The 115,343-nt window shown below is 68.6% G+C and carries 93 protein-coding genes, 1 tRNA gene and 1 other RNA gene (2 of these 95 only partly in view); 39 read left to right on the forward strand and 56 right to left on the reverse strand.

What is annotated here, in order from left to right:
• The 5 genes from thrB to TFU_RS12055 all read right to left on the reverse strand — a co-directional run.
• Positions 1-30, reverse strand: the start of a protein-coding gene (gene thrB / locus TFU_RS12035) for a homoserine kinase (RefSeq protein WP_011292845.1). Its footprint begins 921 nt before the window's first position; 30 of the gene's 951 nt are visible here — the first part of the coding sequence; the start codon lies at positions 28-30; its stop codon lies off the left edge, out of view.
• Positions 31-59: 29 nt separating this feature from the next.
• Positions 60-1,124 (reverse strand): threonine synthase, encoded by a 1,065-nt coding sequence (thrC, locus tag TFU_RS12040; protein ID WP_011292846.1) that lies wholly within the window; start codon positions 1,122-1,124, stop codon positions 60-62.
• Positions 1,125-1,332: 208 nt separating this feature from the next.
• Positions 1,333-2,628, reverse strand: coding sequence for a homoserine dehydrogenase (locus tag TFU_RS12045; RefSeq protein ID WP_011292847.1), 1,296 nt, complete (start codon positions 2,626-2,628; stop codon positions 1,333-1,335).
• A gap of 80 nt (positions 2,629-2,708) precedes the next feature.
• The gene (lysA, locus tag TFU_RS12050) at positions 2,709-4,094 is read right to left on the reverse strand and encodes a diaminopimelate decarboxylase (RefSeq protein ID WP_011292848.1); all 1,386 of its coding nucleotides are present in this window, start codon (positions 4,092-4,094) and stop codon (positions 2,709-2,711) included.
• A gap of 86 nt (positions 4,095-4,180) precedes the next feature.
• A complete protein-coding gene (locus TFU_RS12055) occupies positions 4,181-5,350 on the reverse strand; it encodes a DALR anticodon-binding domain-containing protein (RefSeq protein WP_255266193.1) in 1,170 nt (389 codons plus the stop codon).
• A 399-nt stretch (positions 5,351-5,749) separates the two neighbouring features.
• On the opposite strand from TFU_RS12055, the gene TFU_RS12060 reads away from it, so the two are divergent.
• Positions 5,750-5,821 (forward strand) — tRNA-Arg (locus TFU_RS12060).
• Between the two features lie 383 nt (positions 5,822-6,204).
• On the opposite strand, the gene TFU_RS12065 is transcribed toward TFU_RS12060, so the two are convergent.
• On the reverse strand, positions 6,205-7,698 hold the full coding sequence (locus TFU_RS12065) for a carboxylesterase/lipase family protein (protein ID WP_011292850.1): 1,494 nt from the start codon (positions 7,696-7,698) through the stop codon (positions 6,205-6,207).
• 445 nt (positions 7,699-8,143) lie between these two features.
• On the opposite strand from TFU_RS12065, the gene TFU_RS12070 reads away from it, so the two are divergent.
• Positions 8,144-8,917: a PP2C family serine/threonine-protein phosphatase gene (locus TFU_RS12070; protein WP_011292851.1), complete on the forward strand. Its 774-nt coding sequence runs from the start codon at positions 8,144-8,146 to the stop codon at positions 8,915-8,917.
• Positions 8,918-9,229: 312 nt separating this feature from the next.
• On the opposite strand, the gene TFU_RS12075 is transcribed toward TFU_RS12070, so the two are convergent.
• On the reverse strand, positions 9,230-10,150 hold the full coding sequence (locus TFU_RS12075; protein WP_011292852.1) for an aminoglycoside phosphotransferase family protein: 921 nt from the start codon (positions 10,148-10,150) through the stop codon (positions 9,230-9,232).
• A 713-nt stretch (positions 10,151-10,863) separates the two neighbouring features.
• Positions 10,864-11,553, reverse strand: coding sequence for a sirohydrochlorin chelatase (locus TFU_RS12080; protein ID WP_011292853.1), 690 nt, complete (start codon positions 11,551-11,553; stop codon positions 10,864-10,866).
• 557 nt (positions 11,554-12,110) lie between these two features.
• Between TFU_RS12080 and TFU_RS12085 the strand changes: the two genes are divergently transcribed.
• The 4 genes from TFU_RS12085 to TFU_RS12100 all read left to right on the forward strand — a co-directional run bounded on the left by TFU_RS12085 (position 12,111) and on the right by TFU_RS12100 (position 16,391).
• Complete coding sequence (locus TFU_RS12085; protein WP_234351631.1) at positions 12,111-13,403, forward strand: aminoglycoside phosphotransferase family protein; 1,293 nt, start codon at positions 12,111-12,113, stop codon at positions 13,401-13,403.
• 416 nt (positions 13,404-13,819) lie between these two features.
• A complete protein-coding gene (locus TFU_RS12090) occupies positions 13,820-14,629 on the forward strand; it encodes a nucleotidyltransferase domain-containing protein (RefSeq protein WP_011292855.1) in 810 nt (269 codons plus the stop codon).
• An 81-nt stretch (positions 14,630-14,710) separates the two neighbouring features.
• Positions 14,711-15,268: a peptide deformylase gene (gene def / locus TFU_RS12095; protein ID WP_011292856.1), complete on the forward strand. Its 558-nt coding sequence runs from the start codon at positions 14,711-14,713 to the stop codon at positions 15,266-15,268.
• 148 nt (positions 15,269-15,416) lie between these two features.
• On the forward strand, positions 15,417-16,391 hold the full coding sequence (locus tag TFU_RS12100; RefSeq protein ID WP_011292857.1) for a coiled-coil domain-containing protein: 975 nt from the start codon (positions 15,417-15,419) through the stop codon (positions 16,389-16,391).
• Positions 16,392-16,439: 48 nt separating this feature from the next.
• Here the strand turns inward: TFU_RS12100 and TFU_RS12105 are convergent, their stop codons facing one another.
• The 3 genes from TFU_RS12105 to TFU_RS12115 all read right to left on the reverse strand — a co-directional run bounded on the left by TFU_RS12105 (position 16,440) and on the right by TFU_RS12115 (position 20,101).
• A complete protein-coding gene (locus TFU_RS12105; RefSeq protein WP_011292858.1) occupies positions 16,440-17,237 on the reverse strand; it encodes an alpha/beta hydrolase in 798 nt (265 codons plus the stop codon).
• A 64-nt stretch (positions 17,238-17,301) separates the two neighbouring features.
• A complete protein-coding gene (locus TFU_RS12110; RefSeq protein ID WP_011292859.1) occupies positions 17,302-18,099 on the reverse strand; it encodes a M48 family metallopeptidase in 798 nt (265 codons plus the stop codon).
• A gap of 91 nt (positions 18,100-18,190) precedes the next feature.
• Positions 18,191-20,101 carry an amidohydrolase gene (locus TFU_RS12115; protein WP_370492090.1) on the reverse strand — a complete coding sequence of 637 codons (1,911 nt, stop codon included), beginning with the start codon at positions 20,099-20,101 and terminating at the stop codon, positions 18,191-18,193.
• Between the two features lie 550 nt (positions 20,102-20,651).
• Here TFU_RS12115 and TFU_RS16105 point away from each other — a divergent pair.
• Positions 20,652-20,789 (forward strand): hypothetical protein, encoded by a 138-nt coding sequence (locus tag TFU_RS16105; RefSeq protein WP_016189136.1) that lies wholly within the window; start codon positions 20,652-20,654, stop codon positions 20,787-20,789.
• A 191-nt stretch (positions 20,790-20,980) separates the two neighbouring features.
• A complete protein-coding gene (locus TFU_RS15595) occupies positions 20,981-21,250 on the forward strand; it encodes a hypothetical protein (protein WP_152436263.1) in 270 nt (89 codons plus the stop codon).
• A 232-nt stretch (positions 21,251-21,482) separates the two neighbouring features.
• On the opposite strand, the gene TFU_RS12125 is transcribed toward TFU_RS15595, so the two are convergent.
• Positions 21,483-22,454, reverse strand: a complete 972-nt coding sequence (locus TFU_RS12125; protein WP_011292862.1) for a CDP-alcohol phosphatidyltransferase family protein — start codon at positions 22,452-22,454, stop codon at positions 21,483-21,485.
• Positions 22,455-22,685: 231 nt separating this feature from the next.
• Here TFU_RS12125 and TFU_RS12130 point away from each other — a divergent pair, with 231 nt between their 5' ends.
• From TFU_RS12130 to TFU_RS12180, 11 genes are all read left to right on the forward strand, one after another.
• A complete protein-coding gene (locus TFU_RS12130; protein ID WP_016189138.1) occupies positions 22,686-24,125 on the forward strand; it encodes a GuaB1 family IMP dehydrogenase-related protein in 1,440 nt (479 codons plus the stop codon).
• A gap of 193 nt (positions 24,126-24,318) precedes the next feature.
• Positions 24,319-26,148, forward strand: coding sequence for a VWA domain-containing protein (locus TFU_RS12135; RefSeq protein ID WP_011292864.1), 1,830 nt, complete (start codon positions 24,319-24,321; stop codon positions 26,146-26,148).
• A 26-nt stretch (positions 26,149-26,174) separates the two neighbouring features.
• Positions 26,175-26,837 (forward strand): hypothetical protein, encoded by a 663-nt coding sequence (locus TFU_RS12140; protein ID WP_011292865.1) that lies wholly within the window; start codon positions 26,175-26,177, stop codon positions 26,835-26,837.
• 43 nt (positions 26,838-26,880) lie between these two features.
• Entirely contained in the window at positions 26,881-27,276 is a 396-nt protein-coding gene (locus TFU_RS12145; RefSeq protein ID WP_011292866.1) for a DUF3592 domain-containing protein, read from the forward strand.
• Positions 27,277-27,545: 269 nt separating this feature from the next.
• Positions 27,546-30,056: a sensor histidine kinase gene (locus tag TFU_RS12150; RefSeq protein WP_011292867.1), complete on the forward strand. Its 2,511-nt coding sequence runs from the start codon at positions 27,546-27,548 to the stop codon at positions 30,054-30,056.
• Positions 30,053-30,493, forward strand: a complete 441-nt coding sequence (locus TFU_RS12155) for a roadblock/LC7 domain-containing protein (RefSeq protein WP_011292868.1) — start codon at positions 30,053-30,055, stop codon at positions 30,491-30,493. Before TFU_RS12150 ends, TFU_RS12155 begins: the two co-directional genes overlap by 4 nt.
• A 12-nt stretch (positions 30,494-30,505) precedes the next feature.
• Positions 30,506-30,883, forward strand: coding sequence for a DUF742 domain-containing protein (locus TFU_RS12160; protein ID WP_011292869.1), 378 nt, complete (start codon positions 30,506-30,508; stop codon positions 30,881-30,883).
• The gene (locus TFU_RS12165) at positions 30,864-31,451 is read left to right on the forward strand and encodes a GTP-binding protein (protein WP_011292870.1); all 588 of its coding nucleotides are present in this window, start codon (positions 30,864-30,866) and stop codon (positions 31,449-31,451) included. The genes TFU_RS12160 and TFU_RS12165 overlap by 20 nt, the downstream gene beginning before the upstream one ends.
• 172 nt (positions 31,452-31,623) lie before the next feature.
• Positions 31,624-32,583: an oxygenase MpaB family protein gene (locus tag TFU_RS12170; protein WP_011292871.1), complete on the forward strand. Its 960-nt coding sequence runs from the start codon at positions 31,624-31,626 to the stop codon at positions 32,581-32,583.
• A 247-nt stretch (positions 32,584-32,830) separates the two neighbouring features.
• Positions 32,831-33,493, forward strand: a complete 663-nt coding sequence (locus TFU_RS12175) for a TrmH family RNA methyltransferase (protein ID WP_016189143.1) — start codon at positions 32,831-32,833, stop codon at positions 33,491-33,493.
• 126 nt (positions 33,494-33,619) lie between these two features.
• Positions 33,620-36,475, forward strand: coding sequence for a DEAD/DEAH box helicase family protein (locus TFU_RS12180; RefSeq protein WP_049755062.1), 2,856 nt, complete (start codon positions 33,620-33,622; stop codon positions 36,473-36,475).
• Between the two features lie 99 nt (positions 36,476-36,574).
• Here TFU_RS12180 and TFU_RS12185 read toward each other — a convergent pair whose 3' ends face one another.
• The 3 genes from TFU_RS12185 to TFU_RS12195 are packed head-to-tail and all read right to left on the reverse strand — an operon-like array spanning position 36,575 to position 39,975.
• The gene (locus TFU_RS12185; protein WP_011292874.1) at positions 36,575-37,321 is read right to left on the reverse strand and encodes a succinate dehydrogenase/fumarate reductase iron-sulfur subunit; all 747 of its coding nucleotides are present in this window, start codon (positions 37,319-37,321) and stop codon (positions 36,575-36,577) included.
• Positions 37,318-39,258 carry a fumarate reductase/succinate dehydrogenase flavoprotein subunit gene (locus TFU_RS12190; protein WP_011292875.1) on the reverse strand — a complete coding sequence of 647 codons (1,941 nt, stop codon included), beginning with the start codon at positions 39,256-39,258 and terminating at the stop codon, positions 37,318-37,320. The genes TFU_RS12185 and TFU_RS12190 overlap by 4 nt, the downstream gene beginning before the upstream one ends.
• Complete coding sequence (locus tag TFU_RS12195) at positions 39,259-39,975, reverse strand: succinate dehydrogenase cytochrome b subunit (protein ID WP_011292876.1); 717 nt, start codon at positions 39,973-39,975, stop codon at positions 39,259-39,261.
• A 79-nt stretch (positions 39,976-40,054) separates the two neighbouring features.
• Between TFU_RS12195 and TFU_RS12200 the strand changes: the two genes are divergently transcribed.
• Entirely contained in the window at positions 40,055-41,008 is a 954-nt protein-coding gene (locus TFU_RS12200; RefSeq protein WP_011292877.1) for a LysR family transcriptional regulator, read from the forward strand.
• Between the two features lie 11 nt (positions 41,009-41,019).
• Here the strand turns inward: TFU_RS12200 and TFU_RS12205 are convergent, their stop codons facing one another.
• From TFU_RS12205 to TFU_RS12220, 4 genes are all read right to left on the reverse strand, one after another.
• Positions 41,020-42,201, reverse strand: a complete 1,182-nt coding sequence (locus TFU_RS12205; RefSeq protein WP_011292878.1) for an FAD-dependent monooxygenase — start codon at positions 42,199-42,201, stop codon at positions 41,020-41,022.
• Between the two features lie 193 nt (positions 42,202-42,394).
• Positions 42,395-44,281 carry a translational GTPase TypA gene (gene typA / locus TFU_RS12210; RefSeq protein ID WP_016189147.1) on the reverse strand — a complete coding sequence of 629 codons (1,887 nt, stop codon included), beginning with the start codon at positions 44,279-44,281 and terminating at the stop codon, positions 42,395-42,397.
• A 127-nt stretch (positions 44,282-44,408) separates the two neighbouring features.
• Positions 44,409-44,852: a (deoxy)nucleoside triphosphate pyrophosphohydrolase gene (locus TFU_RS12215; RefSeq protein ID WP_011292880.1), complete on the reverse strand. Its 444-nt coding sequence runs from the start codon at positions 44,850-44,852 to the stop codon at positions 44,409-44,411.
• Between the two features lie 9 nt (positions 44,853-44,861).
• Positions 44,862-46,136, reverse strand: a complete 1,275-nt coding sequence (locus tag TFU_RS12220; protein ID WP_011292881.1) for an acyltransferase family protein — start codon at positions 46,134-46,136, stop codon at positions 44,862-44,864.
• 138 nt (positions 46,137-46,274) lie between these two features.
• Here TFU_RS12220 and TFU_RS12225 point away from each other — a divergent pair, with 138 nt between their 5' ends.
• From TFU_RS12225 to TFU_RS12240, 4 genes are read left to right on the forward strand one after another with little or no spacing between them, the layout of a single operon-like run.
• A complete protein-coding gene (locus TFU_RS12225) occupies positions 46,275-47,210 on the forward strand; it encodes a DUF3068 domain-containing protein (protein WP_011292882.1) in 936 nt (311 codons plus the stop codon).
• A 58-nt stretch (positions 47,211-47,268) separates the two neighbouring features.
• On the forward strand, positions 47,269-48,153 hold the full coding sequence (locus TFU_RS12230) for a decaprenyl-phosphate phosphoribosyltransferase (protein ID WP_011292883.1): 885 nt from the start codon (positions 47,269-47,271) through the stop codon (positions 48,151-48,153).
• 26 nt (positions 48,154-48,179) lie between these two features.
• Entirely contained in the window at positions 48,180-49,538 is a 1,359-nt protein-coding gene (locus TFU_RS12235) for an FAD-binding oxidoreductase (RefSeq protein WP_011292884.1), read from the forward strand.
• Positions 49,539-49,555: 17 nt separating this feature from the next.
• The gene (locus TFU_RS12240; RefSeq protein ID WP_011292885.1) at positions 49,556-50,323 is read left to right on the forward strand and encodes a decaprenylphospho-beta-D-erythro-pentofuranosid-2-ulose 2-reductase; all 768 of its coding nucleotides are present in this window, start codon (positions 49,556-49,558) and stop codon (positions 50,321-50,323) included.
• Between the two features lie 92 nt (positions 50,324-50,415).
• Here TFU_RS12240 and TFU_RS12245 read toward each other — a convergent pair whose 3' ends face one another.
• Complete coding sequence (locus TFU_RS12245) at positions 50,416-52,353, reverse strand: hypothetical protein (RefSeq protein WP_370492099.1); 1,938 nt, start codon at positions 52,351-52,353, stop codon at positions 50,416-50,418.
• 111 nt (positions 52,354-52,464) lie between these two features.
• Between TFU_RS12245 and TFU_RS12250 the strand changes: the two genes are divergently transcribed.
• Positions 52,465-53,220: a class I SAM-dependent methyltransferase gene (locus TFU_RS12250; protein ID WP_107491010.1), complete on the forward strand. Its 756-nt coding sequence runs from the start codon at positions 52,465-52,467 to the stop codon at positions 53,218-53,220.
• On the forward strand, positions 53,217-53,957 hold the full coding sequence (locus tag TFU_RS12255) for a class I SAM-dependent methyltransferase (protein WP_011292888.1): 741 nt from the start codon (positions 53,217-53,219) through the stop codon (positions 53,955-53,957). The genes TFU_RS12250 and TFU_RS12255 overlap by 4 nt, the downstream gene beginning before the upstream one ends.
• A 52-nt stretch (positions 53,958-54,009) precedes the next feature.
• Here the strand turns inward: TFU_RS12255 and TFU_RS12260 are convergent, their stop codons facing one another.
• The 6 genes from TFU_RS12260 to TFU_RS12280 form a co-directional block, all read right to left on the reverse strand.
• The gene (locus TFU_RS12260; RefSeq protein ID WP_011292889.1) at positions 54,010-54,999 is read right to left on the reverse strand and encodes a DUF3068 domain-containing protein; all 990 of its coding nucleotides are present in this window, start codon (positions 54,997-54,999) and stop codon (positions 54,010-54,012) included.
• Positions 54,996-59,207 (reverse strand): alpha-(1->3)-arabinofuranosyltransferase domain-containing protein, encoded by a 4,212-nt coding sequence (locus TFU_RS12265; RefSeq protein WP_011292890.1) that lies wholly within the window; start codon positions 59,205-59,207, stop codon positions 54,996-54,998. Before TFU_RS12265 ends, TFU_RS12260 begins: the two co-directional genes overlap by 4 nt.
• The gene (locus TFU_RS12270) at positions 59,204-60,487 is read right to left on the reverse strand and encodes a glycosyltransferase family 4 protein (protein WP_016189156.1); all 1,284 of its coding nucleotides are present in this window, start codon (positions 60,485-60,487) and stop codon (positions 59,204-59,206) included. Before TFU_RS12270 ends, TFU_RS12265 begins: the two co-directional genes overlap by 4 nt.
• A gap of 235 nt (positions 60,488-60,722) precedes the next feature.
• Positions 60,723-60,863 (reverse strand): hypothetical protein, encoded by a 141-nt coding sequence (locus tag TFU_RS16225; protein WP_016189157.1) that lies wholly within the window; start codon positions 60,861-60,863, stop codon positions 60,723-60,725.
• Positions 60,864-61,022: 159 nt separating this feature from the next.
• On the reverse strand, positions 61,023-62,708 hold the full coding sequence (locus TFU_RS12275) for a hypothetical protein (RefSeq protein WP_011292892.1): 1,686 nt from the start codon (positions 62,706-62,708) through the stop codon (positions 61,023-61,025).
• Entirely contained in the window at positions 62,695-64,215 is a 1,521-nt protein-coding gene (locus TFU_RS12280; RefSeq protein ID WP_011292893.1) for a GDSL-type esterase/lipase family protein, read from the reverse strand. Before TFU_RS12280 ends, TFU_RS12275 begins: the two co-directional genes overlap by 14 nt.
• A gap of 235 nt (positions 64,216-64,450) precedes the next feature.
• On the opposite strand from TFU_RS12280, the gene TFU_RS12285 reads away from it, so the two are divergent.
• Positions 64,451-65,353, forward strand: coding sequence for a hypothetical protein (locus tag TFU_RS12285; RefSeq protein ID WP_011292894.1), 903 nt, complete (start codon positions 64,451-64,453; stop codon positions 65,351-65,353).
• A 7-nt stretch (positions 65,354-65,360) separates the two neighbouring features.
• On the opposite strand, the gene TFU_RS12290 is transcribed toward TFU_RS12285, so the two are convergent.
• Positions 65,361-65,879: an NADPH-dependent FMN reductase gene (locus tag TFU_RS12290; protein WP_011292895.1), complete on the reverse strand. Its 519-nt coding sequence runs from the start codon at positions 65,877-65,879 to the stop codon at positions 65,361-65,363.
• Between the two features lie 382 nt (positions 65,880-66,261).
• Here TFU_RS12290 and nagA point away from each other — a divergent pair, with 382 nt between their 5' ends.
• Both nagA and TFU_RS12300 read left to right on the forward strand, forming a co-directional pair.
• The gene (gene nagA, locus TFU_RS12295) at positions 66,262-67,419 is read left to right on the forward strand and encodes an N-acetylglucosamine-6-phosphate deacetylase (RefSeq protein WP_011292896.1); all 1,158 of its coding nucleotides are present in this window, start codon (positions 66,262-66,264) and stop codon (positions 67,417-67,419) included.
• 287 nt (positions 67,420-67,706) lie between these two features.
• Entirely contained in the window at positions 67,707-68,033 is a 327-nt protein-coding gene (locus tag TFU_RS12300) for a hypothetical protein (RefSeq protein ID WP_011292897.1), read from the forward strand.
• Between the two features lie 88 nt (positions 68,034-68,121).
• On the opposite strand, the gene ssrA is transcribed toward TFU_RS12300, so the two are convergent.
• The 11 genes from ssrA to TFU_RS12350 all read right to left on the reverse strand — a co-directional run bounded on the left by ssrA (position 68,122) and on the right by TFU_RS12350 (position 82,970).
• Positions 68,122-68,493, reverse strand: a transfer-messenger RNA (tmRNA) gene (ssrA, locus tag TFU_RS15880).
• 483 nt (positions 68,494-68,976) lie between these two features.
• Positions 68,977-70,908, reverse strand: coding sequence for a penicillin-binding transpeptidase domain-containing protein (locus TFU_RS12305; RefSeq protein WP_011292898.1), 1,932 nt, complete (start codon positions 70,906-70,908; stop codon positions 68,977-68,979).
• Positions 70,909-70,920: 12 nt separating this feature from the next.
• Positions 70,921-71,403, reverse strand: coding sequence for an SsrA-binding protein SmpB (smpB, locus tag TFU_RS12310; RefSeq protein WP_011292899.1), 483 nt, complete (start codon positions 71,401-71,403; stop codon positions 70,921-70,923).
• A 41-nt stretch (positions 71,404-71,444) separates the two neighbouring features.
• Complete coding sequence (gene ftsX / locus TFU_RS12315) at positions 71,445-72,353, reverse strand: permease-like cell division protein FtsX (protein ID WP_011292900.1); 909 nt, start codon at positions 72,351-72,353, stop codon at positions 71,445-71,447.
• 118 nt (positions 72,354-72,471) lie between these two features.
• Positions 72,472-73,161 (reverse strand): cell division ATP-binding protein FtsE, encoded by a 690-nt coding sequence (gene ftsE / locus TFU_RS12320; RefSeq protein ID WP_011292901.1) that lies wholly within the window; start codon positions 73,159-73,161, stop codon positions 72,472-72,474.
• 341 nt (positions 73,162-73,502) lie between these two features.
• Positions 73,503-74,630 (reverse strand): peptide chain release factor 2, encoded by a 1,128-nt coding sequence (prfB, locus tag TFU_RS12325; RefSeq protein WP_011292902.1) that lies wholly within the window; start codon positions 74,628-74,630, stop codon positions 73,503-73,505.
• A 75-nt stretch (positions 74,631-74,705) separates the two neighbouring features.
• Positions 74,706-75,545: a tetratricopeptide repeat protein gene (locus TFU_RS12330; RefSeq protein ID WP_011292903.1), complete on the reverse strand. Its 840-nt coding sequence runs from the start codon at positions 75,543-75,545 to the stop codon at positions 74,706-74,708.
• A 98-nt stretch (positions 75,546-75,643) separates the two neighbouring features.
• A complete protein-coding gene (locus TFU_RS12335) occupies positions 75,644-80,485 on the reverse strand; it encodes an NAD-glutamate dehydrogenase (RefSeq protein WP_016189161.1) in 4,842 nt (1,613 codons plus the stop codon).
• Positions 80,486-80,909: 424 nt separating this feature from the next.
• On the reverse strand, positions 80,910-81,647 hold the full coding sequence (locus TFU_RS12340) for an HAD family hydrolase (RefSeq protein WP_011292905.1): 738 nt from the start codon (positions 81,645-81,647) through the stop codon (positions 80,910-80,912).
• 134 nt (positions 81,648-81,781) lie between these two features.
• Entirely contained in the window at positions 81,782-82,234 is a 453-nt protein-coding gene (locus TFU_RS12345) for a DUF6912 family protein (RefSeq protein WP_011292906.1), read from the reverse strand.
• 79 nt (positions 82,235-82,313) lie between these two features.
• Positions 82,314-82,970, reverse strand: coding sequence for an HAD family hydrolase (locus TFU_RS12350; RefSeq protein ID WP_011292907.1), 657 nt, complete (start codon positions 82,968-82,970; stop codon positions 82,314-82,316).
• 122 nt (positions 82,971-83,092) lie between these two features.
• Here TFU_RS12350 and TFU_RS12355 point away from each other — a divergent pair, with 122 nt between their 5' ends.
• Positions 83,093-84,289, forward strand: coding sequence for an acyl-CoA dehydrogenase family protein (locus TFU_RS12355; RefSeq protein ID WP_011292908.1), 1,197 nt, complete (start codon positions 83,093-83,095; stop codon positions 84,287-84,289).
• A gap of 63 nt (positions 84,290-84,352) precedes the next feature.
• On the opposite strand, the gene TFU_RS12360 is transcribed toward TFU_RS12355, so the two are convergent.
• The 11 genes from TFU_RS12360 to mtrA form a co-directional block, all read right to left on the reverse strand.
• Complete coding sequence (locus TFU_RS12360) at positions 84,353-86,011, reverse strand: glycoside hydrolase family 3 protein (protein WP_011292909.1); 1,659 nt, start codon at positions 86,009-86,011, stop codon at positions 84,353-84,355.
• An 81-nt stretch (positions 86,012-86,092) separates the two neighbouring features.
• Positions 86,093-86,356: an HPr family phosphocarrier protein gene (locus TFU_RS12365; protein ID WP_011292910.1), complete on the reverse strand. Its 264-nt coding sequence runs from the start codon at positions 86,354-86,356 to the stop codon at positions 86,093-86,095.
• Entirely contained in the window at positions 86,353-87,066 is a 714-nt protein-coding gene (locus TFU_RS12370; protein WP_011292911.1) for an HAD family hydrolase, read from the reverse strand. Before TFU_RS12370 ends, TFU_RS12365 begins: the two co-directional genes overlap by 4 nt.
• A complete protein-coding gene (locus TFU_RS12375; protein WP_011292912.1) occupies positions 87,057-87,506 on the reverse strand; it encodes a PTS sugar transporter subunit IIA in 450 nt (149 codons plus the stop codon). Before TFU_RS12375 ends, TFU_RS12370 begins: the two co-directional genes overlap by 10 nt.
• 269 nt (positions 87,507-87,775) lie before the next feature.
• Positions 87,776-90,682, reverse strand: coding sequence for a preprotein translocase subunit SecA (gene secA / locus TFU_RS12380; RefSeq protein ID WP_011292913.1), 2,907 nt, complete (start codon positions 90,680-90,682; stop codon positions 87,776-87,778).
• 136 nt (positions 90,683-90,818) lie between these two features.
• Positions 90,819-91,547, reverse strand: coding sequence for a response regulator (locus TFU_RS12385; protein WP_011292914.1), 729 nt, complete (start codon positions 91,545-91,547; stop codon positions 90,819-90,821).
• 215 nt (positions 91,548-91,762) lie between these two features.
• Complete coding sequence (gene hpf / locus TFU_RS12390; protein WP_011292915.1) at positions 91,763-92,443, reverse strand: ribosome hibernation-promoting factor, HPF/YfiA family; 681 nt, start codon at positions 92,441-92,443, stop codon at positions 91,763-91,765.
• Positions 92,444-93,080: 637 nt separating this feature from the next.
• Positions 93,081-93,899, reverse strand: a complete 819-nt coding sequence (locus TFU_RS12395) for a ComF family protein (RefSeq protein ID WP_041428146.1) — start codon at positions 93,897-93,899, stop codon at positions 93,081-93,083.
• Positions 93,900-93,968: 69 nt separating this feature from the next.
• Positions 93,969-95,849, reverse strand: coding sequence for an LpqB family beta-propeller domain-containing protein (locus TFU_RS12400; RefSeq protein WP_011292917.1), 1,881 nt, complete (start codon positions 95,847-95,849; stop codon positions 93,969-93,971).
• On the reverse strand, positions 95,846-97,585 hold the full coding sequence (gene mtrB, locus TFU_RS12405) for an MtrAB system histidine kinase MtrB (protein ID WP_011292918.1): 1,740 nt from the start codon (positions 97,583-97,585) through the stop codon (positions 95,846-95,848). The genes TFU_RS12400 and mtrB overlap by 4 nt, the downstream gene beginning before the upstream one ends.
• Before the next feature lie 21 nt (positions 97,586-97,606).
• The gene (gene mtrA / locus TFU_RS12410) at positions 97,607-98,284 is read right to left on the reverse strand and encodes an MtrAB system response regulator MtrA (RefSeq protein ID WP_011292919.1); all 678 of its coding nucleotides are present in this window, start codon (positions 98,282-98,284) and stop codon (positions 97,607-97,609) included.
• 612 nt (positions 98,285-98,896) lie between these two features.
• Between mtrA and TFU_RS12415 the strand changes: the two genes are divergently transcribed.
• From TFU_RS12415 to TFU_RS12435, 5 genes are read left to right on the forward strand one after another with little or no spacing between them, the layout of a single operon-like run.
• A complete protein-coding gene (locus tag TFU_RS12415; protein WP_152436266.1) occupies positions 98,897-100,018 on the forward strand; it encodes a hypothetical protein in 1,122 nt (373 codons plus the stop codon).
• Positions 100,018-100,629, forward strand: coding sequence for a DUF4129 domain-containing protein (locus tag TFU_RS12420; protein ID WP_011292921.1), 612 nt, complete (start codon positions 100,018-100,020; stop codon positions 100,627-100,629). Before TFU_RS12415 ends, TFU_RS12420 begins: the two co-directional genes overlap by 1 nt.
• Complete coding sequence (locus tag TFU_RS12425; protein ID WP_011292922.1) at positions 100,626-101,774, forward strand: DUF4350 domain-containing protein; 1,149 nt, start codon at positions 100,626-100,628, stop codon at positions 101,772-101,774. Before TFU_RS12420 ends, TFU_RS12425 begins: the two co-directional genes overlap by 4 nt.
• Positions 101,771-102,754, forward strand: a complete 984-nt coding sequence (locus TFU_RS12430) for an AAA family ATPase (protein WP_011292923.1) — start codon at positions 101,771-101,773, stop codon at positions 102,752-102,754. Before TFU_RS12425 ends, TFU_RS12430 begins: the two co-directional genes overlap by 4 nt.
• Before the next feature lie 36 nt (positions 102,755-102,790).
• A complete protein-coding gene (locus TFU_RS12435; RefSeq protein WP_011292924.1) occupies positions 102,791-104,092 on the forward strand; it encodes a DUF58 domain-containing protein in 1,302 nt (433 codons plus the stop codon).
• 33 nt (positions 104,093-104,125) lie between these two features.
• Here the strand turns inward: TFU_RS12435 and TFU_RS12440 are convergent, their stop codons facing one another.
• Positions 104,126-105,121: a stage II sporulation protein M gene (locus TFU_RS12440; RefSeq protein ID WP_011292925.1), complete on the reverse strand. Its 996-nt coding sequence runs from the start codon at positions 105,119-105,121 to the stop codon at positions 104,126-104,128.
• Between the two features lie 152 nt (positions 105,122-105,273).
• Here TFU_RS12440 and TFU_RS12445 point away from each other — a divergent pair, with 152 nt between their 5' ends.
• Complete coding sequence (locus tag TFU_RS12445) at positions 105,274-106,068, forward strand: RDD family protein (RefSeq protein WP_011292926.1); 795 nt, start codon at positions 105,274-105,276, stop codon at positions 106,066-106,068.
• A 72-nt stretch (positions 106,069-106,140) separates the two neighbouring features.
• The gene (locus tag TFU_RS12450; protein WP_011292927.1) at positions 106,141-106,893 is read left to right on the forward strand and encodes a ZIP family metal transporter; all 753 of its coding nucleotides are present in this window, start codon (positions 106,141-106,143) and stop codon (positions 106,891-106,893) included.
• A gap of 494 nt (positions 106,894-107,387) precedes the next feature.
• Here TFU_RS12450 and ahcY read toward each other — a convergent pair whose 3' ends face one another.
• Positions 107,388-108,824: an adenosylhomocysteinase gene (gene ahcY, locus TFU_RS12455; RefSeq protein ID WP_011292928.1), complete on the reverse strand. Its 1,437-nt coding sequence runs from the start codon at positions 108,822-108,824 to the stop codon at positions 107,388-107,390.
• 220 nt (positions 108,825-109,044) lie between these two features.
• Between ahcY and TFU_RS12460 the strand changes: the two genes are divergently transcribed.
• A complete protein-coding gene (locus TFU_RS12460; protein WP_016189171.1) occupies positions 109,045-110,295 on the forward strand; it encodes a hypothetical protein in 1,251 nt (416 codons plus the stop codon).
• A gap of 32 nt (positions 110,296-110,327) precedes the next feature.
• Here the strand turns inward: TFU_RS12460 and TFU_RS12465 are convergent, their stop codons facing one another.
• The 5 genes from TFU_RS12465 to TFU_RS12480 form a co-directional block, all read right to left on the reverse strand.
• Positions 110,328-111,593, reverse strand: a complete 1,266-nt coding sequence (locus tag TFU_RS12465; protein WP_011292930.1) for a serine/threonine-protein kinase — start codon at positions 111,591-111,593, stop codon at positions 110,328-110,330.
• A gap of 30 nt (positions 111,594-111,623) precedes the next feature.
• Positions 111,624-112,733, reverse strand: a complete 1,110-nt coding sequence (locus TFU_RS12470; protein WP_011292931.1) for an SIS domain-containing protein — start codon at positions 112,731-112,733, stop codon at positions 111,624-111,626.
• Positions 112,734-112,807: 74 nt separating this feature from the next.
• Complete coding sequence (locus tag TFU_RS15885; RefSeq protein WP_011292932.1) at positions 112,808-112,984, reverse strand: Trm112 family protein; 177 nt, start codon at positions 112,982-112,984, stop codon at positions 112,808-112,810.
• A gap of 41 nt (positions 112,985-113,025) precedes the next feature.
• Positions 113,026-114,393 carry a phosphomannomutase/phosphoglucomutase gene (locus TFU_RS12475; RefSeq protein WP_011292933.1) on the reverse strand — a complete coding sequence of 456 codons (1,368 nt, stop codon included), beginning with the start codon at positions 114,391-114,393 and terminating at the stop codon, positions 113,026-113,028.
• A gap of 180 nt (positions 114,394-114,573) precedes the next feature.
• Positions 114,574-114,990, reverse strand: coding sequence for a DUF3499 domain-containing protein (locus TFU_RS12480; protein ID WP_038044087.1), 417 nt, complete (start codon positions 114,988-114,990; stop codon positions 114,574-114,576).
• Between the two features lie 175 nt (positions 114,991-115,165).
• On the opposite strand from TFU_RS12480, the gene TFU_RS12485 reads away from it, so the two are divergent.
• On the forward strand, positions 115,166-115,343 hold the 5' portion of the coding sequence (locus TFU_RS12485; protein WP_173668267.1) for a metallopeptidase family protein. 218 nt of this gene lie beyond the right edge of the window; 178 of the gene's 396 nt are visible here — the first part of the coding sequence; the start codon lies at positions 115,166-115,168; its stop codon lies beyond the right edge, outside the window.

Consider the following 115,343-nt stretch of genomic DNA (forward strand, 5'->3'; position numbering starts at 1 on the left):
AGTAACCGCGGTGCGCTGCGGCTGAGGCATTCAGTGGCTCCGAATGAGGAGGGTCTGGGCTAGGCCAGGCCGAGCGCCGCCGCAGCGGCCTGGGCATCGACAGGAATCGTGGTGGCAGAGGAGGCGCCGGCCAGAGCCCAGTCGGGGTCTTTGAGGCCGTTGCCGGTGACCGTGCAGACGACGCGGCTGCCCCGCTCGATCTGCCCGGCTTCCACTGCCTGCAGTAGGCCCGCCACACTGGCCGCGGAGGCCAGTTCCACGAAAACCCCTTCCTGGCCGGCAAGCAGCCGGTAGGCGGCGAGAATCTGCCGGTCGGTGACCGCATCGATGCGACCGCCGGACTCGTCGCGGGCCTTTTCCGCAAACCGCCAGGAAGCAGGGTTGCCGATCCGGATGGCAGTAGCAATAGTACGCGGCTGGGTCACCGGTGCGCCATCGACGATCGGTGAGGCCCCGCTGGCTTGGAAGCCGAACATGCGCGGCAGGCGGGTGGCCAGTCCGTCTGAGTGGTACTCCTGGTAGCCCATCCAGTAGGCGGTGATGTTGCCCGCGTTGCCCACCGGCAGGCAGTGGACGTCGGGAGCGTCGCCGAGGGCGTCCACGATCTCGAACGAGGCGGTCTTCTGGCCCTGGAGGCGGAACGGGTTGACCGAGTTGACCAGCGCCACCGGGTAGTCGGTGGAGAGCTGGCGGGCCAGTTCCAGACAGTCGTCGAAGTTGCCGTCGACTTGGAGCAGGCGGGCGCCGTGGACGAGGGCTTGCGCCAGTTTGCCCATGGCGATCTTGCCCCGGGGCACGAGGACCGCGCAGGTCATCCCGGCGCGTACCGCGTAGGCGGCGGCGCTGGCGCTGGTGTTCCCCGTGGACGCGCAGATGACCGCTTTGGCTCCTTCCTCAGCGGCTTTGGAGATGGCCATGGTCATCCCGCGGTCTTTGAAGGAGCCCGTGGGATTGAGCCCTTCAACCTTGAGGTAGACCTCGCATCCGGTCAGTTCCGAAACCCGCGTGGCGGGAACCAGCGGTGTACCCCCCTCAAGCAGGGTGACGACCGGGGTGTTCGCCGTGACGGGAAGGCGATCGCGATATTCCTCGACGATTCCTCGCCACGCCCGTGCCATGCTCATGACAGGGCCCTTTCGAATGGTGGACTGGTTGGACGACCGGACGCCGTCGCCGCGCCCGGATGGGATGCTCCAGTGGGGCGACCACGCGTGAGCTCGTAGTCTGCCCCTGATTCTAGAGCCCTTCGGAACGCGGCACTTCCGCGGCATCTGCCCCTTGGGGCTGCTGCGGCGGCCGCCGCGGGAGGCGAGGGACGGGTCCGGGCGCTGCTCATCGTTCGTTGTCGAAGGTTTCGACCCGCATCACGCTGGCGACCGCGCGGACGTCCTCGTGGTTGCGCAGTTGCTCCACGGTCCGGGCCAGGGCGGCATCCGGCGCGGTGTGGCTGACCAGGACGAGCTGGGCGTCGTCCCCGCGGCCTTCCTGGCGGACGTGCTTGATCGACACGCCGTTGGCCGCGAAGACTTTGGCGACCCCGGCGAGCACGCCGGGCCGGTCGGCAACGTCCAGCGCCACGTGGTAGCTGGTGATGGTCTCCCCCATGGGGTGGACGGGCAGTTTCGCGTCGGCCCGGCCGTCGGCCACGAAAGTGCGGGCCAGGCGGTTCCGTGCCACCGCGACCAGGTCGCCGAGGACTGCGCTGGCGGTGGGGACGCCTCCCGCGCCCGCGCCGTAGAACATGAGCTGCCCGGCGGACTCGGCTTCCACGAACACCGCGTTGTAGGCGCCTTTGACGCTGGCGAGCGGGTGTTCGCGGGGCAGCATCACCGGGTGGACGCGCACGCCGATGCTGGAGCCGTCGTCGGAGCGCTGGCAGATCGCGAGGAGTTTCACCACGCAGCCCATGGCCTTGGCGCTGGCGATGTCGGCCGCGGAGACCTCGGTGATGCCTTCGCGGTGCACATCGGCAGCGGTCACCGGTGTGTGGAAGGCGAGCCGGGCCAGGATCGCGGCTTTAGCGGCGGCGTCGAAGCCCTCCACGTCGGCGGTCGGGTCGGCTTCGGCGTATCCCAGGGCCTGGGCTTCCTCCAGTGACTCGGTGAAGCCGGCGCCCAGGCTGTCCATCCGGTCCAGGATGTAGTTGGTGGTGCCGTTGACGATGCCCAAGACCCGGTTGACGCGGTCCCCGGCCAGGGAGTCACGCAGCGGCCGCAGCAGCGGGATGGCCCCGGCGACGCTGGCCTCGTAGTACACGTCAACTCCCGCTTCCCGGGCAGCGGCGTGGATGGTCGCGCCGTCCTCGGCGAGCAGCGCCTTGTTGGCGGTCACCACAGACTTGCCCTTCTGGATCGCGGCCAGGATGAGCGACCGGGCGGGCTCGATGCCGCCGATGACCTCCACCACGAGGTCGATGTCGTCTCTGGTCACAAGACCCATGGCGTCGGTGGTGAGGAGGTCGGGGTCCACGCCCGTCCCCCGGGCGCGGTCCAGGCGGCGCACCGCGATGCCTCCGATCTCCAGGGGCGTTCCGATGCGCTCCGCAAGTTCACGCGACTGCTCGTTGAGCAGCCGGACCACCTGAGAACCCACAACGCCGCAACCCAGCAGCGCCACCTTCAGTGCCATGAGGGGGTGACTCCCGTTTCGTCGTTCATTGTCCGTATCCAGAACCTCGTCGTGGTGGCCAGAGCGTCGTCGGCCACTGCTCAGCCTACGTCCAGCCGCAACAGGTCTTCTTCGGTTTCCCGTCGCACCAGGACGCGGGCGTTCTTCTCGCGGACCGCGACCACGGCAGGCCGGGGCACGTGGTTGTAGTTGCTGGCCATGGAGTAGCAGTAGGCGCCGGTGGCGGCCACTGCTACCAGGTCGCCGGGACGCAGGTCGGCAGGGAGGTAGAGGTCGCGCACGACGATGTCGCCGCTCTCGCAGTGCTTGCCGACCAGGCGGGACAGCATCGGCTCGGCGTCGCTGTGCCGCGAGGCCAGCACACAGGTGTACTCCGCACCGTACAGCGCGGTGCGGATGTTGTCGCTCATACCGCCGTCGACACTGACATAGGTGCGGATCCCCTCCACGTCCTTGACCGTGCCGACCTCGTAGAGGGTGATGCCCGCCGGTCCGGCGATGGCGCGGCCGGGTTCGACCGCGATCCGCGGCACCGGCAGGTTCTGGGCGGCGCATTCGTGTTCGACGATCGACCGCAGGCTGTCCGCGATGCTCTTGGGGTCCAGCGGGTCGTCGTCGGGGAGGTAAGCGATCCCCAGCCCGCCCCCGAGGTCGAGTTCGGGGAGGGAGATCCCGTGTTCAGCGTAGATCTGGGTGAGGAAGGTGCTGAGACGGCGCGCGGCGACTTCGAAGCCTGCGGTGTCGAAGATCTGCGATCCGATGTGGGAGTGGAGCCCGACGAGGCGCAGGTGCGGGGAGGTGAGCAGGCGGCGCACCGCCTCGGCAGCCGCCCCGTTGCTGAGGGACAGCCCGAACTTCTGGTCGTCGTGGGCGGTGGCGACGAACTCGTGGGTGTGTGCCTCCACGCCGGTGGTGACACGGATCAGCACTTCGGGGACACGGCCTCGCTCCGCGGCGATCCGCTCCAGCCGGTCGATCTCGTCGAAGGAGTCGATGATGATCCGTCCGACGCCGACTTCGACGGCCCGGGCCAGTTCGGCCGCGGACTTGTTGTTGCCGTGCATGCCGATCCGCTCGGGCGGGAACCCCGCGGCCAGGGCGACAGCGAGCTCGCCGCCGGTGCACACGTCGAGTTTGAGCCCTTCCTCGGCCACCCAGCGGGCCACCGCCTTGGTGAGCAGGGCCTTGCCCGCGTAGTAGACGTCGGCGTCCTCGAAGGCGAGACGGTAGTCGCGGGCGCGGGCCCGGAAGTCTGCTTCGTCGATGACGTAGAGCGGGGTGCCGAATTTCCGGGCGAGTTCGGTGACGCCGACACCGCCGATGGTGATCTCGCCGTCGACTCGGGTGGCTGTGCTCGGCCAGACGCGGGGGTGGAGCTCGAGGAGGTCCGCCGGAGGGCTGGGTGGGTGTTCCTCAGGCAGCACGTCCGCGTGGCGCGGTCCGGCGGGATGGGCGTAACGGCTCATGGATAAGACTCTCGGCTGGGTTGTGCTAGGGGCGGAGATGTGGTCGCGCGCCGGCCCGTACTGATCGCGGCGCGGTTGACGAGCGTCTACAGCCTTGTGGGCGCGGACACACCGATGAGGAGGAGTCCCGCGCGTAGGACACCGGCGGCGGCTGCACAGAGGTCGAGCCGGGCTGCCACGGTTGTGGTGTGGGTGTCGGCCGTGCCCTCGTGTCCGGGCAGGACACTGTGGGACTCCCACCACTCATGGTAGGCAGCGGCAAGGGACTCAAGGTAACGCACCAGGATATGAGGTTGGTGACGCCGGGCTGCAGCGCGGAGCGCAGCCGGGCCGTCGAAAAGCGTACCGAGGAGGGCCTCGGCTGCGGGAGTGGTGAGGGCCGCTACTTCGTCGGCGGTGTGGCGGCGGCGGGTGCCGAGCCGCCGCAGCCCGAGCTGGGCCGCCCAGTGGTGGACCGCGGTGTGCGCGTGGGCGTGGGCGTAGCGCAGAGCGAAAGCCGGGTTGGCGGCGGTGGCGCGGGCCCAGGCGCCCGGCGCGTGCGGGCTGGGGCGCGCGGGCAGGTCGGGGCCGGTGGTTTCCTGCGGCCGCACCTGGTCGGCGGCGCTCCGGCAGGCGGCGACGCGGGCGGCAGCCTCTCCGATCACCGTGAGCAGTTGGGCGGCCTCGGTTGCGGTGTTGTCCTGGGGCACGTCGCGCCAGTCCGCTGGGGGTTGCCGGGTGAGGGCGGCCGCGGCAGCGGGCGCGGTCGCGGGGTCGGCGGCCGCAGCGATCCGGCGGCGCGCATCAGCACGGGCCCAGTCCCGTAGCTGTCCGGAGTCGCGGGCGTGGGCCAGGTCGGAGAGGGCCCAGCCGTCGGGGGGCGGCCCGGGTTGGTGTGCCACGCCCGGGACGGCCAGGTCGAGCAGAAAGGCCGCGGGCGCGTCGGCGACGAGTTGAGCGAGCGCGGCCCGCATGCTCGGCACGGGGGTGACGGCAACGAATCCGGGTCCGGTGACCTGGACGTCGGTGAGGTGCGGCTGGTTGCGGAGCACCGCGGTGATGTCGGCTGCCAGGTCGCGGGCAGCCCGGCCGAGGCGTCCGGCGAGCCGCGACGGCAGGGGGGAGAGGTACTGTCCGGGCTGGTCGGTCGACCGTCGGAGGGGGGCGTCGGGAAGGTGGGCCGCGGGGATTCCCGTGGCTTCTGTACAGGCGTGGCGGATGAGGTCGCTGAGATAGCGGGGGGTCGCCGCAGCGAACGACAGTGCTGTCATGGCCATGTGGGCTCCGGTGCAGGGCCGGATGTGTGGGGTGCCGGGCAGGACGGCGAAGGTGTCTCTGCCACGGTCCGCTTCTGGCATGCGTGGTGTGATGAGTGCCACTACACGGTGGCGGACCGGGAGGTCTGCGCCTGGTTCGGCAGCCTAGTGCCCCGGGAGGACGGGCAGCTGGATTGGGTGTTGCAGTGTCCTCGGAACCGCGGTGGTCCGGTGTCTTTGCTCTGGTGTGACCTGTGGCTCTGTCCCGCTTCTCGCTTTGCGGTGCGGCTCGCGGGGCGCGCCGAGCGGTGCCCGGTGTGGGGGTTGTGGGCGTGACCGCAGCGCTCGGGGGTGGCTGCGGGCGGCAACAATGATCGTGCAACCTACTCAGCGGCCCTGCTACAGTTGAGGAAGCAGAGCGCCCCCTTAGCTCAGGGGATAGAGCAACGGCCTCCGGAGCCGTGTGCGCAGGTTCGAATCCTGCAGGGGGCACCCAGAAGACAGCAAACCCCGGCGGCTTTCAGTCCCGGGGTTGTGTTGTTGACAGGCTTTTCGGTGCTGTTTCGGGCTTACTTGCGAGCGTACCGCCGCGTCTTTTTCCGCTCTCTGCGCGGACTCTTCTTCGTGGGACAGCCATAAGGTGCGTGCGGTGCCCCGCGGGCCGTTCCCCTGCCGAGTGGGCCAGCACACATGTCACCAGGGTGCTCCCGGTGTCTTCGGGCAGCGAGGCGAGGCTGTCTGCCTGCGCAGGCGGCGGGCACGGCCTGTTCTTCGCCTTCTCTCCTCCCCTTTGTCTCAGACAGGTGATCCGCCCGCCGCATCCGCACGGGTGCGGCGGGCGGATTTTTCTTTGCCGGGGCTCACCGCGGCCCGGGCTACAGCGGCACCCCGTCCCACAGGGCGCGGGTGGCGGGGTACGGGTCCGTGACCATCTCCGAGACGGGGTGGTCGAAGCGCATGACCGACCGGGTTTCGGGGTTCCATGCGGGCCAGCCCGGGTCGCCGGAGGTAGCGAAACGCACCCAGGCGTTGTGGACGGTCTCGGCGAGCTCTTCCGGGGGGTTGGTGCCGACGAGGGAGGCGGCCCGGTCCAGGGTGCGGAACACGAAGGGGAGCTCGACCGCGTGGCAGGCACCCAGGATTCCGTCGAGCTGCGGAGTGCGCCAGGCGAATTCGTAGCCGAAGGTGCGGGCGGGCGCGTCGACGCGGGATTCGGCGATGCGGAGGGCGGGGATGCGGAACACCTGGTCGGTGATGATCGAGGCGAGGATGTCGCCGGGTTCTTCGCCGCGTCCTTCCGCGGTGTAGGCCTTGGCGGCGTCCGCGTCCAGCCCGGACTTGGCGAGGTGGGTGGTCACGTAGTCGCCGGTGATGAAGGGCAGCAGCCCGGTGGGGGCGAGGAACAGCCGGTATTCGTCGGTGGTGGTGCCGAACAGCAGGTCGACGTCGTGTCCGGCGCCGCCGGCGATGGCCTCCGCGGGGCGCTGGGAGAGGAGTTCTCCGTCGATGACGGGGGCAAAGGGCAACAGGACACTGCCGCCGGCGATCCGTTCCCCCCACACTGCAGGGTCGGGGGCTCCCTGGATTTCTTGGGCGACCTGTTGTTGGACGTCGAGGAGCTGGGCGACGGGGACGTGGGCGAGGGCTGCCGCGGTGGGTTCGACCCCCAGCCGGTGGGCGATCACTGCGGCGATGGTGGTGGCATCTTCGGCTGCCACTGCCATGTTGCCTGCGCCTGACTGGAGGATGGCACGGCGGAACAGGCCGCGGGCTCGCGGGGTGGCCATGAGGGTGCACACGCTCATGGCGCCCGCGGATTCCCCGAACACGGTGACATTGCCGGGGTCGCCGCCGAAGCGGGCGATGTTGTCGCGCACCCATTCCAGGGCAGCGATCTGGTCAAGCAGGCCCCGGTTGGAAGGAGCGTCAGGCAGGTCGGCGAAGCCGATGATGCCGAGCCGGTAGTTGAAGCTCACAAAGACGACGCCGTCGCGGGCGAAAGCGGCGCCGTCGTAGACGGGTTCTGAGCCGGAGCCGTTGGTGAACGCCCCGCCGTGGATCCACACCATGACCGGCAGGCCGACGGCGTTGGGGTCCGGGGTCCACACGTTGAGCGTGAGGTAGTCGTCCCCCGGGATGAACCGTTCGATGAGCAGCGCGCCGATGGCTTCGGGGTAGGGCGGGCGGGGCGCGGTGGCGCTGAATTCGGTGGCGTCCCGTACCCCGTCCCAGGGGCGGGGCGGGCGGGGTGCGGTAAAGCGGTGGGCGCCGACAGGCGGCTCAGCGTAGGGAATTCCGCGGAAGACCGCGATCCCGTTCTCTTTGCTTCCTCGCACGTCGCCCGAGCCGGTTCTGATCACGATCTCCACGCATTTACCCCTTTCTTTACCGACTAGTCGGTTTCTTCCTAGTAATGCGGGATGAGTGATGTCAAGGGGCACACGTGAAGATTTCTCATTCGCCACCCATTTTCCGTTTTTAGGCAGCGTGTCAGGCTACTTGCGTCGCCCTCACCGCCCAGCCGCACAAACACAGCCACCTGGCCGAATTACCGCAAACCGATTCCGACCGTCCGCGGAATCGTCCGTTTGCGCACCGCATTACCGGCGCGTCGGCACCGCCGCGCGCCTCACCGCTGCTTGTCCATCCCCCACGCCGCTACCGCTGCGTCACCGTCGCGACCTTCCGCCCGCGGGCCGTCCCGTCCCACTGATCCGGCCCTCGGAAAGCTCATTCCCAACCAAAACCACCCAAACGGCGTAAGTGGGGCGCCGACCCGCGGCGCCCCCGCCACGGACTGTGAAAGAGGGGCTCATGCGAATCAGGCAGGCCAGCCGCCGCGGTGTTGGAGCGAACAACGAAGACCGGCTCGGCAGCGGAGCTGACTGGGCGTTCGTCTTGGACGGAGCCACCGCCCCCGCCGGAGTGGACAGCGGCTGCATCCACGATGTGTGCTGGCTCGTCGACCGGCTAGCGGAAGCGCTCAGCGTCACCCTCAACACCCCGATGCCGCTGACCGACGCGCTCGCCGTCGCAATCGAACGGGTCTGCTATGCCCACGGCGGCCAGTGCGACCTGAACAACCCAGACAGCCCGTCGGCGACCGTGGCCCTGGCTCGGCGCTGCGACGACGGCTTCGACTACCTGGTGCTGGCGGACACCGCGGTGGTATTCGCCCAGGGCGACGGAACAGTCCAGGCAGTCAGCGACGACCGGGTAGACCGCCTGCCGGGAGGCCGCCCCTACAGCAGGCAGCTCGTCCGGGAATCCCGCAACGCCCCCGGAGGGTTCTGGGTCGCCAGCACGGTCCCCGAAGCCGCCTATGAGGCGCTGACCGGGACCGTGCGCGGCAACGAGTTCGCGCTGATGTCCGACGGCTGCTCTCGCCTAGTGGACTACTACGGGTATAGCTGGGCAGACGTCTGGAACCACCTCCGGGCCTACGGCCCGCACTCCCTGGTCGACTGGGTGCGTCGCGAGGAACGCCGCCACGGTGTGAAACTCGGCAAACTCCACGACGACGCCACCGTGCTGCACGCGGTCTTCGCCCCCGACCAGGCCCGCAGGCTGGCCCGAGCCTCCCATTGACTGCCCTACCCGGGGCGGGGCACCGGTGTGTCAGTCCTGCTGCAGGACTGACACACCGGTCGTCCAGATCGTTTCGGCCCCGTGCGGCACGGGACGTCGATCACGGATGGGGAGGGAGGACTGCAGTCGGACTCCGGCGGTCCGCAGCACGGGAATACGGCTGGTCGCACCATGAGGCTGGGGATGGCCACGGCGCTAGGGACCGTCAGCCGAAGCACTTTCCAAGGTCTCGCTCTTCTCCTCGTCCCGACTGATGGCCTAGTTCGGGCGGTGCTGAGCGGTACGAACCGGACGGGGAAAGTCGCTGCGGGCTCAGGCTGCGCAGAGCTCCATTGCCACTTTGAACGCCACGGTGTCCGCGCGTCCACGGTTCGCCAGTGCGGTAGCGAAGATGGGGGCGAAGGCGACACACCACCGGAACAACCGCTGGTGGGGAACGCCGATACCAGCGGCGAGGACCATGCAGCGTTCCTCGATCTCGGCGAGGGACTCGGTCTGCCACACCGCCCAATCGATCGCGTCATAAGCGGGGTCCCCCAGGCAGCCGCGGGGGTCGATGGCGACCAGTCCGCGTCTCACTCCCCCGTCGAGAATGTTGCCCGGGTGGAGCTCCCCGTGGAGCGGCACCGCGTTCTCCTCCTCCCACGCCAGGGTGCGGGCCAGCGCGTGGCCGTGGTGCATGAACGGGGCGGGGACGAGGTCGGCGGCCGGGCCCTCGACCCGAGCGCGCTCCCACAGGTCGAACAGGAAGTTGACTCGGCTGATCAGCGGGTGCAGTTCCTGTCGTTGGGCGTCGCTGAGCGGAATGGAGTGCAGCTCGGTGATGAGGGAGCTGATCTGTTCCATCGGGGGGACCGTGCCGAGCTCGGCAATAGTGAACCCCGGTTCGATCGCTTCCAAGAGGATTCCGCCGCGTTCCGTGTCCACCGCATAGACCTTCGGCACCCGGTCGGTGGACGCCCACAAGGCAAGGACGCGCCCCTCGGCACCGATCAGCGCTGGATCAGGGCTGATCTTGAGGATCGCTGGGGTCCCGTCGGCGCGGCGGCACCGGAAGACGACCGATGTCTGTCCGTGCGGTCCGCGTCCTTCCACCGTGCAGCCCCACTCGTCCATGAGCTCGGTGACAAGGCGGGGAAGCCCGTCCAGCCAGTGCAGCGCCCCGGCCCCGAAACGTCGCACCAAGCGCTCTTGTTGTTTGTCATCGATGGGCTGCGTAACGACATTATTCATGGGAACCACCCTCAGAAGATCGGTTTCCTCTATCCGTGCTTCCCCCTTACGCCCCTGTCACTCCTCTTTCCTCTGTATTCTGCGGCGCACTGCGTCCGCATGCCGGGAGGGGCGTGTGTTTCTGATCGGTTCCGCGGGGAAAAGCAGTCCCCGGTCAGTGGACTCGGGGCCGGATCGGGTAACCGGTTGTTTTCTCTACGCAAGGAGAACGTCGAGGCGACGGCTTCCCAAACAGAGAGCCACCGCGTCGATACTGAACTGTCAAGGATTTGTCGGCTGGCTTCATCCCGGGTATTAGCGGCGCTTGGCAGCCGAATCCGCGGCGCTCTCTCACCGAATCGGGGTATTCCGCCTCGGCTCTCCGTTCCATAGCGCCCCAGAGGGCTCGCGGATCGCCGTGTCCCGCCGCCGGTTGCGGAGCTTGGATACCGTCTCACTCCTCCGCGCTGCCGCGGGATTTTCCTTTCTTTGCGGCGCCGCCCAGCCGCGGCCCGGATTCTTTCGGCGTATTCACAGCGGGAAGGAGCACCCGTCTTACGACGTGTTTCGCCAGCCGCGGCCCGTGCGGGGCCGGGAGATGCAGATATGCGGATCAGCCCCCTGACTCTTCCTGCTCGGACGGTCCTGGCCGACGCCGGTGCGGTCGGCCAGGACCGTGCTGGATGGAGACTTCCGGTTCGTGGAGTTCCCCTCCAGGCTTTCCGTTCTGCTCGTCACGCTGCCAGCCGTGCGGTGGCGGCCCGGTGCTGGGCCAGCAGTGTTTCGACCACGACGGGTGAAGGGCCGAGCGGGGCGGTGACAGTGGTGGCACCGCTGTCCTGGAGTTCGGCCAGCTCTGCCCCGTCCACGAGCTGCCAGGCGGCCACAGCCACCCTCTCGTGCCCGTTGCGGCGCAGGCGAGCCACCGCGTCGGTCACGGAAGGAGCCCATTCCCGCAGGTAGCCGATCTGAACCGGGGTCTGCAGCCGACGGCTCAGCATTCGCGCCACGTCGAGGACCTGGCGGTGCTCCGTGTCGTTGGACAGCTCCAATCCGCCGTCCACAGCGAGGACGATGCCGTCCCCGGGACGCCAGTCGGCGGCGTGGAGCCGAGCGATGAGCTGCCCGACGATCGAGGGCACCGCTCCCAGCGGGGCCGTCATGCAGGCGTCGAAGCGGCCACCCAGGTCGAGCCCGGCCAGCAGTTCAGTGCTCGCGGTATCGCTGCCCGCGAGGAACGCCGGGACGACTACGAGCGGTCCCGCCGTGGACTGCACGATGTCGCGGAGTTCAGCTCGGGTGCCGAACGCCGTGCATACCGGGACCTCTCGGCGGTCGGACACCGCTTCGGCCAGGCCATGCAGGGCGTCTCGGCGCCGGGCGTCACGTGTTCCGTCCGCCACGAGAACCATAGTCGGGACCATAACCACTGCCTCCAAAAGACCCGAGAACCCTGCCTGTTAACCCCGGAGCCTAATAAGCACGGGTTTCACACGAATGAATCTGTGTTACACGTGAGCTAACAGCGCCCAATAGTCGCCCACCCGACCGAAGTCAGAACAAAGACCAAGCTGGTTGACTCCGGGAGGAACACTGGAGGATTACCCCTCCGTGGACCACTACCGGTAGCCACGCACTACAGAGGATAATCGAAGGGAATTTTCTTCTCCATATCACAACAATGTTGCGCCTATCACTTAGGATGTCGCTCTGCAGCGCATGGGCGGTGCGGACCCGCGGAGTTCTCGGGGTAGCGGATTCCGGTCAAGAGTCAGCCTTCCAGGAGATTCATTGGGGGGCGTCCGGTCCATTCGGAGGGCGCGGTGTTCAAGAAATACCCAGTTCCGAACCCGCCTTAACATAATTTCCCAAGCGGCTTCTCCCCGCCAGCAGAGCAGAATGAGAAAATTGAAAAGAACGTGTTCTAACAGGCGAATTGCGGACCGGTTCGCCGCCTGTCTGGATCGCCATGGAGGTGGCGGTGCCGCAAGGAAGCACATTCCCCAGCGCTGACGAGGAACTCATCCGTACCGATCCCCGGCTCCCCGGGCTCCGCTCGCTCCTCACCGGGGACGCGGCCGCAGCACTCCTCGACACACTGCTCCCCGAAAGCCAGGAACGACCGTCCCGCATCACCGTGGTGCGCGGCCGCTACCGCCGCGGCACCAGCTTTACCGCCACCCTGGTCCTGCACTCTGCAGACGGCCCGCAGTACGCCTTTGCCCGGGCTTTCCCCCCGGACGCCGCGGCCGAGCTCGCCGCGGAGCTCGACTATGCCCGCCGGTGGCATCCCCCCGCTGCGCGGAGTGCTGGTCTGCGCGCCCTCGCCGCCCCAAGGCTGCATGGACTCTGTTCCAGCCCCGACCTCGGCATCGTGCTGGGACCGCCCGCGGACGACCGTGCCCTGCCCGCCCTGCGGTGGCTCGTCGACGAACCGCACCGCTCGACCGGGCTTGCTGAACTGTCGCCGCGCACTCGCTCCTACCTGGCCGGACACCACTGGACCGGGCAGACCAGCGACGCTTCAGGCGCTCCACGACTCGTGCTCCATGCCCGCTCCGCTGGGGTGAACGCGGCCTGCTACCTCGGCCCGGCGCTTGCCGGAATCCCCGTGCCCGGGCTGGTCAAAGTGAGCCGGTACGGGCTGGTGGTCACCGAGTGGCTCCCCGGAACACCCGTGAACCGCCTTGCAGCATCGGCTCAGGAAGAGGCCCTGGCCCAGGCTGGTCGGCTGCTTGCCCGCCTGCATGCGGCGCCGCCACCGCGGGAACTCCCCCGCCGCGATCTGGACACCGCACTGTCCTGCGCCGCTGCAGACCTCTCCGCGCTCCTCCCCCGCCTGGCGTCCCGCGCCGCGGCCGTGGCGCAGGACGTCAGCGCCACCCTCGCCCGTACCGAGACGCCTTCGGTGTTCGTCCACGGCCGTCTGGCACCGACGCGCATCATCGTGGGCGAGCACGGTCCGGCGTTCGTGGACTTGACGGAGGCGCACCGCGGCCATCCCGCCGTCGACCTGGCCTGGTATGCCGCATCCTGTGCTGCAGCCCAGCCGCGCCCTGGCCGCCCGGTCATCCCGCCCGAACCGCTCCTAGCGGGCTACCTGGACGCGCTTCCCCCGCCGCTGGCCGCGCACGTCCACCGCGACCTGGGTGCCGTGACGGCTGCCGCGCTCCTGCACCAGGCGACCGTTCCGTTCCGCCGCGGTGCCCCCGACTGGGGCATCCGCGCGGCCGCGCTTCTCGCCGCTGCCGAAGCCGCGCTGGCGGAGCAGTGACCCGCGCGGGGCGCCGCACCGCCACCGCCGTTTGCCGAAGTGCTCTGCGGGGCATGCCGTATCAGCCGGTCTCGGATGCCGGACCACGGCCTCCCATGCGACTATGGACCTGTCCGATACACCGGAGGGCGCGGCTGCCCCGCGCACTGTGCGCTCGAGGCCGTCCCAGGGCCGCCCCGGCAGCGGCCTCCCGGCGTGTCGGCATGGCAGGACGAACCTCCACCGGGGCGGTCGCAAGCCGCGGTGGACACTCCCGCCCTTGAAGCACGAATATCGACCCTTAAACCGGGAAATGCAGGCTTTCGATACCGTCTGCGTCCCGGACGGGCGGGCGCCGCGGATACCCCCCGCCGGAGTGTGCGCACTCCGTCCGGTGTCACGGCCCGACCGGAACAACTGGACTGGAGTAGTGACTGATGGCTGTCCACCCGCTGGTACGAACCGTGGCTGAGGCGTTCCTGCGGGACGTCGACAATGAGCTCCCAGGTCTCGTGGAAGGCCTCTACCTGACCGGATCCGTGGCGTTGGGAGACTTCCGTCCACACACCAGCGACATCAACTTTGTCGTGGTCACTACAGAGCGGCTCACTGCCGCCCAGCACGACGCGCTCCGGCGGACGCATGCCCGGATCCGCAGCAGTTTTCCCCGTCCCCACTTCAACGGCATCTATGTCACCTGGGAGGACCTCGCTACCAACCCGCAGCAGTGCGGCCCGGTGGCTTCCGTCCTCGCCGGACGGCTGCGGTTGCGCGCCAGCGCCGAGGTCAACCCGGTCACCTGGCGGGTACTGGCCGAGCGTGGGATTGCCGTCCGCGGCCCGCACCCGGACCACGTGGACATCTGGGACGAACCGACCATGCTGCGGACGTGGTCGTTCGGCAACCTCGAAGAGCAGTGGCGACGGTGGCGTGCCAAAGCAGGCCGCCTCATCACCCCGCGCGGCCTGGCAGTGCTGGGTTCCCTAGTGCCCTCGTGGAGTGTGCTCAGCGTCAGCCGCCTCCACTTCACCCTGCGCACCGGGGAAGTCACCTCCAAGTCGGGGGCGGGTTTCTACGCCCTGCACGCCTTCCCGGAGCGCTGGGAGCGCATCGTCAACGAGTGCCTGCGGATCCGCCGCAACTCCACGCTGCCGTCGCTCTACCGGAGCGCGTTGGAGCGGCGCCGGGCAGCGCTCGACTACATCGAAATGGTGGTGGACGACGCGCTCTCGCTGCAGCCGGCCTGAGCCCGCGTCAGAGCGGTTCCCTCTTCTCTGCGCCTCCCTGGAAGGTCAAAAGCCCTGCGGGCAAGGCTCTACTCTGGGGGCATGACCAAGCGCCCCATCGTCCTCTTCGGGGACCCGGTGCTGTCGACACCCGCCGCCCCGATCACCACGTTCAACCGGCACACTGAGGCTCTGATCCGCGACCTGATGGACACGGTGGACGCCCCTGGCCGGGCCGGGGTCGCCGCCCCCCAGATCGGGGTGGGGCTGCGGGCGTTCAGCTACCGCGTGGACGGCCAGATCGGCTATGTCATCAACCCGGAGATCGTGGAGCTGTCCGAGGAGATCCAGGAGGACGGCAATGAAGGCTGCCTGTCCGTGCCCGGACTGTGGTATCCGACCCCGCGGGCCCGTCGGGCCGTCGTCAAAGGAGTGGACCTCCGCAACGAGCCGGTGGTCGTGGCAGGCACCGGGGTGATGGCGCGCTGCCTGCAGCATGAGACTGATCACTTGGCGGGGAAGCTCTACCTGGACCGGCTGCCTCCCGAGACGCGCCGTGCCGCTATGCGGGAGATCCGCCGTTCCCCGTGGTTCCTGGGCGCTCGGGAGACGCCGCCGTCCACCCCCTCCCTTCCGTCTGCTTTTGGCGGAAAGTTCTGATCTGTACCTCTCTTCCGATTAACGAGCGGTATCGACTAGTCAGATCACGAGAAGATCTCATAAGGTCTGCTCCAGCACCACGTGGCCCGGGTGACCCCCGCCTCACTTCTGTGGTACGGCCACAGGTCCCTCCCATGGAGCTAGTCAAGTGAGCAAATCCGTCGATCCTTCCACTGTGTCCATCCGCCGCCGCAGCGCTGTCCTCCTCTCCTCCGCTGCGGCGCTCTTCCTAGCCTTGTCCTCCTCCACGGCCCACGCTGACCCCGACGAGCCGTCCCTGGAGGAGCTGAACGAGCGCATCGCGGCGCTGGAGGAGGAGTACGACGCTGAGCTCGTCCAGTACACCAGCGCCAAGGAAGAGGTGGAGCGGGCCACCGAGGAGCTCGAAGAGATCGAAGAGAAGCTGGAGGCCGCGCGCGACGATGTGGCGCTGATCGCGGCCAGCCAGTACAAGAGCAGCGGGTTCGACCCCGTCATCGAGGTCATGGTGAGCCGCTCCCCCGACGAGGTGCTCTCCGACGTGGCTCTGATCACCCAGGTCTCCCATATCAACGGGGAGCGGGTGTCCCACCTGTCCGAGCTGAAGGAGGAGGCGGAGCAGGCCAAGGAGGAGGCCGAAGCGAAACTGGCAGAAGCCGAAGAGCTCGTTGAGGAGCTTGAAGCGCAACGCGACGAAGTGCTCGCCAAGATCGAGGAGTACGAGTCGGAACAGGTGCCGGTCACCACCGGAACCGGCAGCATTCCCGAGAGCGCCCGCGGCTGGGGCTTCGACGGTGCTACCCCGCGGATGGCGGCGATCCGAGACGAGATCATCCGGAAGTTCGGCGCCCCCTACCCGGTGGGGTGCCTGCGCCCCGGCGACCCCGGAGAGCACGGTTCGGGGCGTGCCTGCGACTTCATGATGAGCGCGGGGGGTGCGATGCCTTCTGCGGCCAACCGGGAGCTGGGCTGGCAGATCGCCGAATACGCCAAGGCCAACGCCGACCGGCTCGGGGTCATGTATGTGATCTGGGAGCAGAAGATCTGGGACTCCCGGAACCCGGGCGCCGGGTGGAAGCCGATGGCGGACCGGGGAAGCATCACCCAGAACCACTACGACCACGTGCACATCTCGTCGTGGTGACCGCGCTTTCCTCCGCGGCTCCGCCGCAGGGGTGTCCGCGGCCGCGGTTCACAGCGTGGCAGCCAGGTACAGGCTGAGCCAGGAGGCGAGGCGGTCGACGAGATCCGGTCGGACGGCCACGGCCCGTTCGGCATGCCCCATTCCCGGTTCAATCCACAGTTCCCTGGGGTCTTGTGCCGCCTCGTGGATCCGCCGAGCGTGCTCGACCGGAAAGTAGGGGTCGGCGTCGCCGTGGACGACGAGTAGTCCGGCGGGGGCTACGGCCCCGGCCAGTTCCGTCGGGTCCAGGGGGACCGGGTCCCATGGGCGGTCGAGGACCCTGACGTTGCGGGTCAGGCGGAGCAGAAGCCGGCCTGCCGGGCGGGTCACTCCGAAGGTGAGCAGCCGCATCCGCGTCGTGCCCTGGTAGAACCAGCGGCTGGGGCCGCTGACCGCCACCACGGCGTTGACGCCGCCGAAAAGGCCGGCGTGGCGGACCGCGACGGCCGCCCCCATGGAGAACCCCAGAGTCGCGATCTGGGTGTACCCCTGGGCGCGGAGATGGTCCACGGCGGTCTGCAGGTCGATGACCTCCCGGTCTCCGACAGTGGAGAATCCGGTGGAGGCGTGGTGGCCGCGGAAGTCGAAGAGCAGGACGTCCCCTACGGCCAGCAGGCGGGCGGCGATCGCTCTCGTGTGCGGGCTGCGCCATGTTCCCGTGAAACCGTTGGCGAGTACGACGGCGCTGGTCCGGGTGCGGGTGCCGCGGAGCAGCACCGAGTCGATTCGGACCCCGTCGGGGGTGGTGAGCCAGCGGCGTGCCTGCCGGGGGTGCTGGGCGTCGCGGTCGCGCACGGGATAGGTCATGGCTCCATCGTGCCGGAGGGGGCGGGGAAGGCGGGGGAAGGCACCGCGGTACGGCGTGCGGGTGTCAGAAGACCCGTCCCGGCTTGCTGCGGTCGCGGAGCGCAGCAAAACGCCACGTGTTGATCGGATGGGTGGCCAGCAGGTTCACCAGCATCACGAAGAATCCTTGGTCGGTGCGGGCCCGGTCGGCGATGGCGGCGAAGTCCACCCGGGGGTACAGGTATTTGCCTGCGGCTAGGACGCACAGACCGTGAACGCCTTCGGGGCAGAAACGGTAGGCGTGGTTGTCGGCGGTGTATTCCTGGGCCCGGCTCAGCGAGCTGCCGAGTCCGGGGATGAGGTTGGCGATGGAGATGCCGAACTGCCGCCAGAAGGAGGCGTGGCCTGCGGCGATGTGCCCGACTTCGTGTCCGATGACGAAGCGGAGTGCCGCGAGGTCCCCGTTGCGGACCCCGATTTCGAACAGGTCGCTGGTGATCGCCACATAGCGGCGGAACCCGTGCCCGGAGGCAAAGGCGTTGATCTGGCCGTGGCCGGCGACAAGGTAGGCGTCCGGGGGATGCGGCAGCCCGAAGGCGCGGGCGGCGTCGAGCACGATCTGGTGGATTTCCGGGAATTGGTGTTCGGTGATACGGACACCGTTGACGCGCTGCCGGGCGTACAACTGTCCGCGGGTGAAGAACACGAGGGCCGGGACGAGGAGCACCAGCAGCGGCTGGGTGCTGTGTTCGGTGATGGCCCGGTCAAAAGTGCCGATGACCGTGAGTGTGGTGACAGCCACACAGATCCACAGCAGACGGTTCTCCTGTGGATGGCGTAGCGACCGGTCCAGCCGTCGGCCCTCCCGGCCCCAGGGTGTCATGTGCGTCCGTCCGCTCTGCGGGGTCGCCCCCGATGGTCGACCAGGTGTGCGTGGTGGTGGCCTCGCTGGTCAGGAGGCGCACCACCCGGGGTCAGTAGCGGTACGGAGGTTCGTCTGAGTGGGGCGGGGTCTCCGGCGGGGGCGGGGCATCAACCGGCGGCCCCATGGGGGGCGGAGCGGCGAGCGGGGGACCGGAGGGCGGGCGGAAGGAAGGTGCGGGGCCGGTCTGGGGTCCCTGCGTGGGGCCTCGTGGGGGCGGGGGAGGATCGTTCAGGAGTTCCGCCATGTTGGCCCGTTGCGTGGTCTCCCCTTCATCGTCGGCGAGCAGCGCTTCCATGTCCGCGCTCTGCGTCGACTCCCCCTCATCATCGTCCGCGAGCAGCGCCTCCATGTCCGCGCTCTGCGTCGACTCCCCCTCATCGTCATCCGCGAGCAGCGCTTCCATGTCCGCGCTCTGCGTCGACTCCCCCTCATCATCGTCCGCGAGCAGCGCTTCCATGTCCGCGCTCTGCGTCGACTCCCCCTCATCATCGTCCGCGAGCAGCGCCTCCATGTCCGCGCTCTGCGTCGACTCCCCCTCATCATCGTCCGCGAGCAGCGCCTCCATGTCCGCGCTCTGCGTCGACTCCCCCTCATCATCGTCCGCGAGCAGCGCCTCCATGTCCGCGCTCTGCGTCGACTCGTCCTCCGTGATCCGGGAACTGGCGATCTGCGCCAGGCCGGAGGTGGCCCGTCCCGGTCCAGAGGTGCGGCCCAGATAGGTGAGGGCACCGATCGTGAGTGCGGCGATTCCGGCGCGCAGGGTGGCTTCGCGATCGGGGGCGAATTGGGAGGAGTGGGAGCCCGGCACTGACGCGAGTTTGTCGAAGGGGGTGGCTCCGGGGGCGGCGGACCACACGTCGTGCGGGGTGGAGCCGAGGAGCCACATGACGTATGGCACGGGTTCAGGGTCATCAGGGAGCCCGAACGCACCGAAGTCGTCGCCAACCGCGAAAGGTTCCGGCAGGTCGATCACATAGGCGTCGCCGAAGTAGGCCCGGTGGGCGGAGGACACCGCGCGGGTGTGCTGCGCGTGGTTGCGGATCAGGCTGGTCCTGCGGATCTCGGTGACCTCGGGTTCGCGGGGGGCTGCCGAGGCAGCGGCTTCGGCTTTGACTACGCGTTCGATGGCCGCGTAAATCCGGTCGGCTACCCGCTCGTTGAGGCAGCGCGTGTTGATTTCCAGGTACGCCTCGTCGGGGACGAGGTCGGCTTTGGTTCCGGCGCGCACCACTCCCGTGGTGAGGACCGCCATCTCACTGGGGTTGACTTCGCGCGCGACGATGGTCTGCAGGCGTGTGATGATGGATGCGGCGATGACCACGGGGTCGACACCGGTCTGCGGCTGGAATCCGCCGTGGCCCGGGCTGCCGAAGATCCGCACTCCCACGGTGGTGGACATGCCGAGGATGACCCCGGCCCGGTGGGCGATCATTCCGGCGGGTTGGGGGCCGACCCGCTGGGTGAGGACGATGTCGGGGCGCCCGAAGCGTTCGTAGAGACCGTCAGCGAGCATGGCCTCGGCGCCGTCCAGGGTCTCCTGGCCGGGCTGTGCGACGACCATCAGGGTGCCGCTCCAGTGTTTCCGTGAACTGGACAGCAGGTCTGCTGTCCCGACCAGGCAGGCGGTGTGCGCGTCGTGGCCGGCGGCGTGCATGATCGGCGTTTCTTGGCCGTCGGCCGTCGTCCCGCGGGCGGTACTGGCGTAGGGCAGACCGGTCTGCTCTGCGAGGGGCAGGGCGTCCATAGCGCAGCGGAGCAGCACGGTCGGTCCTTCACCGTTGCGGAGGATCCCGACGACCCCGGTACCGCCGATCCCGGTCGTGACTTCGTACCCCGCCCGGGACAGCCATTCGGCCACGGCTTGGGAGGTGCGGTGCTCCTGATGCGACAATTCAGGGTTTCGGTGCAGGTCAACGTAGAAACCCTCGACGAGGGGGAAAATCTCGTCGACGAGTCGCATGACCTCGCTGCCGTGTTCCGTGACACGTCGTGGATCGACCGCCTGCGGCACTACTTGCCACCGCCTTCGTTATGTCGGTTCGATGGAACGGACCGTGGTCGGGCCCGGCGGAACGCACGCGACCCGCAACGATTGTTGCCGCCCACGTCGGGAATCTCAACACGCTTCCCGGGCCGGCGGACGTGCGCGCTCCGGTGCTCCGCTCCTGGAGTCGAGGGGAGCCGGGTGGGGAAGACCGTGTCCCAGCAGCCCATCTCTCCAGCTTTTCTCGCCGGGCTTTCCTGAGAGTCCTCTTATCCTTCTCCCAGAATTCTCTCGGGATTACTGTCTGTCACAACAAGTGCTGTGCTGTCGAACCGCTTTCTCCCGCAGCCTCCGTTGGTGATCGTTCTCTCGGAGAGCGTGTGGTCCCAACGCCCTTCTTTCCTACGACTGCCGTACCTGCCGCAGCACGCCAGCAACGCGATTCCCGGTTGGAGAATGCGAAATTCCCCCTCGTCGCTTTGATGGTGTTCGGCCCCGCGATCGATCCGATCTGGGGAACCCCTTGGTGAACGCGGTCTCCACGCGGGTCTACGCGTTCTGCAGGCCCGCGTCCATCCTGATCAGCGGCTACCTGCCGCAGCGGTTCGACGCTTCTCCGCGGCGAGTGGAAAAACTGGTGCTCGGGCTGGCTTCCCCTACCTGATCTTCTGGGAGGGCACGTGCTTTGGGCGCTCGTGGTGGGCCCGAGATTTCCGACGGCCCACTGGAGCCGGCGTGGCCCCTGCGGTTCCTGGTGGCCCTGTCTGGCTGGCGGTTGCGTGTTCCCGCGGGGCAGCGGCTGCGGTGGCCGCTCACCACAGCGGTAGGGGTCTCTGTCGCCGTGGCTTCGCGGAGTTGGGGGACGTACTTGGCCTGGGGCGGATGCTGAGTCTGCTGCCGTTCTTCGTGCTCGCCCTGCTGCAGCCGAGGCACTTGTCCGCGCTCACGGTCGTCGTCTCGCTGGTGGCGGCCGTGCCTGCGGCGCACTACGTGGACTGTGCGTGGTTCTCCTGGCGGTCGAGCCTGGTCGACCGCGGTATCGACCCGTTGGGGCTCGGACTGCTGAGCCGGTCCGGCTGCATGCTGGCGGCTCTCGCCCTGACGCTGGCCCTTCGGCCGGGATGAGCTGGCCGACAGGGCTCTGGGATGGCGGTCAATACCGGCCCAGGGCTGGCGCTGGCCTTTGTCCTCTGCCTGCCGTGGGTCAGGGCGGTGGTGCGCCCGCTCGTCGAACCGGACGCCTCGTGGCTCTTGCGGCCGTCTGCTGCGGAGCGCTCCCGTGCGGTGGAGCGGTCCAGCGGCTCAACGGTCCGGAGAGGCCGGTGAGGGCCCTTCCGGACCAGGAAACCTGTCGGGGTCAGCTGGCGGCGGCGTTGGCCTCGGCCTCGGCAGCAGCGGTCAGCTGCCGGATGCCGGCTTCGAAGACCCGGGTGTCCAGCCACAGCTTGACCACCAGCACGGCCTCGAAGAGCATCAGCGCGGCGCCAGCGAAGACAGAGACGGGAATGATGAAGTGCGGCCACGGGGTGAACAGCGAGACGAGAGCGGTCAAAGGTGCCACGATGCACACGAACATCTCGAATTCGATCCCGCTGAACAGGTGCGGACGGACCCGGTGGCGCAGCAGCGCTTCCCGCAGGCGCTGGTAGGTGCTGAACCTCGTGAACACGGGCGCCATCGAGGAGACCACGCCCTCTTTTTTGTCGTCCTTGGGCTGCTGGTGCTGGGGGAAGACGGTCGTCTCGGTCTCAGTGCTCTCCGCGTCTTCGGCGGCCCCCGGCTCGTTCTCGCTCTGCTCAGGCTGGTCGTTCTGCTGGCCGAGCAGCGCGTTCAACCGCCGCCGCATGGTGCGCCGGGTCTTGGCGATCTGCGTGCCGTTGAGGTAGCGCAGCAGGTCGAAGAAGGTGAGCAGCGGCGCGAGCAGCAGGTAGGCGATCTCTCCGGTGTGGACCCACTGGCCGAGGAGCAGGGCCATCATGCAGGCGAAGAACCGGATGCGGTCGAAGACGAAGTCGACCCAGGCCCCGAACACCGTACCGGTGCCTTTGAGGCGCGCGATCTTGCCGTCCATGCAGTCGAGCACGAAGCTGAGGTGGAACAGCAGCGCTCCAGCCACCAGCCAGGGCCATGTCGCCTGAGTGAAGCACGCCGCCGCCCCCAAACCCAGGAGTCCGGCTCCGAAGGTGAGCTGGTTAGGGGTGATGGAGGTGTGGTTGGCAGTCCAGACGACCAGCCGTCCGGCGAGCGGATCGACCAGGAACACCGTCCACCAGGCATCACGTTTCTTGTACGTGCGCTCCTGGATTTCAGCAAGCGTGAAGGCTGTCATCGTCTTGTGTTACTCCTGTAACGGGGTGGAGAGACTCCACATCGGGTGGACGCCCCCGGAGAATGCGAGGACACGTTTTCCCGGGCGGAGTGGTGGGACGGGAGATCCGATGGTCACCGCTCTGCCGGGATGACGGTTGGCGAACCATAATCTGAAAAAAGTGAGAGGCGTGACGTGGGAACAGGGTCGCGTCTTTCACCAAGGCCGCCCAACATCGAAATCGAGGTGGACGTGCGCTTTCTCAACGACCAGGTGCCCACCCACGACCTGACCTACGGCGATGTGTTCATGGTTCCCCAACGTTCATCTGTAGGTTCCCGGATGAACGTTGACCTGACATCGCATGATGGTACAGGTACGACTATTCCTATCGTAGTGGCGAACATGACAGCGGTTGCCGGTCGCCGCATGGCCGAAACCGTGGCACGCCGCGGTGGTCTGGTCGTCCTACCCCAGGACATCCCTACCGATGTGGTAGCGGATGTGATCCAGTGGACAAAAACCCGTGATCTGGTGCACGATACGCCGATCACTCTGGCGCCGACGGAGACGGTCGGCCACGCGCTCAACCTCTTGCCTAAGCGGGCGCACAACGCGGTCATCGTCGTCGACGAGGAACGCCGTCCCATCGGTGTCGTCACCGAGGCGGACTGTGTGGGGGTGGACCGCTTCACCCAGTTGCACGAGGTGATGTCCACCGAGTTGCTCACCCTCGCCGCGGGCACCGACCCGCAGGAGGCGTTCGCCATCCTGCACGACTCCCGGCACCGCCTGGCCCCCGTGGTCGACAGCAACGGGGCTCTGGTCGGGGTGCTGACCCGCACCGGGGCGCTCCGCGCCACCCTCTACCGGCCCGCCGTGGACGCGCAAGGACGGCTGCGTGTCGCCGCCGCCGTGGGCATCAACGGCGATGTGGCGGGCCGGGCAGCGAAACTCCTGGAGGCCGGGGTGGACACCCTGGTTGTGGACACTGCGCACGGCCACCAGGAGAAGATGCTCGAGGTGCTCCGCCAGGTGCGGGCCCTGGACCCGCAGGTGCCGGTGGTGGCGGGCAACGTGGTGACCGCTGAAGGGGTGCGCGACCTCGTCGAGGCCGGCGCCGACATCGTCAAAGTCGGGGTGGGGCCGGGGGCGATGTGCACCACCCGCATGATGACGGGGGTGGGCCGTCCCCAGTTCTCCGCCGTGGTGGAGTGCGCTGCCGCCGCCCGGGAACTCGGCAAGTGGGTCTGGGCTGACGGGGGGATCCGGCACCCGCGTGACGTGGCGCTCGCGCTGGCCGCCGGGGCGAGCAATGTGATGATCGGCTCCTGGTTCGCCGGGACCTACGAGTCTCCCGGGGATGTGCTGCGGGACTCGGAGGGACGGTTGTACAAGGAGAGCTTCGGCATGGCCTCGGCCCGCGCGGTCCGGCTGCGCACCGCGGACGATTCGCCGTTCGAGCGGGCGCGTAAAGCCCTGTTCGAGGAGGGCATCTCTTCTGGGCGGATGTACCTGGACCCGGAGCGCCCCAGCGTCGAAGACCTGATCGACATGATCGTGGCGGGGGTACGCAGCGCGATGACCTACGCTGGCGCGGCGAACTTGGCGGAGTTCCACGAGCGCGCGGTGATCGGAGTCCAGAGCGTCGCCGGGTACAACGAGGGCAAGCCGGTGCTGCACGGCTGGTGACCAGGGCTGGGGTGCGGCTCCTGGGTGCTCAGGGGCTGCACCACATCACCGCCCCAAATCCGACAAACGGCACTTTCATTACAAAAATACTTTTTTGTCCTTGGTGCAACCTGTTCTGCCTACGCTGCCTCTAAAGCATCGGGGGCTTACATCTCGGGGGACACCTGCGGAGCGGCACCAAGGACGGGATTCAGTGGTCTACCAGGCTTCTTCTCCACCACGGCATCGACGGTTCCTTCCCTTTCTCATCGTCGCCGTTGTCGCGGTCCTCGTCATCGCCCTTGTGCGGTGGGTGGCGACCGGAGCGAAACTGCCCTCGCTCGCCCAGTTCGGATGCCTTGGGGACGCCATCTCCCTGACCGTGGCGTCCTCACCGGAGAAAGCCGGGGTGATGCGGCAGCTCGCCGAGGACTACAGCGGCACCCGGATCGACGAAGGCTGCGTGGAAGTCTCCATCGTCGAACAGTCTTCCGGGATGACCATGGACGCCCTCGCCGCCGGGGAATGGGACGAAGAGGAGTACGGCCCCCGCCCCGATGTGTGGTCGCCGGCAAGCTCCGGCTGGGTGGAGATCACCCGGCAGCGGGTCACCGAACAGGACCGCGCCTCACTCATCCCGGAAGAGACCCCCTCGATCGCCAACTCCCCCCTCGTCATCGCCATGCCCCGGCCGATGGCTGAAGCGCTCGGCTGGCCGGACAAGGAGCTCGGCTGGGTAGACCTGCACGACCTTGCGGACAGCGAAGCAGGATGGGGATCGGTCGGCCACCCCGAGTGGGGCGAGTTCCGCATGGGCAAGACCAACCCCAACTACTCCACGTCCGGGCTCAACGCCACCGTCGGCACCTACTTCGCGGGCACGGGTATGGCCTCCGACCTCACCGTCGACGACATCAACTCCAGCCAGACCCGCGCGTTCGTCAGCGCTGTGGAGCGCTCCATCGTCCACTACGGCGACATCACCATGACGTTCCTGGCCAACCTGCGCCGCGCCGACGCGGAAGGGCAAGGGCTCACCTACGTCTCCGCGGTGGCGGTGGAGGAGATGTCGGTGGTGCACTACAACCAGGGCAACCCCAGCGGCGACCCGGCAACCGCGGAAGACGCCGAACCGCCGAACGTGCCGCTCGTCGCGGTCTACCCCAAAGAGGGCACCCTGATGTCGGACCACCCCTACGTGGTCCTGGACTGGGCGGACGAGCCGAAGCGCGCCGCTGCGGCGGCTTTCCTGGACTACCTCCTCAGCGACGAGGCGCAGCAGGTGTTCCTGGACAACGCGTTCCGGGGGCACGACGGGCGCACCGGGGACCTGTTGACCGAGGAGAACGGGGTGCTGCCCGCAGAGCCGGTCGAGCTCTCCCTGCCGTCGGCGAACGTGCTCAACGCGATGCTGGAGAACTGGGCTGAGCTCCGCAAGCCCGCCAACGTCCTCCTCGTCATCGACACGTCCGGCTCGATGCAGGAATCGGTCCCGGGCACGGGAAGCACCCGCCTGGAGCTCGCCAAGGAGGCCGCTATCACGTCCCTCGACGAGTTCTCTGACAGCGACCGCGTGGGGCTGTGGATGTTCAGCACCGACTTGGAGGACAACGGGCAGGACTGGCGGGAGCTCGTGCCCCTCGGCCCGCTCGGCGCCTCGGTCAACGGGACACCCCGCCGGGAGGAGCTCGCGGAGCGGATCTCCAACCTGCCGCCAGGGGGCGGTACCGGCCTCTACGACACCGCGCTGGCCGCGCACACGCTCGTCGCCGAGCACAGCCGGCCGGACGCCATCAACGCGGTTGTGTTCCTCACCGACGGGAAGAACGAAGATCTCAACGGCATCAGCCTGGAGAAGCTCCTCGACAGCATCACCCCGGAACCCGGGCAGCAGGGGGTGCGGATCTTCACCATCAGCTACGGCGAGGACGCGGACCTGAAGACGATGACTCAGATCGCGGAAGCTACCAACGCCGCGGCCTACGACGCCTCCGACCCCCAGAGCATCGACGAGGTGTTCGAAGCAGTGATCTCCAACTTCTAGCGGCGGGATTCGGAGGGGAACAGAGAATGCAGCTACGGAAGTTCGCCAACCCGTGGTGCCTCCTGTGCGGCGCGGTGGCGGGCGGGCTGGCCTGGGCGGTGACCCTCCCCGTCTGGGCAGCCTTCGTGATCGCCGTGATCATCTGGTTGACCGCGGTGCTCGTGTTCGGCTTCCTGTTCCCCACCGCCCCGTCCGAGACGGAGCTGCCCGCCGACCCGGTGGCGGTCGACGCCGGCTGCGCCCGCCGCGCGCACGCGGCCGCCGCCTCCCTGCAGGACGTGGCCGCACCGTTCCTGGAAGGGCCGCTGGGGGACCGGGTTTCCCGCATCGTCTGGCGGGCCGGTGAGATCGCCGCGTCCATTGACCACCTCGTCCGCCGCAGCCAGGAGCTGTCCGCGCTGGTCCACAACCTGGCACAGCATCCGCACTCCCGGGGACGGGCACGCTATGTGGAGTCCCGCCACGCCGAGATACGGCGCCGCATGTACGCGGCGACCCGGGACTTGGAGGCCGCGGTCCCCCGATTCTTGGCTACGGCCTCCCCTGGGGCCGCTCCCGATGTGGCCGCCCTGGACCGGCTTGCTACCGATTTGGAAAACATCGGCTACGGCGTGGACATTGGTGAGAGCATGGTCACGGAGATCTTGGGGCCGGAGCCTCCGCGCACCCCGCAGGCGCCGGCGAACTGACCGCAGCCCATAGCCATCCGACCGAGCTTTCGGACCACGATCGATGGATCGCTACTACCCTCTCCTGCCTATCGGAATCGGCCTGTGCTCCCTCGTGTGGCTGGTACGGGACATCGTCGCCGCGTGGCTGCTGGGGCGACGCGGCGAGCGAGCCGAAGGCACGATCGTCGGCTATGCCGAAACCAACAGCACCTCGCGGATGATCGTGCGGTTCCGCACCGAAGAAGGGGAGGAGGTCCTGGCTCTGCACGACAACTCCTCCTGGTCGGCTGCCCGCTACGGTGATCCCGTCACCGTCTCCTACGATCCGGATAACCCGCAGCGGGCTCGAGTCGTCGCTGCCCCGTGGTTGAGCCTGTGGCCCCGCACACTTTTCCTGACCGTGGCCTCAGGCATTCTTCTGATCGGCTGTTTCCTCGGTTTCCTCACCTGGGGATAACCGCGCCGACGGCTCGGCTCTAAGATCCCACCGCAATGGCATCTCATCCGGTTCTTCGGTTTTCGTCCGGAATGATCACCATGGAGTTAGCCGAACGCGGTACGATCCTTGCTGGTTTCCTTACCCTTTGACCGCTTACGCGCTTCAGCACACCGCGCCGCCCTCTCTCGCACAGGGGGTGGCCCTCGGCTCCGGCCGTCATCGCTGTCACAGTATCCGTCGGCCTTTTCCCCATGTGTGCTCAGCGGCCCCGGTCCTCTAGGAGAGCAGTGCAGGCAGCCAAGAAGAAGCGGGCTCCCCTGATCAAGACCCGCCTCCGCAGAATTGTCCTCGCTCCGGTCTCGGCGTTGGTCGTCCTGTGGTTGATCGGTAGCGTCTACCTGGCCTACGGGACGGTGGTGCAGTACGCCTACGTCCAGGCCAACGACCGTCTCCTTCTCCCCTCGGCCCTGGCACTGACCGCGGTCATGGATGAGCGTTCGGTGACCATGGCCTACCTGGACCGCCCCCGAGAGACCCGGGAGACCCTCCTCGACGTCCGCGCAGACGTCGACCAGCGCATGGGCAATATCCTCGACGAATTCCGCGGCCTTTTGTCATTGTCCCCCGAGAAAGTCCAGAAACGCATCACCTACCTGGACGAAAAGTTCAAGGAAATCGGCGAGCTGCGTGCCCGGGTCGACCAGGGAAACATCGACCGTGAAGAGGTCGAGGAGTATTACAACGACCTGGTCATGGCGGGTGCCGACCTCTTCGACGAGCAGGCCCGGTCCGTTCCCAGCCCGGAGGTCGTCGGACCTTCGGTCAGCGCTGTCTCCATGTTCCGTGTCGTCGACGCGCTCGCCCAGGCCGACGCGAAACTCTCCCGCGGCTTCGCCACCGGCGAGTTCTCCATGGACGACCAGCACGAGTTCGTGGCGCAGGTCGGCGCATACGAATCCATGCTGGAAGCGGTCGACGACTATCTTGGCCCCGAGCCCACGAACATGCTCGCGTCCCTGCGGGACAACGAAGAGTACGTCCACCTGCACGAACTCATCCACGAGATCGCCAACCGGATGATCACCACGGAGTTCGACCCCTACACCGGGCAAGAGGTCGAAGATTTGAGCCTGCCGGTGGACGAAGCCGAATGGCGGTCCGCCTACCTGCCGGTGAAGGACGCCCTCACCGAGATCGGGGCCAGCCAGGCGACCTGGGGTGCGCAGGTGCAGCGCTCGGACGCCAACCAGTCTCTGCTCATCGCGGTGCTCGGCTCGCTCGGGGTTGCCGCGCTCACCGCGACCGTGCTGGTCTACTCCACCCGGTCGTCGCAACGGCTCGTCGACCGTCTCGTACAGTTGCGCGACCAGACCCAGGAGCTGGCGGACAAGCGCCTGCCTGCGCTGATGGACCGTTTGAAGAAGAACGAGCCGCTCGACTCCGAGGTGGAGGTCGAAGCCGAGATCCTGCCGCTGAGCGAGTCCGAGGACGAGATCGGCGAGGTGAGCCGTGCCTTCACCGCCGCCCAGCGCACGGCGGTCGAAGCCGCGGTCCGGCAGGCGCAACTGCGCCAGGGTGTCAACCGCGTGTTCCTCAACATCGCCCACCGCAGCCAGACCCTGGTCCACCGCCAGTTGCGCATCCTGGACAAGCTCGAACGCGAACAGGAGGACCCGGAGCAGCTCACCGACCTGTTCAAACTGGACCACCTCGCCACCCGGGCCCGGCGGAACGCAGAAAACCTGCTCATTCTCGGCGGCCAGAACCCTGGACGCACCTGGCACCACCCGCTGCCGCTCATCGACGTGCTGCGCGGTGCGATCTCGGAGTGCGGTGACTACTCCCGGGTCAAACGGCAGCGGATCGCCCCGGTCTCCGTGCAGGGCAACGCGGTCGCTGACGTCATCCACCTCGTCGCCGAGCTGGTCGACAACGCGACCACCTTCTCCCCGCCGCACACCAAGGTCCACTTGCGCGCGGACCGGGTGCCCAACGGGGTGACGATCGAGATCGAAGACCGCGGCCTGGGCATGAAGGACGACGAGCTCGAGTCGGCCAACGCGATGCTGGCCGATCCGCCCGAGTTCGACGTGATGCGTCTCAACGAGAAGACGCGGCTGGGCCTGTTCGTGGTCTCCCACCTGGCGCGGCGGCACCACATCAAGGTGCAGTTGCGCACCTCCCCCTACGGGGGTGTACTGGCGATCGTGCTGCTGCCGGCAAACCTGATCGTCGACGAGCAGCCCTCCCCCCTCCGCGGCGCCAACACGGACGGCGGAGAGACGGGCAGCGGGCTGCCGCAGCGCGGGGTGCGCACCCCGGCCCTGCCGGCTGCGTCGCCCACCGGTGCCCCGTCCGAGGAGGCTTCCGAAAGCGACGGGGACATGCTCACCACCCCCTCGTCCTCCCAGGCGCCCGCCCAGCCGCCGAGGTTGCCCCGGCGGATTCCTGGGGTGAGCACGTTCCCTGAACTGGCCACCGAGGGCGCGGCCCGCCGCCCCACTCCTCCTGCCCCTTCCGGTTCCTCTCCGGCTGACGCGCCGCAGCGTCCGCAGCCCGCCGCCACGGAGGGCCGTCCTCCGCTGCCGCGTCGCATCCCCCAAGTGAATCTCGTCCCCCAGTTGTGCGACGACCCGACTGAAGAAACGGCTTCTTCCCCTGAGACAGGGCCATCCACCAATGACATGGAACGTCCAACGCGTCTCCGGCAGACCCTGACCGCATTCCAACAGGGCACCCGCAAAGGACGCGAGGACGGTAAGAAGCTGCTGAACGACACCGAGAAGGATGCACAGTGACCGACAACGCACCCCGTGATCTGGACTGGCTGCTCGACGAACTCGTGGAGCGCGCGGTCGGTGCCCAGCACGCGATCGTGCTGTCCGCCGACGGGCTTCCCATCGGGAAGTCCAAGGACATCACCACGGAGGACGCCGAACACCTCTCCGCGATCGCCTCAGCATTCCAGAGCCTTGCGCAAGGCACCGGACGCCAGTTCAAGGGCGGCCGAGTGCTGCAGACCGTCGTGGAGATGGAGCACGCCTACCTGTTCGTCACCGGGGCGGGCAGCGGCGCCTGCCTGGCAGTGCTCGCTGGGGAAGGGTCCGATGTGGGGCTCATCGCCTACGAGATGAACGTCCTGGTGGAACAGGTCGGCCGGTTCCTGGAGTCCTCCCCCCGAAGCACCGCAGAGTCACCAGCCCACGGTCAGACGACCGCGGCCTCCACGCGATAGCGGAGAGCAACCATGTCCGATCGGCGCACGCCGGACAAGGCTTCCGACGGTCCCGGCTCTCCGGTCAGGCCTTACGTGATGACTGAGGGCCGTGAGGCAACCAACACGGTCCAACTGGACATGATCAGTGTGGTCATCTCGGCCCGCGGCGAGGTGGACGAGCTGTCCTTGGAGCCGGAACAGCTTGCCATCCTCGACCTTTGCCAGCGCCCCTTATCAGTGGCAGAGGTCGCGGCACGCCTCGACATCCCGGTGGCCGTGGTCAAAGTGCTGATGGGAGACCTGATCGCGCGCGGCTACATGCTGGCCCGCGCCCCGTACACGATCCAGCACCCGGTGGTCGGCCGGGACGTCCTTCAGGCGGTACTCGATGGCATCCAACGACTCTGATCGCGGTCCAACACTGCTCCCCGCGGCGCTCAAGGTTCTCATCGCGGGCGGGTTCGGCGCGGGGAAGACCACGATGGTCGGCTCGATTAGTGAGATCACCCCGCTGAGCACCGAGGAGGTGATGACCGAGGCCAGTCTGGGGGTGGACGACCTGTCCGGCGTGGAGAACAAGACGACCACCACGGTGGCGCTGGACTTCGGTCGGATCACCATCAGCCCTGAGCTGGTGTTGTACCTGTTCGGTACCCCGGGTCAGGAGCGGTTCTGGTTTATGTGGAACGAGCTGGCTGCCGGGGCGCTGGGTGCGGTGGTGCTTGCCGACACCCGGCGGTTGGAGACGTGTTTTCCCTCGGTGGACTTCTTCGAACGGCGCGGTATCCCGTTTGTGGTCGCGGTGAACTGCTTCGACGGGGCCGCCGTATACCAGCCGGAGGAGGTCCGCGACGCCCTGAGCCTCGATCCGCAGATCCCCGTGCTGCTGTGTGACGCGCGGGTGCGCGAGTCGTGCAAAGAAGTGCTGATCACGCTGATCCAGCACCTCCAGTCCAGGGCGGCCAGCACGGTGTGATGCTTGGTGGTCGCTGATCGCATCAGCGGCCACCCGCACCCCATCCGTTGCTTTTTTCACATTTTGAGCTGGTTCATACAAGTTTTTTAGGGGTATGAAGAAGGGTTGATGTGCCGCGGGGCTTTGGAACAGCCCCCGGAGACGGTACACAACCGCCCTGGAGACACCCCCCGTGAAACGCTTCGACTGGTATACCGAGATCCACCGGCTTGACGCCGAAGCCGACTGCCGTCGGATCACGGAAATCCTCACCACGCACGAGTTTCCTTGGGACATCGAGCAGGCGTTGAGCCTGGCCCTCTACCGCACCTACGCCGTACCGAGCATCGGGCAACTGCTCGCAGAGACCCGAGAATTCCTCGACCGCACCCAGCGCCGCTCCGACGACACCGCCCTCATCCTCACCGAGATCATGCGGCACGGTTTCGAACCGGGACGGGGGCGCGATGCGCTGCGGCGCATGAACCAGATGCACCGCTCCTACGACATCAGCAACGACGACTACCTCTACGTGCTCAGCACTTTCGTCGTCATGCCGGTGCGCTGGATCAACGACCTGGGCTACGGCTGGCGTCGGCTCACCGAGCACGAGATCACCGCCAACACCAACTACTACCGGCTGCTCGGCAAGCACATGGGGATCAAAGAGATCCCTGAAACCTACGACGAGTTCTACGAGCTGTTCGACTCCTACGAGATCGCCCACTTCGGGTACAGCGAAGGAGGCCGGGCTGTCTCCGATGCCACGCTGCGGCTGATGGTCGATACCGTCCCCCGCTGGCAGCAGCCGGTCTTCCGGAAGTTCACCATGGCTCTGCTGGACGACCGGCTCATCCAAGCGTTCCGCTACGACCCGCCGTCACGGTTCTGGCGCACCGCCGCGCACCTGGCGATGTGGCTGCGGGCCAAGATCGTCCGGTTCATGCCCCCGCGGGTGGAGCCCTACCGCATCGAGAACAACCCGAAGATCAAGAGCTACCCCAACGGCTACGATCCGCGGCGGATCGGCACGTTCCCCAAGGGATGCCCGGTGCCGCACGACATGGTCACCATTGAGATCCCCGAGACGGGTGCCCGCATCCCCGCTCCCGGGCAGGAACTGGCCCCGCAGGGGCAGGACGCGCGCGCATAGTCTGAACCTTATGGCCGGAAGCGGTCGGGCGGCAGACGGCGGTCTTGTGCGACTCTGGTAGGGATGTCCCCAATAGGAAGAGAGCCTATGGTGACCTTTTCTCCCGAACGAGCTGCGGCATCCACCCGTGCAGGAGAGGGCTGCCGCAGACGGAGTCTGCTGCCGGGCTGCCGCCCCGCGTCCTCCAGGGATCGAGCACCGACACCTCAATAGCGTGACTGCTGCTGTGGGGCCTAAGCTGAACCGCGTGAGTGAACAGGTCGTTCCCCCATCCTCCGACAGTCCCCCTCCCCCCGACCGGACCGAGGTGGGTGTAGGTCCGTGGGAAGGTCCCTGGCCCGAAGGCGATCACTACGACCCGGAACTGCTCAAAAACGGCGACCGCCGGAACGTGGTGGACCGGTACCGCTACTGGCGGCGGGAAGCGATCGTCGCTGACCTCGACCGCCGGCGCCACCCATTCCATGTGGCCATCGAAAACTGGGAGCACGACTTCAACATCGGGTCCGTGGTCCGCACCGCGAACGCTTTCGCTGCCCGTGCCGTCCACATTGTGGGGCGCCGCCGCTGGAACCGGCGCGGCGCGATGGTGACCGACCGCTACCAGCACATCCACCACCACCCCGACACGGCTTCCCTGGTGGCATGGGCGGAAGCCCACGACCTTCCGCTGATCGGGATCGACAACCTTCCAGGCTCGGTCCCGTTGGAGACCTATCCCCTGCCCCGCGAATGCGTTCTCGTCTTCGGCCAGGAGGGACCCGGCCTGTCGGAAGAAGTCCGCAAAGTCTGCGTTTCGGTGCTCTCCATCGCCCAGTTCGGCTCCACACGGTCCATCAACGCTGGTGCGGCCGCTGCGGTGGCCATGCACGCTTGGATCCGCGCCCATGTGTTCCACCAGTCCGTGTGACATCCCATCCCCGCGCGGTACTTGACGGCCCCGTGCCGCTGCTCGCCGCGTTCCCTGACGAGGAGAGAGGAGGCCGCGTTCTCTCCCTGGCTTGACGGCCTGGGGCACCACACCGCGCACACCATGATGAGCAGAGTCGCATCGGCCCGCTGGCCGGGTGGATTTCGGTCGTACCAGCGGCACGCGCTGGAAGCGTTGGATGCCCGTTGGGCGTCGGGGGAACGGCGTGCGTGGGTGGTGCTGCCTCCCGGAGCGGGCAAGACTCTCGTCGGATTGGAAGCGGCGCGGCGGCTTGGCCACCGCACGGTGGTGTTCGTCCCCAACACCGCGGTCCAAAACCAGTGGCTCGCCCTGTGGCGGAAGTTCGACCGCCCCGACGGGTGTACTGCGGGAACCCGGCGCTCCCTCGACCACGACGTCACCGTGCTGACCTACCAGTCGCTAGCCGTGTTCGACCCGGATGCGGAGACCGACGAAGAGGGAAATGAACTGCCTCCCCTGGGTCGGCTGCACGGCAACGGCAGCGCCCTGCTCGAAGCCCTGCGTGCGGCGGGGCCGGTCACCGTCATCCTCGACGAGTGCCACCACCTCCTGCAGATGTGGGGGCGGCTGCTCGCCGACGTGCTGCGGGAACTCCCGAACGCCCACGTCCTCGGCCTCACCGGCACCCCGTGGGAGACCCTAACGGACAGTGAGGCCGTACTGGTTCGGCGCATGTTCGGCGCCCCGATCCGCGGGGCTTCCATTCCCGCCCTGGTCCGCGACGGCTACCTCGCCCCCTTCGCGGAACTCGTCTGGATCACCGAACCCACACCCGCCGAACAGGACTACATCGCCGAGCAAGGACTGCGGTTCACGGAACTCTGCACCGACCTGTTCTCCCCCGGTTTTGCCAGCACCGACTTCGTGACCTGGCTGCGCCGCAGGTTCTGCGAGCGTGTCACCGACACGGGGGAGCAGGCGAGCTGGGCGCAACTGGCCGCGCAGGAACCGGAACTCACCGACGCAGCCCTGCGTCTGCACCATGCCGGGCTGTTCATGCTGCCGCCCGGCGCCCGTCTCCTGGAGCGGCACCGCAGCGCCCCCACGGCTGACGACTGGATGGTGCTGATCAGCGACTACGTCCTCAACTGTCTGGCCCCCCACCAGGGCAAAGAGCTCGTCGCCCCGGAGCGGGCCGCCGACGACCGGGACACGCAAGCGTGGGAGCGGATTCGCACCGCGCTGCGGGCGATCGGATACACACTGACCCGGCACGGCATCCGCGGCGGCCGTTCCCCCGTGGACCGGGTGCTGGCTCGGAGCTCCGCGAAATCGCAGAGCACTGTGCAGATCATCGCAGCTGAGTCCGCGTTCTTGGGTTCGCGGCTGCGGGCCCTGGTGCTGTGCGACCACGAACGGGCCAGTGTGCGCCCTTCACCGCGGTTGCGCGACGTGCTCGACGACCAAGCTGGGTCGGCGTGGCTGCAGTTGGAGCTGTTGGCCACAGACGAGCGCACCAGCGCCCTGCATCCCATGCTGGTGACCAACCGCACCGTGGCCGCGGCCCCGGACACCGCGGACGATTTCATCGCGTTCGTCAAGGAGCGCCGCCCCGCCCTCAACTTGACCTGTGTGGATACGGGGTCCCGCGGCTCCCTGGTGCGGATCGAAGGCCGCTGGACGTCCCGGACCTGGGCCCGACTGGTCACCGAATACTTCGAAGAGGGCCGCTGCCAAGTCCTAGTGGGCACGCTCGGACTGCTCGGCGAAGGCTGGGACACTCCCCGGGTCAACACGATCGTGGACTTGACGACCGCCACCACCCCCACCTCGGTGGTTCAAGGGCGCGGCCGTGCGCTGCGCCTTGACCCGGAGTGGCCGGAGAAGACCGCGCACACCTGGACAGTGGTGTGTGTCAGCGACACCCACCCCAAGGGGAGCGCGGACTGGGAGCGGTTCGTCCGCAAGCACGAAGGCTACCTGGGAGCGGCTGCTGACGGGGAAGTGATGAGCGGGGTCGCGCACGTCGACCCGGCGCTCTCCCCGTATGCGCCGCCGCCGGTGGACCAGTTCGCGGACATCAACGAGCGGATGCTGCGGCGCGCCGAAGACCGAGAGGATACCCGGGAGCGGTGGCGGATCGGCTCCCCCTACACGGACGAACTGCTGGCCACGGTCCGGGTCCGGCCGCAGCAGTATCGGGGAGTGCTGGCGCCCCGCCCGGCAGGCCAGTCCCCGCAACCGCCGCCCGCCGTGCCGGGCCGGGCGGGGGTGGACACTGCTGAACAGTTGGCGGTGTCCCCGCTGTGGAAGATCGTGCTGTCTGTTCCCGTGGTCGCGGCCGCGGTCCTGCTGGTGGTGACCGCGTTCGGCCTTCCGCCGTCGGCCGGCCTGGCCGTGGCAGGGGCGGTGGCCGGCGGGGTCTGCGCCTACCGGCTGCTGGCCCGGCGGCCGCGGATCCGGCGGGCCGCCCAGCTTTTCGAGATCGCTTCTGGGGAGCCTGACATTCTCCGGTTCGGTTACGCCATTGCGGATGCGATGCATGCGGCGGGGTATTCCCCGGTGGGCGCGGAAGGCCTGCGGTTGGACATCGACACGGACGGCACGTTCCGGCTCACGTTCACCGGCGCCGGGCCTGCCGAAGCCAAAGCCTTCAGCACGGCCTTGGACGAGGTGATCTCACCGCTGGTAGGCCAGCCCCGCTACATCATCAACCGCTACCGGATCGAGCCTCCCGCCGATGCAGCGCAGGCCCAGCGGATGGGGATGGACTGGCTGCTCGGCAAAGCCCCGGAGAACCCCGCGGTGTTCCACGCGGTGCCGGCACTGCTGGGCCGCGACCGGCGGGGAGTGGAAGCGTTTGCGCGGGCGTGGAACCGGTGGCTGTCCGCCGGGGAGCCCATCTACACCGCGAGCCCGGCGGGGTCCCGGCTGCTGCACACCTACTACGCCACGGACCCGTACCCGTCGGAGACAGAGTCCCGGTTCACCTGGCTGTGAGCTTCCCAGTCGAAGGAGCGGGTCCGCTGCCTTCATGCGGGCGGGCCCGTCCTTCCCCAGGGGAGGGCGGGCCCGCTGTCTGAAGCCGAAGAAAGCCTGTTACAGCTTTCCGGAGGCCAGCGCACTCAACAGGTCGTTGTTGAGCTGGGAGATCGTGTCCAACGGGATGCCCTTCGGGCAGACCGCTGCACATTCGCCGATGTTGGTGCAGCCGCCGAAGCCTTCCTCGTCGTGCTGGTTGACCATCTTCACCACGCGGGAGGCCCGCTCGGGCTGTCCCTGCGGGAGCATGCCCAGGTGGGTGATCTTGGCTGCGGTGAACAGCATCGCCGAGGCGTTGGGGCAGGCCGCCACGCAAGCGCCGCAGCCGATGCAGGTGGCGGCGTCGAACGCGCGGTCCGCGTCAGCCTTGGGCACCGGGACGGAGTGCGCGTCCGGGGCCGTGCCGGTGGGCGCGCTGATGTAACCGCCCGCCTGGATGATGCGGTCGAACGCGCTCCGGTCGACCACCAGGTCCTTGATCACCGGGAACGCCTTGGCCCGCCACGGCTCGACCTCGATGACGTCGCCGTCCTTGAAACTGCGCATGTGCAGCTGGCAGGTGGTCGTCACTTCGGGGCCGTGGGCGACACCGTTGATCACCACGCCGCACGCGCCGCAGATGCCTTCCCGGCAGTCGTGGTCGAACGCGATCGGGTCCTCGCCCTGGAGCGTGAGCTTCTCGTTGAGGACGTCGAGCATCTCCAGGAAGGACATGTTCTCGTTGACGTCATCGAGCTCGTAGGTGACCATCCGGCCTTCGTCGTCCCTGCTCTTCTGACGCCACACACGCAGGGTGATTCTCACTTGTAGCTCCGCTGCTTCATCTCGACGTACTCGTATTCCAGGGCTTCCTTGTGCAGCACGGGCGGTTCACCCACGCCGGTGAACTCCCACGCTGCGACATAGGCGAACTCGTCGTCATGACGCAGCGCCTCGCCGTCTTCGGTCTGGCTTTCGGCGCGGAAGTGGCCACCGCAGGACTCGCGGCGGTGCAGCGCGTCGATGCACATCAGTTCCGCCAGTTCCATGAAGTCGGCGACTCGGTGAGCCCGCTCCAGGGTCTGGTTGAGTTCTTCGTTGACGCCGGTGACCTTGACGTCACGCCAGAACTCGTCCCGCAGCTCGCGGATGAGCGTGATCGCCTTGCGCAGCCCTTCCTCCGTGCGCTCCATACCGCAGTAGTCCCACATGATCTTGCCGAGCTCGCGGTGGAAGGAGTCCACGGTGCGGCTGCCGTTGATGGACAGCAGCTTCTCGAGGCGGGCGCGCACGCCCTCGACTGCCTCCTTGACCTCCGGGTGGTTCTCGTCGATCTTCTCGAAGGGTCCGTCGGCCAGGTAGTCGTTGATGGTGTTGGGCAGCACGAAGTAGCCGTCGGCCAGGCCCTGCATGAGCGCGCTGGCGCCCAGCCGGTTGGCGCCGTGATCGGAGAAGTTGGCCTCACCGATCACGAACAGGCCGGGGATGGTGCTCTGCAGGTCGTAGTCGACCCACAGTCCGCCCATGGTGTAGTGCACCGCCGGGTAGATCCGCATGGGGACCTCGTACGGGTTCTCCCCGGTGATGCGCTCGTACATGTCGAACAGGTTGCCGTACTTGGCTTCGACCGCGTCGCGCCCCATCCGCTTGATGGCGTCAGCGAAGTCCAGGTAGACGCCCAGGCCGCCGGGGCCGACCCCGCGTCCTTCGTCGCAGACCCGCTTGGCGGCCCGCGAAGCGATGTCGCGCGGCACCAGGTTGCCGAAGGCCGGGTACATGCGCTCCAGGTAGTAGTCGCGCTCCTCTTCGGGGATGTCCCGCGGGTCGCGCGTGTCACCCTTCTTCTTCGGCACCCAGATCCGGCCGTCGTTGCGGAGCGACTCGCTCATCAGGGTCAGCTTGGACTGGTAGGTGCCGCTGACCGGGATGCACGTCGGGTGGATCTGCGTGAAGCAGGGGTTGGCGAAGAACGCGCCCTTGCGGTGGGCCCGCCAGATCGCCGTGACGTTGCTGCCCATCGCGTTGGTGGACAGGAAGAACACGTTGCCGTAGCCACCGGTGGCGAGGACGACCGCGTCCGCGAAGTGGGTCTCGATCTCACCGGTGACCATGTCGCGCACGATGATGCCGCGCGCCCGGCCGTCGACGACGATGAGGTCCAGCATCTCGTGGCGGGTGTACATCTCCACCGTGCCCGCCGCGACCTGCCGTTCCAGCGCCTGGTAGGCACCGAGCAGCAGCTGCTGCCCCGTCTGGCCGCGGGCGTAGAAGGTGCGGGAGACCTGCACACCGCCGAAGGAGCGGTTGTCGAGCAGACCGCCGTATTCGCGGGCGAAAGGCACGCCCTGGGCCACGCACTGGTCGATGATCTCGACGCTGACCTGGGCCAGCCGGTAGACGTTGGATTCGCGGGCCCGGTAGTCGCCGCCTTTGACGGTGTCGTAGAACAGCCGGTAGATGCTGTCCCCGTCGTTGCGGTAGTTCTTCGCCGCGTTGATGCCGCCCTGCGCGGCAATGCTGTGCGCGCGCCGCGGGCTGTCCTGGTAGCAGAACGACTTGATGTTGTACCCGGCCTCGCCCAGGGTGGCCGCCGCGGAGGCGCCAGCCAGACCGGTACCCACGATGATGATCGAGAGCTTGCGCCGGTTCGCTGGGTTCACCAGTCGTGCGGAGAAGCGGCGCTTGTCCCAGCGCTCCGCGATCGGCCCGTCCGGGGCCTTCTCGTCGCGGATCGGAGCGCCCTCGGTGTAAAGCTCGGTCATCTAGCCCACCAGCCCAAAGAGAACGGAGAACGGGGGAATGAGGAACCCGACCGTGATGGCCACGGCGACGGCAGTCGCAACGGCGTTGATGGCACGCTGACGCCGCGCCTTGTTCTTACCGAGGGTCTGCACTGCGCTCCACAGCCCGTGCCGCAGGTGGAAGCCGACCGCCAGCATCGAGATGAAGTAGGTCAGCACCACCCACCAGATCTGGAAGCCGTTGACGACCCGCTCGTACGGGCTGTCGGAGGCCCCACCCGGAGCAATGTGGTTGGTGGTGAGGTGGAGCAGGTGGTAGAGCACGAAAAGCGCGATGACCACGCCGCCCCAGCGCATGGTGAAGGACGCGTAGGTGCGCTGCACTCCGGTCCGGTTCTTCTTGCTGTGGTAGCGCCGTGATCCCTTGCCTGCGGTCGCCTGCCGCGCCCGGTTCCACAGGGTGAAGGCCGCGTACATGTGGATGAGGACGCTCGCCAGGAGGACGACGCGCATAATCCACAGGAAGCCGTTGGTCGGGAGCATCGGAGCGCCGAGCACTCTCAGGTGGTGGGAGTACTCGTCGAAGGCCTCCTGCCCCCCGAAGATCATCAGGTTGCCGTACATGTGCGCGATCAGGAACAGCACCAGGATCGCACCGGTGATCGCCATCGCGGCCTTGAGCGCCACCGTCGATCTGAATGCTGCCGATCGCTGCTTCGTCAGGGTACTGTTCGCCACGTTGTGAACTTTAGATCTTTCTTAACAGGTTCGTCTAAGTCATCAGAACGCTCGTGACCATAGCTTTAGGCTATGGACTATGCAGCTCCAGCAATTGGCCTACTTCCTCGCAGTGGCCGAAACCCGACATTTCACCCGGGCAGCTGAGCTTTCCCGAGTCGCGCAACCCAGTCTGAGCAAGCAGATCAAGGCCCTCGAAGAAGAACTCGGCGCGCCGCTCTTCGTGCGCGCCCGGGGAAATATCACACTCACTCCGGCGGGAGAAATCCTGCTGCCGCTCGCCCAGCGCATCCTCGCCGACGTGGAGACGGCACGCCGGGAGATCCAGGAACTCGCGGGCATGCGCCGCGGCTGGGTGCGCCTCGGCGCCACCCCGTCCCTGTGCGCTGGGCTGCTCGCCGACGCCCTCGTCCGATTCCACGAACGCTACCCGGGAATCGAACTGCACGTGGAAGAGGGCGGCTCCCGCGACCTCATCCGCGCCCTCGGCGGTGGCGAACTCGACCTCGCCCTGATCATCCTGCCCCTGCACAGCAGCGATCCGGCGTTCGTGACCGTGCCGATCCTGCGGGAGAGTCTGGTCGTCGCCAGCCCGATATCTCAGCCCCCGCCCACCAACGGCGGGGCAATGCGGATCACCGACCTGCGGGACCAGCCACTGGTGATGTTCCGGCGCGGCTACGACGTGCGGGAGACGACACTCAGCGCCTGCCGGGCCGCGGGCTTCGAACCCCGCCTGGCCGTGGAAGGCGGTGAGATGGACGCGGTGCTGCGGTTCGTCGAAGCCGGCCTGGGGCTGGCGGTCGTGCCCAGCATGGTGCTGCGGAACCGTCCCGGACTGCGCGGCACCCCGCTCGCCGAGCCGCGACTACTCCGCACCATCGCGCTCGCCCACCGCAAAGACGTCGCCCTCTCCCGGACCGCGCGGGCCTTCTGGCGGGTGCTCATGTCCTACCTCGGCACCCTCACCAAAGCCGAGCTCGGCGAAGACCTCGAAGTCATCGCCCCAACCGAGAAACTCAAGCGGATCTGAGGCGTGTGCGGTCAGAGCAGCGCACTCTGTCGCGGCGGCTCCCACTCCACCAGGGAGTCCAGGTAGCGCTGCGCCACCTGGTGGGCGGCGAACGCGCCCACCGCTCTGATCCCGGCATCGCGGAACCGGACCAGGGCTGGGGAGGCGGTCCGGGCCATCTCCGCGAACTGCGCGACCCGCTGCACGACCCGGCTGGTCCGTTGGATCCGGTCGTCGGTGTAGGAGGTCAACGCGGTCGGCAGGTAGGCGGCGGAGCCGCTAGCGCGGTGGGCGAGCACGACAGCGTCCTCCATGGCCAGGCAGACGCCCAGGTCCAGGTTGGGCGGGGCGGCGTGGGCGGCGTCCCCGACCAGCGCCACCCGGCCGCTGTGGTAGGCAGGCAGCGGATCGTCGGCCACCCAGGCGTCTGCGCGGACCACTGCCTGGGCGGGGACAGCGCGGACCAGTGCGGGAATGGGGTCGTGCCAGGAGCCGAACAGCCGCAAGAGTTCGGCCCGCTCGTCGGCGGACCGCTGACCCGCGGGTGCGGTGGCCGTGGCATAGCAGTAGGCCCGGCCGTCGGGCAGGGGCAGCACCCCGAAGGACGCGCCGCTGCCCCACGTCTCCCCTGCCGGGACGGCGTGCACCGGGGCGGGGGCGAGGAACCGCCACGTCGTGAAGCCCGCATACGTCGGTTCCGGGTGGCGGGGGAACAGCAGGGCGCGCATCCTGGAGTGGACACCGTCGGCCGCGACAACGAGGTCTGCGGCCAGGTCGCCCGCCGTGGTGCGAACATGGGCCCGCTGGTGGATGTCCCCCACGTGGAGCTCGGTCACCGTCACACCCACGTGGATCGCCCCGGCCGGCAGCCGGGCGGCGAGGAGTCGGAGCAGGGCGGAGCGGCTGACCACAGCGACCGCTGCCCCGTACCTGCGGGTCAACCGCTCCTGTTCCAGGCGCAGCAGGACACGGCCGTCGGCGCGGCGCAGTTCCACCGTAGGCGGCCAGGCTGCGGCCGCGTGGAAGGCTTCACCGACGCCGAGGGCGCGCAGTACGCGTAGCCCGTTGGGGAGGATCCCCAGGCCGGTGTCGACGGCTCCTGGAGATGTGGACGGTTCGCAGACGGTGACAGCCCATCCCCTGTCGTGGAGGGCGACCGCGGCGGTGAGCCCGCCGACACCGCCACCGATGATGACCGCGTGAGGCTGCGCCATGGAAGGTCCTTATCGTTCGCCCGACGGACATCGCCGCTCGAGCACCGGAAACCGGGAAGGCGTCGTGTGCCCCTCAGATTACGGTTGGAAACGCGAGAAAACCATGCGGTCAAGGGAATGCGACGTTTGCTGGTTTTCTTCTGTGCCGCACGGGCTGCCGCCTTCCCCGCAGCTAGGGCGTCTGCAGCCGCGCTCAGCGGCGCTTGCGGTGGGCCAGGATGCGGGCCCGCTCCTTCTGGTCGAGGATGACTTTGCGGATGCGGACCGCCTCCGGGGTGACCTCCACGCATTCGTCCTCGCGGCAGAACTCCAACGCCTCCTCCAAGGAGAGCTTGCGCGGCGGGGAGAGGCGTTCGAGCTCCTCGGCGGTGGAGGAGCGCACGTTGCTGACCTTGCGCTCCTTGGTGATGTTGACGTCGATGTCGTCGGCACGGGAGTTCTCGCCGACCACCATGCCCTCGTAGACCTCGGTGCCCGGCTCCACGAAAAGCGTGCCTCGCTCCTGCAGGCCGAACATGGCATAGGCGGTGGCTTTGCCGCTGCGGTCGGCGACCAGCGATCCAGTGGCGCGCGTGCGGAGCTCGCCGAACCACGGCGCATAACCGTCGAAGACGTGGTGGGCGATACCGGTGCCGCGCGTCTCGGTGAGGAACTCGGTGCGGAAGCCGATGAGGCCGCGCGACGGCACCGTCCAGTCCATGCGGACCCATCCGGTGCCATGGTTGGTCATGGTCTCCATGCGGCCCTTGCGGATGTTGAGGAGCTGGGTGACGGCGCCCAGGTACTCCTCGGGGATGTCCACGGTGAGGCGCTCCACAGGCTCGTGGACCTGGCCGTCGATGACCTTGGTGACGACCTGCGGTTTGCCCACGGTCAGCTCGTAGCCTTCACGGCGCATCTGCTCGACGAGGATGGCCAGCGCCAGCTCCCCGCGCCCCTGCACCTCCCACGTGTCAGGCCGGTCGGTGGGCAGGACGCGCAGGCTGACGTTGCCGACGAGTTCCCGGTCGAGACGTTCTTTGACGAGGCGGGCGGTGACCTTCGCGCCTTTGACCCGGCCCACGAGCGGCGACGTGTTCGTGCCGATCGTCATGGAGATCGCTGGCTCGTCCACGGTGATCGGCGGCAGCGGCCGGGGATCCGCCGGGTCGGCCAGGGTCTCCCCGATCATGATGTCGGGGATACCGGCGATCGCAATGATGTCGCCAGGCCCGGCTTTCTCCGCGGGCTTGCGGTCCAACGCCTCGGTCAGGAACAGTTCGGTGACTTTGACGTGCTCGATGCTGCCGTCGGTGCGGATCCAGGCGACCTGCTGGCCTTTGCGGATCTCTCCCTGGTGGACGCGGCACAGGGCGAGCCGGCCCAGGAACGGGGACGCGTCCAGGTTCGTGACGTGGGCTTGGAGGGGTGCGCCCGGGGTGTAGGCGGGGGCGGGAATCGTGTCGAGGATGGTGGTGAACAGCGGTTCCAGAGTGTCGCTGTCGGGGAGGCTGCCGTCGGCGGGGCGGGTGAGGGAGGCCCGGCCTTCGCGGGCGCACGCGTAGACGATGGGGAAGTCGATCTGCTCCTCGGTGGCGTCCAGGTCGAGGAAGAGCTCGTAGGTGTCGTCCACCACCTCGGCGATCCGGCTGTCCGGGCGGTCCACCTTGTTGATGACGAGGATCACCGGGAGCTGGGCAGCCAGGGCTTTGCGCAGCACGAACCGCGTCTGCGGGAGAGGCCCTTCGCTGGCGTCGACAAGCAGCAGCACACCGTCCACCATGGACAGCCCGCGCTCCACTTCCCCGCCGAAGTCGGCGTGGCCAGGGGTGTCGACGATGTTGATGACGATGTTCTCGCCGGCGGGCGTGGTGTAGCGGACCGCGGTGTTCTTGGCGAGGATGGTGATGCCCTTCTCGCGTTCCAGATCACCGGAGTCCATGACCCGCTCGTCGACGTCCTGGTTGGCGCGGAACGCCCCGGACTGCCAGAGCATGGCGTCCACGAGGGTGGTTTTGCCGTGGTCGACGTGCGCGACGATGGCGATGTTGCGCAGGTCGGTGCGGCGGGCCGTGTTGTGGGCGGTGGTGGCGGTAGGCATGCGAAAGTCTCGATCGTGTTGTGGGAAAACAGAGGGGGCACCGCGACTTCCGCGGCCTCCCGCCATTTTATGCGCCGCTCACCCCCTGCCGTGATGACGGGCTGGTCACACGGGGTGCGCTCTTTGGTCACTTGTCGAGCAGGGAGCTGGAGACGCTGTGCGGCGCCAAAACGTTCCGGACATCGTCGAGGAACGGTGCGTCGGTGGGCAGCCAGTCCACGTCGTCGAGGGTCTCCGGGGTCAGCCAGCGCAGCGCCAGGTGCTCCACGAGGCGGGGTTCGCCGCGAAGGAGTTCTGCGGTCCACAGGCGCAGGACCGCGCGAGGGCTGCCGGGGCGTGTAGGAAAGTCGACTTCGCGGGGCAGCCGTTCCAACGGCCGGACGTCGACATCCAGTTCTTCCCGGCACTCGCGGATCAGCGCCTCTTCCTCGCTCTCACCGGGGTCAACCTTGCCGCCGGGGAACTCCCATCCGCCCCGCATGCTCTCGGGTTCTGCACGTTGCGCGGCGAGGACTGCGTCGTCCCGGATGATCGCGGCGCCGACAACGATGAGGACTTCTCCGTCTGCCATGGGCTGACCCTACCGTTGCGGGGCAGTAGCGCGGTCCGCGTCAGCCGGTTCCGGGGTAGCGGACGCGTCGGGTCGGCGCGTGACACGGGCCATGATCGGCTGCTCCACCCAGTAGTAGGTGGCGGCCGCGAGCAGGATGGTGCCCGCGGCCACGGGGACGAGGTCGAGCGGGAAGAAACCGGTGAATGCTTCCTGGTTCGTCACGTCGCGCCACAGGTAGAGCACAACGAACTGCCACAGGAAGATGCCGTAGGAGACCCGGCCCAGGAAGCGCATGGTCCGATGCTCCAGGAAGGTGCGCAACCAGGAGGGTCGGGCAGTCGGCTCTTGGGGAAGCAGCGCGAGCGGGGCGATCAGAAAGAACGCGAAAACCATGGTGACCAGGAGTTCGGCCACCCCCGCCCAGAAGTCCTCCGCTCCGCGGAACCGGTCGCCAGTCAGCGGAGTGCATCCCAGCAGGTAGGCGGCTGCGGCAACACTCCAGCACAGTCCAGGAGAGGCTGCGAGCGTCTGGCAGAACCGGCGTACCGGTCCGGCCGCGTCACGCTCCCACCACGCCCACCGGGCCAGGACCGCAAGCGCCATACCGACAGCGAACAAGCCGAGGGCACGTGGGGGCCAGGCGTGCAGGTGGAGGCGCGGTTCCGGGAAGAACTGGATGACGAGCGCGGCCAGGCTGAGCACGGGAAGCACGGCAACCCCGGTGAGCAGGATCCGAGCCCGCCCTTCCGGATCGCTTCCGCGTGCGGCCAACATCGCCAGTCCCACGGCCAGCAGGGGAAGCAGCACGTAGAAAGCGACTTCGACGCACAGGCTCCACATCTGGCCTAGCCCGCGCGGCCCAGTGCCGGTCCACCACGGAGCAGGGTCGTAGATGAACGTCAAGGTCAGGATTTCCAGCCAGGCACGCGGTGTCCCTAAGTGTTCGCGTGACCACAGCAGGAGGGCCACCACAGCGACCAGCCAGTAGGCGGGAAGGATCCGCGCTGCCCGCCGCCGCAGGTAGCTGCGGACTGACGGGCCGGGTTCGCCGTCGATCGCCGCGTTGGCCCAGGGCCGGTAGAGCAGCAGCCCGGAAAGCGCGAAGAACAGCGGCACCGCCATATCGCCTCCGGCGAGGAGTGCGCCGCCTACCCCTGGGGCGAGCGCATCCCCCGTCTCCATAGCGACGTGGAAGAGCAACACCAGAAGCGCCGCGAGCGCCCGCATGCCTTCAAGAGCGGGCTGGTGCCCGCTGACCTGAGGAAGTGCTGTGTTGGCCGAACGGGAGAGGGCTGTGGTCACGTTTCTCTCCCAACCAGAAACAGAATCGGATTACAAAAATTCGGTCACATAGGGGTGACTCATATCACTAAGAGTCCATACGATACCCAAAACTTCATCAAACCCTCCCCAAACCCCCAGGCCCCGTCAGGAGGAGCCATGCGTCGTACCGTGGCCACCGTGGGCGTCGCCTTCGGGGTCTTCTGCCTTGTGCTTGCCCCCCTGCTGCGCTATTGGGTGGCCAGCGCATTCATGAAGACTCCGTTGGACTATTACGCGCAGACGGTCAACCGCAGCGAAGACGCGACCTACTTCAACGTCGAAGAGATGAAGGTGATCGAGGGGGCGACCGTCGAAGCGCACACCACCCTCAAGGCGGACGTGCGCGCCAGCGACGACGACATCGTCGTCTGGGACGAGTTCCGCTGGGTGAAAGACGTCGACCGCGACTTCGCCTTCCTCTCCACCACTCGGCACACCGCGCACGACCGGGTCACCGGCGAAGCGGTGGACTGCTGTGGTTCCTCGGTCAACGAGGAATCCGTCCCGCAGAGCGGCCAGGCATTCAAGTGGCCGTTCCTCGTCGAACAGCGCGACTACGAATTCTTCGACTCCACCGTCCGCGAAGCCCTGCCCATCAGGTTCGAAGGAGTCGAAGAGGTAGACGGCCACCCCGGTGTGGAGGCCTACAAGTTCGTCCAAGAGGTCGAACCGACCGTGGTCGAAACCCGCGAGCTGCCCCGCAGCCTGCTCGGCCTCGACGGGGAAGGCGACGTCACCGCCGACATCGTCTACTCCAATACCCGCACCTACTGGGTCGACCCGATCACCGGCTCCCCGCTCGACCTCCGTGAGGAGCAGCGCCGTGTCGCAGTCGTCGACGGTGAGGAACGGCTCGTCATGTTCGACGCCACGATGGACTTCACCGACGAGACCGTTGCTGAACGGGTCGCGGCTGCCGCCGACGGCGACAAGATCATCCTCATCCGCACCACCCTGCCGATCGTGCTGCTCGCAGTGGGCGCCGTGGTCCTCGTGATCGGTCTGGCGCTCTCCCTGTCCCGCACCAGAACCCCTGCCCACGCCCGCGCTTGACGTGCTGTCGACGAGCGGCCCCGCGTTCCGCCCGCACCCGGAACGCGGGACTCCCCCGTTGCGACGTCCCGGGCCACGCGCCGTGGCCTGGGGCGTCCTGCTCGTGGCCCGTCCTCGGCAGTGGATCAAGAACCTCCTCGTCGCAGCGGCACCCGCGCTCGCCGGGGCACTGGACTCTGCGGCAGCCGCGGCCGACACCCTGCTGGCCTTCCTCCTGTTCTGTGCGGCGGCGAGCGGCACCTACCTGCTCAACGACATCGCTGATGCGGAAGCCGACCGGGCCCATGCCCGCAAACGGCACCGTCCCATCGCTTCCGGCCTGGTCCCCGTCCCCCTGGCCGCGGTCCTCGGCGCGCTCCTCATCGGCTCCGCCCCGCTGGTCGCGCTGGCCGCCGCCAAGCCCCGCCTTGCCCTGGTCCTCGTCGGCTACCTTGCGCTGTCGGTGAGCTACACCTACGGGCTGAAACACCTTCCACTCTGCGACATCGCCGCAGTCGCGGGCTGCCACGTGCTGCGCGCCCTCGCCGGAGGGGCCACCACCGGTGTCCCCATCACCGGCTGGTTCCTCGCCGTCGTCTCCCTGGGGGCGCTTCTCGTCGTGGCGGGGAAACGGGAAGCGGAGCTCCGCACCCCCGCTTCCAGACGCACCCGCGCCACCCTCGCGTACTACACGACCGGTTTCCTCACCCGGCTGCGGATCGCGACCGCGAGCGCCATGGTCGCCACCTACTTCCTGTGGGCGTGGACCACTCCCACCGGCCTCGCCCAGGTGCTGACCGTAGCGAGTATCGTTCCCCTGGTCATGGCGGTATTCCGGCTCCACGCGCTCGTGGACCGCGGCATCGGAGAGGAGCCGGAGGAACTGGTGCTGCGTGACCGCCCACTGCAGCTGTGCCTCGCCGCTCTCGGGGCCCTCGTCCTGCTCGGCGTCCACGTGGGCTGAGCCTGATTCGACGGCAGGGAGGACCGGTGCACCGCCACCGCACACCGCTCACCGGCTGGGGACTCCTGCGTCCCACCGTCGCCACCGTGGTGCGCCCCCGCACCACAGACGAACTCGCCGCTGTGCTCCGCTCCGCCGCCCGCGGACGCGGCGCGGTCGCCCGCGGTCTGGGCCGCTCCTACGGTGATGCCGCGCAGAACGCGGACGGCACCGTAGTGGACTGCGCCGACCTCACCCCGGGCTTCCGGGTGGACGCGGCTGCGGGCACGGTCACTGCCTCGGCAGGCACCAGCCTGGACACGTTGCTGCGCCACCTGCTGCCCCGCGGCTTCTTCCTCCCGGTGACCCCCGGCACCCGGCAGGTCACCGTGGGGGGAGCGATCGCCGCCGACGTCCACGGCAAGAACCACCACGTCGACTCGTCGTTCGGCGCACACCTGCGCGCCCTCACCCTCGTCACCCCCGACGGCGCGGTCCGCCGCCTCGGCCCCGACCGGGACCCGGACCTGTTCTGGGCGACCGTCGGCGGCATGGGGTTGACCGGGGTGATCACCGAAGCCACGTTCACCGTGCTTCCCGTGACGACCTCGCGGATGCGAGTGGACACCGACCGCATCCCTGACCTGGAGGCGGCCCTAGCAGCAATGACCGAGCGCGACGACGACTACCGCTACTCGGTGTGCTGGCTGGACCTGTTGGCGCGCGGCCGCTTTCTGGGGCGCGGCGTGCTCACCCGCGCCCACCACGCCCACGTCGCCGACCTGCCTCCCGCGGCCCGCCGCGACCCGTTGCGCTACCGGCCCCGGCAGGGGATCCGGGTGCCGCGCGGCGTGCCCTCCCGCCTACTGACGCCGACCACCGTACGGGCCTTCAACACGGCCTACTATGCGGCAGCGCCGCGCCGCCGCCGGGACGAGCTCCAGGAGGTCACCGCGTTCTTCTACCCGTTGGACGCGCTCCGCGACTGGAACCGGCTGTACGGGTCCCGCGGCCTGGTGCAGTACCAGTTCACCGTGCCGTTCGGGCAGGAGGAGACGCTGCGGCGGATCGTCGAGCACCTGGCGAAGCACCAGGCCCCCTCGTTCCTCGCGGTCCTGAAACGCTTCGGCCCCGGCACTCCCGCTCCGCTGTCCTTCCCCCAGCCCGGGTGGACACTAGCGGTGGACCTGCCCGCCGACCTTCCTGGACTCCTCCCGCTGCTCACCCGCTTCGACGAATGGGTGCTCGCCGCGGGAGGCCGCCTCTACCTGGCCAAGGACAGCCGGGCCGCAGCGGCAACCGTGCACGCCATGTACCCGGAGCTTCCCCGGTGGCACCGGGTGCGGGACCGGGTGGACCCCGAGCGGGTGCTGGTCTCGGACCTGGCCCGCCGTTTAGAACTGTGACAGGAGGACGGAGCGAGATGCGTCGGACAGCACGTGCCGTGGAATCGGTGCTGCTGCTCGGCGGACGCAGCGAGATCGGGCTGGCCATCGTGGAACGGCTGGTCCGCGGCGGCGCCCGCCGGATCGTGCTGGCGGCCCGGCCGGGACGGCAGGCGCCGCTGGCGGAGGCGGCCGCCCGCCTCCGAGCTCAGGGCGCTGCCGACGTGCACGTCGTCGACTTCGACGCGGCCACGCCCGCCGACCATGCCGCAACCGTTGCGGAGGCGGTGCGTCTCGTCGGCGACCTCGACGTGGTGGTCGCCGCGTTCGGGGTGCTCGGCGACCAGTCGCGCCTCGTCGGCGACCCCGTGGCGGCAGCCGAGAACGTGACAGTGAACCTGACCGGTCATGTGTCGGCCGGGTTGGCGGTTGCGGCCCGGCTCCGCGAACAGGGCCACGGAACCCTGGTGGTGCTGTCGTCCGTGGCGGGGGTGCGAGTGCGGCGCGCCAACCTCGTCTACGGAGCGGCCAAGGCAGGCCTCGACGGTTTTGCCCACGCGTTGGGCGACCTGCTCGCCGAGAGCGGCGCCCGGGTCTTGGTGGTCCGTCCCGGATATGTGCGCACCCGCATGTCCGCGCACGTGCCTGAAGCGCCGCTGGCCACCACTCCGCAGCAGGTCGCGGACACGGTCGCTGCGGCGCTCCGCCGCGGCACGCGGACCGTGTGGGTTCCCCGCGCCCTCGGCGTGCTGGCGCTGGTCTTCAGGCTGCTGCCCCGTCCCGTGTGGCGCCGGTTGCCTCGTTGACCGCGCTTCCCGGTGCCTGCCCGGGCTGTGCACGGTCCTGCACCCCGCCGGTACGCGGCTGCTCCCCGGTGCTTTCCTGAGCGGGCACTGCCCTATTCAGTTTTCTCTTCCAGGTCTTCCTGCTCCCAGGGGTTGCCTTCCACCGACGGGACGAGTTCGCCGAACGTGACCCAGGTCAGGCAGACCTCATCGGGCACCTTGATCACCAGGGTCTGCCCTTTCCCGGTCAGCGGCACATACCAGGATCCCCCGTAGGGGGCAGCAGGCAGGACCGTGGTCTGGGTGACCGTGTCGAGCCCCACCGTGGTTTCGGCATCCCGGTCGGAGACGTAGCTGAGGCCCAGCACGTGGCCGGGGTGGCCGAAGGTGGAGACCTGGTGGAGTACCTGGCCGTCGAGCGTCTCCACGCATTCCCCGTCGTCAGGCGGGCCGAGGAAGACGCTGTCCGGTGCGGGCTCGGCGACCACGAGGAAACCCGCGTCGTTGAGCACCATGGGCAGGGCCGCGGGCTGGGGGTCGGCGATCCGCTCGGCGTCGTCGCCGGCGAGCGGGCTGAGCAGGAACGAGCTGAACCGGCGATGCCCGTTCCACGGCAGCACGATGTCTTCGGGAACCGGACGGGGGAACACTCCCGCTTCTTCGGGGATCGCGGCCAGGGAAGCGCGCACCGTGTCCAGGTACCAGTGGACCCGGTCCCCCGACAGGGTGTCCGCGTAGGCCGCGGTGGACACGGAAGCCGCAGCGACGAACCCGGCCGTGGCCCCCGCTGCTGTGCCGCGGAGCAGCCGTCTGGGCAGGCGGATCCGCTGCCGAACCGGGCGCTGCGCAGCGGACTCCTCCCAGCGGGGGGCGAGGAACGCCCAGGCCACGCAGAACGCGAACACGAGAGCAGCATCGGCCACGTAGCGGGGGTCGTAGCCGACGAGCTCGTGGTAGCGTCCACGCGCCACCAGCGTGGGGACAAGGTCCACGCACACCAGGTAGCCGACGAGCAGCGCCCAGGCACGCCACGCCCATCGGGGGCGGTGCAGCAGGCTCACCCCCACCATCGCCGCCAGCACCGTCCACGCTGCCGCGACGAGGGCCGGATGCGGTTGGAGCAGGCCGCCTGCCGGGGTGACCGGCCCCCACGAGAACGGACCGCCCACGGCCCCGACGGGGAAGGTCTCCAAGAGGAGCCGCCGCGCCTGTCCGAGCGCCGCCTTCAGCGCCGGCACCCCAGCACCCTCCGCATCAGCGGGACGACTCATGTAGACCACCAGGTAGCCGAGGAACAGGGCGCCCATACCGGTCCAGAACCTGGGGCGGGCGCGCAGGGCGGCTGACGGCGCCCACGTCAACGGTCCGGGGGTGTGGAACGCGACCGCCACGGCGAAGAGCAGCAGCGGCAGCAGCAGGGCTTTGACGGAGAACGCCATACCGCCCACGACCGCGGCCGCGGCCAGCCACGCGTCCCGCTCGCGTCCGTGGCGCAGGTAGCGCACCGTCCACAGCAGGGCGAGCGCTGTCGCCAGCTGGAACGGGATCGCGTTGAGCGCTGCTGACCACCAGGCCAGGACAGGCACGGTGAGGGGCGCGCACACCGCGACGGCCAACGGTGCGAGAATCGCCCAGCGCCATCCCCAGACTTCGCCGAGCAGCCGGAAGGTCGCCGCTGCGGCGGCGCCGTGCAGGGCGAGCATGGTGCCCGCAGCCAGCGTCCAGTTGTAGGGGGACAGGGCAGTCAGCACGGCGACCAGTAGCTTCGCCCCGGGCATGAAGTGGCCTTTGTGCAGGCTGGTCAGGTAGTCGAAGGTCAGCGGGGAGGCTGCCGCGTCGGCCACGAACAGGAAGTCGTCTTCGATGAAGTAGGCGTGCCGCAGAACCCAGGCGCGCAGGCCCAGGGTGAGGGCGATGAGTGCGGCACCGGCGAGCACGACACGGTGGCTCTTCTGCGGGACTTCTCGCTCCGACGGTGCGGTCGCCGGGGAGGTAGTCAGACGGCTGTCGGGGTTGACGCCGCCATCAACGGAAGTGACAGAATGAGGCACATTGCCCACTATTGCGTAGCTCACCCCGCGGGGTCCATGGTCGTACCCGGAACGCGGAAAAAACGTGAACTGTTGCCGTCCGCCGCACCGTGGCGGCTGTCAGGAGTGTTCGTGAGTCTCGACGAGATCCGGAAGGACTGGACGACGCTGGGGGCCGCCGCTCCCCTGTGGGCGGTCTGCGTCGACCCCGCCAAACGGCACGGCGGATGGGACGATGACGAGTTCCTCGCCTCGGGCCGGGCCGAGATCGACGCCGCGATGGCGCGGCTGGCCGAGCTCGGGATCGCGCACGGCCGGGAGCGGGCACTGGATTTCGGCTGCGGGGCGGGACGCTTGTCCAACGCCCTGGCCGCCTACTTCGACCGGGTAGTGGGGGTGGACATCTCCGCGCCCATGCTGGCGGAGGCCCGCCGACTGGACCGCAGCGGCGGCCGGATCGACTTCCTCCTCAACGACGCCCCCGACCTGAAGATCTTCCCTGACGCCTCCTTCGACCTGGTCTACACCGACCTGGTGCTGCAGCACCTGCCGCCGCCCCTGGCCCGCGGGTACCTCGCGGAGTTCGCCCGGGTGCTGCGGCCTGGCGGGGCCTTAGTGGCGGGGATGCCCGCCACCGAGCGCCGCACCGTGAAAGGGCTGGTGTTCCGGTATGCACCGCACCGCGTGATCCGGTTCATCCAGCGCGTCCTGCTCGGATATCCCGCGCCGATGCGCATGCACACGATGCCGCCGGAGCAGATGCGGGAGCTGCTCGCCTCCCACGGCGTCCGGGTGGTCTCCGCCGAAGAGTACGCGGGCGACGACCACGGCACCCACTGGGTCCACATGCGCTACTACGCCCGCAAGGATCCGGGGGCCGCCCTGTGACCTCTCCCGTCCCCTTCCGCGCCACGGTGGGCCGGTCGGTGCGGCTGTTCGCGGCGTTCCGCAAAGAGCAGACCGACCCGGACTTCTTCTACGGCACTCTGGCCCGGGACACGGTGGCGCAGTTGCAGCAGTACACCGAGTTGGACGGTGCGATCGTCGCCGATGTGGGCGGCGGTCCCGGCTATTTCGCGGACGCGCTCCGCGAGGCGGGGGCGCGCTGCCTGTGTGTGGACGCTGACGCGGGTGAGATGCGGCTGCGGGACGGGGTCCTGCCGAAGAACGCGGTCCTGGGCAGTGCCCTCGACTTGCCGTTGCGCACCGGTTCGGTGGACGTGTGCTTCTCCTCCAACGTGCTGGAGCATGTCCCCGACCCGATCCGCATGGCTGATGAGATGGTGCGGGTCACCCGGCCGGGCGGGATCATCTACCTGTCGTACACGCTGTGGCTCTCCCCGTGGGGCGGGCATGAGACGTCGCCGTGGCACTACTTCGGCGGCCACTACGCGGCCCGCCGGTTCACCCGCCGTCACGGTCGCCGCCCGAAGAACGACTTCGGCTCCACCTTGTTTGCGGTCTCGGCCGCGGAGATGATCCGCTGGGCGCGGCGGACCCCGCACGCCTCGGTGGTGGCGATCCTGCCCCGCTACCTGCCGTGGTGGGCGTATCCGGTGGTGCGGATCCCGGTGCTCCGCGAGTTCCTCACCTGGAACCTGCTGCTGGTGCTGCGTCGCCGCTAGTAGGCCCGCATCAGGAGCGTGTCGGCTGCCGACGTGCCGTGGGAGTGCTGCGTCAGGAGGTAGCCCGGGCTGCGCGCCGGGCCAGCAGCATCCCGGATGCGACGAGCACCGCGCCGCAGACGCCGAGGACGAGCGGCCCCCATTCCTGCACGGCCCGCAGCAGACGCACCTGGGTGTCGGCGAGGTGGCGGGCCCGGCTGACCTGGCTGGGGACCGCTTCGAGGTCCGCGTCGAGCAGCAGCCGCTCGTGGTCGCTGTCGAGGGCGCGGAGTGTTTCACGCCGCTGTTCGGCCAGGTCGACGACTTGGCCGCTGGACGGCTCCACCCAGTAGACGCGGACGGCCTCTACCCAGCGTTCGGCGCGCACCGTGCCTTTGCGGTCCAGGCCGAGTGCTGCGGCGGGCACGTCGCGGACCGATCCGGGGACCCGGGTTGGCGGGATCTCCTGCCGGTAGCGGTGGACAGTGAGCCCGTCCCGGTCCTCGATCCCGTCGAGGCGCATCACGGGTGCCGCGTGCGTCTCCGGGTCGTGGAAGGCGAACGCTGCCTCGGCCGTGCCGGGCGGCCAGAGCCCGGTCCGCGCCCCGCTGCCCGCACCGCTGGTGCCGCAGCAGTCCACGATCCGTCCGCTGGCCCGGTCAACGACGCGCTGGTATTCGAGGAAGCCGATCGCTCCTAGCGGGCCATGGGTGTCGATGGTTGTCGCCACCGCGACCAGGCCCGGTGCGCCCGGCACCGGGGTGCCCCGCGTGCTGACGGTCTGTTTGACCTCCACGTTCTCCCGGGTCTGCCAGTGCGCAGTGTCCAAGTAGGTGGCGTGGGGGTCGAGAAGGGTCCACGTGTAGTGGAATTCGGCGGGCAGCAGGGCGAGCCGGGGGGCGACGACCAGCGGGAGGAGCAGGGCAGCGGTGAGACAGAACGCGCCCAGCATCGTCGTCAGCAGTCCCGCGCCGCGCGGCGGCCTCCGCCGTACGGTGGGCTGCCGCTCCTCCCCGGTCTGGTCGACCGGCTGCGGTTCCGCCGTGTCCTCTGCTCGGGTCACGGTGCTTCCTCCGCGTTGTCGGGCTGTGGGCGGGCCGCGGCGCGGGAGGGGGCATGCTGGGCTGCCGCGGGAGAGGGGCGGCGGCGCGGGGTGGACGGCAGGGCGAGGACGATGCTCACCAGTGCGGGCAGGCACAGCAGTTGCGCGACCCAGCCGCGGAGCGGTTCCGCGAGCACGGCCGTGGCCTCGTGCAGTGGCAGGTGGGCGGCGAGCGCGCTGCCGCTCGCGGCGCAGAGCCCGGCTGCGGCAAGTGAACCGGCGACCACCCAGCTGGGGGAGACCCGCTGTCCGCGCCGCTCCAGGGCGGAGGCGGTGAAGAGTCCGGCCAGGGCGACGGCGCAGCCCGCCCACCCGGAACTCACGATCCCGGCAAGGACAGCGATGACGCCCACGACGGGCAGGGGGAGGCGGGTCGTCCCTGCTGCGGGGAGGGCTGCCCAGCGCTGGGCTGCTGCCGTGCGGGGCAGGAGCAGCAGCATGACGAGGAGTACCGCGACCAGGACAGCGCCGACGGCGAGAGCCGCGTGGTAGAGGGTGTCTGGGGCATAGGAGAGGACGATCTCCCCGGAGGTTCCTGCGGGCAGCAGCCACGCCTGCTTCCACCCGTCGACGCGCACCGGGGTGAGCTCAGTTCCGGTATCGGCGAGCCGTGCCGTCCACCCGTCGTTGAAGTTCTCGGTGACGACGAGGTAGGAGTCGACGTCGGTGTCCACGGTGACCCGGCGTTCGCTGCGGCCCCACGCTTCGACGTCTACGGCCGCGGCGCGGACCGGGGCAGCGTCTTCTTGGGCGGCCTGTTCTGCATCGCGGACGATGACCGAGTCCACGCGGTACCGCTCAGTGGGCGGCAGGGTGATCCGGTTGGCTCCTGCGGTGAGGGGCACGGTGGTGCAGCTCGTGAACTCGACGGGCCGTCCGGCCAGCTGGTCGCGCACGGTTCCGCGGCTGATCCGGGTCTCCACCGGCGTACCGTTGACGGTCACGGTCGGTCCTTGACCGCATCCGGTGGTGGCGTCCGTGTCGTCGGGGACCGAGCGGGACGGGGCGACGCCGGGGAGGACGATTTCCGCGATCTCCAGTGGCTGGTCTGCGGGCGGGTCGAAGACGATCCGCAGCTCTTTGGCACGCAGTTTCGCGAACGTGAAGTGCCCGTAGGCGTCGAGGAGTCCTTCACGGACGGTGGTGCCGGTGTCCAGTACCACGCCGATGGGCCGGGTGACGGTGTCGCCGCGGGGGAACTCCACGGTCAGCTCGGAGAGGGTCACAGTCGTGCCGAAGTCGATGTGCAGGGAGGGGCGGTTGTCGTCCGGGGAGGGGTACCAGACAGTGGCGTCGTCGCCGTCGAACGCGTTCCGGCCCAGCGCGGCAGGGTGGTCAACCGAGGTGGACGACGCGGTGACTTTCGGGTAGCCGCCCGCGCGGTTGGCGTTCTTCTCAATCCGTTCCAGGTCGACCACGGTGACCTGCCCGGTGATGACGTGGTCTTTGGCCGCGGCCTCAGCGGAAAGCGTGACACTCCGGTCGAGGCGGTAGGCGTCCTCGCCCTGGATTTCCAGGCTGGGATGGCAAGTCCACACCCGTGACCCGTGGAAGCAGCCGGGGGCGGCGCCCGCTGCCCCCGTGAACAGCAGGGTGTCGGCGTCGACGACGCCGGGCACGGTGAGAATGCGGTCGGCGCGGAGCCCGGGGATGGCGAGCGAGACAATGCCGACCCGGGTGCCGGCCCGGTATCCAGGCTCCCAGGCGAGCTCGTCGACGCGGATCCGCATCCTGCTGGTCTTCCCTTCGGGGACTACGAGTTCCTGGGTGAGGTGGAAAGGGTCGATGTCGGTTTGGGCGCTGCCGTGGTCGGTGGTGACGGTGACCGTGGCGGGGGGCGGGGTGTCCGGGAGCCGTTCGAAGGTGATGGTGGTGCCGGTCACGTCGCGGGGTTCGGTGAACGTCACTTCCAGCCATTCCCCGACCGCACCTTCGATACTGCTGGACCGCCACGAGGTGGCGGAGGACTGGTCGAGTGCCGCGTACGGGGTCCGGCCCGGGTCACGCCGGCTGGGGAAAGCAGAGGCGCGGGATTCGGCGGAGGAGGCGGTGACCGCGGCGATCCCTTCGTAGCGGATGACGGCGGTGTAGGGCTCCCAGGCGGGGTCGACGACGTCGGGAGCGGGCATGTCGCGGTCGAATTCTTCGGTGGCGGTGAGGGCGGCTGAGGTGTTGCGCCGCACATCGGGGTAGACGACTTCGACACGGCGCAGGGTGTCGGAGACGACGGTGTCGGCGGCGGCGATCTGCTCGGCTCCCGGGTCGTCGCCGACGATCACGGGGCGGTCGTCAGTGAGCAGCCCGGTGTCCGCCATGGCCAGCAGGGTTTCGGGCCCGCCGATGACGCGCAGCGCCGTATCGGCGGGGACCGTGCTGGCCAGCGGGGCGCTGTCGGTGACTTCGTAGATGTCGAGCGCCCGGTAGGGCTGGTCGTACCAGTGCGCGGCGGGCAGCGCGTCGAGGCTGCCGATGACAGGGCCAAAGGAGCGCACGTGTTCGATGCCTGGCGAGTCGGCGAGCGCCTGGTGGACTCGGGCGGGCCAGCCGCCGTTGTTCCCTTCGCGCTGCAGGTCGTTGCGGACGAGCAGGTAGCGCACTCCCATGCGGGCGAGGACCTGGGCGAGGCCCGCAGACCCTTGCCCGGTGGAGAGCCGCTGGTCGACGGCGTGGGTGAGCCGGGACACCCCCGCTGAGCCCCAGGGGATGATCTGCTGGTTGGTCCACGGGGTGTCCATGAGCGGCTGCATGGGCTCGTCCATGGGGCGGCCCCAGAGGTATTCGCCGCGCGCCGAACCGGGGACCGCCATGGTCATCCGGCCGCCGCTGTGCGCGTCGAGCCACGCGGTCGCCTCGTACCAGTAGCCGGGGATTTCGGTGAAGGAGCCGCGGGTGGCTCCGCCGACGGTGGCGAACGGGGTCAGCGTGGCGAGGACGGTCAGCGCGCACGCGCCCGCGGCCAGGCGCTGCGGGGCTTCGGGACGCTGGAGCGGGCCGCGGGCGGGGAGGCGGTGGGCGACGGCGACGGGGAGGTGCGCGAGGCCGAGGACGACAGGAAGGCGGATCAGGACGTCGAACTTGTGGATGTTGCGGAACGGGCTGAGTACCCCGTCGAGCAGGTGCTGCACGGTGGGGCCGAACAGGCCGCCCAAGTCTCCGGTGTACCCGGCGGTGATAAGGGTGATCCCGGCGAGCGCGCTCGCGCCGAGGAACAGCCGTTCCGGGTTGTTCCGGTGCACTGCTCCGGCCAGGCCCAGCCCGGCGACCAGGGTGGTGGTGAGCACGAGCCAGGGCTTGGTGGCTATTTCGCTGCCGGCGGGGAGCGCGGAGGGACCGAAGATGTACCCCAGCCAGTGGGAGGCCCCGCGCACCGTGTTGAGGAGCGAGGTGACGCTGGTGGTGGTGGCGGCGTTCTCGGTGAAGGGCATGAACGAGAACACGTAGCCGCCCATGATCAGCAGCGGGACCAGCCACCAGAAGGAGGCGAGGCCGATAGCGGCCAGCCACCAGCCGAGCAGGGTCCACGTGCGCCGCTGGCGGGCGCGGGTAGCCAGGTAGAGCAGGGGGACGGTCAGGACGGCCAGTTCGGAGGCGGCGTTGGTGCCGCCGCACAGCAGGAATGCTGCGGCGGACAGCAGGGCCGCGCGCCGCGGGTCTGCGCCGGGCCGGGTCCCGTGGATGAGGGGCAGCAGCACCCACGGCAGCAGCAGGGTCGGCTGGAGTTCCGCGGAGTTGTACGACAGCAGGGTGAGGACGCGGGGGGACAGCGCGAACGCGACCCCCGCGAGGACCTGGGTCGGCAGCGAGCCGATGCGCAGGGCGCGGGCTACGGCGACGGTGCCGGTGAACGCCGCGCACAGCAGGGCTGCCATCCACAGCCGCTGGACCACCCATTCGGGCATGCCGGCGCTGATGAGCACGGCGTGGAAGGGGCCGTTGGGGAACAGGTAGCCGTAGGCCTGGTTCTGGAGCTGCCCGAAGTACGCCGGGTCCCACAGGTACAGGGCCCGGTACAGGAAGCCCAGCGGGTTGATGGTGAGGTCGAGTTTGGTGTCGCCGACGATCCGTGTGGGGTCGAGACTGAACGCGAGGGCGCTGAGGAGCAGGCACCCGGCGAGCAGGGTGAGCCTGCGGACTATGGTCTCGTCACGGTCAGCGGCGGACGGGGTCAACGGAGCAGACCTCGCCTTTCCGGGGTGCGGTGGAGTTCTGCGGCGAGCAGGTGGGCCATGGCGCAGCCGCTGCGTTCCCAGGTGAATTGCGCGGCCCAGTCTCGGCAGGCTTGGCGGATCTCGGCGGCGCGCACCGGGTCGGCGAGTTCGCGGAGGGCGCGTTCGACCACGTCGGTAAGGGTTTCCCCGTCGCGGACCAGCCAGCCGGTTTCTCCGTGCCGCACCGAGTCGCGGAGCCCGTCCACGTCGTAGGCGACCGTGGGCACGCCGTGCGCGGCGGCTTCGATCACGGTGAGCCCCCAGCCTTCGAATTCTGAGGGGGTGACGTGCAGGGTGGCTCCGGCGAGGACCGCGTTCTTTTCCGCTTCGGGCAGGAAGCCGTGCAAGTGGACGACGTCGTGGAGGCCGTGGTGGTCGATGCGTTCCCGCAGCGGCACGCTTTCGGGGCCGCGTCCCACGATGTGGGCGCGCAGGCCGGGGTAGCGGGACCGGAGTTCGGCGACCGCGTCGACGACGCGGGTGACGCGTTTCTGGACGACGAGGCGGCCGAGGAAGACGATCGCGGGGGAGCCGAGGTCGGTGCGGGGCGGGGTGGGCGGGAGCTGCGCGCGGGCGGGGCCGCCGTTGTGCACGATGGTGATGGGGGCGCGCCACCCGAGTTTGTCGCGCATGGCGCGGCGGGAGGACTCGGAAACGGTCACGGTGGGGCAGGAAGCGTAGACGCGGCTGGCGACCCAGCTTTCGATGAACCGGCCTAGCCGGGCGAGCGGCGGGCTGAAGTAGGCGTTGAACTGCAGGTCGTGGACGTGGTGCACGATGCTGATGACGCGGGTGCGGCGGGGCAGGACGATTCGGGAGAAGAAGGGGATGCCGTTCATGCAGTCGAAGGCCGCGTGGAACCGGCGTCGCCGCACCAAGAGCCACAGCATCACCCGGAGGTAGACGGTCCAGGGGCCGCCCATCCGCCGGATGGCGATGCCGTCGCGGGTCTCGGCGCGGGCTTGACCGCGTTCCCGGCTGGTCACGAATACTACTTCGGCCCCGCAGCGGACGAGGTAGCGGCTGATCTGCCAGGCGTAGGTCTCTGCGCCTCCGGCGACGCTCTGCCACGGGTCGCGCCAGTTGATCATGGCGATGCGGACGCCGTCGAGGCGGGGTGCCGCGTCCAGGCTCTCGTCCGGTACCGAGGAGGTCCGATCGTTGGCTGTTGCCGCGGGTGCTGCCCGGTGAGGGTGGTGGGTGGGGTGGAGACCGGTGGAGGGGGTGTGTTGGGAGACCACGTGCTCTTCTACTTTCCGCGAGCGGTGACCAGGGGAAACCCAGACAGTCGACACGGAAAGCATTTATTTGAATTCGAAGAGTAATTGACTTGGGGGTTGCCGAGGGGCGGTGCCGACCGTGCCGACGGTCTGAGGGGGTGTGCGTGTGCGCTGCGTCGGGAGTGCGAGGACTGGAACGTGGTCGGCGAAGCGCTCCGGGCGCCGCGGCGACGGCATTCACCGGAGCACGCCGCGCCTACCTGTCGCCGTAGTTGTAGAGCGTCTCGTTCACCGGTTCGACGGAAGTCGCTGAGGTTGTCGCAACCGTGGTCACGGTCAGGGTCGCGACCACTGCGAGGGCCGCGCCGACGGCACACGCGACCAGGATTCTGACCACTGCGCTTCTCCTTCCTCGACGCGTCACGTCGTTGAGGATGTGCGGGTATGGAGCAAGAGTAGAATCGAATTCGGCACTTGACTAGAGCTGTACCCGCACCGTTATCGCTGCTCCGGCCCTATCTGCCGCCTCACATGCCTCATACGCTGTAGTGATGTACTAATCGGTAACTTTCAGGAGGAGGAGCAGCGGACCGTCGTGGACCGCCGTGAAACCGGTGTGCGCGAAACCGAGGCTGCTCCCCTCGGGCACATTGGTCCGGTCGACGAGCACGTAGCGCACCCCTTCCGCGGCCAGCCGCTGTGCTAGGTCCGGCGTGTCCCGCGGGAGTCCGTCGTCCCCCATCAGCGGAGCGATCCGCTGGGCACGCGGGTCCTCCCCGGCGACCACGCGGAGCTGTTCCCCGTCCCGCACCCGCAGCGCGTCGTTCCACACCACGGGACGGTCGACCATCTTGATCGCCGGGTCCAGCACCACTGTCGCTGCATCCTTTCCCGTGGGAAAACCCCGGTAGGCGCTCCACGGCAAAGACAGCAGCGCCCCCTCGTGGGGGTCCTCGTTGACCAGCCGCTGCACCGTCACCCACTCGTGGGGGTAGTCGACCGGACGCAGCGTCCCCCACGCGCCCCACGCCAGTCCGGGAAGCAGCACCACCGGGGCAAGCAGCGCGCACCCCGCGAGGAGACGCGTCGCTGCCCGGGAACCTCGCGCTGTCCCCCGCCCACCGGACTGCCCCCACCACTGCACGGCGCCAGCCAGTCCCACGGCCTGCAGCAGAGCGAGCGGTGCCAGGTAGAGGTGCCCGTCGCGCAGCGGACCGAACCCCGGCCACAGGTCGATGAGTGCGCGCAGCACCCCTCTCCCCGCTTCCACGGTGCCTGCCAGGGCGACCAGCAGGCCCGCCGCTGCGGCCGCGGTCAATCCAGCCTGGAACCCTGGCTGGGGGCCGCGCCGCAGCAGCCATCCCCACCCGGTTAGCGCCACCAGGGACAGCACCAGCCGCCCCACCGCGCCCACCGGCTCGGCGAAACCGGGGGGCACGGCCCGGGCATTCCAGATCCCGCCCAAGCTGAGCAGGGAGGCCACCGTGCCGAGCGGAGTATCGGCGCGGACCGCGAACACGTCCACCGCTGCGGGATCCGTCGTTGCGGCGCTGGCCAGGGCAGGCACCAGCCACGGCAGTGCCGCCACCGCCAGGCAGCCGAGCACCGCGGCACTGGCGGCGATTGCCCGCCGCCACGGCCGCAGTAGGGCGATGGGCAGGGCCACCAGCGCGGACAGTACCGCAGACGAGAACCCGCCGATGGCGGCCGGCACCAGCGCGGCCCCCACGCGGGGCAGGTCGCGGGGTCCGCGGTACCGGGCTGCCGCGGCCACCACCCACGGAAGTCCGGCATAGCCCAGCAGCAGCGCCCACTGCCCCAGCAGCAGCCGCTCGGCGAGGAACGGGTTCCACACGTAGGCGAGAGCTGCCGCACTGCGCGCCGCCAGCCCGGGCCCCGGCACGAGCCGGGCCGCACCGGCGGCGCCGAGGACGAACACGGTGAGCAGCAGCAGTGTCTGCACCACATCGCCGGGAAGCACCATGCCCAGGAGGGCTGCGACGGCGTCGCTGGGCACTGCCCGGGGGAAACCGTCCCCCCAGCCCAGGGCCGCAGGGGAGAGCGGGGCGTTGGGGACGAACACCATGTCGTAGCGGAGCACGTAGCCCGGTCCCAGGGCGGGTCCCAGTACCGCTGCTCCGGCGGCCAGTCCGATCCCTGCCGGCCCCCACCGGTGCAGGAAGCAGGAGAATGCTGCGCGCCGCTGGCGGGGGGACGGCCGGGCAGGGTCAGTCGCTGGCACGGTAGACGATCCGTTCCGAGAAGCCGCCGGCGAGGTAGTCCCGGTGAGCGCGGACCGCGAACTCGTGGCCTTCGTGGCCCGGGCCGAGCTCCACCTGCGTAGCGTCGTGCACGACGGCTACGGTCTCCCAACCCGTGTCAGCGCTCACTTCCGCGGAGTCGGCGGGTGCACACTGGTCGCCCGCTGCACCGGAGCATTTCAGCTGGCGGCGCCACACCGCGTAGTGCGTGGCGCCGGGAGCAGCCTCCCAGGTGAGCACCCCGGCAACGATGCGGAGCCCTTCGGGGGCGGGCGGCGGGTCGTCGTCCAGTTCCAGTTGCACGGACGCAGAGAGCGGCCCCGGATCGTCGCCTTTGAGCGCCCGCACCGCGAACTCGTAGACGGCGCCCGCGAACAGGCCGGTGACCTCGTAGGTTTCGGTCTCCTCCGCGGTTGCGGCGACCACGCCGAGACTGGTCTGCTCATCCGGATCGGGGGACACCCTGCGCTGGAACACCTCGTAATGTGTCGCCCCTTCGACGTCCTCCCAGTACACGTGGACCCCTTCAGCGGTCCGTTCTGCGCGGACGTCCTCGGGAGCGGCGGTGGGCCCCACCGTCACCTCCGGCAGGGGGCGCGGGTAGGGAGCTCCCAGGTTGAGGGGGCGGGCCAGCGCGTCCGCGAACGCGGCGGCGATCTTCAGTTCGCCGCGCGTGTTGGGGTGGACGGCGTCCCAGTTGTCGTCCGCGGGCGCGTAGTCGGCGGCCGTGCGGGCGACGACGACCGGGGAGTTCGCGGTGGTGAGCTGCTCAGCCAGGGTCGGCAGAGCAGTGTTGTAGCTGTGGATGACCGTGTTGGCCGCCCGGTCGTTCTCGGTACCCCACACCGGGGGGATCTCGCCGAGCACGATGCGGATGTCGCCTTTGGCGAGCCGGGCGGCAGCAACGATGCCGCGGGTCCGGTCGAGCACTTCGGCTGTGCTGGCACCGCGCACGATGTCGTTGACGCCGACGAGGAGGAGCAGGTAGTGCGGGTCGGCGTCGACGACTTCCCGGCCGATGCGTTCCGCGACTTCCGCCGCGGTGGCTCCCCACACGCCCGCGTGGTCGGTGTCGAAATCAGCGGCATAGCGGTGGTCGCCGGGGCGGTCGGCGACCGGGTCGAACAGGTCGTTGCGCGGTCCCACGAAGTCCACGGCGACTCCGGCATGTTCGGTGAGGTGCTCCCACAGCCAGTAGCGCCAGGTGTAGTCCCCGGTACTGCCTTGGACGCGGGAATCGCCGCACACCATGATCCGGACCGGGTCCCCGGGCGGGGACCATTCCGTGGGCGGGGCGGGTCTGGGGGGTGCGGGACCGTCCACCCGGAAACCGCCGAGGGTGGTCTGGAGGACGAGCATAGTGAAGGCCATCGCGGCCATGGTGATGGCGAGCAGGCCGGACACGGGAGGGCGTGCCCACAGCCACCGGCGGCGCCTCCCGGTCTCCTCGGCCCCTTCCGCGGGGGGCGGGGTGTCTGTCTGCTCCACAGCGGACAGCCTAGGATGTGGTGCTCACCCCGGGCTATGCCGTACGCAACTGCCGTACCAGTGGTGGGGTTGGACACCGCACCGGGCACGGGGGTCCCTGGGAGCGGCGTCCTGCTGCGACTCTGCGCCGTCCGGGTGTCCCGTGCCGCTGGACGGGGGTAGCGGGGTCTCCCCTCCCCGGGTTACCCTCGGGTAACCTGCTGGCGCTCTCCCCCCGTCCAGAAAGGTCGTCCACGTGACCGGTCTGATCGCCGCCTTGGTTTCCGCCATGGTCTACGGTGTCGGCCTGACCGTGGAGCAGCGCGCCCTACACCGGTCGGAACCCATCGGCATCCGCCGCCCGCTGCACCTGGCGCGCGTCCTGTTCGGCAACCCCCGGTGGCTCGCCGGATGCGTGCTGGCGGCACTGGGCAGCGTCGGACTCATCGTCTCCCTGGGACTTGCCCCGGTCTCCGTGGTCCAGCCGACCTTTGCCGGGGGGATCTCGCTCACCCTGCTGCTGCTGTCCCTAGCCCAGCAGCAGCGGATCAGCCGGGGAGAGCTGGCCGCCCTTGGCATCATGCCGGTCGCCCTCCTCCTGCTGGCCCTGTCCCTGGGACCGCGCGATGCCGCGGCAGGAACCGTCCCGCACCTTCCTCTCCTGCTCACGGTCAGCGGGGTCACTCTCGCGGTCTGCGCGGCAGGGGTGGCCCTTGTCGGCGGCGGCCGGGCGTCCGCGGCTCTCATGGGCGGCGCTGCCGGACTCGCGCAGGGGGTGGCGGGACTGCACGGCAAGGGAATCGGCGGTCTCCTCGCCGACCACGGGCTCTTCGCCGCACTCGTGCCGGTCCTACTCTCCCCGTTCCCCTACCTGTACGCGCTGGGGTGGGCGGTGGGTATTGCGCTCTTCCAAACTTCGATGCAGCGCTCCCGCGCCTCCATCACCGCCCCGGCGGCGAATGTGGTGGGCAACGTCTTCACGGTCGTGGCCGGCACCGTGATCTTCGCCGAGCCCTTGCCGACCGAACCGCTTCCCCTGGTGCTGCGCGCCCTGGGTTTCCTGCTCACCCTCACCGTGGTGGCACTGGTCCACCGGGCTTCCGGCGAGGCGGAAGCGGAAGCCGGTCGGCTGCGCGCCGCGGCCCAGCCGACCGGCTGAGCCCGTCTTACACGGCGACGGCCAAGGCCTGGCGGAGCGACGGAGCTGCGACTTCCGCCCACGCGTCGACCACGCTGAGCGGTTCGGCGAGTTCCGAAGTGGCCAGGACCAGGCCGGGTTCGGCCACCCACGCGCCCAGGTCGGACAGGAGGACCCGCAGGTCGCTTTCGATGTTGTAGCCGTTGCGCAGGTCGTCCACCACCGCCAGCGGCAGCGCGATGACGTGGGCGAGGCCCAGCTCCGGCAGCCGGTCGAGGAACACCTTGAGCAGCCCGGTATAGCTGCCGTGGATTTGGGGGGTGGCCACGATCAGTACGTCGGTTGCGGCGATCGTGGCGAGCGCGTCGGCGACGCCGTCCGTCGCTTCTTCAGCGAGCAGCGCCGGACCCAACGCGGCAAGGTCGATGACGTCGATGCAGGCAGGGACACCGGTGTGCGCGGCGATAGCGTCAGCGGTGTGGACAGCGGTGGCACGAAGGGCGGAACGGGTCTCGAGTGCAGCGACGAGCACAGTGAAGCGAGTCATAGTGATCTCCAGGTGACACGACGGCCTCAAGCCGCGGGACGTAGCGCGAGGGAATCGTCGAGACGGGGAAGGCGGCAGAAGAGGGTTCCCAGGCACGGCGAACACGCACGTTCCTGACCGCTGGGATCAATGGATCTGGACCGGGGGCTCGAACGCGTGCGAGGAAACCGCGAGGACAGCAGGGGACAGAAACCCCGAAAGAAAAACGCTAGCGACGACAGAGTGCGCTCGCCTGCTGTCGCAGATCGACGTGCAGACGCTGAACGAGCAGCTCACCGGCAGACATGTACACCATCATGAAACGGACTCCAGGATGGCGTCAATGCGTGATGGACAGTTTTGTCAGAGTTAGCGGGTGAGGAAGGACACAGGGGGTCGGGCAGTGCGCACATTGACTAACGCACGGATCGTCACCTCGCAGGGGTGGACCGCAGGGTGGCTGCGCGTCGACGGTCCACGTATTGCCGAGGTCGGCGCGGGAATCGCCCCCTATCCCGCAGCAGAATCCGTGGACTTGGGCGGCCGCCTCCTCGTCCCCGGCTGGGTGGACATCCACGTCCACGGCGGCGGGGGCGCTTCCTTTGACGACGGCGACCCCGAGCGCGCCCTGGCCGCCGTCGACCTGCACCGTCGGCACGGGACGACCAGCCTGGTCGCGGGACTGGTGACCGCTTCCCCCGCAGCTCTGCTGCGCCAGGTGGCCGCGCTGGCCGAACTGTGCGAGGCGGGTGAGCTCGCCGGCATCCACTTGGAAGGCCCCTACCTGGCCACACAGCGGTGCGGGGCGCACGATCCGGCCCTGCTGCGCTCCCCAGACCTCGCCGAGTTCCAGCGGATCCTCCGCGCAGGCCGCGGCCACGTCCGGATGATCACACTCGCCCCCGAGCTGCCCGGCGCGCTCGAACTGGTGCGTGCAGCTGTTTCCGAAGGCGTCGTGGCCGCGGTCGGGCACACCGACGCCGACTATGCCACGGTGTGCGCCGCGTTCGACGCGGGGGCGACGGTGGCCACCCACCTGTTCAACCAGATGCGGCCCCTCCACCACCGGGATCCCGGGCCCGTGGCCGCGGCGCTCACCGACGACCGGGTGACCGTGGAGGTCATCAACGACGGGGTCCACCTCCATCCCGCGGTGGTGCGCATGGCCTGGGCTGCGGCCGGAGCCGACCGCACCGCTTTCGTCACCGATGCCATGGCAGCGGCCGGGCTGGGCGACGGGGACTACACCTTGGGCGGGCGCCGTGTCCGGGTCGCAGACGGCACAGCCCGCCTGGCGGACACGGGGGCGATCGCGGGCAGCACGATCACTTTGGCCGATGCTGTCCGTCGGGCAGTGCGTGACCTGGGCATTCCGCTGGCCGCGGCGGTACGCGCAGCCAGCACGGTTCCCGCTGCCGCCCTGCGCCTCGCTGACGTGGGGGCTCTCCTGCCGGGACGCTACGCCGACCTCGTCGTGCTGGAGCCGGATGGGACGCTCCACGCCGTCTACCACCGGGGCCGCCCCGTCACCGGAGTTCCGGCCAGCCGGGGCCAGCGCTGAGCCTGTTCCGCTCCGCTCCCCTGCGGTTCTGCGTCCGGTACGGAGGACGGGATCGGGCGGCCTGGGCGAGGACGGGGGCGCCTGTCAGCGCGCTCTGGCCTACGGCAGGTGCCCTCGGGGTCTGCCCCGGTCCCGGCCATGCCGACTATGCCCCGGCAGTGCTCCCGCAACGGATATGTTGAGACACCCCACGGCGTGTCATCATTACGTTGCGTGACCAAAGACGGTTCGACCTTCACAATACGTGAAAGTCAACTGGAGTTTCCTCTATCTAGGAGGACACCGTCATGGTTCACCCCACACATCCCACCCGCCCCGTCACCCCGGCGGCGATACTCACCCAATCCCTGCAGCGCAAACGGCTGGCCCGCCTCGCTGAAGCAGTCTCCTCACACGGGATCTGGGCGCGCGTCATCGACGACGGCCGCCCGTTCCTTCGGGTGAGCAACCCGCAGTCCGAGTTCGCCGTGGAAGACATCACCTGCGAACGCCGGGGGCAGGGCTACGTCTTCGTGACCTCGTTCGGCATGTACCTCGGCGACTGCGACGACCGCAGCCTGCGCCCGAGTGTGGAGCGGACCGCGCGCCTGCTCGGCGTGGAACTGTCCAACTGAGGACCGCACGCACCGGACGCCATGCTCCCCAGCACACAAAAAACTGCGGCGGCCGGTGCATTTCTGCACCGGCCGCCGCAGCAGCGACGCGTGGAGGTGGCGGGAATCGAACCCGCGTCCTTCGATGCTGCAGCAGGGCTTCTCCGGGCGCAGTCTGCTCAGCGTTCTCCTCGGCCCCGGCGCTCACGCAGACAAGTCGCCGACAGGCCCAGCCACAGAGCATGTCCCAGTCAGATCCTGTGGCCTGATCTGACCGGCAAGTCTCCTCAACGATGCCGGACACTGGGTCGGAGACGCTCCCAGGCCGACAGAGTCACTCTCGATCAAGCAGCGAGAGCGAACTCAGTGCGCTTAGAGTTGGCACTTATTTTTTCGCGGTCGCATTTTTAACGAGGCTGCGTCCGCTCTCCTCGGCCCGCTTCCCCTACAACAACCATCGAAGTCGAAACCGATCACCCCCTGTGCAGTTGTCAACGGGCTTCGAGCCCGCACTCAGGACTCACGCAGCGTCCTCGTTTTCTTAGGCTACTGGTTCAACACACCAGGTGCCAACCACATTCCCGGGACGCACGCAACTGCCTCGAAAACTGGAGAAACCCCCGCGGGCGCGGACGAGATCCGTCGACGCTGCCCGCGAGGGCCGGCCGGTAGGGTCACACCGACCTCGGTGGACAGGGCCTCCCCCGAGACGAGGTCCTGTCCCAGACTGGCCGCGACCCCCCATTCGCAGACCAGTCACCTATGAAGACGCCTCAGACGGCGTCCCAGGTTGCCTCCTCAGGAGAAAATTCGGGAGAAACCCCTCAAACCACCGCCCGTCCGTCGCTGCCCGAGCACGGCACGCAGTGCAGGCTCACGGGAGACCGGGCGGGGCCGTGCGGTCGCGGCCACCGCAGCCGTCACCCCTGACGGCCCGCCGTGCCAGCGGGAGCCCGCAACCGGGTCACGCACTCCCCTCGAGCTGGGAGTCCGCCTCGGCAGCGGAAACGTAGCTGGCGGGCAGCAGCTGCAGGAACGACAGGGCAGAGTTCACCGCGAACTGGTAGGTGTGCGAGGGAGCGGCCTCCACCACCACCGCGAAAGCGACGTGGCCCCGGTAGCCGACAAACCACTGGATGGTCTTCTCCTCACCGTCGATTTCCTGGGTGACCATCCCCGTCTGGCCGTGCACCGGGTTCACGTAGTCGATGTTGAGCACGGAGGCACTGCCCTGCTCCACGGGGGCGCGCATCAGCTCGCGGAGCGGCTCCAGCACCGCGGGGTCAACCGGAATGCTGTCCACTTCCGGCTCCACCCCGTCGATCAGCCGCGGCGCGTGCCACTGCCCGCCCGCAACCGCAGCCGCCACGAGAGCCATCCCCAGCGGGCTGACCGTGATCCCGTCCGCCCCCACTGTGGCAGCGGCAACCTGCTCCTGGCCTCCCTGCACGGTGAACTCCCCGGAAAACGCGGGGACCGGCAACTGCCACGGCTGGCCGATACCGAACCGCTCCGCGCTCTCCGCCAGGTCCGCGGCGCTCAACGAGCTCGACAGCCCCACAAACGCTGTCGTGCAGCTGTAGGCGAAGTTCGTCCGCAGGTCCGGGGTCCCCAGCAGGCTGCCGCCGTTGGGGTTCGTGAAAGTCCGGCTGCCCACTTCCGCCTGCTGCTCGCAGGCCATCGTGGTGTCCAGAGTGGCTTTGCCCCCGCTCAGCAGTGCTGCGGCCGAGACGATCGTGAACGTCTCGCCCGGGTAGTACTGCCTGGTCAGCGCACCGTCGTTGGACGGCTCGTCGGGCTGTCCCGCCGCGGCGAGGATCTCCCCGGAACGCGCATCCACCGCTACCAGGTAGGCGGTGCCGTTGATCGTAGCCAGCGACGTCTCCGCCGCCTCCTGCACCGCGTGGTCGAGGGTGGTGGTCAGCGAACCGCTCTCCTCCCCCGTCCACGTCTCCAGCACCCCCGTCTCCTCGCCCGAGGAGCTGAGCGTGACGACCCGGGTCGTCGCCGTACCGGCGAGCTGCTGCTGGAAACTGCTCTGCAAGCCGTTGAGCCCCACCGTGTCCCCCGCCTGGTACGGGCCCGAAACACGGTTGGCGACCTTGTGCTCCGCGGTTCCCGCGACCTCGCCGACCACGCCCGCGGCCCGGATCGGCAGGAGAGGCATCGTCCCCTCCTCGACCTCCACGCCGGGAATCGCGGTGGCCTTCGCGAGCAGGGAGCTGGACACGTCCTGGGTGCGTTTGAGGACGAGCGGCTGGAACTCCTCCGGAGGCGCAGACCGGACCCGGTTGAGCAGCGGCTCAGGATCCTCGTCGAGCAGCTCCGCCAGGCTGTTGATCCCCTCGGTCATGTCCGCCATCGCGGCGGGACGCACCCCGAACGCGGTGACTTCGGTCTCCTCGACGAGGGGTTCGCCGTTGCGGTCGTAGATCTGGCCGCGGTCTGGGACATCGTAGGTGACCGCGAGCCGCTCCCCCTCCCCCAGCTCCGGGTGGATCACCGCAGGCGACCAGTCGATCACCCAGCCCGAGTCCGTGCGCGTCAACGGGATCGTCCCCGTGTAGCGCCACACCGGATCGCCGATACCGAGGTCGGCCTCGGCCCCGAAACCGGCCGTCGCCGTGTCCCCGTCCATCTCGATCGGGCGAAGGCTCAACCGCAGCGCCGCCAGGTCAAGCTGGTTGTGCGCTTGACGGAGCGCCTCAGCGACCTCGGCGACGTCACCGTTGGTGACCTGTGCTGCGGCCTCGTAGTCGCCTTCCTGCCAGTTCAGCAGAAAGCTACGGACGGCGACCTCAGGGCTTGGCTCCGCCGCGCAGGCCGCAGTGGCCGTGACCAGAAGGGCGCCCGTGGTCGCGGCAAGGAATCGACGGAGGCTGTTTCGGGGGGGCAACCTGCTGTCCTTTCAACGCCGCCGACGCAGAGCTCTTTCCATTTCGCGCTTAGCCTCGCGTTCGGCGATGTCGTGGCGTTTGTCGTACTCGCGCTTGCCTCGGGCCAGAGCGATCTCGACCTTGGCCCGGCCGTTCCGGAAGTAGAGCGACAGCGGGACCAGCGTGCGGCCCGCCTCGCGGGTCTTCGCGTCCAGCTTCGCGATCTCCTCCCGGTGCAACAGGAGCTTACGCGGGCGACGCGGAGCGTGGTTCGTCCACGTCCCCATCGTGTACTCGGGGATGTGCACGTTGTGCAGCCAGACCTCGCCGTTCTTGATCTGGGCGAAACCGTCGACCAGGGAGGCACGGCCGGCACGCAGCGACTTCACCTCGGTACCGGTCAGCACCAGACCGGCCTCATAGGTGTCTTCGATGTGGTAGTCGTGCCGGGCGCGCCGGTTCTGCGCGATGGTCTTCGGTCCCTGCCCCTTGTCCTGTTTTTTCTTCCGTGCCATGTGTGCTCGCTCCTCGCCAGGCTGGCCGCCTCATCAGAGCCTCAGACGCGCAGGTACCGCCGCAGCGTCAGGAAAGAGGCGATCGCACAGAGCAGCACACCCAGGATGATGGACATTCCGATAACGGAGAGCAGTGCCCCCGTGCTGAGCCGGACTCCGGAGTAGAACCAGTCCTGGATCTTGTCCAGCAGGACATACCTGGCTGCGACGATGAAGCCTGAAGCGATGATACCGCCGATGAGACCGCAGATCGCGCCCTCGAGAAGGAACGGGAGCTGGATGTAGAAGTTGGAGGCTCCCACCAGGCGCATGATTCCGGTCTCCCGGCGGCGGCTGTAGGCCGACAGGCGGATCGTGTTGCCGATCAGCAGCGCGGCAGCGGCGAGCTGGACGATAGCGAAGGTCAGTGCCGCCCACTTGAGGACGTCGAACAGTTCGAAGAACCGGTCGAGCACGTCTTTGTCGTTGGAGACCATGTCGACGCCGGCCCGGTTCCGGAAGCTCTCCTGGACCTTCTCGTACTGCGAGGGGTCGACCAGTTGGACCCGGAAGTTGTCGGGGATGTCGCCTTCCTGCGTGGCTTCGACGAGGGCCTGCTGGTTGGCGAAGCGGTTCTGGAAGTCCTCCCACGCCTGGGCCTGGTCGACGTACTCGACACTGGCGACCTCGGGCATGGATTCCAGGTCCGCTTGGATCGCGGCGCGGTCCTCATCGGTCGCGGGCCCGTTCTCGACGCAGTGGCTGCTGGGTGAGCTCTCGGTGCACAGGTAGATCGTGATCGAAATCCGCTGGTCCCAATACCCGCGCATTGCGCTGACTTGCTGGTTGATCAGCATGCCAGCACCGAAGAGGGCCAGCGAAATGGCGACCGTGGTGATGACCGCGATGGTCATCGTCAGGTTGCGCCGTAGGCCGATCCAGATCTCAGAGAGTACGAACTGTGCGCGCATGATGTGTCAAAGGTCCATCCTTGTTGGGCTCCGCGCCACTGGGTAGGCGTACCACGAGAGCCGCTGGGCGGGGTTCCGCTGAAGGCTCCACGAGCCCGGGATTCACGAAAAGCGGGACCTAGTACGCCTGGCCGTAGACGCCACGCGACTGGTCACGGATGACCTCGCCGTCCTCGAGCTCAATGACCCGCTTGCGCATCGAGTCGACGATGGCAGCGTCATGGGTGGCCATGACGACAGTAGTTCCGGTCCGGTTGATTCGGTCGAGCACCTTCATAATGCCGATCGAGGTCGCAGGGTCGATGTTCCCTGTCGGCTCGTCGGCGAGAAGGATCTGCGGACGGTTGACGAATGCCCGAGCAATCGCCACTCGCTGCTGTTCACCACCGGAGAGTTCGCTGGGCATGCGGTCGCCCTTGCCTTCGAGGCCGACCAGTTCGACGACCTCGGGGACAACCTTGCGGATGAACCGACGCGGCTTTCCGATGACCTCCAACGCGAACGCCACGTTCTCGTAGACGTTCTTGTTGGGCAGCAGCCGGAAGTCCTGGAATACGCAGCCGATGCGACGCCGCAGGTGCGGAACCTTCCAGTTCGACAGCCGTGAGAGGTCCTTACCCGCGACGTGGACCCGACCTTTGGTCGGTTTCTCCTCTTTGAGGATGAGACGGAGGAACGTGGACTTACCCGATCCCGAAGGGCCGACGAGGAAGACGAACTCCCCCTTCTGAACGTCGATGGAAACGTTGTTCAGCGCGGGACGTTTCTGGGTCGGGTAGACCTTGGTGACGTTTTCAAACTGGATCACGGGCGCATCACAAGGGTCTCGAAGTTAGGGCCCACAGCGGTGGGTCCGCTCAAGGCAGTACCGCGGCCACAGGGCCAGACGACAGTCTAGGGGGAAAGCGACCCGGAATGTCCGGGTTCACTTTGAACCGCGGAACGTGCGGCGCCGCTGTTCGCTCCCCGGCACCGACAGTGTCTTCCCTTCCCGGGCCTCACAGCGGACTCGGGAGTAACACTAGTCAGCTACCAAGAGCATAGAGGGATCGTCAAGCGGTGATAACGTTCACATATACACGACTTTCCGAGCCGCGGCGGGCGTTTCCGCGAATCCGCCGCGGCTCTGCTCGTGCACCGGCGGCACAGTTATCCCGCTTTCTTCTGCTCGTCCCTCTCCCGGCTCCGCAGCCAGCGGATCCCAGCGTTGATGAACTCGTCGATCTCTCCGTCGAGGACAGCGCTGGTGTTCCCGGTCTCCACCCCGGTGCGGATGTCTTTGACGCTCTGGTAGGGGTGGAGCACGTAGTTGCGCATCTGGGTTCCCCACGCCCGCGCGGACTCACCGCGGAGCGCGGCGAGCTCGGCCTCCTCCTCCTGGCGTTTGCGTTCCAGCAGCTTGGCCTGGAGGATCGACATCGCGGTAGCGCGGTTTTGCAACTGGGAGCGTTCGTTCTGGCAGGAGACCACGATCCCGGTCGGCAGGTGGGTGATCCGCACCGCCGAGTCGGTGGTGTTGACGCCCTGGCCGCCGGGCCCTGAAGAGCGGTACACGTCGATCCGCAGTTCGCTTTCGTCAATCTCAATGTGGTCGCTCTGCTCGACGACCGGGACCACATCGACTCCGGCGAACGAGGTCTGACGGCGGCTCTGGTTGTCGAACGGCGAGATCCGCACCAGGCGGTGCGTACCGTGCTCGCCGCGCAGCATGCCGTAGGCGTAGGGCGCCTTGACCACGAACGTCGTGGACTTGATGCCGGCTTCCTCAGCGTAGGAGGTCTCGTAGATCTCCGTCGGGTAGCCGTGGCGCTCCGCCCAGCGGAGGTACATCCGCTGCAGCATCTGCGTCCAGTCTGCCGCGTCGACCCCACCCGCCTGAGCGTTGATGCTGATCAGTGCTTCACGCTCGTCGTAGGGGCCCGATAGCAGGGTGCGCACCTCAAGATCGCTGATGTCCTTGCGCAGCGCGGCCAGCTCCCTGCGGGCCTCGGCAAGGGTTTCGGCGTCGTTCTCTGCCGCCGCGAGCTCGAAGAGCACACCGAGGTCATCGATCCGGCTGCGGATGTTCTCGACCTTGGAGACTTCCGACTCCAAAAAGGAGAGCCGCCGCGTGACCTTCTGCGCATTGGCCTGGTCGTTCCACAGCTCGGGATCGGCTGACTGCTCCCGCAGCTGCTCAATTTCCGTGCGCTTGGCGTCGAGGTCCAGTACGGCCTCGATGTTCTCCAGCGTGGATGTGAGTTCCTTGATCTGCTCTGCGGGGTCTAGTTCTGCCACACTGCCAAGTCTAAACGGCGCCCGCTGCCTTCTCGCCCACTCAGTTTTCTTCTGCCCGGGAAACGCACAGCAGCGTCACAGCCCGTGGTGGACGCGGAGCTGTTCCACTTTCCGGCACACCTCGGCGACCTCGGGGTGGTCGCGTTCGGCTTCGCCCAGCCCGCGCAGTCTGGCCACGGCAAGGACCGCATCGGAGATGCGGCCGAGCCGCAACTGGGCTTCGATCGCTGTCACGAGCGGCAGCGGCCCGTGCGACGCTTTCCAGTGGGAGAGCACGAGGGAGATGCACTCCGTGTCGTGCCCTTGGGCGGCCAGGGCGCGGGCGGCCCGCCGCAGCGGCTCGCCGTGGCGGGCTCCCCGGGTGCAGGCGGCAGTGAACAGTTCCAGGGCCGAGTCCAGTTCGCCCCGGTGCAGGGCGCGCTCGCCCAGCATCAGCGTGGCGCGCCAACTGCGCGGTGCCTGCTCGGCAAGCCACGCGTCGGCCTGCTCGGCTCCGTGCTGCCTGGCGTGGTACCGCCACCCCCACACAAGGGCTTCCCGGTGGTCGGGGTCGCAGCGCAGCGCGTTCGCCAGCGCGGTGGCGACGTCCCTGGTGCTGCCCCGGCGCTCCGCCAGCGGGACGAGGGCGAACCATGTGTCGGCGTGCCCGCCGCGGCCTTTGATGTGCCGGATGAGTTCCCGTTCGGCTTCGTCGTGCCGGCCGCAGGCGCGCAGTGCCAGCGCGTAGAGCACCATGCCCCGGTCCAGGTCGGGGTCGAGTTCCCGCACCCGCTGCGCGGCGGGCAGCACTTCGGGGCCGAACCCTTCGTGGAGTGCGCTGCGGACGAGGTCCCGGAGGCGGTCGACATCGTTCCAGACGTGGTCGACGGCTTCGAGCAGCGCGTCGACGCTCGGGCGTTCGGTGTTCGGCTGCACACCGCCATGACACCAACTCCGGGCTGGCAGCGCCAACCCCCGCAGCGTGCGGGCCGGGGCCGCTGCTGCGGTCCCGGCCCGCGTCTGCTCAGGTCAGCTCAGATACTGGAGGCCACCAGCGACCGGATCGATCGCACCGCCACCGAGAGGGTGGACAGGTCGAAGCGCTCCGTCTCCCAGATCTCCGAGAGCAGTTCGGTGGCCCGCCGCACCGCGGCGCGGTTCTGCTCAGTCCAGTGGGCGCGGAGTTCGTCCGGCCGCTCCCCGGCATGCCCGGAGCGCAGGATGATCGCGCTCAGGTCGGCTTGGGCGGCATACAGGTCGTCGCGCACCGCGGCGCGCGCCATCGTGCTCCAGCGGTCGTCGCGCGGCAGGGCGATGATCCGCTCCCGCAGCCGGGTGAGCTGCAACTGGTCGGCCAGGTCGAAGTAGACCTCCGCCACCTCGCGCAGCGACCGGCCGGTCTCCTCGGAGACGCGGATCAGGTCGAAGGTCGAGTAGGCGGGGACCATGGCGGCGACCTGTTCGGCCAGCTCCTGGGGCACGCCCTTGGCCACGAGGGCGTCCCGGCGCTCCGTGAAAGCCTGCAGGTCGCGCCCCTGCAGCATTGCGGACAGCTGCGGGACGATCTCCTGGACGCCTTTCCGGAACCGGGCGATCTCGGCGTGGAGGTCCGAGTCGAAGGAGCGGTAGCGCATCAGCCAGCGGGCCGACCGTTCGACCAGCTTGCGGGCTTCCAGCAGCATGGTCAACTGGGTGTCGACGTCGACCTGGTAGTCGAGGGCCTCGACCTTCGCCCAGAAGTCCCGCAGGCCGAAGACTTCCGTCACCAGCAGGTAGGCGCGGGCGATCTCCGGAGCGTCCGCGCCCGTCTCCTCGGCGAAACGGAAGGCGAACGTCGACCCGCACCGGTTGACCATTTCGTTGACCACCACCGTGGTGATGATCTCCCGGCGCAGCGGATGCTGGAGGATGGCGTCGCGGAAGCGCTCGCGCAGCGGTGTGGGGAAGTACTCCAGCAGCACGGAGTTCAGATAGGGGTCGTCGGGCAGGTCCGAGGCGAGGATCTCCTCGGCCAGCACGATCTTGGTGTAGGCGATCAGCGTGGCGAACTCAGGCCCGGTGAGCCCGCGCCCGGCCGACCGCCGGGCCGCGATCGCCTTGTCGTCGGGCAGGAACTCGAGCTTGCGCTGCAAGTGGCCGTCCCGCTCCAGTTTGCGCAGGTAGCGGGTGTGGACGTGCAGCATGGCGGGACTCTGCTTGCGGGCCGCAGCCAGCGCCGTGTTCTGCAGGTAGTTGGTGCGCAGCACGAGGCGGGCGACCTCGTCGGTCATGTCCATGAACAGCGCGTCGCGCTCGGCCTTGTCGAGCCGCCCGGCCCGGACCTCGCGGTCCAGCATGATCTTGATGTTCACCTCGTGGTCCGAGGTGTCCACGCCGGCGGAGTTGTCGATGAAGTCGGCGTTGACGCGGCCGCCGGCGAGCGCGAACTCGATGCGGGCCTGCTGGGTCATTCCCAGGTTGCCGCCTTCCCCGACCACTTTGCAGCGCAACTGGGAGGCGTCGACGCGGACCGGGTCGTTGGCCTTGTCCCCCACCGAGGTGTGGGATTCGGTGGACGCCTTGATGTAGGTGCCGATCCCGCCGTTCCACAGCAGGTCCACCGGGGCGGTGAGGACGCACTTGATCAGCTCGTGCGGGGTGAGGGTCGTGACGTCGTCCGCGATCCCCAGGGCCCGGCGCACCTGCGGGCTGATCGGCACGGACTTGGCGTGGCGGGAGTACACGCCGCCACCCGGGGAGATCAGCTCGGGGTTGTAGTCCGCCCAGGAGCTGCGGGGGAGTTCGAAGAGACGGCGGCGCTCCGCGTAGCTCACCGCCGGATCCGGGTCGGGGTCGAGGAAGATGTGCCGGTGGTCGAAGGCGGCGATGAGGCGGATGTGCTCGGAGCGGAGCATGCCGTTGCCGAACACGTCGCCCGACATGTCGCCGATGCCCACCACCGTGAAGTCCTCTTTCTGGACGTCCACGCCCATTTCCCGGAAGTGGTATTTGACCGACTCCCAGGCGCCGCGGGCGGTGATGCCCATGGCCTTGTGGTCGTAGCCGACCGAGCCGCCGGAGGCGAAGGCGTCGCCCAGCCAGAAGCCGCGTTCTGCGGCGACCGCGTTAGCGATGTCGGAGAAGGTCGCTGTGCCCTTGTCGGCAGCCACGACCAGGTAGGAGTCGTCTCCGTCGTAGCGGACCACGTCCTCGGGGTGGCTGACAGTCCCGTTGACGAGGTTGTCGGTGACGTCGAGCAGGCCGCCGATGAACTGCTTGTAGCAGTCCACGACTTCCGCCATGACCGCGTCGCGGTCGCCCTTGGGCAGCCGCTTGCAGACGAACCCGCCTTTGGCGCCGCTAGGCACGATGACGGAGTTCTTGACCGTCTGCGCTTTGACGAGGCCCAGGATTTCGGTGCGGTAGTCCTCGATTCGGTCCGACCAGCGCAGCCCGCCGCGCGCCACCGTGCCGAACCGCAGGTGGACTCCCTCAACGCGCGGGGAGTAGACGAACGTCTCCAGCTTAGGCCGCGGCTGCGGCATGTCGGGGATACGTCCCGGGTCCAGCTTGTAGACCAGGTAGGGCTTGGTGCCGCCGTCCTGGAAGTAGTTGGTGCGCAGGGTGGCGCCGATCGCGGCGAGGAAGAACCGCAGGATGCGGTCGGCGTCGAGGTTGTCGACCTGGTCGAGCTCTCCGAGGATCTCCTCGGTGATCCCCTCGCACAGTTCTGCGCGGCCCTCGTCCAACTGCGGGTCGAACCGCGATTCGAAGAGCCGGACCAGTAGCCGGGCGATGTGCGTGTGGGAGTTGAGCACATCGGCGATGTAGGCGGGGGTGAAGGACGTGGCGGTCTGCCGGAGGTAGGTGGCGTAGGCGCGGAGCACGGTGATCTGGCGCCAGTTCAGGCCGCCGTGCACGACCAGGGCGTTGAAGCGGTCGGATTCGAGCCGTCCCTGCCACAGCGCGACAAAAGCCTCTTCGAACAGGCCTGCCACCTGCTCTATCTCCGCGGAGTCGAGCGGGGGGTTGACGAGGCCGAAGTCGTAGATCCACGCGAATTCGCGCTTCCCGTCCCCATCTGCTTCGCGTTCGAAGCCGTAGGGCCACTCGTCGACGATCTCCAGTCCCATGTGCTCGAGCAGCGGAAGGACTTGGGAGAGCGTGATCGGGCTGCCGCTCCGGTAGACCTTGCACCGCCACTCGCCGGGCAGGACCCCTTCGGAGCGGTAGAGCCGGACTTTGATGTCGTCGGGGCCGAGCTGGTCGAGGCAGGCGATGTCGTCGACCGCGACGGAGGCCGGGACGTCGACCTTGTAGCTCTCGCTGATCGTGGCGAGGTAGGTGTCCAGCAGCTCTTGGGCGCGTTCAGGGCCGAAGCGGGCGGTCAGCTCGGCGGCGAAGTCGTCGTTCCAGGAGCGGATGACGCGGGCGACTTCGGCTTCGAGCTTGTCCTGGTCCACTCCGGCGAGTTCGGTGCCCCGCCCCGCGCGGACCACGATGTGCAGGCGGGCGAGCGGGGAGGCGCCCACCATCACGCTGTGGTCCATGTCGGCGCCGTGGAATGCCCGGGAGAGCACCTCCTGCACGGCCTGCTGCACCTTGGTGGTGTAGCGGTCGCGCGGCATGTAGATCAAGCAGGACACGTACCGGCCGTAGGGGTCGCGGCGGAGGAAGAGCCGGGTGCCGAGGCGTTCCCGGAGCCGCAGCACGCCCAAGATGACCTTCTGGACTTCCTCCACTGACATCTGGAACAGCTCTTCGCGGGGGAAGTCCGCCAGGAGTTCGATGGCTTCGCGGCCGTCGTAGCTGTCGGGGGCGAAGCCGGCGCGGCTCAGGAGTTCGTCCTGTTTCCGGGACAGGATCGGGATCTGGCTGATGGGGCTTGCCTCGGCTTCGCGGGTGTAGAGGCCGAGGAAGCGGTGTTCGCCGACGACCCGGCCCTGGTCGTCGAACTTCTTGACGCCGATGTAGTCCAGGTACTTGGGCTGGTAGACGGTGGAGCGGGAGTTGGCTTTGGTGAGGACCAGCACGTGGGGTTCGCGAGCTTTGCGCTGGCCTTCGGGGGGAAGCGGGCGGACGGTGGGCCCGTCCTGCGGGTCCATGCGCAGCAGCCCCAGGCCGGTGCCGAGGACGGCGCGCAGCCCTTCAGCCCCGCTCTCATCGGTGTCCAACTGGTATTCCCGGTAGCCCAGGAAGATGAAGTGCTGGTCGGTCAGCCAGCGCAGGAACTCCGCGCTCTCGGTGATCTCCTCTTTGGCGACCCCGCCCGCAACGAGGGCGGCAGCGGATTCGGTCACCTGGTCGGCCAGGCGGAGGGCGGTGTGCCGCATCCGCGCGCTGTCTTCGTTGACCTGCCGGACGTCGGTGAGGACCTGGGTGAGGTCGTCGGCGAGCTCCTGACGGGCGGCCTCTTCCGTGCGGCGGTCGATTTCGATGCGGATCCACGACTCTTCGCAGGGCCGGAGGGTAGCGTCCTCCGGGTCGATCTCGACGATGGCGCCGAGGGTGTCGCGTTCCACCCGGAGCTGGGGGTGGATGATCGACCGCGCGCTGATCCCGCGCTCTGCCAGGCGCATGGTCACCGAGCTGACGAGGAAGGGGGTGTCGTCGGTGACGATCTCGACGACGCTGTGGTCGGCGTCTTCCGGGCTGCGGACCCGGACCTTGGTGCGCCCTTCCGGGCGGCGGGCGCCGAGGTCCCAGTGGTCGAGAGCGTGCCGGACGAGCTGGTCGGGGTGGCGTTCGGTGAGTTCCTCGGGGTTGGCGTGCCGGTAGTACCGGTGGAGGAACCGCCGGAACCGGTCGGTGTCGACCGGCAGCGGGTGGGACTGGGACCATTGGCTGACGGCGTCGTCAAGGAGCTGCGTCCTGACGGCGTCGGGCTGCCCTGACATGTGCGATCTCACTCCTTTGTGAGTCGTCGGGGGTGGTAGGCCGCGGTGCTCGCGGTACCGCGCACTCTACTGTGACATTGTGTGACAGATGCGAGAGGAGCTCACAACCGTTTCCAGATGAGGCTCCGGGCTCACCAGCCCAGGAAGTACCCACAGAGGCGTGACCGGACTCCGTTGTCCGGTTAACTCTGTGTTGCACGTCGTACACAGGGACAGGACGTGCGCCTTCGGTCAACGGTGCGCTTCTCTCGCCAGTGACTGCCAGTCTCAGAACCTACTCGTCGTCCACCACAGAAAAACTGGACAAAATGGATAAAGCCGTCCGCTAGTGCGCTGGTGAACGGCTGATATCCACTCTCTGACAGTACCCCGAGGCGTCCCGTTCCGGGGGGAATTCCGCGGGTTCTCCTCGTCCCCGGGGTCCTCAGTCCTCACTCGTCGCGGCGCGGATCGCGGCCACCAGCGCGGCCGGATCGGTGAGGTCGTCCAGGATGTGCTCAGCACCGGCCGCCCGCAGCTGGGACTCGGTGGAGGACCCGCTGACGACGGCGATCGGCTGCACCCGGCCGATCCGGGCCGCCTCCACATCACGCACCGACTCGGTGATGTACACGGTCTGGGACTCGGGGAAGGCTCGGCCGTAGGCCTCTTCCGCCCGCATCCGGGTGAACTGGATCAGGCTGGCCTTGGGATAGTTCTCCGACCCGTAGCCGCCGATGCTCAAATCGAGGCAGCTGTCCAGTCCGAAGGCGGCGAGCTTCGCCTTGGCGTTGCTCCGGATCGTGCCGGTGACCACCGTCTGCACGGTGTCCGGCAGCCGCATGACCGCGTTGAGCGCGTCCAGCGCCCCCGGCATCATCCGGCCTCGGACGGCGAGCTGGTCGCTGTGCCGGGCGAACGCCTCCCCCAGTTCTTTGGTGAAGCGCGGCAGCAGCGTTTCATCCGTGTCGTCGACGTCGTTGCGCGCCAGGAAGTCGAAGAACAGCTCCGAATCGGTCCGCCCCGCCGTCGGCGCGAGGTACACCAACGGTACGCCGGTCACCTTCTCGAACGCCTCGGCATAGGCCGCGCGCGTCACCTGGGCGACGTCGACAAGGGTGAGGTCGATGTTCCACAACACCAGACGGCTGATGGGAAGCTCCTTTACGCAGGGAAACGGCACTGATGTTCCATACGGGCCCCATTCTGCCGCACCCTCCCGACTTCCCGCCGGGGCATTCTTCCCGTTCCCCGCTGCAGCGGGCCCGCTCAGGCGGCTGGCGCCCTGGGAGGATGGTGCCGCGCGGGGAGCCGGGGCTATGCGGTCGTGGGGTCTTCCAGGAGATAGCGCAGCTCCTGGGTGGCGTACCAGAGGAGTTCGTGCTCCTCGGTCCGCCCGGCTTTGATGTCCGGGGCCGCGGCCTCGTCGTCGATATGCGCGGAGGCGATGCGTTTGAGCGGCACCACCCCGTCGATGCGGACCTGCCCGGGCGTCTCCGCCTCCGCCACAGGGTGCACGATGCGCTCGGGCAGCTCGGCCGCGATCACGACCCGGCGGGCCGGGGCCTCGGGGTCTGCGGCGAGCATCCGCAGGGATGCGTCCGCGGCCATGCTCATCGCGGCGTATTCCAGTTCTTCCTCGTCGTCAGTGCCCACGGCGGCGCGCAGGGCGGGGGTGACGGCGTACGCGGTGTACGGCGCGTCGCGGAACCCTCCGTCCGCCAAGGCCGAGGCGAGCGTGGTGAACGTAGCGGGCAGATAGATGCGCATGTGCTTGTGTCCCCAACGTGGTGTGCGGTCCGCTGTTCCCTGTCACGGGCTGGACGAGCTGCGGTGCGGCAGGGGCCGCTCACAGCAGGGAGGCGAGGCTGATCCCGCAGGCCTCCTCGAGCTGTGCCCGCGTCTCCGCGGGGTCGCGGTGCACGATACCGGTCATCCCCAGGTCGACCGCGGCCGCGACGTTGCGCTCCACGTCATCGACGAAGACGCACTCCTCGGCTTCCAGGCCCACCAGCTCCAGGGCGTAGTGGAAGATCTCCGGTTCGGGTTTGCGCATGCCCACTTCCCCGGAGATGACCACGCCGTCGAAGGTTTCGGCGAACCGCTCCCGCGGGTAGACGTTGCCCCAGGAGTTGGAGAGCAGGCAGGTGCGTATGCCCTGGCTGCGTGCCGCGCGCAGGGCCGCGTACATCTCCTCTACCGGCTCGAATCCGGCGAACATGCGCGCGATCAGCCCTTCCGCGGGGACTGGGCCGCCGTCGACCAGCCGGAGCCGCGCGGCGAGCATCCGTTCGAACTCGGCAGGGTCCACTTCGCCGCGTTCCAGGGCGTGCACTGGGCTGCGCGCCCCCTCGTGGTAGGCAGCGTGCACCCAGGTGCGCATGACCTCCCGGTAGGCAGCGCGGTCGATCCGCTCCTGCTCCAGCCAGGCCGCAATGGTCTCCGGGAGCGGAGAGGTCAGCACTCCGCCCCAGTCGATGATGATTCCCCTGCGGTTGCGGGACATTTCGCCTCCATCTCCCCGAACTACGGGCGATGTTAGTTCCCCGAGCCGTCTTCGCTAAATCCTCGGGGCCCACCACCGCACCCCAAGGTACCGACCGGTCGGTCTAGTGCGATACTCGTGTCATGGACTTCGAACTCAGCCCCAAGGCCAAGGACTACCTGGCCAACCTCCAGGAGTTCATGGACGAACACGTCTACCCGGCGGAGCCCGTCTACCACGCCTGGCGCCAGCAGGCGGGCCCCGACAACCATGAACTCCCGCCCATCATGGAAGACCTCAAAGCCGAGGCCCGCCGCCGCGGCCTGTGGAACCTGTTCCTCCCGGACGTCAGCGGGCTCAGCGTCCTCGACTACGCTCCCCTCGCTGAGCTCAGCGGCCGCTCCAGCCTCGCCCCGCAGGCGATGAACTGCTCCGCCCCGGACACCGGGAACATGGAGGTGCTGCACATGTTCGGCACCCCCGAGCAGAAGAAGCGGTGGCTGGAACCGCTGCTGGACGGCAGGATCCGCTCGGCCTTCGCGATGACCGAGCCCGACGTCGCCTCCTCCGACGCCACCAACATCCGCACCTCGATCGTGCGCGACGGCGACGAGTACGTGATCAACGGGCGGAAATGGTGGATCAGCGGGGCGGCCGACCCGCGCTGCGAGATCTTCATCGTCATGGGGAAGACCAACCCCGACGCGGACCTACACCGGCAGCAGTCCATGATCCTGGTCCCCCGCGACACCTCCGGGGTCAAAGTGCTGCGCTCCCTGCCCGTCTTCGGCTACCAGGACCAGGAAGGCCACTGCGAAGTCGAATTCGACAACGTCCGGGTCCCCGCCGAGAACCTCATCGCGAACGAAGGCGACGGCTTCATGATCGCCCAGGCCCGCCTCGGCCCCGGCCGAGTCCACCACTGCATGCGGGCCCTCGGCAAAGCAGAGCGCGCCCTCGAACTGATGGTGCGCCGTGCCACCAGCCGGGTCGCCTTCGGCAAGCCCTTGTCCGAGCAGGGCATCGTCCAAGCACACATCGCCGAGTCGCGGCTGGAGATCGAGCAGGCGCGCCTGCTCGTCCTCAAGACCGCGTGGATGATCGACCGGTACGGGGCGAAAGCCGCACGCAACGAAATCGCCGCGATCAAAGTGGTGGCGCCCCGCGTGGCCGCGGCCGTCATCGACCGCGCCATCCAAGTCCACGGCGGCGCCGGGGTCAGCGACGTGGTGCCGCTCGCGGAAATGTACGCCGGAGCGCGCGCCATGCGCATCTTCGATGGCCCCGACGAAGTCCACCTGCGCTCGCTGGCCCGCCGCGAGATCAAACGGCACTCCTGATCGCGACCACGCCGAGGTCCCCGCCCCAGCGGGAGACCTCGGCGTCCGCGTGTCTGCGCAGGCTCAGTAGCTCAAGCCGTCCCCGAAGCCCAGTTCGGTGCCGGGGATGTCCACGGGCAGCCGGCCGGAAGGGGACACCTCCCCGGCAACCACCCGGGCCGCGGCAACGCGGGACACCTCCATCGTGGAGTAGACCGCGAGAAACGCGTCGACGTCCGGCAGCACACTGAGGTCGTAGGGGGTGCCTTGGGCGACGACCACCACCGGGGCTCCCGACGCCTGGGCGCGGGCCACCAGGCGCTGCTGCTCGGCGTCGCCGCGTGCCCCGTCCGTGCCGACCACCACCGCATCAGCACCGCTCAGGGAATCCGTCACCGTGAGCCCGAGGTCGGCCAGGGCCGCACCGATCTCCTCGGCCCCCACCCCGAGGACGTGCACCGTTGCGGTGCGCGCCAACGGCAGCACGCCGTTGGTGTTGCGAAGCAGGGTCACTGAAGCGTCCGCGACCCGCTGGGCTGCCTCGTGGTGCTCCGGCTGCGTAGCGACCTGTGCTGCCTGCTCCGCGTCAGCCGGCGCCGCGTCGAACAGGCCGCGGCGCAGTTTCAACCGCAGGATCCGCAGCACCGACTCGTCCAGACGCTCCTCGCTGATCCGCCCCTCTTCCACGGCGGACAGCACCGCAGAGTAGGCGAGGTCCACATCGGGCGGCATCAGCAACTGGTCGGCCCCGGCGAGGACCGCGCGCACCGCCACCTCGCCGTCGTCGTGTGTCTGGCGGACCCCCTCCATGTTGAGCGCGTCCGTGGTGACCACGCCGTCATAGCCGAGCTCCTCACGCAGCACCCCGGTGATGAGGTGCGGAGAAAGCGTGGCGGGCTCCTCGGCGTCACCCAGCTGCGGCATGAGCACGTGCGCGGTCATCACCATGTCGACTCCGGCGTCGACGAGCCGCTGGAACGGCGGCAGGTCGACCCGTTCCCACTCGTCGCGGCTCTTGTCGATCACGGGCAGCCCTGTGTGGCTGTCCACATCGGTGTCGCCGTGGCCGGGGAAGTGCTTAGCGACCGCCACCACCCCGCCGTCTTGGAAAGCCGCCACCTCGGCGGCGGCCAGCTCCCCGACAAGCTCCGGGTCCGAACTGAACGAGCGGATCCCGATCACCGGGTTGTCCGCGTTGACGTTGACGTCCGCTACCGGCGCGTAGTCGAGATTGATCCCCACCGCGGCCAACTGCTCCGCGGTCGCCGCTGCCAGCTCCCGGGCCAGTTCCGGGTCGCGGGCCGCGCCCAACGCCATCGCGTCGGGGAAACGGGCACCGAACGGGAGCCGCGACACCAGTCCCTGCTCCTCGTCCACCCCGAGGAACAGCGGAATCCCCGCCCCCGTGCCGGTGGCACGCTCTTGCAGCCCGTTGGACATGGCAGCCACCTGCTCGGGAGTCTCCAAGTTCTCGGGGAAGTAGATGAACCCGCCTGGGTGGTAGCGCTCGATCACCTCGGCGTTCTCCTCGGCCGTGGTGCCGGAGAGTACGGGGACCAGCAGCTGTCCCACTTTCTCTTCCAGGCTCATCTCCGCGAGCAGCGCTGCCGCCTGAGCGTCCACGTCAGCGGGGTCGGATATCTGGGTGGTGCGCTCCCCCGGGCGGGGTGCGCTCCCCCCGCCGCAGGCGGTTGTGAACAGCAGAACGGTTGCACCGGCCAGCACAGGCAGACGTCGAAACATGGGCACGCTTTCACAGACTAAGGATGACGACGCGTCGTTCTCCGGGCCGCGGTCGCGGTCGGCAGCGCCGGGACAGACCCGTCACGGCGTAGCGGCGATCTCGGCGAGACGGTCCAGCAGCTCTTCGGCCCCCTCGCCCTCCGCGGTGATCACGATCTCCTCCCCGCAGCGCACCCCCAGCGCCAGCACCGCCAGCATGCTCGTCGCCGGCACGCTCGCCCCGCTGGGACGGGCAATGCGCACCTCCCCGTCGAACTCGGAGGCCGCCGTAACGAACCGCGCCGCGGGCCGGGCATGCAGTCCCACGGGGGAAGCCACGGTGACCCGGCGTTCCGCGCGGCTCACCCTTGACCTGCCAGAGCAGTCTGGGGCGGCTCCGGATCCCGCAAAACCAACTGCGGCCAGCCCACCTGTCCCAGATGCTCCACGACGAGATGGGCGTGGGCCAGCGCCTGCGGCGGATGCGTCGTCGTGACTCCGACGACCCGCATCCCCGCGTTGCGCCCCGCCATGATCCCCGCCGGGGTGTCCTCGAACACCACGATGTGCTCGGGGCCGTAGCCGACAAGCTCGGCTCCGCTGAGATACCCCTCAGGGTGCGGTTTGCCGACCGTGACATCGTCCGCAGAGATGATCCCGCGGAACATGTCGCGGACCCCCAGCCATTCCAGGGTGCTTTCTGCCCACTGCCGCCCGGCCGAGGTCACCAACGCAAACGGCACTCCCTGGGCGTGTAGGTACTTCAGAAACGCCACGGACTCGGGCAGCTGCTCCACCGGGGGCAGGTCCGGATCCTGGCCGTAGCGCCAGCGGTCAGCGAAGATGTCCTCCACGGACTCGCCCGGGAACAGGTGGGCGAGCTCGTTGATCACGTCTTCGCCGCGCCGCCCCATGAACTTGCACAGCAGCGCCTCGTCCGGTTCGACCCCGCGGTCCTGGAGCACCCTGGCCCACACCGCCACACTCCGCGGTTCGCTGTTGATGAGAGTTCCGTCGAGGTCGAACAGGGCCGCGCGCGGCGTCGCCCACTCGCTCTCGGTTGTCCTCAAGCCCATCGGAATAGCAATTCTCCTCGTTTGACCTCTCCGCTCACCGGACGCGAAATGACGTCGCCGTCCGCGTCCAAAGCCACGATTGGCACGATCGGGGAGATTCCACTCGCTACGACCTCGGCCGGATTCCACCTGATCAGCGGCTGTCCCGCGGTGACCTCGTCGCCCTGGGCGGCAAGGAGCTCAAACCCTCGGATCAGGGGGAGCCGGACCGTGTTCATGCCCAGGTGTACCAGGACCCCCTTGCCGTCCGCACTCTGCACTACGAACGCGTGCGGGTGGAAACTGACGATCCGGCCGGTGATCGGAGCAACCGCCTCTTGCACCTCCTTGCGGGGGTCGATCGCGGTCCCCGGGCCCACCAACCCTTGGGCGAACATCGGGTCAGGAACTCTGCTGAGTCCCACAGCCACACCCGTCACGGGGGCGAGTACCGCAAGCACGCTCCTACCTCCTTCACCGACCAGGGCGTTGTCGGACGGCGGCAAGCCACCCGGACTCGCGAGGTGCCGTGGGTCACAGGCTGAGCTTAGGACGGAGTGATCGCGATGCCTAGACAGTTGGCAGAAAAACGAATGGCCGTCCTGTGCCAGCTTCCGACGGTCTGGCCCGACCCGGAGTCCGGTATGCGAACTCCGGGTCGGGCCAGACTATCCGCACATAACCGGCAGCGGTCCCAGGGACGTCCCTGGGACCGCTGCACTGTCAGCCGTCACACACGCGACTTAGGCGCGCCATGGCACTTCTTGTACTTCTTGCCGGAGCCGCAGGGGCAGGGCGCGTTGCGCGGGGTGTTCGCATAGTCCGGACCGGTGTCCTCGGTGCGTTTCTCGACACCGCCGCCCTCACTGGGACCGGAGTACTGCAGCTTCTCGGGCTGCTTCTCCTCCTTGCCCAGCGCGGGGACCACGGCCTGCGCCTTCTTCGCTACGGACTCGGCGTCCTTGTCCTGCGCGGTGTCCTTCGCGGACTCCGCAGCCTCGGCGGACGCAGCGGACTCCTCCGCTTCCTGGGCGTCCTCCGCCTTGTCCTCCGTCTTCTCGGCCTCAGGCGCCACCAGGGGAATCGCGGAGGCCGTGGCCGCCGCGGAAGCCGCAGTGATCTGGGACTCCTGCGGCTGGTTCACCCGGACCTCGACGTTGAACAGGAAGCGGATCGACTCCTCCTTGATGCCTTCGAGCATCTCCTGGAACATGTCGTAGCCTTCCCGCTGGTATTCGATCAGCGGGTTGCGCTGCGCCATGGCACGCAGGCCGATGCCCTCTTGGAGGTAGTCCATCTCGTAGAGGTGCTCCCGCCACTTGCGGTCCATGACCTGGAGGATGACCTGGCGCTCCACCTCGCGCATGGTCTCCTCGCCGATCTCGGCCTCGCGGCGGTCGTAGACCTCGTGGGCGTCCTCCCGGACCCGCTGGCTGATGATGTCCGGGGTCAGCACGCTGATGTCCCCGCCGTTCTCCTCGATGAGCTGGTCGGCGGTGAAGCTCACCGGGAAGATCTGGCTGAAGGCCGTCCACAGGTGTTCGAGGTCCCAGTCCTCCGGGTCGCCTTCGGCGGTCGCCGAGCGGACGTAGGAGTCGAGCACGTCGTCGATCATGCTCCGGACCTGCTCGCGGAGGTCAGCACCTTCCAGCACCTTGCGGCGCTCGGCGTAGATCACCTGGCGCTGCCGGTTGAGGACCTCGTCGTACTTGAGGACGTTCTTGCGGATCTCGAAGTTCTGCTGCTCGAGCTGGCCCTGCGCACTCTGGATGGCCTTGGTGACCATCTTGTGCTCGATCGGCTGGTCGTCAGGCAGGTTCAGCCGGTTCATGATCATCTGAACCCGCTCGCCGTTGAACAGCCGCATCAGGTCGTCGCCGAGCGACAGGTAGAAGCGGGACTTGCCGGGGTCGCCCTGGCGTCCGGCACGACCGCGCAACTGGTTGTCGATCCGCCGGGACTCGTGGCGTTCGGTGCCCAGCACGTACAGGCCGCCGAGCTCAACCACCTTCTGGTGCTCGGCTTCGACTTCCTTCTTGGCCCGCTCCAGCGCCTCCGGCCAGGCCTTCTCGTACTCTTCGGGGGTCTCGAGGGGGGAGAGGCCACGTTCCTGCAGCTCTTCGGCTGCAATGAAATCCGGGTTGCCGCCGAGCATGATGTCGGTACCGCGACCGGCCATGTTGGTGGCCACGGTAACCGCGCCGAGCTTGCCGGCCCGGGCCACGATGGCCGCCTCCCGGGCGTGGTTCTTGGCGTTGAGGACCTCGTGCGGGATCCCGCGCCGCTTGAGCATCTTGCTCAGCAGCTCGGACTTCTCCACGCTAGTCGTACCCACCAGCACCGGCTGGCCCCGCTCGTGGCACTCGGCGATGTCTTCGACAATCGCCTGGAACTTGGCCTCCTCGGTCTTGTAGACCAAGTCCCGCAGATCCTCGCGGATCATGGGCTTGTTGGTGGGGATGGGCACGACACCCAGGTTGTAGGTCTGCTGGAACTCTGCCGCCTCCGTGACCGCCGTACCGGTCATGCCGGCCAGCTTCTCGTAGAGCCGGAAGTAGTTCTGCAGGGTGATCTTGGCGAGAGTCTGGTTCTCTTCCTTGATCTTGACTTTCTCTTTGGCCTCAATGGCCTGGTGCATGCCCTCGTTGTAGCGGCGGCCCCGCAGGATACGGCCGGTGAACTCATCGACGATGAGCACCTCGCCGTCCTTGACGATGTAGTCCCGGTCCCTGCGGTAGAGCTCCTTGGCCTTGATGGCGTTGTGGAGGAAGCTGATCAGCGGAGTGTTGACCGACTCGTAGAGGTTGTCGATCCCCAGCCAGTCCTCGACCTTGGCCACCCCGGCCTCGGTGATGCCGACGGTGCGCTTCTTCTCGTCGACCTCGTAGTCGACGTCGCGGCGCAGCCGCGGGGCGATCTTGGCGAACTCGACGTACCAGCGCGAGTTCTGCTCTGCGGGACCACTGATGATCAGCGGGGTGCGAGCCTCATCAATCAGAATGGAGTCGACCTCGTCGACGATGGCGTAGTGGTGGCCGCGCTGCACGCAGTTGTCGAGCGACCGCGCCATGTTGTCGCGCAGGTAGTCGAAGCCGAACTCGTTGTTGGTGCCGTAGGTGATGTCCGCCTGGTAGGCCTTGCGGCGCGCTGCCGGGGACATCTCCGGGGAGATGACACCAACCTCCATGCCCAGGAACCGGTAGATGCGGCCCATGGTCTCGGCGTCGCGGCGGGCCAGGTAGTCGTTGACGGTGACCACGTGGACGCCCTTACCGGTGAGCGCGTTGAGGTAAACGGGGAGTGTCGCGGTAAGCGTCTTACCCTCACCGGTTTTCATCTCAGCGATATTGCCGAAATGCAGCGCGGCGCCGCCCATGAGCTGCACGTCGAAGTGCCGCTGCCCCAAGGTCCGCTTCGCCGCCTCGCGCACGGTGGCGAAAGCCTCGGGCAGCAGGTCGTCTAGCTCCTCACCGTCCTTAAGCCGCTGCTTGTATTCGTCGGTGAGCGCGCGCAATTCAGCGTCGCTGAGGTCGACGAAATCATCCTCGATGGAGTTGATCTGGTCCTTGAGCTTATTCAGCTTGCGCAGGATTTTGCCTTCGCCTATGCGCAGGACCCTGTCGAGTATGCCTGGCACTTCTAATGCGCTCCTCGCGATCGTGGCCCGCATCCGGAGACGGGATGCATCCATTCCCCGTAGCTCCCATCGTAGGAGAGCCTATGCCCTCCCCAGGAACATCTGCGTACCGCGAAGCGGAGGGCACGGAGCGTGACTATCTGCCACGCTGGCCGATGGGTCCGTCGTCGGTGTCGTCAGCGTCCAGGAATTTTTCCCGGATCGCGTAGACAGCGGCCTCGGTCCTCGAATGCAACTGGAGCTTCTCCAGGATGTTGCGGACGTGGTTTTTGACCGTGTTGTCCGAAATGTAGAGCCGGTCGGCGATGTCACGGTTGTTCAGCCCGCGCGCGACCAGTCGCAGCACCTCGGTTTCCCTCTCGGTCAGCCGGGGGGGTTTCGTGGGCTGGCTCCGTCGGTCTTTTCCTTTCCGGGCCAGCGCCGCGAATTCGTTGATGAGCTTAGTGGCCATCGAGGGGTTGATGAAAGACTGACCTTTGCAGACCGCACGCACCGCCTCGGGAAGCTCCACCACCGAGATCTCTTTGAGGAGGTAGCCGGTCGCACCGGCCTTGATCGCCTCGAAGAGGTCCTCCTCTTCGTCGCTCATCGTGAGCATCACGATCTTGGCGTCGGGGACAGCTTCCTTGATCCCCGCGCACGCAGCGATCCCGCTGCGTTTCGGCATCCGCACATCCAGCAGGACGACATCGGGGCGGAGTTCCTTGGCCCGGGCAACCGCTTCCTCCCCGTCCCCGGCCTCTCCCACCACCTCGATGTCAGGCTCCTCAGCCAGGACGGAGACCAGTCCTCTCCGGAAGAACTCGTGGTCATCAACGACGAGTACCTTGATGGATTCCACTCGGGTGGGGGGAGCCCCGCTCACTGTCTGTGTTCCTTCCTCCCGCGCGGTGGCGTCACACGGGTGTGGGGCGCTCTGCGAACGAGCGCTGCACCGTCGACCCACGACAGACGTGGCTGTGCTCGGTCACGGGCCCAGGGACTCTCGGGATCCCGTTGGAGCGCCGTACCCCACGGTGTGTCGTGCCGAAACCGGGGCTTCGGCACGACACACCGGACGCTATTCAGATGTAGGAAACTTTATTCCATGAGGCGCAGCACGCCATAGTTGAACCCCTTGCGCCGGTAGACCACGCTGGGCAGCCCCTGCTCCTTGTCGCGGAACAGGTAGAAGTCGTGGCCCACCAGCTCCATCTCCAGAAGGGCTTGGTCGATGGTCATGGGTTTGGCGTAGTGGAACTTCTCCCGGACCACCAGGGAACCGCCGCCCTCGGTGTCCAACTCCACGAATTCGTCGGCGAAAGCGCTGTCGACAGCGCTGCCGTCGAACTCCTCTGCCTGGTTCTCCTCGCGGTCCTCGACCACCTGCGGCGGGATGGCTGAGTCGGCCGGAAGGCCGTCGACAGGAAGCTGCGCGGTCGCGGCGGCCACGGAGACGAGCCCTCGGCTTCCCTTGTGCACCTTGCGGCGGTCAGCGAGCTTCCGCAGCCGGGCCTCGACCCGGTCCAGGGCGAGGTCCAAAGCGGTGTAGCGGTCATCTGCGGCGGCCTCGCCTCGGACCACCGGGCCGGAGGAGCGGATGGTCAGCTCCACCCTCTCGCGGTGGTTGGCGAGCCTCGGGTTGCGCTCCTTGGACACCTCCACGTCGACGCTCATCATGTCCTTGCGTTCCCACTTGCGGAGCTTGGCCAGCTTGTGCTCGACGTGCCGCCGGAACTTGTCGCTGACTCCGGTGCGTCGACCTTTGACGATGATGTCCACAAGACCCCCTTCGTCGCGTGGTCGCCTCCAGGGGCGACCAGCTATGCGGTGTGCGCCCCGTTCGCTGTTCGCGTGGGGTTGACCGGTGTCTTCCTCCTCTCCAGCCTCAGCAGCCACAGGCCTTTCTACTTGGGCGTATACCCAGCAGACCCCACGATCATCACCGGTCGTTGGTCCTGTACGCGCAAAGAGAAACTGCAGAAGCGCGGGGCAGGCCGCAGGCCGGGGACCGCGTTAGGTGATCCGGGAACCGCACGTGGACGGATGGACGGGCGCGGCAGGCGCTGCAGCGGCCTTACCGCCCCCACAAACACAAGGGGGCGCCCGTGACGGCGCGCCCCGTGTGGACAGAAAGTGTCACCCGCCCGGCCGACCTGGTCTTCGTCCCCACATCCGCCTGCTGAGGGGCTCGCGGCGCTTGTGCGCCACTACTACCCTTCTCCCTTGTCCGGAGGGCATCGGGCCCTCCCAAGAGGCAGGACTTACCTCTAAGCCGCACCGTGATCAGTCGACGAAAAGTCGCCTTACGTGGGCCGTTTCGCCTGCGGCTGGCATCGGCTTGCCGACCCGGCGTCCCCATTGAGGGCACGCCACGGTCGACGCAACCACGGACCCGGACGGGTGCCATAATGGAACGCTAACCCGAGATCGCCCGGTTGTCAGGTACCGTCTTCCAACGACTTTTCTGAATCTCCCGACACATCGCGTGCGGTGCACCACCGGGAGGCGAACGGGCCGGACCAGCTGTCGCTGTTTGCGACGGGTCCGTCACGACGTGGCAGAGGCGTTCCGCCACTACGGCCGCGCCCGCAACCCGGATCCCCGCCGCAGTGAGCGCGCGAGCCGCCTCCGCCAGCGTGGCCCCCGTGGTGAGCACGTCGTCGACCACCACGACCGCGTCCCCCACCGCGGGACTCTTGCCGGGCCACCGGGCCCGCATAGCCCCGGACAGGTTCGCCCACCGTGCGGCCGCGCCCAGCCCCACCTGGTCCCGGGTCGGGCGGCTGTACCGCAGCGGGCAGACCACCCGCGCCGCCACCCCCTGGGCGCGCAACCGCACTGCTGCGGCCGCGCCCACCGTCCGCACCGGGTCGTAGCCGCGCTTCCGCACCGCGGAGCGCCGCCCCGGCACGGGAACCAGACTGATCCGCTCGGCGGTCGGCGCTGCCGCCCGCACCGCGGCAGCCAGGCCCCGGGACAAAGGTTCCGCCAATGCCCGGTACCCGCCGTTCTTGAACGCCAGCAGGACCGCGCGACCGCGCCCCGTATACGCCCCCGCCGCCCAGACCGGTGGGCAGCCGAACCGGGCCGGGCAGCGCCACGGGCCCCGGTCGACCACTTCCCGGCACGCCGCGCACAGCGGCCCGTCCAGCCCGCCGCATCCGGCGCAGTGCTGCTCCAGCACCAGGTCGGCGAGCGCCGACACCCATTCCGTCAGCACAGAGCACAGGACCATGCCTCCACGGTGCGCCTCCGCGGTGGGATGCAGCACCCCGCACCGCCAGGCTGTGGATAAGGCCGCCGCTTAGCCTGGGTAGACGGGTTTGGTGCCCTCCACTGCCCGCCGCCACATGAGGCGGTCGCTGGACGAGGAGATCGTGTCCTCTTCAGTCCCTGACAGCAGGGGCATTCCCGGGGCCGCGGTAATGGTCTTCATGTCCGATCCGGTCACCGCGCCCGCGCTGGTGGACTCCCCGCTGCCGTTGAGCGACACCAGGTAGGCCTGGATCGCGCCGCGCTCCTTCTGCCCCAGGACCGCCAGCTGGTCGGCACCGCGCCACGACAGGTCGGTGACGGTCACCAAGTCCCGGGCCAGGGGCAGGAAGGCTTGCAGGCTCACCGTCGATTCGCCGTGGACCACGCGGCCCACCAGGACCTGGCCGCCGTCGGCGCCTCCGGTCAGAACCGCCACCCGGGTGCCGTCCCGGGAGACCCGCAGCTCAGTGACGGGAACCCCGGCGAGCTCCGGCGCGTGCACCTCGACCGGGTCCGCATCCTCGGCGAGCAGCCACAGCCGGGTCACCTGGCGCTTCTCTCCGCGGTCCGTTTCCCGGCGCTCCGTGCTCCCCACCGCGGTGTCGCCCGGCTCGGTGTCGTCCGCGAGATCCTCTTCCCGCTCCGCCTCGGCGACTTCCGCGGAAAGGTCCTCCACCACCCACAGGTTGCCGTAGCCGTCCCACGACAGCGAGGTGTAGTCGCCTCCCTGGAGCACGGTCGTATACTCGCCGTCCTCGGCGATCGGAGCGACCCGGACCGAGTCGTCGTCCGGCATGATGCCCGCCACCCGGGTCTCGTCCAGCGAGACCGCGTGCTCCTCCACCAGGATGCGTCCGTGCCCGGCCGCCCCGGGCACGAGAGCCTCCCGCTGGTCGACGTCGAGCGACCACAGTTGGCCGTCCCGCAGGAAGTAGGCGCGCGGCGAACCGGTCATTCCCGCCGGGTTCACCGAGTTCCACTCTTGGCTGCTGGCCTGCAGCACCCCGTCCTCCACTCCGGGGAGCTCCACCTCTTCGCCGTCGAGCCGCAGCGTGAACTCCTGGATCTCGGGGAGCTGTTTGAGGGTCCACACCAGTTGGGCGCCCATGCCGAAGAGCCGGCGGGGGTCGGCGGCCGCGGCCCGGTGGTCGAGGTTCACGGTGACATTGCCCGAGGAGTACTCCACGGTGGCGGTGGTCCCCGCGGGGAACGAGGTGCGCACCGCGGGCGCCAGCCAGTCCGTGGGCCCGTCCAGCAGCATCGTGACCAGCCGCTGGGAGAGCTGCTCCGTGATGTTCACCGCGGAGCTCACCGGCAGGAACACCGGGTCCGGTACCAGGGTGCTCATGTCCCGGTTGAAGTAGTACAGGTTGAGCGGGCGGTACACCCGGTCCACGTCCTGGCGGCTCAGCAGGATGGTGTCGGGCAGGTTCGCGATCCGCCACTCGCCGTCGACCTTGGTCAGGTCGAAGACGACGTCGATCGCTTCTCCCGGTGAGGCGGGCACGTACTGGCCGTCCGGGCGGATCGTGGCGTACAGCGGGGTGCGGACCCGCACCCGTGCCGCGCGCTCCTCCTCGACCGTCTCCACGTCGAAGCGGACCGCATCCATCTCCTCGTAGACGAGCACCCGGTCGCTGGGCTGCCAGACGTCGGCGCACTCCTCGGTCATGTACAGCCGGGCCGCCTCGTGGTTCTCCTCGAAACTGCCCAAGTCCTTGAGGAAGCCGCGGACCAGCGCGTTCTCTCCCCAGCCGGGCTGCGGTCCGGCGGGAAGCAGGCGAGTGAAGGTGTCCACCTGCCCCTGGGCGCCGCCCCCGCGGCCTTCGAAAGTCGGCCCCCCGGTGGGGACAGTGGCACACCCGGCAAGCAGGACAGCGAGACAGGCGGTCGAGACCGCGGCAGCAATCCGGTTCGCCTGTCCGATCACGCTTCCTCCCCCGCGCTTGTTCCTCGCCCGGTCTCCAAGTCGACCTGCTGGCCGCTCAACACCGAAAGGTTTCCCCCTAACGCCATCTCCGGCGGGACCAGCGGCAACGGGGAGCCGCGCAGCTCAGTGCCGGCCACCCGGGGAAGCGACAGCCGGAACTGGGCGCCCTTCCCCGGCCGTCCCCATGCTTGGAGCCAGCCGCCGTGCAGTTGCGCGTCCTCCTTGGCGATCGCCAGGCCGAGCCCGGTTCCCCCCGTAGTGCGGGCCCGAGCGGGATCGGCGCGCCAGAACCGGTCGAAGCACAAGTGCTCTTCGCCTTCCTTGAGGCCGACCCCGAAGTCGCGGACCGCTACCGCCACGGCGTCCCGGTCTGCGGCCGCGGTCACGATGACGTCCTTGCCTTCGCTGTGCTCGATGGCGTTGACGATGAGGTTGCGCAGGATGCGGTTGATCCGGCGGGAGTCGAACTCGGCGGTGCACGGCTCGGTAGGCAGGCGCAGGATCACCTTGATCCCGCGCTTCTCCGCGATCTGTTCGGCTTCCCGGACCGCTTGGAGCACGGAGTCGCGGATGTCGGCGCGTTCCAAAGCCAGCGTGGCGGCGCCGGCGTCGTGCCGGCTGATCTCCAGCAGGTCGTTGAGCAGTTCTTCGAAGCGCTCCAACTGGCTTTGCAGGAGCTCCACGGAGCGCCGCACCGTCGGGTCGAAGCTGTCGCGCTCTTCAAACAGCAGGTCCCCCGCCATGCGGATCGTGGTCAGCGGGGTGCGGAGCTCGTGGGAGACGTCCGAGACGAACTGGCGCTGGACCTTGGACAGCTCCTCCAGCTCCTGGATCTTCTCCTGGAGGCTGCCCGCCATGTCGTTGAACGACACCGCCAGGCGCGCCAAGTCGTCCTCCCCGCGGACTTCCATCCGCTCAGACAGGTCACCGGAGGACAGCTTCTCGGCGGAGCTGGCGGCCTGCCGGACCGGCGTGACCACTTGGCGGGTCACCACGTAGGCGATGGCGGCCAACAGCAGGACCATGACGGAAGCGACGAGCGCCAAGGTCCGCTGCACCAGGTCGAGCATCTGCTGCTCGTGGTCGAGCGGGAACAGGTAGTACAGCTCGTAGGCGCTGGACAACTGGGCGCCCACGGCCAACCCGGGTTCCCGGTTGGGGCCGCGGATGATCTCGGTGTAGCGGCCGTGCTGGGTGTCGCCGTTACTGTTCTGCACTTCCTCGCGGAGCTGTGCGGGAATGCTCGCTTCGCCGACGCCGCCGCTCGCCCGGCCCGTCATGCCGCCCACCGAGGGCAGGATCACCACGTCGTACAACCCGGTGGCACCGCTGCGTGCACTGAGCTCTTCGACGATCTCGTCGAGCTGGCGTTCCGGGTCCTGCTGTCCGCTGTCCTGGAGGATGCCCAGGGCAGCGGTCAGCCCCATGTGGTGGTCGCTGAACGCGGCCTGCTCCTTGGCCTTGAGCAGGTCCGAGCGGACCTGCTGCACCATGAAGAACCCCAGAATCGCGGTGACCAGGACCGAGGCCATCAAGGTGGTGGTGACCACCCGGAGCTGCAGGGAGCGCCGCCACCGCGAGTGCACGGCGGTGACGAGACCGCGGGCCAGCCGCTGGGTCACCACATATCCGGCGCGCAGTGCGTTGCCCATCCGCTGCCACCGTGTGAACGCGGCCTCCCCTTCCAGGGCAGGGGCGGCCGCGTTCGGACTCGGGGCTTGGACGCTGTCCGTCACCGCTTCCGTCCTCAAAAGCCGTCAGGGAGAACCGGCCTTGTATCCGACCCCCCGCACCGTGACCACGATCTCCGGGTGCTCGGGGTCCTTCTCGATCTTGGCGCGGAGCCGTTGGACGTGCACGTTGACCAGGCGGGTGTCCGCGGCGTGCCGGTATCCCCACACTTGCTCCAGGAGGACTTCGCGGGTGAAGACCTGGCGCGGCTTGCGGGCGAGCGCCACGAGCAGGTCGAACTCCAGGGGGGTGAGGTTGATGACCTGGTCGCCGCGGCGGACCGAGTGTCCGGCGACATCGATGGTGATGTCACCGATCTGCAGGATCTCGGGTGCGGGCTCCTCGGTACGGCGCAGCCGAGCCCGGATCCGGGCCACCAGTTCCTTGGGTTTGAACGGTTTGACGATGTAGTCGTCGGCACCGGACTCCAAGCCGAGCACCACGTCCACCGTGTCGCTCTTCGCGGTGAGCATCACGATGGGCACTCCGGACTCGGCGCGGATCTGGCGGCACACATCGATGCCGTCCGCACCGGGAAGCATGAGGTCCAGCAGCACCAGGTCGGGTTTGGTCTCGCGGAAGGCCTCCAGGGCTTTGTCCCCGTCGTGCACGAACGACGGCTCGAAGCCTTCGCCTCTGAGCACGATGCCCAGCATTTCGGCCAGAGCGAGGTCGTCGTCGACGACCAGCACGCGTCCCTTCATCAATTCTCCGGCGTCGGTCGACATCCCTTACTTACTTTGAGGGACGACTCCGGTCCGCCTTCTCCTTTCCGGACACTCGCAAGGGGCAGAACTTCGAAACTCTTCCAGCCGGGCCCCGTCAGCTTGACCGGCCGTCCTTGGGCTGTTGTTTGCGGTGGGACGTCCCGTCAGCATCCCGCATCAGCAGGCGATGAGCTCCGGGCCACTGTGCCCACACTGCCGCCTGTCTGCCGTTCCGTCCAGCGCGGGCCGCTGCATTCTTTGCGGAAGTCAGGACGTCAGATAACAAAAGCATACAAAACCAGCGGATGTTTGCAGGTCGGACGATACGCGGTCGGGGTCCTCGCCGCGGAATTTCCGGCAGTAGGTTGAGACTCGCATAGCGTGGGAGTGCCGTATCACGGAGGCACACCCGCCTGCACGGTTGCTACAGGAGGTTTCATGTCCGAGGAGGGTCAGCAGTGGCGTGCCCTGGGCGGGGGGTCTTCTCCCGGCCAGCCCCCCGGTCAGGACATTACCCCAGAACACGGTCCCGATGGGGGGCATCACGTTGTCCCGCCTGCTCCGGAAACCTCTTCGCCCGGTCCGTGGGCGGCTCCGGGATCCTCAACCGTGCCTGCTGCCCCGGGGGCGCCTCCTCCGCCGCAGCACGCGCCTCCGTCCGGCCCGGCTGCCCAGCACGGGTGGACACCCCCGTCCGGTCCGGCTGCCCCTCCCCTCTCCGTTCCGACCACCGCCCCGGCTGCCCCTTCCCCCGCTGTGGGGCTGCGCCCGCACTCGCTCGGGGAGCTGCTCAACGGCGGATTCAGCTACCTGCGCGACAATCCGCGGACCGTGCTCGGGCTGAGCTTCCTCGTGGTGGCGCTCACCAGCCTGCTGCCTGCCCTGGGGCTCGCTGACGTCACCGGCGCGTACGCCGACTTCTTCAGCTCGGAAATCGTCAACCCGGAGGACCTGGAACTGTCCGGGACCGCACTAGTGAGTGTCTACCTCGGCGCGCTGCTGCAGTTCCTCGGGAGTGTGCTGCTCTCCGGCCTGCTCAGCACCGTGGTCGCCGCAGCCGTGCTCGGCCGCCGGCTCTCCCTGCGGGAAACCGCCGCGGCGCTGCGCGGCAGTTGGGGCAGCCTGTGGGCACTGGTCGGCTTCTACCTGGGACTCGTGACAGCGGCGGCAATCGTGCTGGTGCTCGGGCTGCTGATCACCAGCGTGCTGCTCGTGCTCCTGCCTCCGCTGGGCTTGCTGCTCTTCCTCCTGTTCTTCGCCGGGTTCATCGCGCTGTTCGGCTGGCTCATGGTGAAGACATCGCTGGCGGTGCCCGCCGCGGTCGTGGAACGGGTGGGGCCGGGGCGCGCGCTGGCCCGCTCCTGGCAGTTGAGCACAGGCAACTTCTGGTGGATCGCCGCAGTGCTCTTCCTCGCTCTCCTGCTTTCCAGCGTGCTCTCCAACGTGCTGTCCACCCCGTTCTCGTTGGCCGCGGTACTCGTCGAAGTCCCCCTCGGCGAGTCGGCGCTGACGTCCGTGCTCGCCGCCCTGCTGTCCTTCCTCGGCCTCCTCGTGACCGGGTGCGTCAGCGAACCGTTTACCGCGGGGGTGACTGCCCTGCTCTACCTGGACGTGCGGATGCGCCGTGAAGGGTTGGACTTGCGGGTGCGGGAAGCAGTGCGGGCCGGCGCCACCCCCGGTCCTGAGCTGCTGGCAGCCACAGTTCCGGCACAGCCGGCGGGCAGGTCGTGATGGTGAGCCGCGAGGAAGGGGCGCGCCTCGCCTGGGAGGAGCTGTCCGACCCCGTCTACGACGAAGCCCGGCCGTCCCTGCTGGACCTCTTTTTCCGCTGGGTGGACCGGTTGCTGGGCGAGCTGCTCGGGGCAGCCCAGACAGCGCTGCCCGGAGGCTGGTGGACCCTGGGAGCGCTGCTCGTCGTCCTCGCCCTGCTCGTCGCTGCGCTCCTGTGGTACCTCCGCCCCGGCCGCGCTGCGCGCCGCGCCGCGGTCCTCGACTCCGCGGGCACGCTGAGCACAGACGAGCAGCGGGCCCTCGCCGACGAGCATGCGGCCCGCGGCGCCTACGCCGAAGCGATCCGGGAACGGCTCCGCGCGGTGGTCCGCGACCTGGAAGACCACGCCGTACTCACCCCGCGGCTGGGGCGTACCGCCACCGAATGGGCGGTGGAGACCTCCGCGGTCTTCCCGGACCAGCGCACCGAACTGCACCGGGTCGCGGCTTTGTTCAACGACGTCTGGTACGGCGACCGCGAAGCCACCGCCGAAGGGTACCGCCTGGTGTGCGCGTTGGATGACACCCTGCGCCGCGCCCTGCCTGCACTACCGTCGGAGTCCGTGTCATGACCGCTCCCTCCACTGCGTTCTCCCCGAGCCTGCGCGACCTGTGGCGGCGGACGCGTGGACCGCTTGCCTTCGTCCTCGCCGCCGTCGGGATCGCGGCGCTCGTGGCGGTGAGCTCCCCCACCCGGCCCGTGGGGCACCTCGACCCGGAGGCGGTCACCGGGCAAGGATCCCGGGCGCTCGCGCAGATCCTGCGGAAGCGGGGCGCTGACGTCACCGTGGCCCGCAGCGTCGACGCAGCGGCCGCCGCAGCGGGACCGGACACGGTCCTCCTCGTGGTGCGCAGCCACGAACTGCGGCCCGACGATGTCGCACGCCTCACAGACCTGCCCGGCGACCAGCTTCTGGTGCAGCCGACCCCGGACCTGCTCGAAGCAGCCGCACCCGGGGTGGAAGTGGCCGCCTCCTCCCTGCCCGCAGAACCGCTCGAACCGGACTGCTCGCTGCAGGCCGCCGTCATGGCGGGAAGCGCCGAACTCGGTGAGACGCTCTACACCGGCGGGTCCCTCGCCTGCTATCCGGGGGAGGAAGGCCATTCCCTCGTGCAGGTGGAAGAGGCGGGGCGCACGATCACCGTGCTGGGCTCCCAGCAGCCGCTGCGCAACGACTCCCTCGCTTTGGAAGGCAACGCGGCGCTGCTCCTCAACCTGCTGGCCGGGCGCGACGTGGTGTGGCTCATCCCCGCGCCCGCTGCGGCGCAGCCCACGGAACTGCACGAGCTGATCCACCCCGGATTCGTGCTGTCCCTGCCTGTGCTGGTGGCCGCGTTCGCGCTGCTGGCGTTCTGGCGCGGCCGACGGCTGGGGCCGCTGGTCGCGGAACGGCTGCCCGTCGTGGTGCGCGCCTCAGAAACCACGGAAGGACGGGCCCGCTTGTACACGTCCCGGCGTGCCCGGGACCGAGCCGCGGCCGCGCTACGATCCGGCGTGGTCGACCGGCTCCGCCCAGTGCTGGGACTCGGCCCTGATGCCGCCCCCGACACGGTAGCGGCGGCTGTCTCCGCACGCTGCGCCTCCTCCCCTCAGCAGGTGCACGCTCTGCTGTACGGCGAACCGGACGGAGCCGACCCCTTCCTCCGCTCTGACGCGGATCTGGTCCGGCTCGCCGACGAACTCGACCGACTTGAAAGAGAGGTAAGGCAGTCGTGAGCGACGTCCACCCGGGTTCCCAGGCGTCCGCCGATACGGCACGGCAGGCCCTGATCGCGTTGCGGTCCGAGGTCGCCAAAGCCGTCGTAGGCCAGGAAGAGATTGTGACCGGACTGGTCATCGCGCTCCTGTGTCGCGGTCACATCCTCTTGGAGGGCGTGCCGGGCGTAGCCAAAACGCTGCTGGTCCGGGCGGTCGCTGCCGCGCTGTCGCTGGAGTCCCGGCGGGTCCAGTTCACCCCCGACCTGATGCCGGGCGATGTGACCGGGTCCATGGTCTACGACGCGCGGACCGCGAAGTTCGAATTCCGCGAAGGCCCGGTCTTCACCAACCTGCTGCTGGCCGACGAAATCAACCGCACCCCGCCTAAAACCCAGGCGGCGCTCCTGGAAGCGATGGAAGAACGCCAGGTCAGCATGGACGGGCGGACGATGGAGCTGCCCGACCCGTTCGTGGTGGCCGCCACACAGAACCCGGTGGAATACGAGGGCACCTATCCGCTGCCGGAAGCCCAGCTCGACCGCTTCCTGTTGAAGCTGATCGTGCCGCTGCCGGAGCGGGACCAGGAAGTCGAGATGCTCTCCCGGCACGCCGCCGGTTTCGACCCCAGCGACCTGGCCGCGGCCGGGGTGCGTCCGGTGGCGGGGGCCGCCGAGCTCGCTGCTGCCCGCGCAGCAGTGCAGCAGGTCCACGTCTCCCCCCAAGTGCTCGGCTACATCGTGGACCTGTGCCGCGCTACCCGGACGTCCCCCTCGCTGCTGCTCGGCGCCTCCCCGCGCGGGGCGACCGCGCTGCTGCGCACGAGCCGGGCGTGGGCGTGGCTGTCCGGCCGCGACTATGTGACCCCCGACGATGTGAAAGCCCTAGCGAAAGCGACCCTGCGCCACCGGGTCGTGCTCCGCGCCGAAGCGGAGTTGGAGGGGGCGAGCACCGACGGGGTGCTCGACGGCGTGCTGGCGTCGGTGCCGGTCCCCCGCTGACAGCTCATCGGTCGGGCACAACCAGGAAGGGTGTTCATGGCGGTCACCGGTCGTGCGGTGTTCCTGGCGTTCGTCGGGGTGGCGGTAGCCTTCATCGCTGCCCCCGCGGGCCGCTGGGTGCCTTGGGTGGTTCTGGGACTCCTGCTCACGGTCCTGCTAGTGGATCTCGCGCTGGCCGCGAACTCCCGGAGCGTGCGGTTGACGCACGGCGGGGACACGTCGGTGCGGCTGGGAGAGCAGGCCGAGGTGTGGCTGGTGGTCGCCAACCCGGGGCGGCGTCCGCTGCGTGCCACCGTGCGCGACGCGTGGCGGCCCAGTGCCGGAGCGGCCCCGCGCACCCACGACCTGGTGGTCCCGCCGAGAGGGCAGCGGCTCGTCCGGACCGCGTTGACGCCGACCCGGCGCGGCGACCAGCACAACGCCCACGTCACCGTGCGCTCCTACGGTCCCCTGCGCTTGGCGGCACGCCAGTCCTCGCACACGGCGCCGTGGACCGTGCGGGTGCTTCCCCCGTTCCGCAGCAGGCGGCACCTGCCCAGCAAACTGTCGCAGCTTCAGGCGCTGGAAGGCCAGCACCGCACCATGGTCCGCGGCCAGGGCAGCGAGTTCGACTCGCTGCGTGAATATGTGCCCGGTGACGACGTCCGGTCGATCGACTGGCGGGCGACCGCGCGCCGGGAAACGGTGGTGGTGCGCACGTGGCGTCCAGAACGCGACCGCCGCATCCTCCTGGTGCTTGACACCAGTCGCACGTCAGCGGGACGGGTAGGCGACCTGCCGCGGCTGGAGCACGCCATGGATGCGGCACTGCTGCTGACCGCGCTCGCGGCTAAGGCCGGGGACCGGGTCGACTTCCTCGCCTACGACCGTCAGGTGCGGGCCCGAGTGCGCTCGGAGGGGCGGGGCAGCACCCTGCCGGCGATCGTCTCGGCGATGGCGCCGCTAGAGCCGGAACTGGTGGAGCTGGACGCGGCCGGCATGGTCTCCGCGATCCTGAGCGGCCCGCGCCGCGGCCGCCAGCTCGTCGTGCTGCTTACCGACCTCACCCCTGCTGTTGTGGAGACTGGCCTGCTGCCTCGGCTGTCCACGCTGACCGCCCGCCACCTCGTGCTCGTGGCGTCCGTGGCCGACCCGTATGTCACCCGGATGGCCGCGGAGCGGGGGAATGCGCAGGCCGTGTACCGGGCTGCCGCCGCGCAGCGCACCCTCGCGGAGCGCCGCCGTATCGCCGCGGAGCTGCGGCGGCGCGGCGTGGAAGTGGTGGAGGCTCCCGCAGAAGAGCTCGCTCCGGCGCTGGCTGACGCGTATCTCGCGTTGAAAGCCCAAGGGCGGTTGTAGCGGCACGTCTGCGGCAGGCCGCCCCACGGTGGGTCAGCCTGCGACCGCGACCGTCTGCGGGGCGTCTGCGATGTCGCCGGTCTCCCCTTCCTGGGCTGCGCGGCGGCCCAGAGTGAACACGTAGAGCAGGAAGCACGCTTCCGCGGCCACGCCGATCCCGATCCGCAGCCAGGTGATGTGCACCCAGCCGGTCACGAACCCTTCGATGAGGCCGGAGACGAACAGCACGACGACGAGCCCCAGCGCCACCCCCATCGCAGCGCGGGTCTCCTCGCCCACTGCCTGGACGCGGGGTCGCGGCCCCGGGGCCAGGAAAGTCCAGCCGATCCGGATCCCGACCGCGCCGGCGATGAACACCGCGGTCAGTTCCAGCAGGCCGTGCGGGAGGATGAGCCCGAAGAAGATGTCGGTTTTGCCGTGGGCGGCCATCAGACCGCCGGCCATTCCCAGGTTGAGGGAGTTGAGCAGCAGCACGTAGACGGCGGGCAGGCAGAGGAACGCGCCGAAGATGATGGACTGGGCGGCCACCCACGCATTGTTGGTCCACACCAGGGCGGCGAACGACGCCCCTGGATGCTCGACGTAGTAGTTGGCGAAGTCGTGCTCGACGTAGGCCCTGATCTCTTCGGGGGTTCCCATCGCTGTCTGGGCTTCGGGGGTGGTCGCGATCCAGACTCCCACCCCGAAAGCCACCGCGAGGTTGACCGCGGTCACGGCCAGCCACCACCAGCGCAGCCGGTACAGGGTGGCGGGAAAAACGCGGGTGAAGAACCGGGTGAAGTCGCGCCAGGATCCCGCGTGGGCTCCGGTGATCACGGCGCGGGCGCGCGCCACCAGGCCCGACAGCCATCCGGCGAGCGCCGGGTCGTGTCCCGTGGAGCGTAGCACCGACAAGTCGGTGCCGACCCGCTGGTACAGGTCGACGAGTTCGTCGATTTCCTCCCCGGTGAGGCGGCGGTGGCGGCGCACCAGGGTCTGCAGCCGCTCCCAGGCAGGACGCCGCTCGGCAATGAAGAGGTCAAGATCCACATCTCGACTCTACTTGCTGTCTGCTAGGCGGGATTTTCCATCGGTGGGGTGCTTCCGGCAGTCTGAAAGACTGGATCCAGGTTCCGGAAACGGTACGGCGTGCCCCGCGTGCGGAGGCCCGCCACAGTTCCCCGACGCGTGAGGAGAGAACGGTGTCGCACAGCGCAGGGTACGGTGGCTCGACCTCCCTGGTGACCGGGGACGCGGTTCCCCTCGACCTGCGCCCTGCCGGGTTCGCCAGCCGCGCGGTCGCATTCGGTATCGACTTCCTCGTCCAGTTTGCCGCCCTGGTCGCGAGCTTTCTGACTCTTGCGCTGCTCACCAAAGGGAACCTCGACGAGGCGCTGCCCGTCGCCATCGGGTTGACCCTGACCGTGCTGACGGTCGTGGGCTACCCGGTGGCTTTCGAAACCCTCAGCCGGGGGCGCAGCCTCGGCAAGCTCGCCCTGGGCCTGCGGGTCGTCAGTGCGGACGGCACGCCGGTGCGGTTCCGGCAGTCTCTGGCCCGAGCGCTCTCCGCGATCGTGGAGTTCTGGCTGTCGAGCGGCGTGGTCGGGCTGGCCAGCTCGCTGGTGAACCGCCAGGGCCGCCGGATCGGTGACTTCCTGGCCGGCACCATCGTGATCCAGGAACGCACCGGCCACCGGATCACCCCGGTGATCGACATGCCCCCGCCCATGGCGGACTGGGCACGCACCGCGGAGCTGTCGCGGCTCCCCGCTGACCTCGCCGCGGTGGCCTACCAGTATCTGACCCGCTACCTCGCGTTCGATCACCAGACCCGCTACGAACTGGGGATCCAGCTCGCCACCACGGTCTCCCAGTACGTGTCTCCTCCGCCGCCCCCGCAGGCCAGCCCGCCCGAGTACCTGGCCGCGGTGCTGGCAGAGCGACGGCGGCGCGAGGCGGAGCGGTTCGCCCAGATCCACGGCCCCTCTGCGGGGTGAGACGGACTCCGCCGCAGGCATGTTTCCTCCGCGGCCTGGGGGCAGTGGCCTTCGGGTGGGGGGTGAGAAGCGATGCCTTTGTGGGCGGAGGCGGGATGCTGGGGGCTGCTGGCGGGAAGCGCCCTCCTGATCGGGGCGGCCGCTGGCTGGTGGTTGCGGATTTCACCGCAGGTGATCGCGGGCACCGTGGCTTTTGGCGCGGGCGTCCTCATCTCGGCCATGGCGTTCGAACTCGTCGACAGGGCCGAGCGGTCGGTCGGGCTGCTCCCGACCGTGGTCGGTTTCGTCGCCGGGGCGGTCAGCTATGTGGCGGTCAACGCGCTCCTTGCCCGGCGGGGCGCCCAGCACCGTAAACGGTCCGGCCCTGGACAGCCGTCCGAAACCCAGGTGCAGGGCAGCGGCGCTGCTATCGTCGTCGGTTCGCTTCTCGACGGGATCCCCGAGTCGGTGGTGCTCGGACTGTCGCTGTTCGAAGGCGGCATCGGGGTGGCGGTGCTCGCCGCGATCTTCCTCTCCAACATCCCGGAAGGGCTGTCGAGCGCGGTGGGCATGCGGGAGGCCGGTCGGGGCGCAGGCTACGTCTTCGGGATGTGGGGCAGTGTGGCGGTCCTCACCGGGGTGGCTGCCCTGGCCGGAAACCTGCTGTTGGAGACCGCGTCCCCGGTCACCGTCGCCGTCATCACCGCGGTCGCTGCCGGGGCGATTCTGGCGATGATCGCTGACACGATGATCCCGGAAGCGTTCGCGCGCACCCATCTGCTCACCGGGCTCATCACCACGAGCGGGTTTCTGATCGCCTTCACGCTCACCCGGGTCGAACTGTGACTGCTTTCTCGCTGGGACACGGACGCGCCTACGCGTAGCCTGCCGGATGCGAGGCGCCAGCCGGTCCGCATGTGCTGGGCCGTACGGAAAGCGGCTGCCCTGGTCTTCCCCTTACGGCAGCGGCCCCGTGCCGCCCGCAGGGCGTTTGGGCGGTGGGCGGCCGCGGAGCCGGCGGACTCTTCCGGCGGTTCCCGGCGCCTTCGGGCATGACGTGCGGCCTGGGTCCTTCCGAGGCCAACGTCCGGACCATCGTCCGCTGCGGGCCGCGACAGTGCGTGACAGAGTGATCGTACGACACGGCACACCCTGGGAAGCGGGCGGCAGCCGATCGCCCACCCCGCCCGCTTTTCCCGTTCCGCGGTCCACCGCGTCGGTGTTGTCCACGCTCGGGGCACTGCGCTGCGTCACGCACCTACCGGGCAGGGCGAGAGTGGAGGGCCACCGCGGCCCGGTGCCACGCCACGCGATTCCCGCGGCACCGGGCCCGGGGCGGCTCAGTACCGGTAGTGGTCGGACTTGTAGGGGCCGTCGATGTCCACTCCGATGTACTCGGCCTGTTCCTTGGTGAGCCGGGTCAGCTTCACGCCGAGTGCGTCCAAGTGCAGGCGGGCGACCTTCTCGTCGAGGTGCTTGGGCAGGACGTACACGCCGGTCGGGTACTGGTCGGTCTTGGTGAACAGCTCGATCTGCGCGATGACCTGGTTAGTGAAGCTGGTGGACATCACGAAGCTGGGGTGCCCGGTGGCATTGCCCAGGTTGAGCAGGCGCCCCTCAGACAGCACGATGATGGAGTGCCCGTCCGGGAAGCGCCACTCGTGCACCTGCGGCTTGATCTCGATCTTCTCAATGCCGGGAATCGCGGCCAGCCCCGCCATGTCGATCTCGTTGTCGAAGTGGCCGATGTTGCCGACGATGGCCTGGTGCTTCATCCGGGCCATGTGCTCGGCAGTAATGACGTCCCGGTTGCCCGTCGCGGTGATGAAAATGTCGGCGGTCTCGACGACCTCGTCGAGCGTGGTCACCTGGTAGCCGTCCATAGCGGCCTGGAGCGCGCAGATCGGGTCGATCTCGGTGACGATGACGCGGGCGCCCTGGCCGCGGAGCGACTCCGCGCAGCCTTTACCGACGTCGCCGTATCCGGCCACCACCGCGACCTTGCCGCCGATGAGCACGTCAGTGGCCCGGTTGATGCCGTCGATCAGCGAGTGGCGGCAGCCGTACTTGTTGTCGAACTTGCTCTTCGTGACGGAGTCGTTGACGTTGATCGCCGGGAACAGCAGCGTGCCGGAACGCTGCATCTCGTAGAGGCGGTGCACCCCGGTCGTGGTCTCCTCGGTGACCCCCTTGATCCGGGAGGCGATCTCTGTCCACTTGCGGGGGTTTTCCGCCAAGGTCCTGCGGAGCAGTTCCAAGACGATGCGGAACTCCTCGCTGTCGGCGGTATCCGGGTCGGGGACCGCCCCCGCCTTCTCGTACTGCACCCCCTTGTGGACAAGCATGGTGGCGTCCCCGCCGTCGTCGAGGATCATGTTCGGGCCTTCGCCGTCCGGCCAGGTGAGCGCCTGTTCCGTGCACCACCAGTACTCTTCGAGCGTTTCGCCCTTCCACGCGAACACCGGCACCCCGCGCGGGTTGTCCGGGGTTCCGTCCGGACCCACCACCACGGCCGCGGCGGCGTGGTCCTGGGTGGAGAAGATGTTGCAGCTCGCCCAGCGGACTTCAGCGCCCAACTCCACCAGGGTCTCGATCAGGACCGCGGTTTGAACGGTCATGTGCAGCGAGCCCGTGATCTTCGCACCCCGAAGCGGTTTTTTCGGTCCGAATTCTGCCCGGGTGGCCATAAGCCCGGGCATCTCGTGTTCGGCGAGACGGATCTCCTTGCGACCGAACTCGGCCAGCGAGAGGTCGGCGACCTTGAAGTCGAAAGCCATGCGTCTTAACTCCAGTCCTGAAGGATGCGCTCTGAGTCTACGAGTGCGGGAAGTCGACGGGCATCGTCAACGCGACCGCGTCATGATCTCAGAAATTCTCGGCGGACCCGCCGCAGTCGTGCAGCGGGATGCCCACGAACGTCAGGTTTTCTCCCGTTCAAAGGTCATAGGTTGGCATAGATGAGGTTTTGCCGGTTCCCTGTGGGTAACGGTGTGTCATGTGAGTTCGCTGCGCGACCTTGACCCTGCTGTAGACCGCTTGCCCCCTGACGTGCGGGGCCGACTCGTCGAACTGGATCGACTCCGCGACGTGTGGACCGCCAACCAGCGGCGGCGCCCCAGCCACCAGTGGCCGGCCCACCGGGCCCGCCTGTTTCGCAGACACATCCTGGCACTGCACCGGCTGCGAGGGACTCTTCCGGTCTCCGAGCAGACCGCGGAACGGCTCGTCGTGGACGGCTTCGACAGCGACAACACGCTTGATGCCGCCCTGCGGGAGCAGCTCGCCGCGGAGGAACACACCCTCATCTCGCTCGCGGAAGCCAGCCGCACCGGGGAACGCCTGTCCAGCGCCTACCTCGACGAGGCTGCCCGCTCTCTTACCGGGCAGTCCACGCCCGGCCTGGGAGAACGCCTCGCCGCAGTCCTGGCTGATCTTGCCGCAACCCCAACCCATCCGGTGGTCCGCGCGGCACTGGGTTACCTGGCTGCCGAAGAGGCGCAGCGCGAGCTTGGCGCCGAGGAGCGGTTTCCGCGGGGCACTGACCCGCTGGCGTGGGCCGTCGCCTCCGTAGCGCTCATGCGCGCCAACCATCCGCCGCTCATCGCCGACCATCGGGCGGTCGCGATGCAGCTTCCCTGGCCGCCCGCTGCCTCATCCCCGGACCGGCACCTCCCCCTCATCGCGCTCTTCGCGGAACTGCAGATCGCTGTGCTGCGCGGGGAGCTGAGCTGGACCGTGCCGGAGCGGGACGATCCCGCCGAGTACGGGCAGGCCCTGGCCCGCACCGTCTACCGGCGGCTTTTGGAGTACCTGCGGCAGCGTGCCCCCGCGCTCTCCATGGTGCTGCGCCAGCTCGATCCGGCCAGTAGCGCGCGGGTGACCTCAGGCGACTCCACCGAACTGGGCGAGCATCGGAACCGGGTGGAGCTGGCCGCAGACCGGGCGCTCCTTGCCCGCACCCACCCGTCCTGGTGGGTCTGTCTGGAAGCCACCTGTACGAACAGCACCCTGCGGCTCCTGCTCACCGTGCAGGGGGTTGGCGCTCCCGCGACCGGGGTGCTCGCGGTGACCGCTGACGCCCTGGTGGACTCCCCTCGCGGCATCGAGGACGCGCTCGACCTGGCCCCCACCGACTGTGTGACGTTGCTCTCTTCGGACAGCGCCGATGAGCGCTGGCCGGAAGTGGCGGCGCTGACCGACGAGGCGATCTCCCGCGCCGTCGACCGTTTGACTTCGGTGATGGCCTGACCGCCGCAGCCGATCCGCCGGCTGCGGCGGGGTCAGCTCTCCGCCACCGCCATCAGCAGCAGGATCAGCAGCAGCACGATGATGGTGACGATGACGGCGGGAAGCACCCACCCCTGCGAGAGCACCGGGTCGTCTGCCTGCTGGCTCGTGGTCTGCGGCAGCGTGGGATAGTTCGGCCGCGGCGTCGTGATCGGGGGGTGGGGCGGGAGCGAAGGCATCGAACTGTGCGTCGTCACGTTCGGATGCGCCCGTCCCCCCGAGTTGGGGTTGGGTACCGGCGGGCCCGGTTGGGGGTACCGGTAGCCCGACTGCGGCCCGGTGTGCGGCGGGGTGGGCGGGGCGGGGGGCGGCTGAGGGGGGAACGGGGTCTGCGGACCGCTCTCGCTGACCTGCTGATTCGGGTAGGGCGAGACGAAGGGGGTCGGGCTGATCGCGCGCTTCTCCCCCTCCTCCACTGCCTGCGAGGTGGAGACTTTCGTCTCGTCCTCCACGTTGTGGCCGAGCAGGCGCATCAGCAACTGCTTAGCGGTGGGCCGCTTGTCCGGGTCCTTGTTCAAACAGTCGGCGACGATCTCCCGCAACGGCTCCGGCACTTCGCTGATGTCCGGGGGTGCGCTGACCACCCGGTGCACGACCGCCGGCACACTGTCCGAGCCGAAGGGGGCGTTGCCGGTGGAGGCGAACGCCATCACACAGCCCCAGGCGAAGACGTCCACCTTGTCGGTGATGTTCTTCCCCGTGATCTGCTCCGGCGCCATGTAGGACGGGGTGCCGACGATGGAGTTGGTCATCGTCGCGGTGCTGTCCGTGACCCGGGCGATACCGAAGTCGATCACCCGCGGACCGTCGGGGCCCAGCAGCACGTTGCCGGGTTTGAAGTCGCGGTGCACGATCCCCGCCTGGTGGATGGCGACCAGCGCGGTCGCGGTGGACACGGCCAGGCGTTGGAGGGCTGCCCCCTTGCGCGGCCCCTCCTTGGACACCGCTTCTTGCAGGTCCGGCCCTTCCACGTATTCGCTGACCACGTAGGGCGGGTCAGCGTCGAGGTTGGCCTCATGGATCGCAGCGGTGCAGAAGGAGGCCACTTTCTGTGCAGCACGAACCTCCTTTTCGAACCGTTTACGCAGTTCGGTGTCCTGCGACCACTGCTCGTTCAGCACCTTGATCGCGTATTTCTGGCCTTCGGAGTCGCGAGCAAGGTAGACGATTCCCTGGCCCCCGCGCCCTAGACGTCCAATCACGCTGTATTGACCGAACGTGGTGGGGTCGTTCGGCTGCAGCGATTCGGGACCGGGCATCGATCTCCTCCAGAACGGTCGTGGACGTCGTCAGCGCACGACCAGAGTATGTGTTAGGGGTTCCACGGCATAAGCCACTGCGAGATACAGAGTGGCGTAATCGATGAGAGCGATCAAACCGGCCAACCGCTCCACCGGGCTCCTGCCCTGCGCGGCAACCTCGCTCACCAGCACTTCTGCTGTTTCTGCCGTGTGTTCGGCCCGTGCGAGGTCCGCGGCTTCCTCCGGCAGGGCTTCGTCGTCGCGGAAAAGCAGGAGCCGCATCCGGATTCCCGGGGCGTCTGCCGGATCGTCGAACAGGCCGCGCGACGCTTGCAACGGCCCGGTGAGGACCGCGGGCTGCGCCCAGGCGGCTTCGGGAGGGCTGGGGAGCAGCACCGGGTAGCGGGCGTTGGCCGCGAACTGGACGGCTGCCCAACGGGCCGCGAGCGCGGTGAGAGGGGTCGCGCCCCACAGCACGGGCAGAGTGTCCGCGAACGCCAGAGCGAGTTCCTTGGCCGGGTTGTCTTCGATACCGACCGTGGGACGGCACTGGTGGGCGACCTCCTCCAGACGCTGGGCGGCGGCGTCGAGCTCAGCGTCGGTGAACGCCCGGATCCCGGCCTGCTCCACCGCGGCGAACAGGGGGACGGTGAGGGACCACAGGAGGGTCCGCGGCTCTCCGACCATGGGCAGGGCAACGAAAGGGGCACGGGCCCGCTCGGCGAGCTCCCGCAAGGGCCCGCTCCGCGGTCCTACCGCCACGAACCGGCTGCCGCGCCGTACCGCTTCTGCGGCGAGCCGCAGGGTGGTGTCCGCCTCCTGGTTGCTGCCGGTCGACACGGCGATGACGAGGTCGGGCACTCCCACCCAGCCAGGCAGTCGGCATCCGGTCACAGTGACGATCGGCACGGGGCTTCTGACCCCGACCAGGGTTTCGAGGACCGCTCCGGCGAACGCGGCGACGTCGGTGCCCGCGACGACCACGGACCGCGGTCGGCCGTCGTCAGCGAGCAGGCTGAGCCCGGAATGCGCTGCGACAGTGCGAGCCTGGCGGACCTGGGCGGCAGCCGTAGCGGTCTGCCGCAGCAGGCCTTCCGGATCGAGCGACGGGTCGGTGCCCACGTCGTCGAGCCGGTGCTCTTCGAACACGAATGCCATGCCCGTTTCCCCTCTCGACGAGCCTCCCGGTCCGGAGCACGGTGCTCCGGACCGGGGCATGCCCTACGCCAGTGCTATTCGATCTTGCGGGCCTCGTCGACGAGCAGGACGGGAATCCCGTCGCGAATGGGGTAGGCGAGACCGCTCTCGTCGCAGACGAGCTCACCGGCTTCCTCGTCCAGCCGCAGCGGAGCTTTGCTCTGCGGGCAGACCAGGATTTCCAGCAGCCATTCGTCGATCTTGGTGCTCATAGGAGCCTTCCTCCTGTTGTCGGATGCGCCAGGTGCAGCGGTCAGGCCCGGATGATCGCCAGGACCTCGTCGCGCAGCTCCGCCATGGACTCGGTGTCAGGGGCCTCCACGTTGAGCCGCAGCAGCGGCTCGGTGTTGGACGCCCGCAGGTTGAACCAGCGTTTCCCGGTGAGGTTCACGGTGAGACCGTCAAGGTGGTCCACGCTCTCCACATCCGCGCGCCCGGTGAATGCCTCCTCCACCGCTGCCATGCGTCCCGCCTGGTCGGCGACCCGGGAGTTGATCTCTCCCGAGGCCACGTACCGGGTGTATTCGGCGGTGATCTCCGACAGCGGCCGGTGGTCCGTGCCCAGCACCCGCAGCACGTGCATCGCGGCGAGCATGCCGGTGTCGGCCTTCCAGAAGTCCCGGAAGTAGTAGTGGGCCGAGTGCTCGCCGCCGAAGATCGCTCCGGTCTGGGCCATGGCGGCCTTGATGAAGGAGTGGCCGACCCGGGTACGCACCGGGACCCCGCCGTGCTCGGCCACGATCTCGGGAACCGCCCGGGAGGTGATGAGGTTGTGGATGATGGTCGCGCCCGGTTCTTGAGCGAGTTCTTGGACCGCGACCAGCGCGGTGATCGCCGAGGGCGGCACCGGCTCGCCGCGCTCGTCCACGACGAAGCAGCGGTCGGCGTCCCCGTCGAAGGCCAAGCCGATGTCGGCCCCGGTCTCGCGGACTTTCGCCTGGAGGTCGACGATATTGGCGGGGTTCATCGGGTCGGCCGGGTGGTTGGGGAAGGTGCCGTCCAGCTCGAAGTAGAGGGGGATGATCTCCAAGGGGAGGGCGTCCAGGAGCTGGTCGCCGAGGACCGCGGGCACCGTGTGTCCGCCCATTCCGTTGCCCGCGTCCACCACGACTTTGAGTGTGCGAATCCCGGAAAGGTCCACGAGCTTGCGCAGGTGCGCGGCGTAGTCGGCGAGCAGGTCCCGCTCGGTGACGGTTCCGCGAGGGCCGTCGTAGGCGGGGACGCCTTGTTCGACGAGTTCCCGGATCTCCGCCAGCCCGGTCTCCACGCCGATGGGCGCTGCCCCGGCCCGGCACATTTTGATCCCGTTGTACTGGGCAGGGTTGTGGCTGGCGGTGAACATGGCTCCGGGGATGTTGAACTTGCCCGAAGCGAAGTAGAGCAGGTCGGTCGATCCGAGGCCCGCCATGATCACGTCGCGCCCTTGGGCGTTAGCGCCCTCGGTGAACGCGGCGGCCAGCTCGGGGGATGAGGGGCGCATGTCGTGGGCGACGACGATCGTGTCGCCGTCGACGATGCGCGCAAACGCCGCCCCCACTGCCCGCGCGATATCCGCGTCGAGCGTGTCGGGGAAGACGCCCCGGATGTCGTATGCCTTAAAAATCTGACCGAGGTCACCCACAGTAGCTCCGGAGGTGTCGATAAGCGGCCGATGGTCAGTGGCACGGGCCGCTGCGGCCCGCAGGGTCCAACGTACAAGACGCCGGTTTCGCGTTAGGTGACCGAACGGTACTGTGACGGCCGTCCCACGGCGCGATCCGTGCCCGGCCTCGTGTCGTGCGGACCGCCCTCCTCGGGGGCCTCACACGTCGTAGGGGGGTCGGCGCGGAGGGCGGTCGGGCTGGTCGTCGGGGCGGACCGGTTCGGAGCGGAGCACGCGAAGGTGCCCGCGGCGGATGGTCTCGATCCCCTGCCCGGTGGGCTCGGGCCGCGGTTTTTTGACAGGCTGTCGTCCCGCTTCGCGCACCGCGTTGGCGAGCGCTTCCAGATCGTCGCTCCCCGGTCCTCCGGTCGCGGTGTCAGCGGGCAGCCGGACGATCTCCCACCCGAGTGGCGCGGTCAGCCGGTCGGCATGCATCGCACACAGGTCGTAGCAGTGCGGTTCGACGTATGCAGCGAGCGGGCCGAGCACCGCAGTGGAGTCTGCGTAGACATAGGTGAGCGTGAAGACTGCTGGCTGCCTGCACGCGGTGCGCGAACAGCGTCTGCTAACGCTCACGTAGACAGACGGTATCCCTTTCCTGACCACTCTGCCACCTTCGCCGTAGGGTGTCCCCTCTGTCGGAGCGAAATCGGACACCTTCCGGCCTCCCCAAGGCTGCGTTGCGGGGCTGTCATGTCTTAGGCTCGAAAGTGTGCGACACTTGCACCTTAACCAATCGCAGGCCGGACGTATACGACGCCGGGACCGCCGGGGCCGAGGCATTCGCGGCCCACTGACGCCTCCAGGAGTTCCCCTCACGCGCAGCAGGGCGCAGGTGTTCGACGATCTCGTTCTTGACGCGGTCGAACGCTTGGAGCGGGTGTGGGCCCGGGAACTCGCCCACGTGGAATTCCTCGTCGAAGACGTCC

It is taken from the genome of Thermobifida fusca YX (genome assembly GCF_000012405.1).
GTDB classification, from domain to species: Bacteria; Actinomycetota; Actinomycetes; order Streptosporangiales; family Streptosporangiaceae; genus Thermobifida; species Thermobifida fusca.

What these genes read in the sequence shown, in the direction of transcription:
- TFU_RS12435 (WP_011292924.1), top strand. Translation starts at nt 102,791, where the DNA reads ATGGCGGTCACCGGTCGTGCGGTGTTCCTGGCGTTCGTCGGGGTGGCG.
- TFU_RS12115 (WP_370492090.1), bottom strand. Translation starts at nt 20,101, where the DNA reads ATGCGACTCGTCGACGAGATTTTCCCCCTCGTCGAGGGTTTCTACGTT.
- TFU_RS15885 (WP_011292932.1), bottom strand. Translation starts at nt 112,984, where the DNA reads ATGAGCACCAAGATCGACGAATGGCTGCTGGAAATCCTGGTCTGCCCG.
- TFU_RS12290 (WP_011292895.1), bottom strand. Translation starts at nt 65,879, where the DNA reads ATGACTCGCTTCACTGTGCTCGTCGCTGCACTCGAGACCCGTTCCGCC.
- TFU_RS12450 (WP_011292927.1), top strand. Translation starts at nt 106,141, where the DNA reads ATGCCTTTGTGGGCGGAGGCGGGATGCTGGGGGCTGCTGGCGGGAAGC.
- def (WP_011292856.1), top strand. Translation starts at nt 14,711, where the DNA reads ATGACCAAGCGCCCCATCGTCCTCTTCGGGGACCCGGTGCTGTCGACA.
- TFU_RS12425 (WP_011292922.1), top strand. Translation starts at nt 100,626, where the DNA reads ATGACCGCTCCCTCCACTGCGTTCTCCCCGAGCCTGCGCGACCTGTGG.
- TFU_RS12165 (WP_011292870.1), top strand. Translation starts at nt 30,864, where the DNA reads ATGGCATCCAACGACTCTGATCGCGGTCCAACACTGCTCCCCGCGGCG.
- TFU_RS12140 (WP_011292865.1), top strand. Translation starts at nt 26,175, where the DNA reads ATGCAGCTACGGAAGTTCGCCAACCCGTGGTGCCTCCTGTGCGGCGCG.
- TFU_RS12465 (WP_011292930.1), bottom strand. Translation starts at nt 111,593, where the DNA reads ATGCCCGGTCCCGAATCGCTGCAGCCGAACGACCCCACCACGTTCGGT.
- TFU_RS12160 (WP_011292869.1), top strand. Translation starts at nt 30,506, where the DNA reads ATGTCCGATCGGCGCACGCCGGACAAGGCTTCCGACGGTCCCGGCTCT.
- typA (WP_016189147.1), bottom strand. Translation starts at nt 44,281, where the DNA reads ATGCCTACCGCCACCACCGCCCACAACACGGCCCGCCGCACCGACCTG.
- TFU_RS12470 (WP_011292931.1), bottom strand. Translation starts at nt 112,733, where the DNA reads ATGGCATTCGTGTTCGAAGAGCACCGGCTCGACGACGTGGGCACCGAC.
- TFU_RS12350 (WP_011292907.1), bottom strand. Translation starts at nt 82,970, where the DNA reads ATGTCCCGCAACCGCAGGGGAATCATCATCGACTGGGGCGGAGTGCTG.
- TFU_RS12190 (WP_011292875.1), bottom strand. Translation starts at nt 39,258, where the DNA reads ATGACCGAGCTTTACACCGAGGGCGCTCCGATCCGCGACGAGAAGGCC.
- TFU_RS12240 (WP_011292885.1), top strand. Translation starts at nt 49,556, where the DNA reads ATGCGTCGGACAGCACGTGCCGTGGAATCGGTGCTGCTGCTCGGCGGA.
- TFU_RS12125 (WP_011292862.1), bottom strand. Translation starts at nt 22,454, where the DNA reads ATGACAGCCTTCACGCTTGCTGAAATCCAGGAGCGCACGTACAAGAAA.
- TFU_RS12055 (WP_255266193.1), bottom strand. Translation starts at nt 5,350, where the DNA reads ATGGCCATGACAGCACTGTCGTTCGCTGCGGCGACCCCCCGCTATCTC.
- TFU_RS12360 (WP_011292909.1), bottom strand. Translation starts at nt 86,011, where the DNA reads ATGTTTCGACGTCTGCCTGTGCTGGCCGGTGCAACCGTTCTGCTGTTC.
- TFU_RS12395 (WP_041428146.1), bottom strand. Translation starts at nt 93,899, where the DNA reads ATGGTCCTGTGCTCTGTGCTGACGGAATGGGTGTCGGCGCTCGCCGAC.
- TFU_RS12045 (WP_011292847.1), bottom strand. Translation starts at nt 2,628, where the DNA reads ATGGCACTGAAGGTGGCGCTGCTGGGTTGCGGCGTTGTGGGTTCTCAG.
- TFU_RS12335 (WP_016189161.1), bottom strand. Translation starts at nt 80,485, where the DNA reads ATGTCAGGGCAGCCCGACGCCGTCAGGACGCAGCTCCTTGACGACGCC.
- TFU_RS12080 (WP_011292853.1), bottom strand. Translation starts at nt 11,553, where the DNA reads ATGGTCCCGACTATGGTTCTCGTGGCGGACGGAACACGTGACGCCCGG.
- TFU_RS12090 (WP_011292855.1), top strand. Translation starts at nt 13,820, where the DNA reads ATGGCTGTCCACCCGCTGGTACGAACCGTGGCTGAGGCGTTCCTGCGG.
- TFU_RS12105 (WP_011292858.1), bottom strand. Translation starts at nt 17,237, where the DNA reads ATGACCTATCCCGTGCGCGACCGCGACGCCCAGCACCCCCGGCAGGCA.
- TFU_RS12420 (WP_011292921.1), top strand. Translation starts at nt 100,018, where the DNA reads ATGGTGAGCCGCGAGGAAGGGGCGCGCCTCGCCTGGGAGGAGCTGTCC.
- TFU_RS12205 (WP_011292878.1), bottom strand. Translation starts at nt 42,201, where the DNA reads ATGGCGCAGCCTCACGCGGTCATCATCGGTGGCGGTGTCGGCGGGCTC.
- TFU_RS12345 (WP_011292906.1), bottom strand. Translation starts at nt 82,234, where the DNA reads ATGCGCATCTATCTGCCCGCTACGTTCACCACGCTCGCCTCGGCCTTG.
- lysA (WP_011292848.1), bottom strand. Translation starts at nt 4,094, where the DNA reads ATGAGCCGTTACGCCCATCCCGCCGGACCGCGCCACGCGGACGTGCTG.
- ftsX (WP_011292900.1), bottom strand. Translation starts at nt 72,353, where the DNA reads ATGCGCGCACAGTTCGTACTCTCTGAGATCTGGATCGGCCTACGGCGC.
- TFU_RS12300 (WP_011292897.1), top strand. Translation starts at nt 67,707, where the DNA reads ATGGTTCACCCCACACATCCCACCCGCCCCGTCACCCCGGCGGCGATA.
- smpB (WP_011292899.1), bottom strand. Translation starts at nt 71,403, where the DNA reads ATGGCACGGAAGAAAAAACAGGACAAGGGGCAGGGACCGAAGACCATC.
- TFU_RS12070 (WP_011292851.1), top strand. Translation starts at nt 8,144, where the DNA reads ATGCGAATCAGGCAGGCCAGCCGCCGCGGTGTTGGAGCGAACAACGAA.
- TFU_RS12110 (WP_011292859.1), bottom strand. Translation starts at nt 18,099, where the DNA reads ATGACACCCTGGGGCCGGGAGGGCCGACGGCTGGACCGGTCGCTACGC.
- TFU_RS12075 (WP_011292852.1), bottom strand. Translation starts at nt 10,150, where the DNA reads ATGAATAATGTCGTTACGCAGCCCATCGATGACAAACAACAAGAGCGC.
- mtrA (WP_011292919.1), bottom strand. Translation starts at nt 98,284, where the DNA reads ATGAAGGGACGCGTGCTGGTCGTCGACGACGACCTCGCTCTGGCCGAA.
- TFU_RS12370 (WP_011292911.1), bottom strand. Translation starts at nt 87,066, where the DNA reads ATGGGCTTGAGGACAACCGAGAGCGAGTGGGCGACGCCGCGCGCGGCC.
- TFU_RS12145 (WP_011292866.1), top strand. Translation starts at nt 26,881, where the DNA reads ATGGATCGCTACTACCCTCTCCTGCCTATCGGAATCGGCCTGTGCTCC.
- TFU_RS12355 (WP_011292908.1), top strand. Translation starts at nt 83,093, where the DNA reads ATGGACTTCGAACTCAGCCCCAAGGCCAAGGACTACCTGGCCAACCTC.
- TFU_RS12180 (WP_049755062.1), top strand. Translation starts at nt 33,620, where the DNA reads ATGAGCAGAGTCGCATCGGCCCGCTGGCCGGGTGGATTTCGGTCGTAC.
- TFU_RS12200 (WP_011292877.1), top strand. Translation starts at nt 40,055, where the DNA reads ATGCAGCTCCAGCAATTGGCCTACTTCCTCGCAGTGGCCGAAACCCGA.
- ahcY (WP_011292928.1), bottom strand. Translation starts at nt 108,824, where the DNA reads ATGGCTTTCGACTTCAAGGTCGCCGACCTCTCGCTGGCCGAGTTCGGT.
- TFU_RS12215 (WP_011292880.1), bottom strand. Translation starts at nt 44,852, where the DNA reads ATGGCAGACGGAGAAGTCCTCATCGTTGTCGGCGCCGCGATCATCCGG.
- thrC (WP_011292846.1), bottom strand. Translation starts at nt 1,124, where the DNA reads ATGAGCATGGCACGGGCGTGGCGAGGAATCGTCGAGGAATATCGCGAT.
- TFU_RS12225 (WP_011292882.1), top strand. Translation starts at nt 46,275, where the DNA reads ATGCGTCGTACCGTGGCCACCGTGGGCGTCGCCTTCGGGGTCTTCTGC.